This window comes from Bradyrhizobium sp. LeoA1Lang (assembly GCF_055413685.1).
This window is the reverse complement of record NZ_JBVAPG010000014.1, coordinates 1-89732: the sequence shown is the minus strand read 5'-3', so window position 1 is coordinate 89732 and position 89732 is coordinate 1. Positions and strand designations below refer to the sequence as shown.

At 64.0% G+C, this 89732-nt stretch carries 77 protein-coding genes and 3 pseudogenes; 56 read left to right on the top strand and 24 right to left on the bottom strand.

Features of this window, described 5'->3' with window-relative positions; genetic code table 11:
- Positions 1-203 precede the first annotated feature (203 nt).
- Positions 204-3132, top strand: a pseudogene (locus ACZYOF_RS07890) (autotransporter outer membrane beta-barrel domain-containing protein).
- Positions 3133-3233: 101 nt separating this feature from the next.
- Here ACZYOF_RS07890 and ppk2 read toward each other — a convergent pair.
- A complete protein-coding gene (gene ppk2, locus ACZYOF_RS07885) occupies positions 3234-4154 on the bottom strand; it encodes a polyphosphate kinase 2 (RefSeq protein ID WP_463715379.1) in 921 nt (306 codons plus the stop codon).
- 152 nt (positions 4155-4306) lie between these two features.
- On the opposite strand from ppk2, the gene ACZYOF_RS07880 reads away from it, so the two are divergent.
- Positions 4307-5476 carry a fumarylacetoacetate hydrolase family protein gene (locus tag ACZYOF_RS07880; protein ID WP_463715378.1) on the top strand — a complete coding sequence of 390 codons (1170 nt, stop codon included), beginning with the start codon at positions 4307-4309 and terminating at the stop codon, positions 5474-5476.
- A gap of 959 nt (positions 5477-6435) precedes the next feature.
- Here ACZYOF_RS07880 and ACZYOF_RS07875 read toward each other — a convergent pair.
- The gene (locus ACZYOF_RS07875; protein WP_130584072.1) at positions 6436-6897 is read right to left on the bottom strand and encodes an Lrp/AsnC family transcriptional regulator; all 462 of its coding nucleotides are present in this window, start codon (positions 6895-6897) and stop codon (positions 6436-6438) included.
- Positions 6898-7035: 138 nt separating this feature from the next.
- On the opposite strand from ACZYOF_RS07875, the gene ACZYOF_RS07870 reads away from it, so the two are divergent.
- Positions 7036-9402: a transketolase gene (locus ACZYOF_RS07870; protein ID WP_463715377.1), complete on the top strand. Its 2367-nt coding sequence runs from the start codon at positions 7036-7038 to the stop codon at positions 9400-9402.
- Positions 9403-9594: 192 nt separating this feature from the next.
- The gene (locus ACZYOF_RS07865) at positions 9595-11025 is read left to right on the top strand and encodes an aldehyde dehydrogenase family protein (RefSeq protein WP_282529577.1); all 1431 of its coding nucleotides are present in this window, start codon (positions 9595-9597) and stop codon (positions 11023-11025) included.
- 52 nt (positions 11026-11077) lie between these two features.
- Here ACZYOF_RS07865 and ACZYOF_RS07860 read toward each other — a convergent pair whose 3' ends face one another.
- Positions 11078-12040 (bottom strand): SMP-30/gluconolactonase/LRE family protein, encoded by a 963-nt coding sequence (locus ACZYOF_RS07860; protein ID WP_463715376.1) that lies wholly within the window; start codon positions 12038-12040, stop codon positions 11078-11080.
- Between the two features lie 103 nt (positions 12041-12143).
- On the opposite strand from ACZYOF_RS07860, the gene ACZYOF_RS07855 reads away from it, so the two are divergent.
- Complete coding sequence (locus tag ACZYOF_RS07855) at positions 12144-12962, top strand: NAD-dependent epimerase/dehydratase family protein (RefSeq protein WP_463715375.1); 819 nt, start codon at positions 12144-12146, stop codon at positions 12960-12962.
- Positions 12963-13037: 75 nt separating this feature from the next.
- A complete protein-coding gene (locus ACZYOF_RS07850) occupies positions 13038-14744 on the top strand; it encodes an IlvD/Edd family dehydratase (protein ID WP_463715374.1) in 1707 nt (568 codons plus the stop codon).
- 9 nt (positions 14745-14753) lie between these two features.
- Here ACZYOF_RS07850 and ACZYOF_RS07845 read toward each other — a convergent pair whose 3' ends face one another.
- The gene (locus tag ACZYOF_RS07845; protein WP_394565489.1) at positions 14754-15548 is read right to left on the bottom strand and encodes an enoyl-CoA hydratase/isomerase family protein; all 795 of its coding nucleotides are present in this window, start codon (positions 15546-15548) and stop codon (positions 14754-14756) included.
- Positions 15549-15809: 261 nt separating this feature from the next.
- Between ACZYOF_RS07845 and ACZYOF_RS07840 the strand changes: the two genes are divergently transcribed.
- Positions 15810-17030, top strand: a complete 1221-nt coding sequence (locus ACZYOF_RS07840) for an NAD(P)/FAD-dependent oxidoreductase (protein WP_463715373.1) — start codon at positions 15810-15812, stop codon at positions 17028-17030.
- An 89-nt stretch (positions 17031-17119) separates the two neighbouring features.
- On the opposite strand, the gene rbsK is transcribed toward ACZYOF_RS07840, so the two are convergent.
- The gene (rbsK, locus tag ACZYOF_RS07835; protein ID WP_463715372.1) at positions 17120-18022 is read right to left on the bottom strand and encodes a ribokinase; all 903 of its coding nucleotides are present in this window, start codon (positions 18020-18022) and stop codon (positions 17120-17122) included.
- 29 nt (positions 18023-18051) lie between these two features.
- Positions 18052-18945 carry a sugar kinase gene (locus tag ACZYOF_RS07830; protein WP_130583786.1) on the bottom strand — a complete coding sequence of 298 codons (894 nt, stop codon included), beginning with the start codon at positions 18943-18945 and terminating at the stop codon, positions 18052-18054.
- A 220-nt stretch (positions 18946-19165) separates the two neighbouring features.
- On the opposite strand from ACZYOF_RS07830, the gene ACZYOF_RS07825 reads away from it, so the two are divergent.
- The 10 genes from ACZYOF_RS07825 to ACZYOF_RS07780 all read left to right on the top strand — a co-directional run bounded on the left by ACZYOF_RS07825 (position 19166) and on the right by ACZYOF_RS07780 (position 29719).
- Positions 19166-20422: a Glu/Leu/Phe/Val family dehydrogenase gene (locus ACZYOF_RS07825; protein WP_130583787.1), complete on the top strand. Its 1257-nt coding sequence runs from the start codon at positions 19166-19168 to the stop codon at positions 20420-20422.
- Complete coding sequence (locus ACZYOF_RS07820) at positions 20419-21267, top strand: VOC family protein (protein ID WP_463715371.1); 849 nt, start codon at positions 20419-20421, stop codon at positions 21265-21267. The genes ACZYOF_RS07825 and ACZYOF_RS07820 overlap by 4 nt, the downstream gene beginning before the upstream one ends.
- Before the next feature lie 196 nt (positions 21268-21463).
- Positions 21464-22171, top strand: coding sequence for a TetR/AcrR family transcriptional regulator (locus ACZYOF_RS07815; protein ID WP_282529568.1), 708 nt, complete (start codon positions 21464-21466; stop codon positions 22169-22171).
- A gap of 208 nt (positions 22172-22379) precedes the next feature.
- Positions 22380-23189: an ABC transporter permease gene (locus ACZYOF_RS07810; protein ID WP_463715370.1), complete on the top strand. Its 810-nt coding sequence runs from the start codon at positions 22380-22382 to the stop codon at positions 23187-23189.
- Between the two features lie 52 nt (positions 23190-23241).
- On the top strand, positions 23242-24237 hold the full coding sequence (locus ACZYOF_RS07805) for an ABC transporter substrate-binding protein (protein WP_463715369.1): 996 nt from the start codon (positions 23242-23244) through the stop codon (positions 24235-24237).
- A gap of 11 nt (positions 24238-24248) precedes the next feature.
- Positions 24249-25094, top strand: coding sequence for an ABC transporter ATP-binding protein (locus ACZYOF_RS07800; protein WP_282529584.1), 846 nt, complete (start codon positions 24249-24251; stop codon positions 25092-25094).
- A gap of 6 nt (positions 25095-25100) precedes the next feature.
- The gene (locus tag ACZYOF_RS07795) at positions 25101-26504 is read left to right on the top strand and encodes a hypothetical protein (RefSeq protein WP_463715368.1); all 1404 of its coding nucleotides are present in this window, start codon (positions 25101-25103) and stop codon (positions 26502-26504) included.
- A complete protein-coding gene (locus tag ACZYOF_RS07790; RefSeq protein ID WP_463715367.1) occupies positions 26501-27652 on the top strand; it encodes a Gfo/Idh/MocA family protein in 1152 nt (383 codons plus the stop codon). Before ACZYOF_RS07795 ends, ACZYOF_RS07790 begins: the two co-directional genes overlap by 4 nt.
- 10 nt (positions 27653-27662) lie before the next feature.
- Positions 27663-28856, top strand: a complete 1194-nt coding sequence (locus ACZYOF_RS07785) for a dihydrodipicolinate synthase family protein (RefSeq protein ID WP_463715366.1) — start codon at positions 27663-27665, stop codon at positions 28854-28856.
- Positions 28856-29719, top strand: coding sequence for a sugar phosphate isomerase/epimerase family protein (locus ACZYOF_RS07780; RefSeq protein WP_463715365.1), 864 nt, complete (start codon positions 28856-28858; stop codon positions 29717-29719). The genes ACZYOF_RS07785 and ACZYOF_RS07780 overlap by 1 nt, the downstream gene beginning before the upstream one ends.
- A gap of 79 nt (positions 29720-29798) precedes the next feature.
- Here ACZYOF_RS07780 and ACZYOF_RS07775 read toward each other — a convergent pair whose 3' ends face one another.
- Positions 29799-31034 carry a cytochrome P450 gene (locus ACZYOF_RS07775; RefSeq protein ID WP_463715364.1) on the bottom strand — a complete coding sequence of 412 codons (1236 nt, stop codon included), beginning with the start codon at positions 31032-31034 and terminating at the stop codon, positions 29799-29801.
- 103 nt (positions 31035-31137) lie between these two features.
- Between ACZYOF_RS07775 and ACZYOF_RS07770 the strand changes: the two genes are divergently transcribed.
- The 6 genes from ACZYOF_RS07770 (at position 31138) to cnbZ (ending at position 38560) form a co-directional block, all read left to right on the top strand.
- Positions 31138-31683, top strand: a complete 546-nt coding sequence (locus tag ACZYOF_RS07770) for a phosphonopyruvate decarboxylase (RefSeq protein ID WP_463715363.1) — start codon at positions 31138-31140, stop codon at positions 31681-31683.
- Positions 31680-32270: a thiamine pyrophosphate-dependent enzyme gene (locus ACZYOF_RS07765; protein WP_282529563.1), complete on the top strand. Its 591-nt coding sequence runs from the start codon at positions 31680-31682 to the stop codon at positions 32268-32270. Before ACZYOF_RS07770 ends, ACZYOF_RS07765 begins: the two co-directional genes overlap by 4 nt.
- 321 nt (positions 32271-32591) lie before the next feature.
- Positions 32592-33293, top strand: a complete 702-nt coding sequence (locus ACZYOF_RS07760; RefSeq protein ID WP_130578894.1) for a TetR/AcrR family transcriptional regulator — start codon at positions 32592-32594, stop codon at positions 33291-33293.
- 1 nt (position 33294) lies between these two features.
- Complete coding sequence (locus ACZYOF_RS07755) at positions 33295-34488, top strand: efflux RND transporter periplasmic adaptor subunit (RefSeq protein WP_394565487.1); 1194 nt, start codon at positions 33295-33297, stop codon at positions 34486-34488.
- A 17-nt stretch (positions 34489-34505) separates the two neighbouring features.
- Positions 34506-37604, top strand: a complete 3099-nt coding sequence (locus tag ACZYOF_RS07750; RefSeq protein WP_130578896.1) for a MexW/MexI family multidrug efflux RND transporter permease subunit — start codon at positions 34506-34508, stop codon at positions 37602-37604.
- A 212-nt stretch (positions 37605-37816) separates the two neighbouring features.
- Positions 37817-38560 (top strand): 2-amino-5-chloromuconate deaminase CnbZ, encoded by a 744-nt coding sequence (cnbZ, locus tag ACZYOF_RS07745; protein ID WP_130578897.1) that lies wholly within the window; start codon positions 37817-37819, stop codon positions 38558-38560.
- Between the two features lie 123 nt (positions 38561-38683).
- Here cnbZ and ACZYOF_RS07740 read toward each other — a convergent pair whose 3' ends face one another.
- The 6 genes from ACZYOF_RS07740 to ACZYOF_RS07715 form a co-directional block, all read right to left on the bottom strand.
- Entirely contained in the window at positions 38684-40489 is a 1806-nt protein-coding gene (locus ACZYOF_RS07740) for a gamma-glutamyltransferase family protein (protein WP_463715362.1), read from the bottom strand.
- A gap of 97 nt (positions 40490-40586) precedes the next feature.
- A complete protein-coding gene (locus ACZYOF_RS07735) occupies positions 40587-41582 on the bottom strand; it encodes an ABC transporter ATP-binding protein (RefSeq protein WP_463715361.1) in 996 nt (331 codons plus the stop codon).
- Positions 41579-42565 (bottom strand): ABC transporter ATP-binding protein, encoded by a 987-nt coding sequence (locus tag ACZYOF_RS07730; protein WP_463715360.1) that lies wholly within the window; start codon positions 42563-42565, stop codon positions 41579-41581. The genes ACZYOF_RS07735 and ACZYOF_RS07730 overlap by 4 nt, the downstream gene beginning before the upstream one ends.
- Entirely contained in the window at positions 42562-43521 is a 960-nt protein-coding gene (locus tag ACZYOF_RS07725; RefSeq protein WP_463715359.1) for an ABC transporter permease, read from the bottom strand. Before ACZYOF_RS07725 ends, ACZYOF_RS07730 begins: the two co-directional genes overlap by 4 nt.
- A 9-nt stretch (positions 43522-43530) precedes the next feature.
- Entirely contained in the window at positions 43531-44511 is a 981-nt protein-coding gene (locus ACZYOF_RS07720; RefSeq protein WP_463715358.1) for an ABC transporter permease, read from the bottom strand.
- A 92-nt stretch (positions 44512-44603) separates the two neighbouring features.
- The gene (locus ACZYOF_RS07715; protein WP_463715357.1) at positions 44604-46196 is read right to left on the bottom strand and encodes an ABC transporter substrate-binding protein; all 1593 of its coding nucleotides are present in this window, start codon (positions 46194-46196) and stop codon (positions 44604-44606) included.
- 196 nt (positions 46197-46392) lie between these two features.
- Between ACZYOF_RS07715 and ACZYOF_RS07710 the strand changes: the two genes are divergently transcribed.
- The 4 genes and pseudogenes from ACZYOF_RS07710 to ACZYOF_RS07695 all read left to right on the top strand — a co-directional run.
- The gene (locus tag ACZYOF_RS07710) at positions 46393-47646 is read left to right on the top strand and encodes an NAD(P)/FAD-dependent oxidoreductase (RefSeq protein WP_463715356.1); all 1254 of its coding nucleotides are present in this window, start codon (positions 46393-46395) and stop codon (positions 47644-47646) included.
- Between the two features lie 139 nt (positions 47647-47785).
- Positions 47786-48034 carry a DUF6489 family protein gene (locus ACZYOF_RS07705; RefSeq protein ID WP_028164994.1) on the top strand — a complete coding sequence of 83 codons (249 nt, stop codon included), beginning with the start codon at positions 47786-47788 and terminating at the stop codon, positions 48032-48034.
- Positions 48035-48835, top strand: coding sequence for an esterase/lipase family protein (locus tag ACZYOF_RS07700; protein ID WP_463715355.1), 801 nt, complete (start codon positions 48035-48037; stop codon positions 48833-48835).
- A gap of 74 nt (positions 48836-48909) precedes the next feature.
- Positions 48910-49533, top strand: a pseudogene (locus tag ACZYOF_RS07695) (wax ester/triacylglycerol synthase domain-containing protein); the annotation flags it as partial.
- Here the strand turns inward: ACZYOF_RS07695 and ACZYOF_RS07690 are convergent.
- Positions 49480-49659, bottom strand: coding sequence for a hypothetical protein (locus ACZYOF_RS07690; RefSeq protein WP_463715354.1), 180 nt, complete (start codon positions 49657-49659; stop codon positions 49480-49482). The pseudogene ACZYOF_RS07695 and the gene ACZYOF_RS07690 sit on opposite strands and share 54 nt — an antisense overlap.
- Between ACZYOF_RS07690 and ACZYOF_RS07685 the strand changes: the two genes are divergently transcribed.
- The 3 genes from ACZYOF_RS07685 to ACZYOF_RS07675 all read left to right on the top strand — a co-directional run bounded on the left by ACZYOF_RS07685 (position 49658) and on the right by ACZYOF_RS07675 (position 54918).
- Positions 49658-50458, top strand: coding sequence for a WS/DGAT domain-containing protein (locus ACZYOF_RS07685; RefSeq protein ID WP_463715353.1), 801 nt, complete (start codon positions 49658-49660; stop codon positions 50456-50458). The two genes, ACZYOF_RS07690 and ACZYOF_RS07685, sit on opposite strands and share 2 nt — an antisense overlap.
- Positions 50459-50469: 11 nt before the next feature.
- Positions 50470-51462 carry an alpha/beta fold hydrolase gene (locus tag ACZYOF_RS07680; RefSeq protein ID WP_463715352.1) on the top strand — a complete coding sequence of 331 codons (993 nt, stop codon included), beginning with the start codon at positions 50470-50472 and terminating at the stop codon, positions 51460-51462.
- Positions 51463-51684: 222 nt separating this feature from the next.
- Positions 51685-54918, top strand: coding sequence for a bifunctional cytochrome P450/NADPH--P450 reductase (locus ACZYOF_RS07675; RefSeq protein WP_463715351.1), 3234 nt, complete (start codon positions 51685-51687; stop codon positions 54916-54918).
- Positions 54919-55038: 120 nt separating this feature from the next.
- On the opposite strand, the gene ACZYOF_RS07670 is transcribed toward ACZYOF_RS07675, so the two are convergent.
- Positions 55039-55959, bottom strand: coding sequence for an alpha/beta fold hydrolase (locus ACZYOF_RS07670; protein ID WP_282529549.1), 921 nt, complete (start codon positions 55957-55959; stop codon positions 55039-55041).
- A gap of 176 nt (positions 55960-56135) precedes the next feature.
- Between ACZYOF_RS07670 and ACZYOF_RS07665 the strand changes: the two genes are divergently transcribed.
- The 16 genes from ACZYOF_RS07665 to ACZYOF_RS07590 all read left to right on the top strand — a co-directional run bounded on the left by ACZYOF_RS07665 (position 56136) and on the right by ACZYOF_RS07590 (position 69605).
- Positions 56136-56519, top strand: coding sequence for a hypothetical protein (locus ACZYOF_RS07665; protein WP_463715350.1), 384 nt, complete (start codon positions 56136-56138; stop codon positions 56517-56519).
- An 11-nt stretch (positions 56520-56530) separates the two neighbouring features.
- On the top strand, positions 56531-57613 hold the full coding sequence (locus ACZYOF_RS07660; protein ID WP_463715382.1) for an alpha/beta fold hydrolase: 1083 nt from the start codon (positions 56531-56533) through the stop codon (positions 57611-57613).
- Positions 57610-58209: an N-acetyltransferase family protein gene (locus ACZYOF_RS07655; protein ID WP_463715349.1), complete on the top strand. Its 600-nt coding sequence runs from the start codon at positions 57610-57612 to the stop codon at positions 58207-58209. The genes ACZYOF_RS07660 and ACZYOF_RS07655 overlap by 4 nt, the downstream gene beginning before the upstream one ends.
- A 178-nt stretch (positions 58210-58387) precedes the next feature.
- The gene (locus ACZYOF_RS07650; RefSeq protein ID WP_463715348.1) at positions 58388-58864 is read left to right on the top strand and encodes a phasin; all 477 of its coding nucleotides are present in this window, start codon (positions 58388-58390) and stop codon (positions 58862-58864) included.
- Between the two features lie 222 nt (positions 58865-59086).
- Positions 59087-60373, top strand: coding sequence for a DUF445 domain-containing protein (locus tag ACZYOF_RS07645; protein ID WP_463715347.1), 1287 nt, complete (start codon positions 59087-59089; stop codon positions 60371-60373).
- A gap of 142 nt (positions 60374-60515) precedes the next feature.
- Complete coding sequence (locus ACZYOF_RS07640; RefSeq protein WP_130580812.1) at positions 60516-61286, top strand: esterase/lipase family protein; 771 nt, start codon at positions 60516-60518, stop codon at positions 61284-61286.
- A 208-nt stretch (positions 61287-61494) separates the two neighbouring features.
- A complete protein-coding gene (gene paaX, locus ACZYOF_RS07635) occupies positions 61495-62364 on the top strand; it encodes a phenylacetic acid degradation operon negative regulatory protein PaaX (RefSeq protein WP_463715346.1) in 870 nt (289 codons plus the stop codon).
- Positions 62365-62438: 74 nt separating this feature from the next.
- Positions 62439-63431 (top strand): 1,2-phenylacetyl-CoA epoxidase subunit PaaA, encoded by a 993-nt coding sequence (gene paaA, locus ACZYOF_RS07630; RefSeq protein WP_463715345.1) that lies wholly within the window; start codon positions 62439-62441, stop codon positions 63429-63431.
- Between the two features lie 11 nt (positions 63432-63442).
- Positions 63443-63730, top strand: a complete 288-nt coding sequence (gene paaB, locus ACZYOF_RS07625) for a 1,2-phenylacetyl-CoA epoxidase subunit PaaB (protein WP_454630423.1) — start codon at positions 63443-63445, stop codon at positions 63728-63730.
- A gap of 141 nt (positions 63731-63871) precedes the next feature.
- Positions 63872-64648 (top strand): 1,2-phenylacetyl-CoA epoxidase subunit PaaC, encoded by a 777-nt coding sequence (gene paaC / locus ACZYOF_RS07620; protein ID WP_463715344.1) that lies wholly within the window; start codon positions 63872-63874, stop codon positions 64646-64648.
- Positions 64642-65145, top strand: a complete 504-nt coding sequence (gene paaD / locus ACZYOF_RS07615; RefSeq protein WP_463715343.1) for a 1,2-phenylacetyl-CoA epoxidase subunit PaaD — start codon at positions 64642-64644, stop codon at positions 65143-65145. Before paaC ends, paaD begins: the two co-directional genes overlap by 7 nt.
- Before the next feature lie 2 nt (positions 65146-65147).
- On the top strand, positions 65148-66227 hold the full coding sequence (gene paaE, locus ACZYOF_RS07610) for a 1,2-phenylacetyl-CoA epoxidase subunit PaaE (protein WP_463715342.1): 1080 nt from the start codon (positions 65148-65150) through the stop codon (positions 66225-66227).
- A 90-nt stretch (positions 66228-66317) separates the two neighbouring features.
- A complete protein-coding gene (paaI, locus tag ACZYOF_RS07605; RefSeq protein WP_463715341.1) occupies positions 66318-66782 on the top strand; it encodes a hydroxyphenylacetyl-CoA thioesterase PaaI in 465 nt (154 codons plus the stop codon).
- A gap of 20 nt (positions 66783-66802) precedes the next feature.
- Entirely contained in the window at positions 66803-68134 is a 1332-nt protein-coding gene (paaK, locus tag ACZYOF_RS07600) for a phenylacetate--CoA ligase PaaK (RefSeq protein ID WP_463715340.1), read from the top strand.
- 136 nt (positions 68135-68270) lie between these two features.
- Complete coding sequence (locus tag ACZYOF_RS07595; protein ID WP_130580820.1) at positions 68271-68585, top strand: GIY-YIG nuclease family protein; 315 nt, start codon at positions 68271-68273, stop codon at positions 68583-68585.
- A gap of 15 nt (positions 68586-68600) precedes the next feature.
- The gene (locus ACZYOF_RS07590) at positions 68601-69605 is read left to right on the top strand and encodes a quinone oxidoreductase family protein (RefSeq protein WP_463715339.1); all 1005 of its coding nucleotides are present in this window, start codon (positions 68601-68603) and stop codon (positions 69603-69605) included.
- A gap of 128 nt (positions 69606-69733) precedes the next feature.
- Here ACZYOF_RS07590 and ACZYOF_RS07585 read toward each other — a convergent pair whose 3' ends face one another.
- The 4 genes from ACZYOF_RS07585 to ACZYOF_RS07570 all read right to left on the bottom strand — a co-directional run bounded on the left by ACZYOF_RS07585 (position 69734) and on the right by ACZYOF_RS07570 (position 74711).
- The gene (locus ACZYOF_RS07585; RefSeq protein WP_463715338.1) at positions 69734-70960 is read right to left on the bottom strand and encodes a bifunctional alpha/beta hydrolase/OsmC family protein; all 1227 of its coding nucleotides are present in this window, start codon (positions 70958-70960) and stop codon (positions 69734-69736) included.
- Positions 70961-71029: 69 nt separating this feature from the next.
- A complete protein-coding gene (locus ACZYOF_RS07580; RefSeq protein ID WP_130580822.1) occupies positions 71030-71695 on the bottom strand; it encodes a sulfite oxidase-like oxidoreductase in 666 nt (221 codons plus the stop codon).
- A 16-nt stretch (positions 71696-71711) separates the two neighbouring features.
- Entirely contained in the window at positions 71712-73034 is a 1323-nt protein-coding gene (locus ACZYOF_RS07575) for an MFS transporter (protein WP_463715337.1), read from the bottom strand.
- Between the two features lie 249 nt (positions 73035-73283).
- Entirely contained in the window at positions 73284-74711 is a 1428-nt protein-coding gene (locus ACZYOF_RS07570) for an amidase (protein ID WP_463715381.1), read from the bottom strand.
- A 104-nt stretch (positions 74712-74815) separates the two neighbouring features.
- On the opposite strand from ACZYOF_RS07570, the gene ACZYOF_RS07565 reads away from it, so the two are divergent.
- Positions 74816-75661: an alpha/beta hydrolase gene (locus ACZYOF_RS07565; RefSeq protein ID WP_130580824.1), complete on the top strand. Its 846-nt coding sequence runs from the start codon at positions 74816-74818 to the stop codon at positions 75659-75661.
- Positions 75662-75779: 118 nt separating this feature from the next.
- Here ACZYOF_RS07565 and ACZYOF_RS07560 read toward each other — a convergent pair whose 3' ends face one another.
- Complete coding sequence (locus ACZYOF_RS07560) at positions 75780-76553, bottom strand: SDR family oxidoreductase (RefSeq protein ID WP_130583928.1); 774 nt, start codon at positions 76551-76553, stop codon at positions 75780-75782.
- Positions 76554-76726: 173 nt separating this feature from the next.
- On the opposite strand from ACZYOF_RS07560, the gene ACZYOF_RS07555 reads away from it, so the two are divergent.
- Positions 76727-77806 carry a tartrate dehydrogenase gene (locus ACZYOF_RS07555; RefSeq protein ID WP_282529535.1) on the top strand — a complete coding sequence of 360 codons (1080 nt, stop codon included), beginning with the start codon at positions 76727-76729 and terminating at the stop codon, positions 77804-77806.
- Between the two features lie 231 nt (positions 77807-78037).
- On the opposite strand, the gene ACZYOF_RS07550 is transcribed toward ACZYOF_RS07555, so the two are convergent.
- The 3 genes from ACZYOF_RS07550 to ACZYOF_RS07540 form a co-directional block, all read right to left on the bottom strand.
- Complete coding sequence (locus ACZYOF_RS07550; protein WP_463715336.1) at positions 78038-78949, bottom strand: NAD(P)-dependent oxidoreductase; 912 nt, start codon at positions 78947-78949, stop codon at positions 78038-78040.
- Between the two features lie 30 nt (positions 78950-78979).
- The gene (locus ACZYOF_RS07545; protein WP_463715335.1) at positions 78980-80230 is read right to left on the bottom strand and encodes an allantoate amidohydrolase; all 1251 of its coding nucleotides are present in this window, start codon (positions 80228-80230) and stop codon (positions 78980-78982) included.
- A 113-nt stretch (positions 80231-80343) separates the two neighbouring features.
- Positions 80344-81261: a LysR family transcriptional regulator gene (locus ACZYOF_RS07540; RefSeq protein WP_130580306.1), complete on the bottom strand. Its 918-nt coding sequence runs from the start codon at positions 81259-81261 to the stop codon at positions 80344-80346.
- A gap of 119 nt (positions 81262-81380) precedes the next feature.
- On the opposite strand from ACZYOF_RS07540, the gene ACZYOF_RS07535 reads away from it, so the two are divergent.
- From ACZYOF_RS07535 to ACZYOF_RS07510, 6 genes and pseudogenes are all read left to right on the top strand, one after another.
- Positions 81381-82199 carry a putative hydro-lyase gene (locus ACZYOF_RS07535; RefSeq protein ID WP_463715334.1) on the top strand — a complete coding sequence of 273 codons (819 nt, stop codon included), beginning with the start codon at positions 81381-81383 and terminating at the stop codon, positions 82197-82199.
- Between the two features lie 91 nt (positions 82200-82290).
- Positions 82291-83533: pseudogene (locus tag ACZYOF_RS07530) on the top strand (ABC transporter substrate-binding protein).
- 172 nt (positions 83534-83705) lie between these two features.
- Positions 83706-84584 carry a branched-chain amino acid ABC transporter permease gene (locus ACZYOF_RS07525; RefSeq protein ID WP_463715333.1) on the top strand — a complete coding sequence of 293 codons (879 nt, stop codon included), beginning with the start codon at positions 83706-83708 and terminating at the stop codon, positions 84582-84584.
- Positions 84584-85576, top strand: a complete 993-nt coding sequence (locus tag ACZYOF_RS07520) for a branched-chain amino acid ABC transporter permease (protein WP_463715332.1) — start codon at positions 84584-84586, stop codon at positions 85574-85576. Before ACZYOF_RS07525 ends, ACZYOF_RS07520 begins: the two co-directional genes overlap by 1 nt.
- Positions 85573-86304: an ABC transporter ATP-binding protein gene (locus ACZYOF_RS07515; RefSeq protein WP_130580307.1), complete on the top strand. Its 732-nt coding sequence runs from the start codon at positions 85573-85575 to the stop codon at positions 86302-86304. The genes ACZYOF_RS07520 and ACZYOF_RS07515 overlap by 4 nt, the downstream gene beginning before the upstream one ends.
- The gene (locus ACZYOF_RS07510) at positions 86288-86992 is read left to right on the top strand and encodes an ABC transporter ATP-binding protein (RefSeq protein WP_463715331.1); all 705 of its coding nucleotides are present in this window, start codon (positions 86288-86290) and stop codon (positions 86990-86992) included. Before ACZYOF_RS07515 ends, ACZYOF_RS07510 begins: the two co-directional genes overlap by 17 nt.
- 168 nt (positions 86993-87160) lie before the next feature.
- Here the strand turns inward: ACZYOF_RS07510 and otnC are convergent, their stop codons facing one another.
- Complete coding sequence (otnC, locus tag ACZYOF_RS07505) at positions 87161-87820, bottom strand: 3-oxo-tetronate 4-phosphate decarboxylase (protein ID WP_463715380.1); 660 nt, start codon at positions 87818-87820, stop codon at positions 87161-87163.
- Positions 87821-87906: 86 nt separating this feature from the next.
- On the opposite strand from otnC, the gene ltnD reads away from it, so the two are divergent.
- Both ltnD and otnI read left to right on the top strand, forming a co-directional pair.
- Positions 87907-88830 carry an L-threonate dehydrogenase gene (gene ltnD, locus ACZYOF_RS07500; protein WP_463715330.1) on the top strand — a complete coding sequence of 308 codons (924 nt, stop codon included), beginning with the start codon at positions 87907-87909 and terminating at the stop codon, positions 88828-88830.
- Between the two features lie 18 nt (positions 88831-88848).
- Positions 88849-89640, top strand: a complete 792-nt coding sequence (otnI, locus tag ACZYOF_RS07495; RefSeq protein ID WP_463715329.1) for a 2-oxo-tetronate isomerase — start codon at positions 88849-88851, stop codon at positions 89638-89640.
- Positions 89641-89732: the final 92 nt, after the last annotated feature.

Below are 89732 nucleotides of genomic sequence, written 5' to 3'. Positions count from 1 at the left end.
TCCACTCCACAAATCGTCTTCTTCACGGTAACCTGCCTTGTCCATGCGATTGGAACTCAAGCGACTGTTCGGTCGTGCGTGACATGGCGAAGATCCCAAAGCTCATCCACGGTTGTGGCCGGAGGGGGTAACGGGCGACTTCGCCACGCGTCTTGGCCGGTGGCCACCGGCCAAGACGCTAAATCGCTTCCATCGCACAAATCATGCCCGTGCAGATACAAGGGGGCGTTGGCGTGTGGTTTCGGTTGCCTGCTGGTCTCGGCGCGCACACGGCCGCCGTGGCGGCGATCCTGGCTAGCCTGTGTCTGTCGACCGTAGCGGCGCATGCGCAATGCGTGCCCGATCCGGCAACGAGCGGGGCGACTGTCACCTGCAGCGGCCTCGTCCCCAGCGGTTTTGAAGCCGGCGCCGGCGTCAACAGTCTCACGGTCAACGTGCAGCCGGGAGCGACCGTTGGCGACAACGGCATAGCGGCGATCGGCCTCAACGACTCCAATACCGTCATCAATAACGGTACGCTTTCCGCTGCACCAGGAAGCACCGGCATCTTCGCGGGCCAGAACAACACGATCACCAACGCCGCGACCGGCTCCATCACGGTCGGCAACTTCGGCAACGGTATCTTCGTCGCAGGCAACAGCACGGTGACCAACGCCGGCACGATCACGACAGGCTTCACCTCTTCGCCCACGGCCGGCATCTTCGCGATCAACGACAACAACACCATCACCAACACTGCGGGCGCCAGTATTACGGTCGGCCACGACGCCGCGGGCATTGCTGTGCAGGGCAACAACGCGGTGATCAGCAACGCCGGCTCGATCACATCAGACGATTTCGGCATGGCTATCATCGCAGCCGGCGACAACACGAAGATCACCAACAGCGGCACGATCAACGTCGGCATGTTGGGCTATGGCATTATCTCGTTCCCGCTCTCCCTCGGCGCGTCCGGCACCATCACCAACACAGGCAGCATTGTCGGCGGCGACAGCACCACAGGCATCTTCGCGGTCGGCGATTCCCTCACCGTCACAAACGCGGGCACAATCACCGTCGGAAACGGCGCGCCGGCCGCCGGCATCAACGTCTCGACTGCCGGACCTGCCGGCACCAACCAGGTCATCAACACCGGGACCATCAATGTCGGCAGCGACGCCGTCGGCATCGTGGTCAACGGTGGCGGCTCTGTCTTCAACTCGGGCACCATCAACGCCGCCGCCGGTTTCGCTGCGATCGAATTCTGCGGCTGCGGTTTCGGCATCCCCAATGTCCTGACGCTCGGTCCGGGCAGCGTCATCCACGGCCTGGTGCTCGCCAACGGCGGCGACACCTTCCAGCTCGGCGGCAACGGCACCGGCACGTTCGACCTCGGCCTGATCGGACCGGGCAATCAGTATGATGGCTTCTCGACCTTCAACAAGGTCGACAACTCCAAATGGACCGTGACCGGCACCGGCGCGCAGGACTGGAACGTGCTCGGCGGCACGCTCGCGGTCGATGGCGTCATCAACGGCAGCGTGGCGGTCAGCGCCGGCGGCGTGCTCTCGGGCGTCGGCACGGTCGGCAACACCACGATCGCAAGCGGCGGCGCCTTCATGCCGGGCAATGCGGTGCCAGGCGCTTCCACCACGGTCGCCGGCAATCTCGCGCTCCAGTCCGGCGCGCTCTATCTGGTGCAGCTCAGCTCCACCACGTCCTCCTTCGCCCATGTGACCGGGGCGGCGACGCTCGCCGGTTCGGTCGGCGCCAGCCTGTCGCCCGGCAGCTCGGTTTCGAAGTGGCCCTATACGATCCTGACCGCGGATGGCGGCCTTGGCGGGACGACATTCAGCGGCCTCAATGTGGCCGGCCTGCCCGGCGCGCTGACGGCGGCGCTGAGCTATGATGCGACCAATGTGTACCTGACGTTCGGTCTCGACTTCGGCGCCAAATCCAGTCTCAACATCAATCAGCATAACGTCGCTGGCGGGCTGACCAACTTCTTCAATGCCAATGGCAGCATTCCCTTGCCGTTCGCATCGCTGACGCCGGCCGGCTTGACGCAAGCTTCCGGCGAGGTGGCGACGGGATCGCAGCAGGCGACCTTCAACGCGATGAACCTGTTCCTGGGATTGCTGACCGATCCGTTCGTCGCCGGCCGCAACGGCGACCCCAGTAACGGCGCGGGCGCAATGCCCTTCGCCGATATGGACGGCGCCAACGCCTACGCCTCAACCCGCATGGCGCGCAGCAAGCGCGAACGCGATGCCTACGCCGCCGTCTATCGCAAGGCGCCTGCCGCGCCGCCGGGCTTCGATCAGCGCTGGAGCGTGTGGGCCGCAGGCTTTGGCGGTTCGCAGACCACGGACGGCAACGCCGTGCTCGGCTCCAACAACGCGAGCAGCAACGTCTATGGCACCGCGGTTGGTTAGCGTCTCGCCGTCGCTGCTCGCGGGCTTTGCGCTTGCCGGCGGCGGCACCAATTTCAGCGTCAACGGCCTCGGCTGGGGCCGCTCCGACCTGTTCCAGGCCGGCGCATTCGCGCGCACCACCACGGGCCCGGCCTATCTCTCCGCCGCATTCGCCTATGGCTGGCAGGACGTCACCACGGACCGCTTCGTCACCGTCGCAGGTGTCGACCACCTCCGGGCCGAGTTCAACGCCAACACCTATTCCGGCCGGCTCGAGGGCGGCTATCGCTACGCCACGCCGTGGCTGGGCCTCACGCCCTATGCGGCGGCGCAGGTGACGACCTTCGACCTGCCGAACTATGCCGAGGCCGTGGTGTCCGGCGCCAGCACCTTTGCGCTGAACTACACCGCCAAGAGCGTCACCGACACGCGCACCGAGCTCGGCCTGCGCGCGGACAAATCCTTCGCCGTGCAGGACGGAATGGTGACGCTGCGCGGCCGCGCCGCCTGGGCGCATGACTTCAATCCGGACCGCGCCGCGAGCGCCGTGTTCCAGACGCTGCCGGGCGCGGCCTTCGTCGTCAACGGCGCGGCGCAGGCGCATGATTCCGCGCTCACCACGGCATCGCTGGAGATGAAGTGGCTGAACGGCTGGTCCGCGGCCGGAACCTTCGAAGGCGAATTCTCTGGCATCAGCCAATCCTACGCCGGCAAGGGCGTGGTGCGCTTTTCCTGGTAGCCAGAAAGCGTAGGGTGGGCAAAGCGCAGCGTGCCCACCATCCACGGTCGGTGCAAGAAAGGTGGGCACGCTGCGCTTTGCCCACCCTACAACGCGTTCCGTCAGAACGCCGCCGGAACGTACATCTCGGGCGGGATCGGGCCGCGGTGATAGTCGGGATTGCGGACGCGCGGCGGCAGCGCAACCGGGATGTGCTGCACCGACTGATACGGAATCTGTGTCAACAGATGTGAGATGCAGTTCAGCCGGGCGCGCTTCTTGTCCACGGCATCGACGATCCACCACGGCGAGTCGGGCAGGTGGGTGTGCTCCAGCATCGTCTCCTTGGCCTTGGTGTATTGCTCCCACCGCGACCGCGCCTCGACGTCCATCGGGCTCAGCTTCCACTGCTTCAGCGGATCCTGGATCCGCATCGTGAAGCGGAATTGCTGCTCGTCGTCGGTGATCGAGAACCAGTATTTGATCAGGATGGTGCCGGAGCGGATCAGCATGCGCTCGAACTCCGGCACCGACTTGAAGAATTCCTGGTATTGCTCGTCGGTGCAGAAGCCCATCACACGCTCGACGCCGGCGCGGTTGTACCAGCTACGGTCGAACAGCACGATCTCGCCGCCGGCCGGCAGATGCGCGACATAGCGCTGGAAGTACCATTGGGTCCGCTCCCGCTCGCTTGGTGCCGGTAGCGCCGCGACGCGGCAGATGCGCGGGTTGAGGCGCTGGGTGATGCGCTTGATCACGCCGCCCTTGCCGGCGGAGTCGCGGCCCTCGAACAGGATCACGACCTTCTTCTTCTCGTGCTGCACCCAGTCCTGCAGCTTCACGAGCTCGCCCTGCAGCCGTAGCAATTCCCGGAAATAGAGCTTGCGATCGAGCACAGGCAGGCCCGCCCGTGCAGCGTCGTCGAGATCGTCCAGCCGCATATCGTCGAGTTCGAGCTCGAGCTCCTCGTCGAGATTGTCGGCGATTTCCTGGTTGATGCGCTCGCGCAGGGCGGCTTCGTCGGTCAGGCTGGATGTGGTCATGGAGTGCTGTCTCTCGGCTGCTCACAGTCGGGATGTAGAGTTCCGGAATTGACGATGCTTGTGTGACATCGGAATGACGAGCGTCTCACACTGGCGTCGCAGGCGTGCTAAGAAGCTCCGCCAACAACGAAAAGGGATGGGAGACAGCCCAAATGATCGCGCTGACCGCAAACGATGTTTTGCCTGACGATGGCACCAACGGCACGCTGGTCGGGCGCGTCTGGTTGCCGCAGCTTCAAGGCCCGGCCGTGGTCGCTGTCCGCGGCGAGGGCGTGTTCGATGTGACCGCACGCTTTCCGACCGTCAGTGCATTGTGCGAGGAGGGCGATCCGGCCGCCGTGCTGCGCGCCATCAAGGGCGAGCCGCTCGGCGAGCTCGACAGCATCCTCGCCAACACGCCGCCGGACCGCCGCGATCGGCAAAAGCCGTGGCTGCTCGCGCCGCTCGATTTACAGGTGCTGAAGGCCGCCGGCGTGACCTTCGCCATTTCGATGCTGGAGCGCGTGATCGAGGAGCGGGCGCGCGGCAATCCCGCTTCCGCCGAGGCCATCCGCAAAGAGGTGGTGCGGCTGGTCGGCGACGATTTCTCCAAGCTCAAGCCCGGATCAGAGGAGGCGATGCGGCTGAAGCAGGTGCTGATAGAGCAGCAGGCCTGGAGCCAGTACCTGGAGGTCGGCATCGGCCCCGACGCGGAGGTCTTCACCAAGGCACCGGTGTTGTCCTCGGTCGGCACCGGCATGGATGCCGGGTTGCATCCGAAATCGACCTGGAACAATCCGGAGCCGGAGGTCGTGCTCGTCGTCTCGAGCCGCGGCAACATCGTCGGCGCCACGCTTGGCAACGACGTCAACCTGCGCGATTTCGAGGGACGCTCGGCGCTGCTGCTCTCCAAGGCCAAGGACAACAACGCCTCCTGCGCCGTTGGCCCGCTGCTCCGCCTGTTCGATGCCAGTTTTTCGCTCGACCATGTGCGCAACATGGATGTCGGCCTGACCGTGAAAGGACTGGACGGCTTCGTCCTCGAAGGCCACTCGTCGATCAGCAAGATCAGCCGCGATCCGACCGACCTCGTGGCGCAGACCATCGGACCGGTCCATCAATATCCTGATGGCTTTGCGCTTTTCCTCGGCACCATGTTCGCGCCCGTAAAAGACCGCGATGCGCCGGGCCAGGGCTTTACCCACAAGCGCGACGACATCGTCACCATCGCTGCCCCCGAGCTCGGCAAGCTCGTCAACCGCATGCGCTCAAGCGACGAATGCGAACCCTGGACGTTTGGTATCTCCGCATTGATGAAGAGCCTCGCAGTCCGTGGTTCGTAGGGTGGGTTAGTTAGCGAAGCGTAACCCACCACTTCTCGAGCCTCAAACTCCGCCGTCATTCCGGGGCGTGCGAAGCACGAACCCGGAATCCATTTCACCACGTGTTCTGCGGCTGGATGGACTCCGGGCTCGATGCTTCGCATCGCCCCGCAATGACGATGTGGATGCAATGGGTGCGACATAACAACCCGACGGGCAAATCAGCAAAAGTCTGTCCACCCCTCGCAGAAAAAACATTCCGCTTTCGCCGTCGGGCAAATCAGTGATTTAACTCCGCGCGTCTCACGGCGGATGAGGGGCGGCTCGCGATCGTCACGAACGTTGCGGTGAGATGCGGTGGACGCAGGTGTGGCGAAAGACGAACGCAGCATCAGCGGACGGCGAAGTCGTGTGGTCCTGGCGCCCCGACGCTGGCGCTAAGCTTCTTGTGAAGTGACGGTGGCAAAAGAGCCCGGTCACCGGGGAGAGCACGAAGTAAGCCGTAACACCATCGCGCAGGGAAAGCCGGAATGCTTCGGTTGAACCTGTGGTCCTACCCCCGTGCTTTTTGTTGCACGGGACCCACGGGTGCAACCAGCACCCGGCTTTCCCTGCGCCCTCTGATCGATGCGAGGGCGGAAACTGAAGCAAAGCTCGGGCACGTCGTGCTGCGAGAACGCGAACTCACATCCTCACGCTGTTTGAAATTTGAATCCGAACCCATCCCCGTCATTGCGAGCGCAGCGAAGCAATCCATAGTGCCGCTTGCGGAGAAATGGATTGCTTCGCTGCGCTCGCAATGACGGTGGAAAGAGTGGTGGCTCGCGCCACAACATCTCCCTGTGATTATGGGTCCCACCTTTGCTGGGGACGACATCATAGGATGGGTAGAGCGAAGCGAAACCCATCGCGATGGAGCAAGCTGCGCGAATGATGGGTTTCGCTGCGCTCTACCCATCCTACGGAATCGTAGCTCCGCCTCACACCGGCAGCGCGATCGAGTACTTCACCTGGCTCAATGCAAAACTCGACTCGATCGAGGCGATGCCGTCGAGCCGCGTCAGCTTGTTCTTCAGGAAGGCCTCATAGGAGGAGAGGTCGGCGGCGACGACGCGCAGGAGATAGTCGCGGTTTCCCGTCATCAGATAGCATTCCAGAACCTCATCCCATTTCGAGATCGCGCGCGCGAAGCGGTTGAGGTCTTCCTCCTTCTGCCGCGCCAGCTTGATCGAGATGAATACACTGACATGCAGTCCCAGCGCCTTCTGGTCGACGGTAGCGATATAGCGCGTGATCACGCCGCGCTGCTCCAAAAGCTTCACGCGGCGGTGACACGGCGAGACCGACAGGCCGACCTTGTCGGCGAGTTCCTGCATGGTCATGCGGCTGTCGGTCTGCAGCAGGCTGAGGATCTTGCGGTCGATGGCGTCTAGCGCTGGCATTGGGATGAACTCGCAGTTTGGAACCAGGACGTGGGAATTTATCCCAATCCTGGAAGGTATGTCGCAAGGATTTGAGATTTTTGCCGATGGCTCCCCCGCTAAAATCGGCGCATATTGAATCACGCCCGGAGCATGGTCATGGGAATTGCGCCCGCTCGCCTGGAGCTGTTGTCCGCGCTGGCGCGGAAAGTGCTCTGGCTGTCGTCCTGGACGATCCATCACGCCAACCATATCCGCCCCAACGCCGATGGGCTGAAGGTCGGCGGCCATCAGGCATCGTCAGCCTCGCTCGCCAACATCATGTCGGCGCTCTATTTCTCGGTGCTGCGCCCGCAGGATCGCGTCGCCGTGAAGCCGCATGCGAGCCCGGTGTTCCATGCGATCCAGTACCTGTTCGGGCATCAGTCCCGCGAGAAGCTGGAGAATTTCCGCGGCTACAAGGGCGCGCAGTCCTATCCGTCGCGCACCAAGGATGTCGACGATGTCGACTTCTCCACCGGCTCGGTCGGGCTCGGCGTGGCGCAGACGCTGTTCGCCTCGCTGGTGCAGGACTACGTCAAATCGCATGGCTGGATGAAGGACCGGCCCGAGGGCCGCATGATCGCGCTGGTCGGCGACGCCGAGATGGACGAAGGCAACATCTTCGAGGCGCTGCTGGAGGGCTGGAAGCACGGCCTGCGCAACACCTGGTGGGTGGTCGACTACAACAGGCAGTCGCTCGATGCCGTCGTGCGCGAAGGATTGTGGGCCAAGTTCGAAACCATGTTCCGCAACTTCGGCTGGGACGTGGTGATCGTCAAATACGGCAAGCTGATGCTCGAGGCTTTCGCCGAGCCGGGCGGGGAGGCGTTGAAGCGCTGGATCGATAATTGCCCGAACCAGATGTATGCTGCGCTCTGCTTCCAGGGCGGCGCCGCGTTCCGCAAGCATCTGCGGGACGACATCGGCGACCAGGGACCGGTCTCTGCCCTGATCGACCGTCGCAGCGATGAAGAGCTGCTGGCGCTGATGTCCAATCTCGGCGGCCATGACATGGCGAGCATGATCGAGGCGTTCGAATCGATCGACCATGATCGCCCGGTCTGCTTCATCGCCTACACCATCAAGGGCGTCGGCCTGCCGTTCCAGGGCCACAAGGACAATCACGCCGGGCTGATGACGGTCGCGCAGATGGAGAAATGGCGCGCCAGCCAGAACATCCGGCCGGGCCACGAATGGGAAAAGTTCGAAGGCCTGTCGCAGGATCCGGCCGCGCTCGAAGCGTTCCTTGGCGAGGCGCCGTTCAACCGCGAGGGGCGTCGTCGGCTGGAAGCGCCTGAGATTGAGGTGCCGCCGCAGCTCGCCTTCAAGCCGTCGGCGCAGATGTCGACGCAGCAGGGTTTCGGCCTGGTGCTGAACGAGATCGCGCGCGGCGACAGCGCGCTCGCCGCGCGCATCGTCACGGTGTCGCCCGACGTCACCGTGTCGACCAATCTCGGCGCCTGGGTCAATCGCCGCGGCCTGTTCGCAAAGGCGGAGAACCACGATCTGTTCCGGCAGGAGAAGATCCCCTCCGCCTACACCTGGGAATATTCGCCGAAAGGACAGCATTTCGAGCTCGGCATCGCCGAGATGAACCTGTTCATCCTGCTCTCGGCGCTCGGGCTGTCGCACCAGATCAACGGCGAGCGGCTGCTACCGGTTGGCACGCTCTATGATCCCTTCATCGAGCGCGGCCTCGATGCGCTGAACTATGCCTGCTACCAGGATGCGCGCTTCATGGTGGCGGCGACGCCATCAGGCGTGACGCTGGCGCCCGAAGGCGGCGCGCACCAGTCGATCAAGACGCCGCTGATCGGCATCGGCCAGGATGGGCTCACCGCATTCGAGCCTGCGTTCGTCGATGAACTCGCGGTGATGATGGGATGGGGCTTCCAGCACATGCAGGGTGAGGGCGCCGAGGGCGGCTCGGTCTATCTGCGGCTGTCGACCCGCACCATCGAGCAGCCGCAGCGGATCATGACGCCGGAGCTGCAGCGCGACATCACCGACGGCGCCTATTGGCTGCGGCGGCCGGGGCCGAACTGCGATATCGTGGTGGCCTATACCGGCGCGGTCGGGCCGGAGGCGATCGAGGCGGTTGGCTTCATCGGCGAGAGCCACCGCGATGTCGGTCTGCTTGCGATCACCTCCGCCGACCGGCTCCATGCGGGATGGACCGCGGCACGGAATTTGCGTCGCGACCGGCGCGGCGTGCAGCATCTCAGCCATGTCGAAAAGCTGCTCTCAGTCCTGCACCGCGACTGCGGTCTCGTCACCGTGCTCGACGGCCATCCGGCTTCGCTCGGCTGGCTCGGCAGCGTGCGCGGCCATCGCGTCGAGGCGCTGGGCGTGGAGCATTTCGGCCAGACCGGCTCGATCGGCGACCTCTATCGCCACCACGGCATCGACGCCAACGCCATCATCGACGCCGCCGAAACGGTGACCGTCGGCGCCCCGGTGCGGCACCGCAAAATGGCGGTGTGAGACAGGAGGAGGGAGAGGGGAGGGAGCGACAGCGGGCCGTCTTGCCACCATCGCGGGGCTGATCTTATATCCGGTATCCGCCGCCTGTCGGCGCACCGCATATGGCGGGTTCAACTCATCAAGCTTTCGTGCAAGGATGCCTGCCGAACGCTTCCGTTCTGTTCTCCATACGCCCCGCACAAGAGGTTTCCGATGGTCAACCGCCTGCAATTCTATATCGACGGCGCCTGGGTCGATCCCGTCGTCAAGAAGTCCACCCCCGTCATCAATCCGGCGACCGAAGAGGCGATGTATGAGGTGGCGCTCGGCTCCAAGGCCGACGTCGACAAGGCGGTGGCTGCCGCCAAGCGCGCCTTCGAGACCTATTCGCAGACCAGCCGCGAGGAGCGCGTCGCGCTGCTGACCAAGGTCGTCGAGATCTACAAGCGCCGCATGAAGGAGATCGGCGCCGCTGTCTCCGACGAGATGGGCGCCCCGCTGCCGATGGCGGAGAAGCTGCAGGCCGGCGCCGGCCTCGGCCATCTCATGAATACTTTAGAAGTGCTCAAGAAGTACGAATTCGAGGAGACCATGGGCACCGCCGTGATCGTCCGCGAGCCGGTCGGCGTCATCGGCATGATCACGCCCTGGAACTGGCCCTTGAACCAGATCGCCTGCAAGGTCGCGCCGGCGCTCGCGGCCGGCTGCACCATGATCCTGAAGCCGTCCGAGTTCACGCCGACCTCGGCGCTGATCTTCGCCGAAATCCTCGATGAAGCCGGCGTGCCGAAGGGCGTGTTCAACCTGCTCAACGGCCTCGGCCCCGAAGTCGGCGCCGCCATGAGCGAGCACCCGGATATCGACATGATCTCGTTCACCGGCTCGACCCGCGCCGGCGTCGATGTCGCCAAGCGCGCCGCGCCGACCGTGAAGCGCGTCAGCCAGGAACTCGGCGGCAAGTCGCCGAACGTCATCCTCGACGACGCCGACCTCGTGAAGGCGGTGACCGGCGGTGTGATGCACATGTTCAACAATTCGGGCCAGTCCTGCAACGCGCCGTCGCGGATGATCGTGCCATTGTCGAAGATGAAGGAAGTGGCCGCGATCGCCAAGGGCGTCGCCGACAAGACCAAGGCCGGCGATCCTCGCGGCGACGGCACCACCATCGGCCCGGTCGTCAACCGCGGCCAGTGGGACAAGATCCAGGCGCTGATCAAGAAGGGCATCGACGAGGGCGCCACGCTCGTCGCTGGCGGCCCGGGCCTGCCCGAGGGCGTCAACAAGGGCTTCTACGTCCGTCCGACCATCTTCGCCGACGTCACCAACGAGATGACGATTGCTCGCGAAGAAATCTTCGGGCCGGTGCTGACCATCATCGGCGCCAAGGACGAGGAAGACGCGGTGCGCATCGCCAACGACACGCCCTATGGTCTTGCCGGCTACGTCTCCGCCGGCACGGTCGAGCGCGCGCGCAAGGTCGGCCGCCAGATCCGCGCCGGCAACGTCAACCTGCAGGGCGTTCCGAACGAACGCACCGCGCCGTTCGGCGGCTACAAGCAGTCCGGCAACGGCCGCGAATGGGGCAAGTTCGGCCTCGAAGAATATCTCGAGGTGAAGGCCGTCGCCGGCTTCAACGCGGCGTAAGCCTTTCACGACACTATTGCGGCGCCGGGGCCTTCGCCCCGGCGCCGTGTTTCTACCCGCCGAGCGCGCCTTGCGTGTTGACGTAAAGCGCATAGATCGACTGGCTGGCGGCCATGAACAGGCGGTTGCGCTTCAAGCCGCCGAAGCAGAGGTTGGCGCAGCGCTCAGGCAAGGCGATACGGCCGATCATGACGCCGTCGGGCGCGAAGATGACGACGCCGTCGAGTTCGGGATCGCCCATGCCCCAGCCGCACCAGAGGTTGCCGTCGATGTCGCAACGCATGCCGTCGGGCGTGCCCGGGCCGGCATCGACGAAGACCCGCTTGTTGGCAATCTTGTCGCCACTGGGCGCGACGTCATAGGCAAGGATCTTGCGGTTCGGTACGCCGCGGGATTCCACGATGTAGAGGATCTTTTCATCCGGCGAGAAGCACAGACCGTTCGGCCCCAAAACGCCCTCGGCGACGATGGTCGCTTTGCCGGTCTCGCCGTCGATCCGGTAGACGTTGGCATCGATCTCGGATTCGGCCGTGTAGCCTTCGTAATTGCCGAGCAAGCCGAAGGTAGGATCAGTGAACCAGATCGAGCCGTCGGACTTCACGACAACGTCATTGGGCGAGTTCAGCCGTTTGCCGTTGATGGAGTCCATCAACACCGTGATCGATCCGTCATACTCGGTGCGCACCACGCGGCGGCCGCCGTGCTCGCAGGTGACGAGCCGACCCTGCCGGTCGCGGGTGTTGCCGTTGGCGAAGTTGGAGGGCTTACGGAAATTGCTGACCGCGCCGGTTTCCTCTTCCCACTTGATGATGCGCTGGTTAGGGATGTCGCTACACAGAAGATAGCGCCCGTCACCGAACCAGACCGGACCCTCGGCCCAGCGCAGGCCGGTGGCCAGCCGCTCTACTGCCGAGAGCTTGAGCCAGTATTTCTCGAAGCGCGGATCGAGCGCATGGATCGCGGGATCAGGATAGAACGTCGCCGGACGCCAGCCGGCGGAATACGTATCGGACATTTGCTGTTCTCGTTGTGATGTTTCCTCGCGCCTCATTTTGCTATCATTGTCGGACACCGACCGCAAATCGGCTGAAACAACGAGGGAAGAAACGGGGGACGAAATGCCACGCATCCTGATGACCGGCGCGGCCGGCGGTATCGGCACCAGCCTGCGCAAGCTGCTGCCGCCGATCTATCCCGACCTCGTGCTCAGCGATCTCAAGACGCCGGCCGATCTCGGCGCAAACGAAACGTTCAAGGCTGCCGATCTCGCCGATCTCGAACAGGTCGAGGCGATCTGCGAAGGCGTCGACGGCATCCTGCATTTCGGCGGCTATTCGGTCGAGGGCCCCTGGGACTCTGTCCTCCAGTCCAACATCATCGGCTGCTACAATCTGTTCGAGGCCGCCCGCAAAAAGGGTGTGAAGCGCGTGATCTTCGCTTCCTCGAACCACGCGGTCGGCTTCTATCCGCGCCATCACCGCATCGGCACCGATGTGACGGCACGTCCCGACAGCCGCTACGGCGTCAGCAAGGTGTTTGGCGAAGCGGTCGGCGCGCTCTATGCCGACAAGCATGGATTGAAGGTGACCTGCCTGCGGATCGGCAATTTTGGTGACAAACCGCTCGATCATCGCCGGCTCTCGATCTGGCTGAAGCCGGAGGATCTGGTGCAGCTCTGCCGCATCGGGCTCGAGCATCCCGGCATCCATTTCGAGATCTTTTACGGCGCCTCCTACAACGAGCGCGCCTGGTGGGACAATCACCGTGCCTACGATCTCGGCTACCGCCCGACCGGCCGCGCGGAAGATTTCCGGGAACATGCGATGGCTGAGCAGGCCAAACTGCTGCCCGATCCCGTCGGCGACTTCTACCAGGGCGGCGCGTTCTGCGGCATGGAGTTCGACGGCGACAAAAGCGGGGTCATCGACTGGAAGTGATGCACTCAGGGATCCGACGTTGACAACGGCCGCCGCACTCCGTTAGTGCCCGCAACAAGACGAGAGGATGAAGAAATGGCTGAAGGACTGCGCAAGGGGCTGACAAGCTATGGCGACGCCGGGTTCTCCCTGTTCCTGCGCAAGGCCTTTATCAAGGCGATGGGCTATTCGGACGACGCGCTCGACCGTCCGATCGTCGGCATCACCAACACCTATAGCGACTACAATCCCTGCCACGGTAACGTCCCGCAAATCCTTGAGGCGGTGAAGCGCGGCGTGATGCTGTCAGGCGCGATGCCGTTCGTGTTCCCGACGATCTCGATCGCGGAAAGCTTTGCGCATCCGACCTCGATGTATCTGCGCAATCTGATGGCGATGGATACGGAGGAGATGATCCGCGCCCAGCCGATGGACGCGGTCGTTGTCATCGGCGGCTGCGACAAGACGCTGCCGGCGCAGATCATGGCCGCCGTCAGCGCCGATCTGCCGACGGTCGTCATTCCCGTCGGGCCGATGGTGGTCGGCCATCACAAGGGCGAAGTGCTCGGCGCCTGCACCGATTGCCGGCGGCTGTGGGGCAAATATCGCGCCGGCGAGATCGACGACAACGAGATCGAGGCGGTCAATGGCCGGCTCGCGCCATCGGTCGGCACCTGCATGGTGATGGGCACCGCCTCCACCATGGCCTGCGTCACCGAGGCGCTCGGCCTGTCGCTGCCGATGAGCGCGACCATCCCTGCGCCGCACGCTGAGCGATTCCGTTCGGCGGAAGCGAGCGGCAGGGTCGCCGCCGCGATGGCAAAGGCCAAGGGGCCGAAGCCGAGCGAGATTCTGACACCGGCGTCGTTCCGTAATGCGCAGGTCGTGATGCAGGCGATTGGCGGTTCGACCAACGGTCTCATCCATCTGACTGCCATCGCACATCGCTCGCCATACAAGATCGACCTCGAAGCTTTCGACAAGCTCGGCCGCGAGGTGCCGGTGCTGGTCGACCTGAAGCCGTCGGGCGAGCATTACATGGAGCATTTCCACCACGCCGGCGGCGTGCCGAAACTGATGGCGCAACTCGGCGATCTCATCGATCTCGATGCGAGGACCATCACCGGGCAGACGCTGCGCGAAGTGGTCGCGACGGCCGAGGAGGTGCCGGGGCAGGATGCGATCCGCTCGCGCCAGAATCCGATCAAGGCCGAGGGCGCCATGGCGATCCTGCACGGCAATCTCGCGCCGCGCGGTGCGGTCATCAAGCAGTCAGCGGCCAGTCCGAAGCTGTTGCAGCATACCGGGCGCGCGGTCGTGTTCGAATCCGTGGAGGATATGACGCACCGCGTCGATGATCCCGAATTGGATGTCACCGCCGACGACGTGCTGGTGCTGCGCAACGCCGGGCCCAAGGGCGCGCCCGGAATGCCCGAGGCTGGGTATCTGCCGATCCCCAGGAAGCTTGCGCGGGCCGGTGTAAAGGACATGGTGCGGATTTCGGATGCGCGTATGAGCGGTACGGCATTCGGCACCATCGTGCTGCATATCACGCCTGAATCCGCCGTCGGCGGTCCGCTCGCGCTCGTGAAGAACGGCGACATGATCCAGCTCGACGTCGCAAAGCGCCGCATCGATCTTCTGGTCGACGAGGCCGAACTGCAGAAGCGCCGCGCGGCGCTGCCGCCGCGAGCTACGCCCGACTGGGCCAGGCGCGGCTATGCGCACCTGTTCAATGAAACCATCCTGCAGGCTGACGAAGGCTGCGATTTCGATTTCATGCGTGTTGGCGGGAAGGAGTAGGACTCCAACCTATTTCGACTTGCTGGTGAATTTCTTCACGGCGATGCGGAATTCGTCCGATTGCATGCAGTTAATGATGGCATCGCGCTCGGCGTCGAGTTGCGCCTGGATCGGCGTCGTTGGCGCGCGGTGGATCAGGGCCTTTGTCGCGGCAAGTCCAGCCGGCGCGTTCTGCGCGAGCCTCAGCGCAAACTCCCGCGTCGCGGCTTTCAGCTCGACCGCCGGAACGACCTTCGCGACGAGGCCCCAATCGTAAGCCTGCGCCGCCGAAAAACCGTCCTCGGCCAGGAAGATCTGCAGGGCCCGACGGGGACCGACGCTCGCGGCAAGGCCGACGGTGCCGCCGCCGTCGGGCGAGACGCCGATCTTGGCATAGGCAGGCGTGAAGCGGGCGTCTTCGGCCGCGATGCAGAGGTCGGCAACAAAGGCAAGCGACAGGCCGGCGCCGGCCGCCGAACCATGCACGCTCGCCAGCACGAGCTTGGGCATCCGCCGGAGCGTCGCAATGAAGGTGTGATAGTGCTTGAGCAACTCGCCGACGACCGAGTTGACATCATTGGCGTCAACAGCCGCGCCAATGGTTTGCAGATCGCCGCCGGCGCAGAAAGCGCGGCCTGCGCCTTCGATCACCAGCACGCGGATATTGTTGTTGCCCTCGACTTCAGCGCCAAACTGCTCGAGCTTCTTTGCGATTGACAGATCAATCGCGTTGAAGGCCGCCGGCCGGTTGAGCGTGATCGTGGCAATCGCGCCGTCGATGTTGAGCAGCGCCGGTTCGGTGGTAGTAACGTCGGGTGTCGGCATGAGGGGCCTCCCAGTCAGGGCGTTTCGGGCATTTAAGTCGCCGAGGGGAGGAGTGACAATCCCAGCCGCCCCAAAATGACGCCTTATTTCGTTTCGCCGCTGGAAACGCTCTTGCGTCGCGGCAAAGCATGGGGCCAAATGGCGTCCGCCATCGTCTGAGACGCGGACACGAGCGCCGCGAGGACAAGGCGAGCAAGCCACATCAGCGGAGAGAGGAAACGGCATGGGTTGCTCCTGTGCGTCTGCAAACGGACTGTCGCGATGACGGCAGGACCGGTGATCATCGTCGGCGCTGGGCATGCCGGCTTCCAGCTGGCAGCTTCCCTGCGGCAGGACGGCTTTGCCGAGCGCATCGCGCTCCTCAATGACGAAGGCCATTTGCCATACCAGCGGCCCCCCTTGTCCAAGGCTTACCTCAAGGGAACCGGCGGGCCGGAGACGCTGATGTTCCGACCAGGAAAATTCTATCTCGACCAGAGCGTCGAGTTGATTACCGACCGTGCCGTTTCGATCGACCGGGTCGGGCGAAAGCTCACGCTCCATTCCGGCGCGCCGCTCGATTACGGTCACCTGGTGCTTGCGACCGGCGCGCGCAACCGGCTGCTCGATATCCCCAATGCCAATCTGGAAGCGGTGCGCTATCTCCGCACCCTGGACGAGAGCGAGGCGCTGCGGCATCTGCTCAAGCCCGGCCTGCGCGTCGTCGTGATCGGTGCCGGCTTCATCGGGCTGGAGTTCGCCGCGACCGCGCGCGCGAAAGGCCTCGAGGTCGATGTGGTCGAACTGGCGGGGCGTGTCATGGCGCGTGCGGTGACGGCGGAAATCTCCGACTATTTCCACTCGCGGCACACGACCACGGGTATCCGTATCCATCTCGGCGTTCAGGTCACGAGCATCGAGGCCGATGGCGCCAGGGTGACCGGCGTCAGCCTCAGCGATGGCCGGCATATCCCTGCCGACCTCGTCGTGGTCGGCGTCGGCGTATTGCCGAATGTCGAGATCGCGGCGGAAGCCGGCTTGCCGGCGGCATCCGGCATCATCGTCGACGAGCACCTGCTCACCTCGGATCCGAATATCTCGGCCATCGGCGATTGCGCGCTCTACAAGAGCGAGCGGTTCGGCGGCTCGCTGCGACTGGAGTCGGTACAGAACGCGACCGACCATGCGCGCTGCGTCGCCGCGCGGCTCACGGGCAATGCCAAGGCCTATGATGGGCTGCCATGGTTCTGGAGCGACCAGGGGCCGGACAAATTGCAGATGGCAGGCCTGACCACCGGCTATGATCGCGTCGTTGTGCGCGGTGACCGCGAGCAGGGGCAGTTCTCGGCATTTTGTTACCGCGATGGCCATCTCGTCGGCATCGAATCCGTCAACCGCGCCGGCGATCACATGTTCGGCCGGAGATTGCTCGGCGCCAATCGCTCGATCTCGCCGGAACAGGCGGCCGATCCAAGCTTCGATCTCAAGAGCGCATTGGCGTGAATTCGTAGGGTGGGCAAAGCGCAGCGTGCCCACCATCCCCTTGCGGAGCGTAAAATGGTGGGCACGGCGCTGACGCGCCTTTGCCCACCCTACGCATCCAGCACACGTGTTACCTCTGCCGCCGTCGGCATCGACGGGGCAGCGCCCATTCGTTGCACACAAATTGATGCTGCGACGTTCGCATAACCCAGCGCATCACGAAGGTTGCTGCCGCCCGCGAGTTGCGAGGCCAGTGCGCCGACGAAGCAATCACCCGCGCCCGTGGTGTCGATCGCCTTGACCTCGCGCCCCGGTGCCATCAGCGGCTCACCTTCTGCCAGCGCGAGCACGCCGCGCTTGCCGAGCGTGACGCAGATGATCTTGTCGCTCCCCACCAGTGAACGGGCTGCATCGATGAAGCGGGTGTAATCGTCGCTGTCGCGCAGCTCGCGCCCCGTCAGGAAGCCGAGCTCGGTCTCGTTGAGGACGAGGATATCGACAAGGTCGAGCAATTCGTTATCGAATTCCCTGGCCGGTGCCGGATTGAGGATCGTGGTGGCGCCGGCGGCGTGGGCGCTCTTGAAGAAGGCGGTGATGGTCGCCTGCGGGATTTCGAACTGGCTCACCGCAATGTCGCCCTTTGCCAGCACGGGCATCGCGACATCGACCAGCGCATTCGCGCCGGGCACCACGACGATGGTGTTGTCCGCATCCGCAACGGTGATGATCGCGGTGCCCGTATGCGTCTCGGGCGTGTCCTTGACGAAGCTGAGGTCGACGCCTTGGGCTGCGAGGAACGTCCGCAACTGCGCTCCGAAAGCGTCCTTACCCAGCCGGCCGATCAGCGTGGTTGGCGCGCCGAGCTTGGCGGCGGCGACAGCCTGGTTGGCGCCTTTGCCGCCAGGGAAATACAGCACGGCGTTGCCCGCGACGGTTTCGCCGACGCGCGGGTGGCGCTCGGCGGTCGCGACCACATCCATGTTGATGCTGCCGGCGACAAAAACACGTCCCATGCTGACAAGCGCTCCCTTATGCGCTGACGTTACGCGCCAACCTGGAACTCCTGCTTCACCGCCTCGATGTCGGCAAGCGAGGGTAGTCCCGCCTCGTTGCCGAGCTTCTGGATCTTGTAGGTCGAGGCGGCGCGCGCGAACTCGAAATGATCCTTCCAGGTTTTGCCGGGATGCGCGAGGTAGGAATAGATATAGGCGCCGTGGAACACGTCGCCGGCGCCGTTAGTGTCGATCACGCGCTCGCGCGGGATCGGCAGCGCTGGGATGGTGCGAACCACGCCGGCCTCGTCATACCATAGCAGGCCCTTCTCACCCTGCGTCACACCGCCAACCCGGCAGCCGCGGCCCTTGAGATAATCGAGCATCTTTTCCGGCGTCAGGTCCATCTGCTCGCAGAGGCGCTCGGCGACGATCGCGACGTCGATATATTCCAACAGCTCATGGGTGTTGGTGCGCAGGCCGCCGCCGTCGAGCGAGGTCAGGATGCCATCCTCGCGGCAAAGCTTTGCATAATGAATGGCAGCGTCCGGCTGGTGGCCGTCGATATGCAGCGCGCGGCAGCCCTTCAGGTTCAACAGCGGGAAGGGATGGATATGCTCGTCGTCGCGGCAGCGGACGATGGCGCGCTTGCCATCCTTCGGCATGATGAAGGACAGCGAGGACGAGTTGACCTTGCGCGGATGGACGGAGATTCCATACTTCGCGGCCATGTCCCAGAACATCCGCCCCAGCCAGTCGTTGGCCATCGTGGCGATCAGGTCCGGCACGATGCCGAGCTTGGCGCAGCAAAATGCCGCAGTGACGGCATTGCCGCCGAAGGAGACCGCATAGGCGTCCGCCACATGTTTCTCGTCGCCGGTCGGCAGATGGTCGGTGATGAAGGTGACGTCGATATAGGTCTGTCCGATGAAGAGAGCCTGCATTCGTTTTCCGTCGTGGGGTGATGGGTGATCCCGGCGGCAGCTTCAGCTTAGCACCGGATATTATGTGCGTTCGCTGAAATTATTCGCAACCATGCCGTCTTTGCGGCTTGAGATGGCCAAGTCGGGGGACTACCACCGTTCCCGGTTTTGTCAGCATGCCGTCCGATAACGGACGGCGGCTGTCTTAAGTTCCTGGTTGTAAGACAATGGGGGTAGGGCGATGACTGTATATTCCGGGCCGGTGTTCGAGATGGCGGCGAACCAGTTCACCGTGATCGCCAACCATCTCGAAATCCCCATGGACGAGCGCGCGCGGCTATTGATGCCGAAGCGGTCGGTCACCGTCTCCTGCCCGATCCACCGCGACGACGGCACGGTGGCGGTGTTCGAGGGCTATCGCGTCCAGCACCACCTCACCATGGGCCCGACCAAAGGCGGCACCCGCTTTGCGCCCTCCGTCGATATCGGCGAGGTCGCGGCGCTTGCGATCTGGATGAGCTGGAAATGCGCCCTCGTCGGCCTGCCTTATGGCGGCGCCAAGGGCGGGGTCAATGTCGATGTGACCCAGATCTCCAAGCGCGAACTGGAATCGCTGTCGCGTCGCTACATGCAGGAGATGATTCCCTTCGTCGGCCCGCATACTGACGTGATGGCCCCGGACATGGGTACCAATGAGCAGGTGATGGCCTGGTTCATGGACACCTATTCGATGTACCAGGGCCAGACCGTGACCGAGATCGTCACGGGCAAACCGGTCTCCTCCGGTGGCACCCTCGGCCGGCGCGAGGCGACCGGGCGCGGCGTCGCCTATCTCGCGAGGCGGGTGCTGAAGGAGCTTGCGATCAATCCCTCCGGCGCCACCGCCGTGGTCCAGGGCTTCGGCAATGTCGGCTCCTATGCGGCGCTGGAACTACATCATTACGGGCTCAAGATAACGGCGGTCTCCGACCACACCGGCGCGCTCTATGACGAGAAAGGCCTCGACATCCCCGCGCTGATGCACCATGCGCAACTGCATGGCAGCATCGCCGGCTTCTCCAACGAACTGCATTTCGATCCTGCCGAGGTGCTGACGCTGCCCTGCGACGTCTTGGTGCCGGCGGCGATGGAGCGCGTGATCGACGCTCGCGTCGCCGCCAAGCTCAGGTGCCGCGTGCTGGCGGAAGGCGCCAACGGTCCGACCACGCCGGAGGCTGATCTCGTCCTGGACAAGCGCAATGATATCTTCCTCATTCCCGATATTCTCTGCAATTCCGGCGGCGTGGTGGTGAGCTATTTCGAATGGGTGCAGGATCTGCAGCAATTGTTCTGGGAAGAGGAGGAGGTGATGCGGCGTGAATACCAGATCCTCGACCGCGCATTCGAGACGATGCTGAAGCGCGCGAAGGCCGACAACATCCCGCATCGCACCGCGGCGATGGCGATCGGGGTGGAGAAAGTCCGGGCCGCCAAGAACACGCGAGGGCTGTTCCCATGATCGCCGCGCTCGACCATGTTGTCGTCCTCACCGGAGATATCGAGGCGGCAACGGCGGCCTACGAGACGCTGTTCGCGCGCTCGCCAGCGTGGAAGAACGTCAGCGACGGCGCCGCGCGGGTGCTGTTCACGCTCGACAACACGTCGGTGGAATTGATGGCGCCGAGCGGCGAGAGCGAGAACGCGGGCCGCATCCGCGCGGTGCTGGCATCGCAGGGCGAGGGGCTCGCGAGCCTGTGCTTTCGCACCAACGACATCGAAAAGATGCATCGGAGGCTGGAGCGCCTGACGCTGCGGCCGGAGCCGGTCTCGGAGGTGGAGAGCCAGGACGATATCTCCGGCGCGACGCTATCGTGGAAGCGCACCCGAGCAGCCACCGATGCGACGCGCGGCGTGCGGATGTTCTTCCTCGAGCGGGAGCAGGAGCGCCCGCTTTCGGTCCGCACCCAGCCCGCGGGCATCACCGCGATGGATCACGTGGTGGTTGCGACCGCCGATCCCGAACGCGCCGCCGCGCTCTATGGCGCCCGCCTCGGCCTCGACATGGCGCTCGATCGTTCGCACGCAGATTGGGGCCGGCTGATGTTCTTCCGCTGCGGCGATTTGATCGTCGAGGTCGCGCACAAGCCCGGCAAAACGGAGGCCGATGCACCGGACCGCCTGCGCGGCATCTGCTGGCGCGTCACCGACATCGACGCCACCCATGCCCGGCTCGTTGCCGCCGGCGTCGACGTTTCGGAGATCCGCACGGGCCGCAAGCCGGGCACGCGTGTGATGACCGTGCGCACCGGCACCTGCAGCGTCCCGACGCTGCTGGTGCAGCCGTCGCCGCCGCAGGTGGCGTAACGCTTCTCTCACGCCTCGCGCCAGTCGTAGGGTGGGCAAAGGCGCACTTGCGCCGTGCCCACCACCCAGTGCTGTACTCGCGATGGTGGGCACGCTTCGCTTTGCCCACCCTTACGTCAGCGTGACCGCGGAGATTCATTCTCAAACGCTCTCAGCCGTGCTACATCCAACGTTCCGACTGAATTGAGCGATCCGATTGGCCAAGGCAAAGCGAACTCTGAAGTGGCAGCGTGACCCCGAGGGGATGCGGCTGCGCATCCTCGAAGCGGCGAAGGCGGAGTTCGCCGCTCATGGGCTCGCCGGCGCGCGCGTCGACAGCATCGCCAAGCAGGCCGGCGCCAACAAGCGCATGCTCTATTACCACGTCGGCAACAAGGAGGATCTCTATCTCGAGGTGCTCGAAGGCGCCTATGAGAAGATCCGCGCCGAGGAACGCGGGCTCGATCTCGAGCATCTCGAGCCGCCGGAGGCGATCGCGCGGCTGATCGATTTCACCTGGAACTATTTCATCCGCAATCCGGAATTCCTCGCGCTGCTGAATACCGAGAACCTTGCGAAAGCGCGGCATTTGAAGCGTTCGACCAAGGTCAAATCGATGCATTCGCCGTTCGTCGAGATGATCCGCACCGTGGTGACACGCGGCGTGAAGAGCGGCGATTTCCGTGCCGCGGTCGATCCGGTGCAGCTCTACATCTCGATTGCCGCGCTCGCCTTCTTCTATCTCTCCAACAGCGCGACGCTGAGCGTGATCTTCGGCCGCGATCTCTTGTCGAAGGACGCCCGCGATGAACGGCTGGAGCACATGATTGCGCTGGTGCTGGCGGCGTTGACGGGGAAGTCGATCGCAGCGTTCGGGAAGAGCAAGGCGCCGAAGCTGCAGGTGACCGCGCAGCAGGCGGTTTAGCGAAGCGCGAAATTGTTGCATTGCGTCGTCATGGCCGGGCTTGACCCGGCCATCCACGTTTTTCCAAGTCCATAAGGCGTGGATGCCCGGGTCAAGCCCGGGCATGACGACCGAATGCGCTCAAAATGCCGCGCGAAATCGGGCTGGACAGTATTTATCCAACGGGTTAATTTCCAATCCGAGAAACGGTCAAGCAGGGAAGCGGAACGTGGCGGAGAGCAAGGAAGCGGGCGGCCTGTCGAGGCTGCTGAATGCGGCGTGGGTGCGCCCATTTCTGTTCCTGGTGTTCATCGTGGCGGCTTGGGACCTCGCCATCCGCCTGTTCCAAATTCCCGCCTATCAGATCCCGTCGCCGGGCGACGTCGTCGCCGTGCTGCGAACGGACTGGCCGGAACTATTGCGGCAGTCGTGGCCGACGACCTATGCGACGATCTGCGGCTTCCTCTTGTCGGCGCTGTTCGGCATTCCCGTCGCGATGCTGATCGCGGGATCGAGGACGGTAGAGAGCTATGTCTATCCGCTGCTGGTGTTCTCGCAGTCCGTGCCGAAGATCGCGATCGCGCCGCTGTTCGTGGTCTGGTTCGGGTTCGGCATCATCCCGAAGGTAATTTCGGCGTTCCTGCTCGGCTTCTTTCCGGTGGTGGTCTCGGCCGTGCAGGGATTCAAGTCGGTCGATCCGGATATGGTCGATCTCGCGCGTGCGATGCAGGGCAGCCGTTTCCAGGTGTTCCGCGCCGTCAACCTGCCGCATGCGATGCCCGCGATCTTTTCGGGGTTGAAAGTGTCAGTGACGCTGGCGGTGGTCGGCGCCGTCGTCGGCGAGTTCGTCGGCTCCAATTCCGGCATCGGCTACGTGATGCAGCGCTCGATCGGAACCTTTGACTTGCCGACGATGTTCGCAGCGCTGGTGATCCTGGCGCTGCTCGGCGTCATCCTTTTCTGGATCGTCGACCGCATCGAACGCCTGGTTATTCCCTGGCATGTCAGCCAGCGCGAGGACATTATTTTCGCTTCGTGAGTTATTCAGAAGGACAACAACAAGAGGTTTTGGGGAGAGGGAGGAGAACAAGATGCGATTGATAGCTGTGGTCTTGGCGACGCTGACCTGGACGGCGATATCGGTGCTTCCGGCATCGGCCGCCGACAAGGTGGTGCTGATGCTCAATTGGTATGTCTATGGCGAGCACGCGCCGTTCTATTACGGCAAGGCCAAGGGCATCTATGCCGCCGAGGGCATCGACCTCGAAATCCAGGAAGGCCGCGGCTCGGCCGCGACCACGCAGGCGGTGGCCGCCAAGACCGCCAATTTCGGCTATGTCGATATTCCCACGATGATGCGCGCGGCGGCGAAGGGCGCGCCCGTCATCGCGACCGGCGTGCTCCTACAGACCAGCCCGATGTCGGCGATGGGATTCATCGACAAGAACATCAGGAAACCCGAGGACATCAAGGGCAAGACGGTTGCGATCACGCCGGCGGATTCCATGACGCAGATCTGGCCGCTGTTCCTGAAGAAGACCGGCCTGAAGGAGAGCGATTTCCAGACGGTTGCCGGCGACGGCCAGACCAAGCTGAACGCGGTCATCAACGGTCAGGCTGATATGTTGCTCGGCTACGTCATGGACCAGTCGATGAAGATCAAGGACGCCACCGGCAAGGACGTCTATCCGATCAAGTTCGCCGATTACGGTATCCATCTGGTCTCCTCGGGCATCATCGCCAACAGCGACTACGTCAAGGCGAACGCCGATCTAGTTCGCCGCTTCATGTCGGCGACGACCAAGGCGGTGGAAGCCGCCGAGAAGGAGCCGAAGGCGGCGGCGCAGTCAATCCTCGATGCCAACCCCAAGGGCGGCAAGATCGACACGCTGACGCAGGGCTTTGAGCTGACAATCCCGCTCTATCGCACCGAAGAGACCAAGACCAAGCGGCCGTTCCAGGTCACCGACCAGAACATGAAGGACTCCGTCGACCTCATGGTCGAATATGGCGGCCTCGATGCCAAGGCCAAGGCCAATCCGAAGGCCTTCTACACCAACGACTATCTGCCGAAGGGCGACTCGTGAAAGCACCTGCAATGAAGCCGGCGACACAGAGCCATATGGATCAACCGGCCGCGCATCTGCGCCTGGTGTCCGACCGTGCCGCCGGCGAGGCATCCGGCATCAAGCTGTCCGGAGTCTCCAAGACCTACCGCTCGCGCGACGGCGATGTGCCGTCGCTGCGGCCGCTCGACTTCCACATCAACCAAGGCGAGTTCTTCGTCGTGGTCGGCCCATCCGGCTGCGGCAAGTCGACCTTGCTGAAGATGATCTCCGGGCTGCTGCCGCCGACATCAGGCGAGATCCTGGTCGAGGGCGAGCCGGTGACGAAGCCGCACGGCAATGTCGGCATCGTCTTCCAGCACGCGCTGCTGCTCCCGTGGCGGAACATCCTTTCCAATGTGATGCTGCCCATCGACATGAAGAAGCTGCCGCGGGAAAAGTATCTGCCGCGGGCGAAAGAGCTTCTGAAGCTGGTCGGCCTCGAAGGCTTCGAGAAGAAGCTGCCGTGGCAGCTCTCCGGCGGCATGCAGCAGCGCGCTTCGATCTGCCGCGCTCTGGTGCATGACCCGAAGATCATGCTGATGGACGAGCCGTTCGGCGCGCTGGACGCGATGACGCGCGAGCGCATGAATGTCGAGCTGATGCGGATCCAGCGCGAGACCGGCAAGACGGTGCTCCTGATCACGCACTCGATTCCCGAGGCGGTGTTCCTGGCTGACCGCGTGCTCGTGATGACCGAGCGTCCCGGTGCGATCGCGGCGATCTACGATGTGCCGCTGCCGCGACCGCGCTCGCTGGATGCGATGTCGGATCCGGTCTTCATGGAGCTGGTGCAGCGCATCCGCAAGCATTTCTTCACCCAAGGCTCGCTGGACTGAGCTTCGATGCCGCCTCGTCTCGTTGTCCGAGATATAGCCCTGTTCGAACGTCCGGTGAGCTTTGCCCGGCCGTTCCGCTTTGGCTCAGTCGTGGTCAATGCAACTCCGCAGGCTTTCGTGCGGGTGGAGATCGACGTTGAGGGGAAGGGGCGGGCACTAGGTGCGAGTGCCGAATTCCTGGTGCCGAAATGGTTCGACAAGCGGCCGCAGCTTACGCCGGACGAGACGGTGCAGGAACTCCGGCGTTCGCTCTTGATCGCGCGCGAGCTCTATCTAGCGCAATCCGGTTTTGACACCGCGTTCGGCCTGCATGCGGCCTGCATCGGCGCGCAAGTCGAGGCGTGCGCACGCGACGACATCCCGCCGCTCGCGGCAGCCTATGGACCGGCGGAAATCGACAAGGCGATCCTGGATGCGCTGCTCCGCGCCGTCGGCGTCAACTTCTTCGACGGCATGGCGCAGAACATTGCCGGCATCGATGCGCGGCTGTCGTCCGATCTCGCGGACGGTGAAATCGCGGCTTTCCTTGCCGGGCGCAAGCGGCTTCCGCGCGTCTCGATCCGGCACACCGTCGGCCTCGACGACAAGGTCGAAGGCGAGGGCGGCGTTGCCGACGCAAACGAAAATGCAGGCGCGCGCTACTTCAAGCTCAAGCTCAACGGCGATCCCGAACATGATGCGGCCAGGCTGATCCGGATCGGCAACGAGCTGGCGACGCTGCCGCATGACTACAAGGTCACGCTCGACGCCAACGAGCAATATGCCGACCTGGCGGCGCTCGCCACGCTGGTCGACCGCCTCGACCGCGATCACGCATTGCAGCCGATCGCCGCAAAACTGCTCTATATCGAGCAGCCGATGCCGCGCGACATCACGAAGGCCTCGGCGCTGGGCCCGCTGGCGGCGCGCGGCTTCATCATCGACGAGGCCGATGATTCCTATGACGCGTTCCCGGCGGCGCGGGCGCTGAGCTATCGCGGCATCTCCTCGAAATCCTGCAAGGGCCTCTACAAGTCGATCGTCAACGCGACGCGCGCGGCCAAATGGAGCGCGGACGGCGAAGCGTTCTTTGTCTCGGGCGAGGACCTGACCTGCCAGGCGGGGCTCGCGGTGCAGCAGGATCTCGCGCTCGGCGCATTGATCGGCGTTACCCATGCCGAGCGCAACGGGCATCACTACGTCGATGGCTTTGCCGAGACGCCCACTGCCGAGGCGGAGGCATTCCTCTCGGCGCATCCTGATCTCTATGTCCGCGACGGCGGAAAAGTCCGCCTCGCCATCCATGACGGCGATCTGTTGACGGGATCGCTGACGACGCCGGGCTTCTCCACATCAGTGCATCCGGACTGGTCCACCCTATCGCCGTTCGCGCCGCCAACAACAAGAATTCTGCAGGAGCAAGTACTATGACCACCAAACGTCTCGGCCTGATCATGAACGGCGTCACAGGCCGGATGGGGCTCAACCAGCATCTGATCCGCTCGATCGTCGCGATCCGCAATCAAGGCGGTGTGCTGCTCGCGAATGGCGACCGCATCATGCCGGATCCGATCCTGGTCGGCCGCGATGCCGAGAAAGTCGGCGCGCTGGCCAAGCGTTTCGAGATCGCGCGCGTCACCACCGACCTCGACAAGGCGCTGGCTGATCCCAATGACACCGTGTTCTTCGATGCCGCGACCACGCAGGCGCGGCCCTCGCTGCTGACCAAGGCGATCAACGCCGGCAAGCATGTCTATTGCGAGAAGCCGATCGCGACCAATCTGGAAGAGGCGGTCGCGGTGGTGAAGCTCGCCAACGCCAAGGGCCTCAAGCACGGCACGGTGCAGGACAAGCTGTTCCTTCCCGGCCTGAAGAAGCTCGCCTTCCTGCGCGACTCCGGCTTCTTCGGCCGCATGCTCTCGGTGCGTGGCGAGTTCGGCTACTGGGTGTTCGAGGGCGGCTGGCAGGAAGCGCAACGGCCGTCCTGGAATTACCGCACTGAGGACGGCGGCGGCATCATCCTCGACATGGTCTGCCACTGGCGCTACGTGCTCGACAACCTCTTCGGCGAGGTGCAGAGCATCTCCTGCCTCGGCACGACCGATATCCCCGAGCGCTATGACGAGAAGGGCAAGGCCTACAAAGCCACGGCAGACGACTCCGCCTATGCGACCTTCCAGCTCAAGGGCGGCGCGATCGCGCATATCAACATGAGCTGGGTGACACGCGTCTATCGCGACGATCTCGTCACCTTCCAGGTCGACGGCACCCACGGCTCGGCGGTGGCGGGGCTCACCGACTGCGTGATCCAGGCGCGGCAGGCGACGCCGCGGCCGGTGTGGAATCCGGACGAGAAGCGGCTGCACGATTTCTATGCCGACTGGCAGAAGCTGCCTGAGAATGCCGTCTACGACAACGGCTTCAAGGAGCAGTGGGAGATGTTCATCCGCCACGTCTGCGAGGACGCTCCCTACAAATACACGCTGCTCGAAGGCGCCAAGGGCGTGCAGCTTGCCGAATGCGCGCTCAAGAGCTGGAAGGAGCGGCGCTGGATCGACGTCGAACCGATCAGGCTGTGAGGACAGGATCATGAACAAGCTCGTCCCGCCGATGTCTTCGCTCTCCCTGAAGCTGCCGACCGCGGGCGGCGGCCTCGAGACCTATCGTCTCGCGGCGTCGCGAAGCTTTCCTGCCAAGCTCGAGGGCACGCTCAACCGCGTCGCGTTCTCGGCGGCGCATGTCGTCGCCGACCCGCGCGCCGATGTCGATCCGTGGCTTAACGCCGCGGTCGACTGGGACAGGACGATCGCGTTCCGCGAACATGTCTGGGATCTGGGACTGGGCGTCGCGGAAGCGATGGACACCGCGCAGCGCGGCATGGGGCTCGACTGGAACACCTCGCTGGAATTGATCCAGCGCTCGGTGAACGCGGCGAAGGCGAAGGGCAATGCGCTGGTGTTTTCCGGCGCCGGCACCGACCACCTCGCGGTGGAGGACGCCAAGACGCTGGACGACGTGATCCGCGCCTACGAAGAACAGATTGCCGCAATCGAGAAGGTCGGCGGCCGCATCATCCTGATGTGCTCGCGGGCGTTGGCAAAGCTCGGGCGGAGTGCGGACGACTACGCCAAAGTCTGTGACCGCGTGCTGTCGCAGGTCCGCGAGCCCGTGATCATCCACTGGCTGGGCGACATGTTCGACCCGGCGCTCGCGGGCTATTGGGGCACCAGCGATTTGGACAAAGCGATGGACACGGCGGTGGCCATCATCAATAGCCACGCCGCGAAGGTCGACGGCGTCAAGGTGTCGCTGCTCGACAAGCAGCGCGAGATCGACATGCGCTGGCGGCTCGATCCGCGCGTCAAGATGTATACCGGCGACGACTTCAACTATGCTGAACTGATCGCCGGCGACGAGCAGGGCTTCTCTCACGCGCTGCTCGGCATCTTCGATGCGATCGCGCCGGCGGCATCCTACGCGCTGTCGCGATTGGCCGCGGGCGACGAGGCAGGCTTCCACGACGTGCTGGGGCCGACGGTGCCGCTGTCGCGTCACATCTTCAAGGCGCCGACGCGCTTCTACAAGACCGGCATCGTGTTCATGGCCTATCTCAACGGGCACCAGGATCACTTCACCATGGTCGGCGGACAGGAGAGCGCGCGCTCGACGCTGCATCTCGCCGAACTGTTCCGCCTCGCCGACGCGGCCGGCCTGCTCGCCAATCCGGAATTGGCGACATGGCGGATGAAGACGGTGCTGGCAACGCGCGGTATCGAGTCCTGATGCGCGATTTTTCTTCCGATCACCGCTGGCTGTCGCTGAACACGGCGACGGTCCGCAAGCAGGGCAATCTGGTCGAGATCATCGAGGCCTGTGCGCGCCACGGCATCCGCGCCATCGATCCCTGGCGCGACCAGGTCGCAGGCGTTGGCCTCGAGCGTGCCGTGCGCGCGGTGCGCGACGCCGGGCTCGAATTGTCAGGCTATTGCCGCGGCGGCATGTTCGTCGCGGACGCTGCGCGTCAGGTTGAGGCGCGCGACGACAACCGCCGCGCGGTCGACGAGGCCGCCGCGCTCAGCGCCTCCTGCATCGTGCTTGTGGTCGGCGGCCTGCCGCAATATTCGCGGCCGGGTAGCGCGGCCTCGAAGGACATCGTGGCAGCGCGCACGCAGGTGCATGACGGCATCGCCGAGATGCTGGAATATGCAAGAGGGGCAAAGCTGCCGCTCGCGATCGAGCCATTGCATCCGGCCTATGCCGGCGACCGCGCCTGTGTGAACACGACCAAGCAGGCGCTCGACATCTGCGATGCGCTGGACCCGCAGCGCAGCGGCATGCTGGGCGTCGCGCTCGATGTCTATCACATCTGGTGGGACCCGGAGTTGATGGGCCAGATCGCACGCGCGGGCAAGGAGCGATTGCTGGCGTTTCACGTCTGCGACTGGCTGGTGCCGACCAAGGACATCCTCAACGACCGCGGCATGATGGGCGACGGCGTGATCGATATCAAATCGGTTCGCGCGGCGGTGGAAGCGCAAGGGTATGCGGGCTATTCGGAGATCGAGATCTTTTCCAACGATTGGTGGAGCCGGCCGATGGATGAGGTGTTGCGGACCTGCATCGAAAGGCACCGATCGGTGGTCTGATTGGTAGGGTGGGCAAAGCGAAGCGTGCCCACCATCAACATTCCGCTCGTCATGGTGGGCACGCTTCGCTTTGCCCACCCTACCAATTCACCTCGCACGGCACGGTCAAAAATCCGCGGAATCTCACGCGGCCACCGCGTGTTGGCTCGCCGGCAAGCGTGTAATTCGGGAAGCGGGCGAGGAAACGCGAGATCGCGATGGCGCCTTCGAGTCGCGCTAGCGCCATCCCTGCGCATTGATGGGCGCCGGTGCCGAAGGCGAGGTGGCGGTTCGGGGTACGCGCGATGTCAAAGCGCTCGGGGTCCGGAAATTGCGCGGGATCGCGGTTGGCGGCGCCGATGCAGAGCGTCACCGGCGTGCCCGCGGGCATCTTGATGCCGCTGAGCTCGACTTCTTCCACGATCATGCGGTTGCCGAGCTGGTTCGAGCTCTCATAGCGCAGCATCTCCTCGACCGCGGTCTTGATCAGCTCGGGCTGCGAGATCAGCCGCTGCTTTTCCGCAGGGTAATGCAGCAGCGTCAGCAGGCCGTTGCCGATCAGATTGGTCGTGGTCTCGTGGCCAGCGTTGAGCAGGAAGATGCAATTGTGCAGCAGTTCCTTTTCGGTCAGCCGCTCGCCATTATCTTCGCCATTATTTTCGCCTTGGATCAGCCGCGTCAGCACGTCGCGTTCGGGATTGCCCGGCTTGGCGCGGCGCCGCTCGACCAGCGTCTCCAGATAGGCGAGGAAGTCCTTCACCGCCTTGTTGCCGCGCGCAAATTGCTCTGATGAGATCACCGGCTCGAGCGCGCCCAGGATTGCGAGCGACCAGTCGCGCAAGGGACCGCGCTCGTCGTGGGGCACGTCGAGCAGATTGCCGATCACCTCAACCGGGATCGCGGAAGCGAAATCCTCGATCAGCTCGACCTTGTCTTTGGTGGCGATCGCATCGAGCAGCCCGTCGACCAGGCGGATCAGATCGGGCTCCATCGCGGCGATCGCGCGCGGCGAGAGCGCGCCCATGATCAGCCGCCGCACGCGGGTGTGCGCCGGCGGGTCGTTGAAGACGAGGCTCGTGGTGTGATGCTCGTAGAGGAAGGAGTTGCCGTATTTCGGCGAAAACTCCTTCTTCTTGTCGGAGGAGAACGCTTTCGTGCTCTTGTAGGCGGTGACGAGGTCGTCGTAGCGGGTCAGGAAATAGGAGCCGTTCGGCAGGCGCTTGACCGGCGCGTTATCCCGCAGTGCACGATAGGTCGGATAGGGGTTGGCATAGAATTCCGGCGTCAACCGTTCGAGGTCGAAACTCTCAGCCAGCTCTCGTGCGTTTCCGGTCATGGTGCCATACTCTTTTTGAGAACTGATATGCCGTTTTTGTTCTTCCGGAAAGTGCCGCCCGCTTTACAGTTGGCCTGTCTCGCTTATCCCTTCGGAAACGCCCATGCACGCCCGCACTGAAACTGCCTCCGACAGCCAGCCCGCATGGCCGGAAGAGATTTTCTCGACATTGCAGCGCTTCGATGTCCGCGAGGTGCCTTACGTGCCTGACGCCGGGCATTCGCAACTGATCGACCGCGTGCTCGGCTCCTCTACGATGCGCGGCATTCCGCTGACGACGGAAGAGGAGGGCATAGCACTGCTGCTCGGCGCCTGGGCCGGCGGCCAGCGCGGCGTGCTGCTGATGCAGTCGAGCGGCGTCGGCAATTGCATCAACATGCTGTCGCTGACGCAGATCTTCCGCTTTCCGTTCCTGACGCTGGTGACGATGCGCGGGGAATGGGGCGAGTTCAATCCGTGGCAGGTGCCGATGGGGTCGAACACGCAAGCCGCATTCGAGCTCTGCGGCGTCAAGGTATTGCGGGCGACGCATCCTGAGGAAGTGCGCGAGGTCGTCGAGGCCGGCGCAGCGCAGGCCTATAACGCGTCGACGCCGACCGCCGTGCTGCTGTCGCAGCGGCTGATCGGGGCAAAGGTGTTCGTGAAATGAGCAAGGCCAATCTCCTGGACCGCCGCGCGGTCGTCTCTCACCTGCTGAAGGACCGTAACGGCGCGATCGCGGTCGGCGGCCTCGGTGCCTCGACCTATGACATCGCCGCCGCCGGCGATGATGACCGCAATTTCTATCTCTGGGGCGCCATGGGCGGTGCGGTCATGATCGGGCTCGGGCTCGCGCTGGCGCAACCCGAGCTGCCGGTGATCGTCATCACCGGCGACGGCGAGATGCTGATGGGGCTCGGGAGCATCGCCACCGTCGGCGCGCAGAAGCCCGCCAACCTCTCCATCGTCGTGCTCGACAACGAGGCCTATGGCGAGACCGGCGGACAGGTCAGCCATACTGCCGCTTCGGTCGACCTGGTCGGTGTCGCCAAGGCCTGCGGCATCGCCGACAGCCGTGCGATCACCACCATGGCCGAGGTCGAAGCGTTCGCACTGTCGCTCAAGGAAGCGAGCCGCGGTCCGCGCTTCGCCAATGTGAAGATCGACGGCGCCAATCTGGAGCGGGTGCTGTCGAACCGCGACGGCACCTTCATCGTCAACCGCCTGCGCGGCTCGCTGGGCTACCAGCCGATCTAGGGAGTTTTGTAGCCCGGGTGGAGCGCAGCGCAACCCGGGATCCCTGAGTCAACGTTGAGAGCGGCCCCGGGTTACGCTGGCGCTCCACCCGGGCTACGGCACTCATCCAATTGCTTGCGACTCGCCCCTCTCCGTGGGAGGTGTAGAGTTCCCGCGTCCGTCGGCCGCGTGCTTGCCGATTTTTGTCAAGTGTGACATCACGTTATCCTCCTGACGGTACAAGACCTTATCGGGAGGTTGGGGCATGGCCCAACCTTAAGTTCTGTTTTTGCACTGCCGTAAATTCTTGACATTCTTTAAGGTGAGTGATTACTCACGCGCATGTCTACCCTGCGCATGACAAGTGACTTGCGGCGGCAGTTGATTCTGAGCGCCGCCAAGCGATGCTTTGCCCGCCATGGCTTTGCCGGCACCACGACCAAGAGCGTGGCGGCCGCCGCTTCCATTTCGGAAGGGCTGTTGTTCAAGCACTTCCCCTCCAAGGCGGCGCTTTACGCCGAAATCCTCGCAGAAGAGTGCGAGGCCGACCCCGATCTTGCGCATCTGCTCGGGCTGGAGCCGTCGACCGCAACCCTGATCGAACTCGTGAAGGGCATGGTCGGGCATTTCCTGGAGGTATCACAGGGGCCGGACGAGGAGGACGCGCAGCGGATGCGCCTGATGACGTCCAGTCATCTCGACGACGGCGAATTCGCGCGGCTTCTTTACGACAAGATCGGCAGCCTGATCGAGCCGACCTTCACCGCGTCGATGGAACGCGCCGTTGCCGCCGGCGACGCCACCCGCATCGGCAGCGTGCCGCTCAATCTGTTCTGGTTCGCGCACCATGTCGTGCTGATGTCGGCGCTGACGCGGCTGCCGACGACGCCGTGCCTCACCTACGGCGACGCTCCCGACCTCGAGCGCCAGATTTGCGAATTCATCCTGCGCGGCATCGGGCTCACCGAAGCCGCGATTTCCTTTTATTTGAACCGTCAGCCGTCACCGAGCCGGGGACAATCGGTAACAGCAGAAAGTGCATGACATGAACATCGTGACCGAAACCAATATCAAGGGCGAACCGATCGATAAAAAGCCGCACAAGCGGCCGGTCAGGATGGGGCGCTGGTTCATCATCGTCGGATTGGCGTTGACGCTCGTCGTCGGCGGCCTGGTCTGGTTCAACTATTTCCGCGCCAAGATGATCGGCGAGTTCTTCGCCAACATGAAGCCGCCGCCGGTGACGGTGAATGCGGCCGAGGCGAAATCGGAAGTCGTGCCGAACCTTTTGACCGCGGTCGGCGAACTCGCCGCCGTGCACCAGGTCAACGTCACCTCCGACGTCTCGGGACGCATCACGGATATCCTGTTCACCGCGGGCGCCGAGGTAAAGGCGGGTGCGCCGCTGGTTCAACTGTTCGACGGGCCGGAGCAGGGCGACCTCGCCAGCTTCAAGGCGCAGGCGACGGTGGCGCAGCTCTCGCTCGACCGCGCCAAGCAGCTTGCGGCGCGCAATTTCGGGCCGCAGGCCACGGTCGACCAGACCCAGGCCGCGTATGACCAGGCTCTGGCCGGCATTGCCAAGACCGAGGCACTGATCTCGCAGAAGCTGGTCCGCGCCCCCTTCAATGGCGAGCTTGGCGTGCGCAGGGTCGAGGTCGGTCAATATCTGACCGCGGGCAATCAGGTCGTGTCGCTGACCGATCTGTCGATGCTCTACGACAACTTCACGGTGACGGAAAAGGACAGCGGCCAGCTCAAGGTCGGCCAGACTGTTCGCATCAAGGTCGACGCCTATCCGGATCGCGTCTTCGAAGGCAAGCTGACCACGATCGAGCCGCAGGTCGCGACCGACACCCGCAACATCCGCGTGCAGGCCACCGTCGCCAATCCGGAAAAGATCCTCAAGCCCGGCATGTTCGCGACCACCACGGTGGTGCTGCCTGACAAGCCGGCGGTGATCACGGTTCCGGAAACCGCGGTCGACTACTCGCTCTATGGTGACTCGGTCTACCTGATCACCGAGAAAAAGGAGAACGACGGCAAGACCAGCCTGACGGCGGTGCGTACCTTCGTGCAGACCGGCAAGCGATTTGGCGGCCGCACCGAAATCGTCCGCGGCCTGAAGGCGGGCGACCGTATCGTAGCGCTCGGTCAGATCAAGCTGCAGTCAGGCGCTGCGGTTGCGATCTCCACCGAGCCGACGCCGCCGATCCCGGCCGAACCGCCGCGCTACTGAGAAGCAGGACCCCGTAAATGTCCTTCACCGACATCTTCATCAAGCGGCCGGTCCTGTCGGTCGTCGTCAGCCTGCTGATCCTCCTGATCGGCTTGCGGGCTGCGACCGTGCTCCCGATCCGGCAATATCCGAAACTGTCGAACACCGTGGTCAACGTCACCACCAGCTATCCCGGTGCGTCGGCCGACCTGATCCAGGGCTTCATCACGACGCCGATCGAGCAGGCGGTCGCCTCGGCCGAAGGCGTCGACTACATCACCTCGTCCTCGGTGCTCGGCACCTCCACGATCCAGGTTTACATCAAGCTGAACTTCGACCCGAACCAGGCGCTCACCGAGGTGCTCGCCAAGGTCAACTCGGTCAAATACCTGATCCCGAGGGAATCAAACGATCCGGTCGTCACCAAGACCACCGGCCAGACCACGGCCGTGATGTATCTCGGCTTCTCCAGCGAGGAGCTGTCAGGATCGGCGATCTCCGATTACCTCACGCGCGTGGTCCAGCCGTTGCTGTCGACGGTTGACGGCGTGGCTTCCGCCGACATCCTCGGTGGCCAGACTTTTGCGATGCGATTGTGGCTCGACCCGATCAAGATGGCGGGGCGCGGCGTGTCGCCCACGGATGTTGCGCAGGCGATTGCATCCAACAACTTCCAGGCTGCCGCCGGCCAGTCCAAGGGCTACTACATCGTCTCCAACGTCTCGACCAACACCGACCTGCGCAACATCGATGAGTTCAAGCGCATGATCGTGAAGTCGAGGGAGGGCGGTTTCGTCCGGATGGAGGATATCGCGCAAGTCGAGCTTGCCGCGCAAAGCACGGACGCGAGCGTCGCGTTCAATAGCGAGCATGCGATCTTCATCGGCATCAACGCGACCCCGCAAGGTAACCCGCTGACCCTTGTGAAGGGCGTCCGCGCCCTGTTCCCGGAACTCGAGCGCAACCTGCCGCCGTCGTTGAAGATGAAGGTGGCCTACGATTCCACCAAGTTCATTCAATCGTCGATCGACGAGGTGGAGAAGACGCTCGGCGAAGCCGTCGTGATCGTTATCGTGGTGATCTTCCTGTTCCTGGCCTCGATCCGGTCGGTCATCATCCCCGTGGTCACGATCCCGTTGTCGCTGATCGGTGTCTGCAGCCTGATGCTGGTCATGGGCTTCAGCATCAACCTCCTGACCCTGCTTGCGATGGTGCTCGCGATCGGTCTCGTGGTCGACGATGCCATCGTGGTGGTGGAGAACATCCACCGCCATCTTGAGGAGGGCAAGACGCCGGTACAAGCCTCATTGATCGGCGCGCGCGAGATCGTGGGTCCGGTCATCTCCATGACCATCACGCTCGCCGCGGTGTACGCGCCGATCGGCTTCCTTGGCGGTCTCACCGGTGCGCTGTTCCGCGAATTCGCCTTCACGCTGGCGGGCTCGGTGATCGTGTCGGGCGTGATCGCGCTGACGCTGTCGCCGATGATGTGCTCGGTGCTCCTGAAGAACACCGAGGAAGGACGTTTCGCGCGGGCGGTCAACCGCGTGTTCGGTTCATTGACGCGCTGGTACGGCCGCAAGCTCGACCGCTCGCTCGACTACCGGCCGATCACCGGCTTGTTCGCGCTGACCATGCTCGGCCTCGTCGGCTTCCTCTACATGCACACGATGAAGGAGCTGGCGCCCGAAGAGGACCAGGGCATCGTGTTCGCGCTGACCAAGGCGCCGAAATACGCCAACATCGACTACGTCGACTTCTACGGCGAGAAGATGGACAAGGTGTTCCAGAAGTTTCCGGAGACGGATCTGCGCTTTATTCTGAACGGCACGCCGAGTGCGCAAAGCGGCATCGCCGGCATGCTGCTCACCCCGTGGGATGAGCGCAAGCGTTCGGCCATTGCGTTGAAGCCGCTGGTGCAGGCGGAACTGTCAAAGATCGAAGGCGTCAACGCCTTCGCCTTCAACCTGCCGCCGTTGCCAGGTGGTCCGGGCGGCCTGCCGGTGCAGATGGTGATCAATTCGACCGTCAGCTTCCAGGCCATCTATGAGCAGATGGAGAAATTGAAGGCCGCCGCGCGCAAGAGCGGCATGTTCATCGTCAGCGACAGCGATCTCGATTTCAACCAGCCGGTGGTGCGCGTCCGCGTCGACCGCTCCAAGGCAAGCGACCTCGGCATCAACATGCAGCAGGTTGGCGCCACGCTGGCCACGCTGCTCGGCGGCAACTATGTCAACCGCTTCAACCTGGAGGGACGTTCCTACCAGGTGATCCCGCAGGTGCCGCGTGCCGTCCGCCTGTCGCCGGAGGCGCTCGGTGGTTACTACGTGCCGACCAACACCGGGCAGTTGGTGCCGATCTCGACCGTCGTCTCGATCGAGACGGGCACCGATCCGAACGCGCTGACGCACTACAACCAGCTCAACTCGGCGACGTTCTCAGCGGTGCCGATGCCGGGCGTGACGGTTGGCCAGGCGGTCGAGTTCCTCGAAGGCGAGGCGAAGAAGCTGCCGGCCGGCTTCGGCCATGACTATCTGGCGGACTCGCGGCAATATGTGCAGGAGGGCAACCAGCTCGTCATCACCTTCGCGTTCGCCGTGATCATCATCTTCCTGGTGCTGGCGGCGCAGTTCGAGAGCTTGCGCGACCCGCTGGTCATCATGGTCTCGGTGCCCATGGCGATCGTCGGCGCCCTGATCCCGCTGTTCTTCGGCGTGGCGACCATGAACATCTACACCCAGGTTGGGTTGCTGACGCTGGTCGGCCTCATCACCAAGCACGGGATCCTGATGGTGGAGTTCGCCAACGAGCTGCAGCTCAACGAGGGGCTTGACCGCCGCTCGGCCATCGAGATGTCAGCCCGCATCCGCTTGCGTCCGATCCTGATGACGACGGCGGCGATGGTCACCGGCCTGATCCCGCTCTTGACCGCATCGGGCGCTGGCGCTGCCAGCCGGTTCTCGATCGGCCTGGTCGTGGTTGCGGGCATGCTGATCGGCACGCTGTTCACGCTGTTCGTGCTGCCCGCGGTCTACGTGACGATCGCCACCGATCACCGGGCGAAAGCGACTTCGGAGCGCAACAAGCAGATCGCCGACTACGAGCTCGGCGATGGCGGAGCGCTCAAGCCTACCTGAGACTTCTTGGCCCCAAAGTCTCAGCGAAAGGGCGGCGACGGTCCTACCGTTGTCGCCCTTTTGGTTTTCCGGAAAGCATGATGAGGTAGCCCGGATGGAGCGAAGCGCAATCCGGGACTCGATCGGATGCATCGCGTGATCCCCGGATTTCGCTTCGCTCCATCCGGGCTACAGTCAATGCAACTAGAACGACAAGATTCGGGGAAACAGACATGGTGAGCGATTTCGCGCCCGGCAATTATCGTTTCATTCCAGCCGTGTTCCAGTATTCGAGCGGCGCGGCCGCCAATCCGGGCTTTGAAGTCGAGCGCGTGCGCTTTGACAGGCTGGTGCCGCTTGCCGAAGGCTTTGCGCGGATCGCAAGCCATATCCAGGCGGCGGAACGGCCGTTGACCTCGTTCTGCGCCTGCGAGTTACGTTCGCCGGCGGCGGTCTCAGAGCAGGGCTTTCGCGCCTTCAACGAGCATTATGTGAAGACGCTCGCGGAGTGGGGGCTGTTCGATGGCACCACCAATCCGGTGGCGCGCAGCAATGTCTGTCCCGAAATCGATCCGCCCGCCGAGCCCTCATTCTATGCATTCTCCTTCACGCGCCCGAGCACGGGGAGCTCACCGTCCTTCGTGATCGCCGGTGGCGCCGAGGCGCGCGGCGGTGCCGGCAGCTATCCCGAGCGCATCGTCCGCTATCGCGACATGAGCCCGGAAGCCTGGCAGGAGAAGGTGCGCTTCACCGTGGGCGAGATGGAGCGGCGGCTCGCCGAATTCGGCTTCACCTGGCGGGACACCACCGGCGCGCAGGTCTACACCGTGCACGATTTCCATCCGCATCTCGCCGACGAGCTGGTGCGCCGCGGCGCCACCCGCTCCGGCCTGACCTGGCATTTTGCCCGGCCGCCGGTGGTCGATCTCGAATACGAGATGGATTGCCGCCGCGTGCTGCGGGAGCTGGTAATCTAAAAGCGCGTCTCTCTCCCCGTCATTGCGAGCGGAGCGAAGCAATCTATCTCGCCGCTCGTGGAGGCATGGATTGCTTCGTCGCTTTGCTCCTCGCAATGACGCGCAGTGAGGCGTGAGCGCCCCTTACCTTCCAGCGGCGTAGCCCTGCATGCCGCGCGGGTTGGCGGCGGCGCGGCGCTTGCGCCCCACGCGCGAAGCCGCCGTCAGCCGTCCCTCCGACCAGTCAGGCCCGACCTCGACGATGTGGCCGCGACGCTGCAACTCGTCGATGCTCGCCTTGGGCACGCGACCTTCGACGACGAGCACGCCCGGGCGCGCGGTGCGTGGCCAGAACGAGATCGGGAAATGCTCGGAATGCCAGGCCGGCGCGTCGATCGCCTCCTGCAGGTTCAGCTTGGCATGGACGTGGCGGAGGAAGAACTGCGTGATCCATTGGTCCTGCTGGTCGCCGCCCGGCGAGCCCCAGGCCAGATAGGGCTCGCCGTCGCGCAGCGCCATGGTGGGCGAGAGCGTGGTGCGTGGGCGCTTGCCCGGCGCAAGCGCGGCGGGGTGATTCTCCTCGAGCCAGAACATCTGCGCGCGGCTGCCGAGGCAGAAGCCGAGCTCGGGGATAACAGGCGAGGACTGCAGCCAGCCGCCGGAGGGCGTCGCCGAGATCATGTTGCCGGCCTTGTCGATGATGTCGAAATGCACGGTGTCGCCGCGCACCTCGCCAAAACGGCCGACGGTGGGCTCGCCCGCGCCCATCGCACCGACCGCCTCGCGATGGCCCTCGGCGCGGCGCAGCTTCACCACCGCGCCAAAGCCTTCGACCGAGCCGGGGATGAAGTCGAGCGAAGCCTTGTCCTTCGAGATCAGCTTGCGGCGCTCGTCGTTATAGGCATCCGAGAGCAGCGTTTCGATCGGGATATCCGTGAAGTTCGGATCGCCGTAGAATGTCTCGCGGTCGGCGTAAGCGAGCTTGGCGCATTCGATCTGCAGATGGATGAAATCGGCGCTGGTGGGATCGAGGCCGTCGAGGTCAAAACCCTTCAGCAAAGCGAGTTGCTGCAGCATCACCGGGCCCTGGCTCCAGACGCCGGCCTTGCACACGGTGTAGCGGGCGTAATCGCAGGTCAGGGGCGCTTCGATCGTGGGCTGCCAGCGTGCCATGTCGTCGGCCGAGAGCACGCCGCGATGCGGCGAGCCGGAGACGTCCATCACTTCCTGGGTGCGGCAGAATTTGTCGATCGCCTCGGCGACAAAGCCCTTCGACCACGCCTGGCGCGCGCGCTCGATCTGTGCGACGCGGTCGCTGCCGGCGCTTTCCGCTTCTTTCAGGATGCGGGCGTAAGTTTCCGAAAGGCGCTTGTTAGTGAAGATCGTGCCGGGCTTGGGCACCTCGTTGTTGGGCAGATAGACCTCGGCCGAGGTCGTCCAGTATTTCCGGAACAATTGCTCCACGATCTTGATGGTGGCGGAGGCGCGTTCGACCAGCGGAAAGCCTTCGCCGGCATAGGCGATCGCGGGCTCGAGCACGTCGCGTAGCTTGAGCGTGCCGTAATCGCGCAGCAGCAGCATCCAGGACTCGAACGTGCCGGGCACACAGGCGGCGAGCAGGCCGGTGCCGGGCACCATCTCCAGCCCTTCGCTGCGATAATGCGCGATCGTCGCCTTCGCCGGCGCGGGACCCTGGCCGCAAATCACCTCGGTCTTACCGCGCTTCACGTCATGGACGATGACCGGTACGTCGCCGCCTGGACCGTTCAGGTGCGGCTCGACCACCTGCAGCGTGAAGGCGGTGGCGACGCCGGCGTCGAAGGCGTTGCCGCCTTTTTCCAGCGTGGCCATACCGACCGCGGTCGCGATCCAATGCGTCGAGGTGACGACGCCGAACGTGCCTTCGATCTCGGGACGCGTCGTGAACGGATCGGGATTGATGTTGCCCATGGCTCGCCACCAGTTGTTTTTTGTGCGGGCGCACTTGATCACAGGCGGACGCTGCTGCCAACGGCGCGGCCGGCATGGCTACCTCGCATCCATGTGGTCACGCGGGCGCGGCAGCCTCGGCCGGGGAGTTGACGGCATGGCAGGCGACGCCGTCGATCAGCTCCGGCGCCTTTTGGCGGCATAAATCGAACGCGAGCGGGCAGCGCGGGTTGAAGGCGCATCCCGGCGGCGGATTGATCGGGTTCGGGATTTCGCCTTTGACGGGAATGCGCTGGCGGCCGCTCATGCCGAGATCAGGGACCGCGCCAAGCAGCATCTTGGTGTAGGGCATGCGCGGATGATTGAACAGCGCGCGGCCCTCCGCGACCTCCACGATGCGGCCGAGATACATCACGCCGATCCGGCTCGCCATGTGGCGCACGACGGCAAGATTGTGGCTGATGAAGAGGTAGGTGAGGCCGAACTTGTCCTGCAGGTCGCGCATCAGGTTGAGGATCTGCGCCTGCACGGAGACGTCGAGTGCCGAGGTCGGCTCGTCGCAGACGATGAACTCGGCTTCTGATGCGAGCGCGCGGGCGATCGCAATGCGCTGGCGCTGGCCGCCGGAGAATTCGTGCGGGTATTTCAGGCCGTCATCGGCATGCAGCCCGACCAGCGACAGCAACTCGCCGACGCGGGCGCGGATGTCGCGTTCACCCTGGATCAGGTCGAAGGCGCGGATCGGCTCCGAGACGATGGCATCGACCCGGAAGCGCGGATTGAGGCTCGCATAGGGATCCTGGAAGATCATCTGGATGCGCCGGCGCAAGCGCTGGCGCGCCTGCGCCTGCCTCGGATCGGTCATCGAGACGCCGTCGATCACGACCTCGCCCGAGCTCCGCGGCAACAGCCCGACCACCATCCGCGCCACCGTGGTCTTGCCGGAGCCGGATTCGCCGACCAGCGCAAAGGTTTCGCCTTTGCGGATATCGAAGGTGACGCCGTCGACCGCCCTGAGGAATTCGAGATGGCCGCCTTCGAGCACGCGGTTGAGCCACGGCTTTGACACGTCGAACACGCGCCGGAGATTCTTGACCTCGATGAACGATGTCATGCCGCACTCTCCTTCGCGGCGCGGTCGTAGAGATGGCAGGCGACGGCCTGCGCGCCTTGGCGGGTCGGTTCGGGACGCTCGACCCGGCAGCGGTCGAAGGCAAAAGCGCAGCGCGGGTTGAACGGGCAGCCCGGCGGAATCGCCGACAATCGCGGCATGGAGCCGGGAATCTGCACCAATCGCCTGTCCTCGCCGGCAAGCGTCGGGATCGCGCCCATCAGGCCCTTGGCGTAGGGATGCAGTGGGTTCCGCACGACGTCCTGCACCGGGCCGATCTCGGCGATGCGGCCGGAATACATCACCGCGACGCGGTCGCAGGTCTCGGCGATCACGCCCATGTCGTGGGTCACCAGCATCACCGCCGTGCCGTGGTCGCGGCCGAGCCGCTTGATCAGTGCGATGATCTGCGCCTGCACGGAAACGTCGAGCGCGGTCGTCGGCTCGTCCGCGATGATCAGTTCCGGCTCGGCGCAGATCGCGAGCGCAATCACGACACGCTGGCGCATGCCGCCGGAGAATTCATGCGGATAGCCGTCGACGCGCTTTTCCGGCGCGGGGATGCCGACCTCGGCGAGCAGGTCGACGGCGCGCTTGCGCGCGGCGCTTTCGGAGAGGTTGGTGTGGGTGCGGATGGTCTCGACGATCTGGTCGCCGATCCGATAGAGCGGGTTGAGGCTCGTCAGCGGATCCTGGAAGATCATGCCGATGCGCTTGCCCCGCACGCGCCGGATCTCCTCCGGTGGCAAGTGATCGATGCGCATGCCCGAGAGATGTATCTCGCCGCCGGAGATGCGGCCGGGCAGATCGATCAGGCCGATGACGGCAAGGCCCGTGACCGACTTGCCGGCGCCGGATTCGCCGACCACGCCCAGCACCTCGCCCTTGGCGATGTCGAAGGAGACGCCGTCGATCGCGCGCAACGTCGCGCGGCGGGTGACGAACTCCACCTTCAGGTCACGCACGGAGAGGACAGGCACGGTCATCGGAGCTTCGGATTGAGCGCGTCGCGCAGCCAGTCGCCGAGCAGGTTGATCGAGAGGATCAAGCCGGCCAGCGCAATGCCGGGGAAGGCGACGATCCACCATTCGCCGGCGAAGAGATAGTTGTTACCGATCCGGATCAACGTTCCGAGCGAGGGCATGGTGTCGGGCATGCCTGAGCCCAAGAATGACAGCGTCGCCTCGGTGATGATCGCGAGCGCCAGGTTGATGGTGGCGATGACGAGGATCGGGCCCATCGTGTTGGGCAGCACGTGGCGCAGCATGATCTTGGGCGCGGGCAGGCCGATCAGTTGCGCGGCGGCGACATAATCCTTGTTCTTCTCCACCATGACCGAGCCGCGCACGGTGCGGGCATATTGCACCCAGAAGCTTAGGCCGATCGCGACGACGAGCACGGCGAGCATGCTCGTCGGATCGAGCCGGTTGCCGAACACGGATTTGGCGACGCCGTTGACGATCAGCGCGATCAGGATCGCCGGGAAGGTGAGCTGCACGTCGGCGATCCGCATGATCACGGCGTCGACGGCGCCGCCGAGATAACCCGCGATCAGCCCGAGCGTGATCCCGATCGCGCCGGCGAAGATGACGCCGAGCACGCCGACGGTGAGCGAAATGCGCAGGCCGTAGAGGATGGCGGAGAACACATCGCGGCCCTGCTCGTCGGTGCCGAGCAGGAACGGGCTCTGGCCGTCGGCGGTCCAGAGCGGCGAGATGCGTGAGTTCATCAATTGGAGCTGCGCCGGGTCGAACGGGTTCTGCACGGCGAGCACGGAAGCAAGGATCGCGAGCAGGAAGAACAGCACGGTGACCGCGGCCGCCAGCATCGTCAGCTTCGAGCGGCGGAAGGAATAGAACAGGTCGCTGTCGACGGCGCGTCGGAACCAGCCCACGCCAGAATGCGCGGTTTTGGTGTGTTGCTGAACAACGCCGTCGGACATTCTTCTGCCTCAGGCCGGTCGGCTAACGGTGGCGCGCAGGCGCGGGTCGACGATGGTGTAGAGAATGTCGACCACGAGGTTGATGGTGACGAAGATCAGCGAGACCATCAGAAGATACGCCGCCATGATCGGGATATCGACGTTTTGCACCGCCTGCACGAACATCAATCCCATGCCCGGCCACTGGAACACGGATTCGGTGATGATCGAGAATGCAATAACCGAGCCAAACTGCAGGCCGGCTACGGTAATGACGGGAACCAGCGTGTTCTTCAGCGCGTGGCCGAAATGGATCGCGCGCGTGGTCAGTCCACGGGCGCGGGCGAAGCGGATATAGTCGGTGCGCAGCACTTCCAGCATCTCCGCGCGCACCAGCCGCATGATCAGCGTCATCTGGAACAGGCCGAGCGTGATCGAGGGCATGATCAGCGCCTTGAGGCCGGACACCGTGAGCAGGCCGGTCGTCCACCAGCCGATCCGCACCACTTCGCCGCGGCCGAATGAAGGCAGCCAGCCCAGCGTCACTGCGAACAGGTAGATCAGGAGGACGCCGATCAGGAAGGTCGGCAGCGAGATGCCGATCAGCGAGACCGCCTGGCATAGTTTGGCAAGCAGGGTGTCGCGCCTGAGCGCGGCATAGACGCCCATCAGGATGCCGAACACCATCGCGAAGATCGTGGCGCAGATCGCAAGCTCCAGCGTCGCCGGCAACCGCTCGGCGAGCAGCGTCGAGACCGGCTGCCGGAACTGATAGGAGACGCCGAACTTGAACTGCGCGGCGTTGACGAAATAGCGCGCGAACTGGATCAGCACGGGATCATCGAGCCCGAGCGATTTGCGCACCGCCTCGCGCTCGGCCGCGGGCGTGTCGATCGAGACAATCTGGCTGACGGGGTCGCCGGCGAAACGGAACATCGCGAAGGCGATGATCCCGACGGCGATCATTACCCCGATGGCTTGAACGGCACGGCGAAGCGTGAAAGCGAGCATCTCTTCCTTTCACCCGAAGCGTTGGCGATTTCCCGCCACTAAGCAAAAGGTCCCGGAGCACGGGGCTGCCGGGACCTTGGAGCGGCGAAGCTTTATTCCGATTTGACCATCCAGTAGGGCAGGACCTGGTTGTCCGGGCGCTGCACCACTTTCAATTTTTTCGAGACACCCCAGGCCAGCGCCTGCTGATGCAGCGGGATGTAGGCCCAGTCCTTCATCGCGATCTCGAAGCCGGCCTTGATCAATTGGTCGCGCTTGGCGGTGTCGGTCTCCTGCAGCACCTTGTCGGCGATGTCATCGAATTCCTTGTTGCAGTAGCCGCCGAGATTGGTCTCGCCGCGCGCCGATTTCGGATCGTCGCGGCAGCCCATGATGTCATACATCACGTTGTGCGAGTCGAGCGTGCCGGGCGTCCATCCCAGCATGTAGAACGAGGTCTGGTAGCCGCCGGGCTTCAGAATTTTTGCAAAATACTGCGCTTTCGGTTGCGCCAGCAGGTTCACCTTCACGCCGATGCGGGCGAGCATGCCAACCACAGCCTGACAGATCGCGGCGTCGTTGACATAGCGGTCGTTCGGGCAATCCATGGTGACTTCGAAGCCGTCGGGATAGCCGGCTTCCGTCAGGAGCTTCTTGGCGCCGTCGGGATCGAATTTCGGACGGGTGAAATCCTTCGACAGCGCGAACAGTTGCGGCGCGACCATCAGCGCCGACGGCGTCGACAGCCCGCGCATCACGCGGTTCTTGATCAGTTCGATATCGATCGCCTTGTAGAAGGCCTCGCGGACGCGGATGTCCTTGAACGGGTTCTTGCCCTTGATGTTGGAGTAGAGCAGTTCATCGCGGGTCTGGTCCATGCCGAGGAAGATGGTGCGGATCTCCGGACCCTTCAGCACCTGCGCGTTCGGGCTCGAGTCGACGCGCGAGATGTCCTGGATCGGAACCGGCTCGATGATGTCGACCTCGCCCGAGAGCAGCGCGGCGACGCGGGTCGCATCGGAGGCGATCGGGGTGAAGACAATTTCCTTCAAATTGTGTTCGGGCTTCTGCCACCAGTTCGGATTGACCTTGAACACCGTCTTCACGCCGGGCTGATGGCTTTCGATCATGAAAGGCCCGGTGCCGTTGGCGTTGAGAGAGGCAAAGCTCGGCGTGGTCGCGGATGCCGGCGTGGGCTGCGTGGCGTTGTTCGCCTCAGCCCACTTCTTGTCCATGATGTACCAGGTATCCCATTGCGAATTCAGGATGGGATTGGGCGATGTCAGGATGAAATCGACAGTGTAGTCATCGACCTTGACGACCTTGGCATCGGCGGGAATGCGGGTCTGCAGATTAGAGCCCTTGGCGCGGACGCGGTCGGCAGAAAACACCACGTCGTCGGCGGTGAAGGGATCGCCGTTCTGGAATTTCACGTTCTTGCGCAGATGAAAGCGCCAACGGGTCGGCTCCGGCGTCTCCCAGCTTTCGGCGAGCGCCGGGATGATCTTCAGATCCTTGTCGCGCGCGGTGAGACCTTCATAGACCTGGCCGAGATGGGCATGGGTGGTCGTCTCGTTCAGCGTATGCGGATCCAGCGATTTGAGATCGCCCTGATTGGCGTAGCGCAGCGTCTGGGCCGAAACAGGTGTCGTCGTCGCAACGATGGCAAGACTTATTGCCGCAAGCAGATGATGACGTACCGACATTTGAACCTGTTCCCCGACTTGGTCCCGCGATGCGCGCTGTTGGTAGGATATTGCATGCCAATGTTGCCAAAGTTTACCGGGTGCGCAAGCGCGATTTCCCGTAGAAGATGAGATGAGTTTGCGCAGCCGTGCCGCAATGATTAGCTTGACGCTCGCTGGTCGGGCGTGCGCGTGACATTGAACTTTCGGAGTAAGGATGGCGGAACTGAGGGCCGACGTCATTGTCCTGGGGGCTGGCATGGTCGGTGTCGGTGCCGCCTTGCATCTGCAAAAACGAGGCCGCGATGTCGTCCTCGTCGACCGGCACGATGCCGCTGGCGAGGAGACGAGTTACGGCAACACCGGCATCATCGAATGCGCCTCGGTTTTTCCTTACATGTTCCCGCGGGATTTCGGCGAGCTCCTCCGCTATGCGCTGAACCGCGCGCCGCAGGTGCGCTACCGCGTCGCCGACCTGCCGATCTTCCTGCCATGGCTCGCGCGCTATTATTTTGCCTCCTCGGCTGAGGGTGCGTTGCACAGCGCGCTCGCCGAGATGCCGCTGATCCGGCAGAGCCTGATCGAGCACGACGCGTTGATTGCAGAAGCCGACGTCCCGGAATTGCTGCGCAAGACCGGCTGGATCAAACTCTATCGCAGCAAAGCGACCTTCGCCAAGGCCGTGCGCGATACTGAGCGTGCGAAGCAATATGGCGTCACCAACGAAGTCCTCGATGCCAAGGGCATCGCCGCGCGCGAGCCGAACCTGTCGGGTGACTTCGCTGGCGCAGTATATTCGCCGGCGCCGGGCTCGGTCGCCGATCCCGGCGGGTTGGCAAAGGCCTATGCCGCGCTGTTCGGCCGCAGGGGCGGCCGCTTCTTTGTCGGCGACGCCCGCACGCTCGAACAATCCGGCGGACGATGGCGCGTGGCAATCAGCGAGGGCAGTGTGACTGCCCGCGAGGTGGTGGTCGCGATGGGCCCGTGGTCCGACCAGGTATTCGGCCCGCTCGGCTATTCGATCCCGCTTCAGGTCAAGCGCGGCTATCATTTGCATCTGAAGCCGGGCGGCAACGCCATGCTCAATCATCCTGTGCTCGATTCCGATCTCGGTTATTGTCTGGCGCCGATGAACCGCGGCATCCGGCTGACCACCGGCGTCGAGTTCGCCCATCGCGACGCACCGGCGTCCCCGGTGCAGGTCGAGCGGGCAGTGCCGCGGGCGCGCAACCTGTTCCCGCTCGGCGATCCCGTCGAGGCCAAGCCCTGGAAGGGCGCACGGCCCTGCCTGCCCGACATGCTGCCGGTGATCGGCAAGGCGCCGCGCCACCCCGGGCTCTGGTTCGATTTCGGCCATCAGCACCACGGGCTGACGCTCGGGCCCGTGAGCGGCCGGCTGCTTGCGGAGATGATGACCGGCGAGACGCCGTTTGCGGATGCGAACCCGTTTGCGGTGGAGCGCTTTGGTTGACCCTAGCGGGCGATGCCTGCCGCCTGCCACCATCGTCCCGCTTGCGCGACGAGCCCTCTCGCGGCGATACTGCACCACGGCATGATCCGTTCGAAGAATCGATTCCCGGGTCATGCGTCAACTGCATTGAGGAGCGGTCATGAAGGTCAACGTCGAAATAGATTGCACGCCGCTCGAAGCCCGGCAGTTCTTCGGCCTGCCGGATGTCGCGCCGATGCAGACGGCGGTCATGGAAAAGCTGCAGCAGCAGATGACCTCGAACATCGAGAAAGTCTCGCCGGAAGCTTTGATGCAGAGCTGGCTCGATCCCAAACTGGCCGAGCGTTTCCAGGACATGTTCGTGGCGATGGCCGGCCTCGGCAGCACCTCGAAGAAGGACAGGAAATAGATGACGGCCGTGGATGGCAGCCGTGAGGAGAGCGAACGCCGGCTGCGTCCACCGAACATCTGTCTGATGCTGGCCGAGGGCAGGGGCCTGTTCGAGTTCAATTCGAGCCTCCTGCTGCTGCCGCTCTTGATGCGCGCGCCGAAAGGGGACGGCCATCCGGTGCTGACGCTGCCGGGTTTCCTGGCGAGCGACCTGTCGATGGCGCCGATGCGGCGGTACCTGAAGGCGCTCGGCTATGACACCTATGCCTGGAGCCTGGGCCGCAATGTCGGCGGCCTCAGGCGGATGCGCGCGTCGCTGCGCGATCTGTTGCAGCGGATCAGCGACTCCACCGGGCGCAAGGTGAGCATCGTCGGCTGGAGCCTTGGCGGCGTCTATGCGCGTGACTTGGCGCTGAACGCGCCGAAGATGGTGCGCTCCGTCATCACGCTCGCCAGCCCCTTTGCCGGCGATATCCGCGCCACCAACGCGACGCGGCTCTACGAGGCGTTGACGGGTGAGAGCGTCGATGACATCCCCGAGGTCCGGCAGGCGATCGCCGGCGACATGCCGGTGCCGACCACCTCGATCTACTCGCGCACCGACGGCATCGTGAACTGGCGAACCAGCGTGCAGCGCCCGTCGGCAACGGCCGAAAATATCGAGGTGCTGCTCGCAAGCCATATCGGGCTCGGCGTTAATCCCGCGGCGCTCTGGGCGGTCGCCGACCGCCTGGCGCAGGCGGAGGGCGAGTTCAGGCATTTTGATCGGTCCGGCCCCTTTGCCATTGCCTATCCACCCTCGGAACAGGCACAATCCTGATCGACGCCGCAGCAAGCGGCCGTCCGAATGAGAGCGCCATCAAGGCGCCGCACGACAATCACCGGGAGGGAGCCATGGCTGACGCCAAGAAACTGTCGTCGCTGGACGCGTCGTTTCTCTATCTGGAAACGCCGGAAATGCCGATGCATGTCGGGAGCATGGCGATCTTCCGATTGCCCGACGACTACAAGGGCGACTTCTTCGAAGACTTCAAGGCGATGATCGCCTCGCGACTGCACATCGCGCCGATCCTGAAATCGCGCCTGGAAAAAGCGCCGCTCGACATCGACCACCCTTCCTGGGTGGAGGACGACCAGTTCGACATCGACCGCCACATCTTCCGCGGCAGCCTGCCGGCGCCGCATGACCGCGCCACGCTGGAGCGCCTCGTCGGCTGGATCCATGCCAAGCTCTTGAATCGCGCCCGGCCGCTGTGGGAGTTCTACGTCTTCGAGGGCATGCAGAACAACGAGATCGGTCTCTATTCCAAGATGCATCATGCTTGCATCGACGGCGGCGCGGGTGCTGCGCTCACCAGCATGATCTACGACATCTCGCCGATCCCGAGGAAGGTCGACCCGCCGACCGCGCGGAAGGTCGCGCAAGAGCCACGCGACATCGCGGCCAAACCTGATCGATTCCTATCAGCAGCTCTGGACCCAGCCGTTCGATGCCGCGGCGCCGCCAAGGACGATCGAGCTGCCGCGCTCGGGCAAGAGCGATCTGGGCTCGATCCTGTTCGACAACGCCATGTTCCAGATCGAGAACGCGATCAAATTCGCAAGCAGCGTGCCGGCGATGCTGAAAAGCGTGTCGGAGGTCATGACAAAGGTCTCGGATCCGAAATCGCGCGAAAGCCTCGCCAGCATGGTGTCGCCGCCGACCATCCTGAACAAGGCGATCTCCTCGGAGCGCAGCTTCGCCGGCACGTCGGTCTCGCTGTCGCGCGCCAAGGCGGTGGCAAAGGCGGCGGGCGGCAAGCTCAACGACGTGGTGCTGGCGCTCGCCTCCGGCGTGGTGCGCCGCCATTTGATCAGCCAGGGCGCACTGCCGAACAAGTCGCTGACGGCGGCGGTGCCGATCTCACTGCGCGAGGAGGGCAATACCGAGTCGAACAACCAGGTGTTCGGCATGATCTGCTCGATCGCGACCAACATCGAGGATCCCAAGGCGCGGCTGGAGGCGATCATCGCGCAATCCACCAAGGCGAAGGAGATGTCGCATCCGCTGCGGGCCTTCATGCCGCAGGTCTCCAATGTCTCGATGCTGGGCGCGCCGATCCTGGTGCAGATCCTGGCGCTGCTCTACAGCCGCTCGGACCTATCGAACGTGCTGCCGCCGGCGGCGAACATCACCGTCTCCAATGTGCCGGGGCCAAGACAGACGCTCTACGCCGCCGGCGCGGAACTGCTGCATATTTTCCCGGTGTCGATCGCGACCCACGGCCTTGCACTCAACATCACCGTGCAGAGCTATCGCGACCAGCTCGATTTCGGTTTCGTCGCCGGTGCCAACATCATTCCGCATGTGCAGGTTTTGTGCGACATGCTGCCACCCGAATTCGAGGCGCTGGAGGCGGCGTTCGTGCCGCCGCCAGCCGAGACCAAGAGCGCCGCTGAATAAGGATTGTCTCGATGATGGAAATGCCCCCGCTGCAATTCGCCCAGACCAACAGCATCCGCATGGGCTTCTATGAAGCCGGACCCAAGACCGACAAGCCGCCGATGGTGCTCTGCCACGGCTGGCCGGAGCTCGCCTTCTCCTGGCGCCACCAGATCAAGGCGCTGAGCGAAGCCGGCATCCGCGTGATCGCGCCGGACCAGCGCGGCTATGGCGTAACCGACCGGCCGGAGCCGGTCGAGGCCTATGATATCGAGCAACTGACCGCCGATCTCATTGGCCTGCTCGATCATCTCGGAATCGAGAAGGCCATCTTCGTCGGCCATGACTGGGGCGGCTTCGTCGTCTGGCAGATGCCGCTTCGGCATCCTGACCGTGTCGCCGGCGTGGTCGGCATCAATACCCCGCATACCAACCGTGCCTGGGCCGATCCGATCGAACTTTTGCGCAAGCGGTTCGGCGAGCAGATGTATATCGTCCAGTTCCAGGACCCCGCGCACGAGCCGGACAAGATTTTCGGCAGCCGGGTCGAGCAGACCTTTGATGCCTTCATGCGCAAGCCGGCGCGGCGGCCCGACGCTCCGGCGGAAGAGGTCGTGGCCGGCGTCGGCGCATCGCCGCGGCTCAACCTGGCTTTCCCGCAGATGATCGCGAATTACGATGCCGCGCACGATCCGCGCACACCGATCCTGTCGCCGGAAGAGAAGCAGGTGTTCGTCGATGCCTTCACCAAGACCGGCTTCACCGGCGGCATCAATTGGTACCGCAACATGTCGCGCAACTGGCAACGCTCCGAAGGGCTCGATCACACCGTGCGGGTGCCGTCGCTGATGATCATGGCCGAGAACGACGCGGTGCTGCCGCCGTCGTCGGCCGATGGAATGGAGAAGCTGATTCCAGATCTCGAGAAATATCTGGTCAGGGACAGCGGCCATTGGACGCAGCAGGAGAAGCCGGAAGAAGTCAGCGCCAAGTTGATCGAATGGCGTAGAAGGCGGTTTGGGTGAGGGGTGCGCATCAAGCAACTCCGATCGTCATTCCGGGGCGCGCGAAGCGCGAGCCCGGAATCCATCGGGCCGCATGCGATGAGGCGTAATGGATTCCGGGCCTGCGCCAAGAGGCGCATCCCGGAATGACGAGGGGAGAGATTGGTGCGAGACGTATTGCTTCGTCGCTTAGCTCTTCGCAATGATGATGTGAGCTGAGCTAGGGCAGGAGACATTCCCCACATGGCATCCGGCAACCGACTGAGTCCGATCCCGCATCCGCCGACCATGCCCGTGGTCGGCAACATGCTGTCGCTGGATTCGGCCGCGCCGGTGCAGCATCTGGTGCGGCTCGCCAAGGAGCTCGGACCGATCTACTGGCTCGACATGATGGGCGCCCCGCTCGTGATCGTCTCCGGCCACGATCTGGTCGACGAGCTCTCCGACGAAAAACGCTTCGACAAGGCGGTGCGCGGCTCGCTGCGGCGCGTGCGCGCGGTCGGCGGCGATGGCCTGTTCACCGCCGACACCAAGGAGCCGAACTGGAGCAAGGCGCACAACATCCTGCTGCAGCCGTTCGGCAACCGTGCCATGCAGTCCTATCATCCGAGCATGGTCGATATCGCCGAGCAGCTCGTGAAGAAATGGGAGCGGCTCAACGCCGACGAGGAGATCGACGTCGTCCACGACATGACGGCGTTGACGCTCGACACCATCGGGCTCTGCGGCTTCGACTACCGCTTCAATTCGTTCTATCGCCGCGACTACCATCCCTTCGTGGAGTCGCTGGTGCGCTCGCTCGAGACCATCATGATGACCCGCGGCCTGCCGCTCGAACGGCTGTGGATGCAGAAGCGGCGCAAGGCGCTCACTGAGGACGTCGCCTTCATGAACAGGATGGTCGACGAGATCATCGCCGAGCGCAGGCGGAGCCAGGACGATGCCGGCGAGGGCCAGAAGGACATGCTGGCCGCGATGATGACCGGCGTCGACCGCGTCACCGGCGAGCAGCTCGACGATGTCAACATCCGCTACCAGATCAACACATTCCTGATCGCGGGCCATGAGACCACGAGCGGCCTGCTGTCGAGCACGATCTATGCGCTGTTGAAACACCCCGAGGTGCTGAAGAAGGCCTATGAAGAGGTCGACCGCGTGCTCGGCCCCGATATCAACGCCAAGCCGACCTATCAGCAGGTCACCCAGCTCACCTACATCACGCAAGTCCTGAAAGAGGCGCTGCGGCTATGGCCGCCGGCGCCGGCCTATGGCATCGCACCGCTGCAGGATGAGACCATCGGCGGCAAGTACAAGCTGAAGAAGAATACCTTCATCACTGTCCTCGTGATGGTGCTGCACCGCGATCCCAGGGTCTGGGGTCCGCATCCGGACGTCTTCGATCCCGAGAATTTCAGCCGCGAGGCCGAGGCCAAGCGGCCGATCAATGCCTGGAAGCCGTTCGGCAACGGCCAGCGCGCCTGCATCGGCCGCGGCTTCGCGATGCATGAGGCGGCGCTCGCGCTCGGCATGATCCTGCAGCGCTTCAAGCTGATCGACGTGCATCGCTACCAGATGCATCTGAAGGAAACCCTGACGATCAAGCCCGAAGGGTTCAAGATCAAGGTGCGACCGCGCGAGGACAGGGAACGCGGCGCCTTCGCTGGAGTGGCCGCGGCAGCGTCGGCCGCGCCAAGGGCGCCGCGGCCGAAACCGCGCCTTGGGCACAACACGCCGATGCTGGTGCTCTATGGCTCCAACCTCGGCTCGGCCGAGGAACTGGCGACGCGGATGGCCGATCTCGCCGAGGTCAATGGCTTCGACACCAGGCTCGGTCCGCTCGACGACTATGTCGGCAAGCTGCCGAAGGAAGGCGGCGTCCTGATCATCTGCGCCTCCTACAATGGCGCGCCGCCGGACAACGCGACGGAGTTCGTCAAATGGCTCGGCAGCGATCTGCCGAAGGACGCGTTTGCCGGCGTGCGCTACGCGGTGTTCGGCTGCGGCAACAGCGATTGGGCGGCGACGTACCAGTCGGTGCCGCGGTTGATCGACGAGCAGCTCACCGCCCACGGCGCCCGCGCCGTCTATCCGCGCGGCGAGGGCGACGCTAGGGCGGATCTCGACGGTCAGTTCCAGAAATGGTTTCCGGCCGCCGCGCAGGTCGCGACCAAGGAATTCGGGATCGATTGGAACTTCACCCGCACGCCAGAGGACGAGCCGCTCTATGCGGTCGAGCCGGTGGCGCCGACCTCGGTCAACACCATCGTCGCGCAAGGCGGCGCGGTGGCGATGAAGGTGCTGGAAAATGCGGAATTGCAGAACAAGTCCGGCGCCAATCCGTCCGAGCGTTCGACGCGGCACATCGAGGTGCAGCTACCGCCCGGCATCACCTACCGCGTCGGCGATCACTTGAGCGTGGTGCCGCGCAACGATCCGACGCTGGTGGACCAGGTCGCGCGCCGCTTCGGCTTCCTGCCCGCGGACCAGATCAGGCTGCAGGTGACGGAAGGCCGCCGCGCGCAACTACCGGTCGGCGATGCGATATCGGTCGGGCGACTGCTCACCGAGTTCGTGGAGCTGCAGCAGGTCGCGACCCGCAAGCAGATCCAGGTCATGGCCGAGCATACGCGCTGCCCGATCACGAAGCCGAAGCTGCTCGCCTATGTCGGCGACGACGATGCATCCGGTGAACGTTACCGCAGCGAGGTGATGCGCAAGTGCAAATCGGTGTTCGATCTCCTGGAGGAACATCCGGCCTGCGAATTGCCGTTCCACATCTATCTCGAAATGCTGTCGCTGCTGGCGCCGCGTTACTATTCGATCTCGTCCTCGCCGTCAGGCGATCCCGCGCGCTGCAGCGTCACTGTCGGCGTGGTGGAGGCGCCGGCAAGTTCGGGCCGCGGCATCTACAAGGGTATCTGCTCGAACTATCTTTCCGGCCGCCGCGTCGGCGACACCATTTATGCCACCGTGCGCGAGACCAAGGCCGGCTTCCGGTTGCCGGACGATGCGTCGGTGCCGCTGATCATGATCGGCCCCGGCACGGGCCTGGCGCCGTTCCGCGGCTTCCTGCAGGAGCGCGCGCATCGGAAGTCGCAAGGCGCCAATCTCGGGCCGGCAATGCTGTTCTTCGGCTGCCGCCATCCCGATCAGGATTTCATCTATGCCGATGAGCTGAAGGCGTTCGCGGCCGATGGTGTCACTGAGCTGCACACCGCGTTCTCGCGCCTCAACGGCTCCAAGACCTACGTGCAGGACCTGGTTGCCGCGCAGAAGAACCGCGTCTGGGACCTGATCGGGAAGGGCGCGATCATCTATGTCTGCGGCGACGGCAGCAAAATGGAGCCGGACGTCAAGGCGACCTTGATGTCGATCCATCGCGAGCACAACGGTGACAATGCCGACGCGGCCACGCGCTGGATCGAGGACCTCGGCGCGAAGAACCGCTACGTGCTCGACGTCTGGGCAGGCGGATAGCCCACAAATTGTAGGGTGGGCAAAGCGAAGCGTGCCCACCATTGCGAGTAGAATGCTGGACGGTGGGCACGCTTCGGTTTGCCCACCCTACGCAGCTTGGTCGGTACCGACAATTCGACGTCACGCCGCCTTTGCCGCAGCCCCATGTGCGTGCTGGTCGATGGCGTCGATGATCTCCGGCCACATCGGGATCGGCAATGCGTGACCCATGCCGTCGATCATCAGGAGCTTAGCGCCCGGGATCGACGCCGCGGTGTCCTTGCCGCCGGCCGGGTGCACCAGCGGATCGACGGTGCCGTGGATGACGAGCGTCGGCGCTTTCACCGCGCTCAGGCGTTGCTTGCGGCTACCGGAGGCGAGAATGGCGCGGAGCTGGCGGCCGACGCCGGCGGGATTGAGGCCGCGTTCATAGGTGCGCAGCGCCCGCGAACGATCGAGCGCCTCGTCCTCCGGGAAGGAACCGACGCGCAGGATCTTCCAGGTCTTGGCGAAGCGCTCGACAAATTCGTCCTTCGTCCTTGGCGGCGGCGCCATCAGTACCGCGCCGGCCTCGCGAGTCGGCGGCGGGATCTTCGGATTGCCTGTCGTCGACATGATCGAGGTGAGCGAGCGCACCGCCTGCGGAAAGGAGATCGCGACTTCCTGCGCGATCATGCCGCCCATGGAGGCGCCGACCAGATGCGCTGACTTCAGCCCGAGCCCATCCATCAGGCCGACGGTGTCCTTGGCCATGTCGATCAGTCTGTAGGGTGCGGCGACGGGGATCCCGAACAGACGCAGTCTCAGCATTTCGAACGCCGTCAGCCGCTTGCCGCCTGTGAGCTTGCCGGATTGGCCGATGTCGCGGTTGTCGAAGCGGATCACGCGAAAGCCGCGCGCGGCAAGCTGTTCGCAGAATTCGTCGTCCCAATGGATCATCTGGGCGCCGAGCCCCATGATCAGCAGCATCGGTTCGGCGCTCTCGTCGCCAAAGATCTCGTAGCAGATGTCGATGCCATTGGCGCGGATCATCTGCGGCGGCCGGTGGGCGAGGGTGGTCACGGGGCGTCCTCGGCTGGGTTCTCGAGCAACCACTCTATGCCACGCTTTGCCGCGGCGCAGAAGCTTTCTGGCGCGGCGTCCAATGTCAACTTGGGTTGACCGGCTGCCTGCAACGGTGTGGTATGGAGAGCAAAGAGAGGCGTGGCAAGCGCTCGTAACCATTTGGGAGAGCGCCAATGGCCGACAAGGGCAACGATCCCGCCGTTATCTGGCAGACGATGATCGGCGAGATGGAAAAGGGATTCAATTCCTTCGCCAACAAGGCAATGGGAACGCCGGAATTCAGCCGGCTGGTGAACCAGGCCGGCGGCGTCGCGGCCGGTGCGCAGAAGCAGTTCGTCGAGTTCATGGAGAAGTATCTCGTGAGCATGAACCTGCCGAGCCGGGCGCAGCTCGTCGGCATGGCCGAGCGCCTGCAATCGATCGAGGGCCAGCTCAACGAGATCAAGGCGATGCTCAACCAGATGAACCGCAGCGCAGGCAATGCGGAAAGCGCGACAGCCAGCAAGCCGCGGCCGCCGCGTACCAAACGTCCGCCTGCGGAGAAAGCGCAAAAATGAACGCGCCTTCAATGGATGCGTCCTTGGGGATCGATGCAGCGTCGATCGCGGAGCGCATTCAGTCTGAGGTGCAGCGCGCGATCCAGCGCAGCATCAAGGGCGTCGAATATCTGTCGACCTCCGGCCCTGCGCTCGGCTCCACGCCAAAGGACGTGCTGGCCAGCCGCGGAACCATGCAGCTCTACCACTACCGACCGCTGGCGGACGAAATCTACCGCGTGCCGGTCCTGATCGTGATGGCCACGACCAATCGCGGCTATATCCTCGACATGGTGCCGGGACAGAGCTTCATCGAATTCCTGCTCAAGCGTGGCTACGACGTCTACATGCTCGACTGGACCGCGCCGAAACCGGAAGAGAAGAATCTCAGGATGGAGGACTACGTCCTCGACTTCATTCCGGACTGTGTCCGCCGGGTGCAGCAGGATTCCGGCGAGACCGATGTCTCCGTCATCGGTTATTGCTTCGGCGGCGTGCTGTCGCTGCTTTATGGCTCGATCTTCCACGACGGGCCGATGAAGAATTTGATCTGCTTCACCACGCCGATCGACTTCCGCGAGATGACGCTGTTCTCGAACTTCTCCGACCGGCGCTATTTCGACGTCGACCGCCTGATCGACAGCGTCGGCAACATGCCGCCCGAACTGATCCTGTCGTCGTTCGAGATGCTGCGGCCGGCCTCGCGCGCGGCAAGCCAGGTGCAGCTCTGGGACAACATCTGGAACGACGAGTTCGTGAAGTCGTACCGGATGTTCGACCGCTGGGCGACCGACACGCTGCCGCTCGCCGGTGACTATTTCCGGACCATCACCAAGGACCTGATGTGGGACAACAAGCTCTATAACGACGCCATGTCGGTCGGCGGGCGCGCGGCGAAGCTTGCGAACGTCAAGGTGCCGATCCTGCACGCGGTCGCCGAGCATGATCACATCGTGCCTTATGAGGCGGCGCAACACCTGATCGCGAAAGTCGGCTCGACCGACAAGGAGGAGGTGGTCCTCAAAGGTGGCCATGTCAGCCTCGTTGCCGGCGCCAATGCGATCAAGCGGCTGTGGCCGAAACTGGATTCCTGGCTGGGGATGCGATCGACATGAGTGAGACACGTTCCGATCCACAGCGCGTCAAGACCGAGGCCGGCGAGATCGAATTCCGCCTGATGTCGCGCGCCGATGAAGCCGCGGTGCTGGCTTTCGCGCAAAAGCTGCCGACGCATGATTTGCTGTTCCTGCCGCGCAATATCAGCGAACCGAAGGTGCTTTCGGCGTGGCTCAACGAGATCGACCGCGGCGACATCGTGAGCCTGCTTGCGCTGAGGGATGGCCTTGTGGTCGGTTGCGGCACGCTGGTGCGCGACCGCCACTCCTGGTCGCCCCATGTCGGTGAGATCCGGATGGTGGTATCCTTGGACGTCCGCGGGCAGGGTGTGGGGCGGGCGCTGTCGCAGGAGACTTTTGCCATTGCGCTCAGCGCTGGCCTCGAGAAGCTCTCGGTACAGATGACGGTCGACCAACGGGGCGCGATTGCTTTGTTCGAGGGCCTCGGCTTCCGGGCCGAGGCGCTGCTGCGAGACCACGTCCGGGATGCCGCCGGCGCGACCCATGACATCGTCGTGCTCGGGCACAATGTGGCGCAGGTTCGGGCACAGATGGAGGCCTACGGCCTGCCGGGGGCGGTCGAGCCGCAGGTTTGACCAGCCTGCCGCCCGCCGGACGTGCAGATCGCCTGACATTATGACCGTTCACGGATTTGTGATATTGCATCGCAACATGGATATTGCGATGCACCATTAACCATGGCATAAGGATGACGCCCTGGGCCAGATTTGGACGGGGTGAGCCCATAGCTCTAACCGAGGATGGAGAGACCCTATGACCACCGAGACCAATTCCGTGTTTGATAGCGTCAAGCAGGCCTTTGCGCCTGTGACTGAAGCTTTCAACAAGCTGCAGAACCTGGAAGTGCCGGAAGCCGCCCGTGAGTTCGTGAAGAAGCAGGCCGAGACCGCCAAGGTTCGTGCCGCCGACCTGCACGCCGGCTCGGAGAAGGTGACCGCCGTGATCGAATCCGCCGTTGCCGGTTCGGTTTCCGAGGCCGCCAAGATCAGCCGCAATATCCAGGAGGCGTTCTATCAGGACGCGGAAGCGTTCTTCAACGGTATCGACAAGCTGGCTTCCGCCAAGTCGCTGAACGAAGCGGTGCAGATCCAGTCGGACCTGGTGCGTGCGCGCGGCGAAGTGTTCGTCTCGCGGACCAAGGCTGCGACCGAATATGTCGGCAAGCTCGTCACCGAAGGTGCGAAGTCCGCGCAGGACAATTTCGCCAAGGTCTACACCAAGACCGCCTGATTGCGTCAAGCCTACCAACTTTGGTTTTCCGAAGGGCCCGCCGGTTGCGGGCCTTCTTTTTTGAGTTCCGTTTCCATACATCGTCGATGTTGCGCTCTCCGTCATTGCGAGGAGCGGTAGCGACGAAGCAATCCATCTCTCCCGCGTTGAGACATGGATTGCTTCGCTTCGCTCGCAATGACGGCTACTGTGTCTCGACATGAATCTTTGCGCGAAAGCGTCATGACCCTTCCCGCCACCTTCACCATCGCCACTCCCGCCGACGCGATCCGCGCGGCGGAGTTGCGGCGCGTGAAGTGGCTGGCGACCGGGGTGTTAGCTGCGACGTTCGTGCTGTTCCTCGTCGCGAAAGCGCTGTTGCCCGTGCATCCCGTCTTCGGCTTCATCGCGGCGTTTGCAGAGGCTGCCACGATCGGCGGGCTCGCCGACTGGTATGCGGTGGTCGCCTTGTTCAAGCGTCCCCTGGGATTGCCGATCCCGCACACCGCGATCATCCAGAGCAATCAGGGCCGCATCGCCGAGAAGCTCGGCGAATTCATCGAGAAGAATTTCCTCGAAGCAGGGCCGGTGGAGGCCAAGCTGCGCGAGATCGATTTCGGCGCCTTCATCGCCGACTGGCTGCGCGACCGCAAGCGCTCGACCGATCTCGCCCGCTTCGTGCTGGGCCTTTTGCCGGAGGCGTTTTCGGCGACGGAGAATTCGGGGTTGATGAAGTTCGTCAGCCGCCGTGTCACCGCGCAACTGCTGGCGATCGATCTGGCGCCGCTTGCCGCCGGCACGCTACGCGGCTTTGTGCAGGAGGGAAAGCACGAGGGCCTGCTCGACGACATCCTGCGCGTCCTGCACCAGACGCTGACGACGAAGGAGACCATGGCTGTCATCCGCGACAAGGTCCGCGCGGAAATGCCGACGCTCTTGAGACTCTACCGCGCCGACAAATTTGTCGTGAACCGGATCATCGCGTCCGCGACGAAATTCTTCGAGGAGGTCCGCGACGATCCGAAGCATCCGTTCCGCGGCGAGTTCGACCGCATGCTGCTGTCGTTCGTCGAGCGGCTCGGCAGCGATCGCGCTTTTGCCGATCGCATCAACCGATTGAAGCGCGATCTGTTGGCGAGGCCGGAGCTGGGAGGCCTCGCGCGCAACATCTGGTCGAACCTGAAGGACTTCATCGAGCGCAGCGCCTCGGGAGAGACGCAGGTGCTGCAGCAGTATCTGGCCAGGATGTTCGTGGAGGCGGGCGAGGCGCTGGCCGGCGACGCCGAGTTGCGCGCCGAGATCAACGAGGGATTGGTCGCGATCCTCCGGACCGTGGTCGCCGACCAGAAGAGCGGCGTTTCGACCTTCATCGCCGATCAGATGAAGGCCTGGGACATGCAGCAATTGATCTCTCTGCTCGAGATCAATGTCGGCAGGGACCTGCAATATATCCGCTTCAACGGCTCGCTGATCGGCGGCCTTGCCGGATTGATCCTGTACACCATCGAATACCTGCTGCGGCTGGTGTGACCGATCGGGCACGCGGGCGCTTTTTGTTGTGATCTGTGTGATCTGGTTCGCTTGAAAGAACAGGACCGTTTCCCTAGCTTTAATTGCCCGTTGATCCATTGGCCGGCTGCTGCAACGCGAAGGCCGGCGCGAAGGAGATAGCATGTCCCTTGCCGCAGAGACGCTTCGCCCGCCGTCCAGGACGCTGATGCTGTTGGAAGGGCGCGCCATCCATGAACTCGGCGCCTTCCTCGGCGCCCTGCCGCTGTTGAGCCTCGCGCCGCGCGGCGATGGTCATCCGGTGCTGGTGCTGCCGGGACTGGTCGCATCGGATCTCTCGACACGGCCATTGCGCGAGTTCCTGAGCAGCAAGGGTTATGCGGTGAGCGGCTGGCGCCAGGGCCGCAATCTCGGCCTGCGTACGGGCGTGCAGCAGGGGATGGTCGATCTCGTGCAGGAGATGAACGACAGCCATGGCCGCAAGGTCTCGCTCGTCGGCTGGAGCCTTGGCGGCCTCTATGCGCGCCAGCTCGCCAAGATGATGCCCGAGCGCGTGCGCCAGGTGATCACGCTCGGCAGCCCATTCGCCGCCGGGCCGAAATCGACCAACGCCTGGCGCGTCTACGAGATCGCGAGCGGCCGCCGCGCCGAAGAAGAGGATCCACGCTTCGGCGGATCGCTGGCCGGCGCGCCTCCGGTGCCGACCTCGGCGATCTTCAGCCGCACCGATGGCATCTGCGCCTGGCAGGGCTGCCGCGAACAGGCCTCGGCGATGTCGGAAAGCATCGAGGTCGAAAGCAGCCATTGCGGCATGGGCCACCATCCCGCCGCCGTCTACGCCGTCGCCGATCGTCTGGCGCAGCGCGAAGGGGAGTGGGCGCCGTTCGATCGGAGCGGCTGGCGCGCCATGGTTTATCCTGATCCGAACCGGTAGATTCCGGGCCTCATGGTTCTCAAGGCGATGCGAAGCATCGTCCGGAGACGCGCGTACCGCGCTCCTCATCATGAGGGTCTGACAGCTTGCACCTCCGCCAGACCTCATCCTGAGGAGGCCGCCTAGCGGCCGTCTCGAAGGATGAAGCCCCACCGCCCACCACAAGCAACGTTGTCGCACCCGCGCGAAACGCGGTATGCGTGGACGCATGCCGCAGCCGCTTGACCGCATCATCGACCAGTTGAAGCGCGAACCGTCGCGCACCGGCTCCATCGTCATCACCGTGTTCGGCGATGCTATCGTCCCGCGCGGCGGCTGCGTGTGGCTCGGCACGCTCCTGGATTTCTTCGCCTTCCTCGACATCGATGGCGGCGTGGTGCGAACCGCGATGTCGCGGCTCGCCGCCGACGGCTGGCTCGAGCGCAACAAGGTCGGCCGCAACAGCTTCTACCGATTGAATGAGAGAGGGCGGCAAACCTTCGACACCGCGACCAGGCATATCTACGACCCGCCGCCGTCGGACTGGACCGGGCGTTTCGAATTGCTGCTGATCGGCAATGGCGAGAATCGCGACGCCGCGCGCGAGGCGCTGAAGAACGCCGGCTTTGGCAGTCCGCTGCCGGGCGTGTGGGTCGCGCCGTCGGGCGTGCCGATCCCCGATGAGGCCTCTAGCGCCATCCGTCTGGAAGTCTCGGCCGAAGATGAAAACGGGCGGCGACTGCTCAGCGAGAGCTGGCCGCTCGATCGCACCGCGGATGCCTATCAGAAATTCATCAGGACGTTCGAGCCGCTGCGCGGCTGGCTTGCGCGCGGCGAGGAACTCACGGATGCCGACGCTTTCACCGCCCGCATCCTCCTGATCCACTACTACCGCCGCGTGGTGCTGCGCGATCCGCTGCTGCCGACGGCGCTGTTGCCAAGGGATTGGCCCGGGAGTGCAGCGCGGAATCTCTGCGGAGAAATCTATCGCGGCGTGCTTGCCTTGTCGGAACAATGGCTTGACCGGCACGCGACCACCGAGGATGGGCCGTTGCCGAAGCCCAGCGTGGAACTTTCCCGGCGTTTCGAGGGCGCTTGAATATGTTACAAGAATGCTTGCAAGAATGGGAATTTTGATATAGATCAAGGACAATAAAATTCGGGAGGTCGGCCATGTACACGCAGGCGCTGAATACGTCTGACGCAGATGACCGCAATGTCGAGGACACTACACGCGCCGCCGCGTTTCAGGCGCGCATCGATGCCGACGATCGCATCGAGCCGAACGACTGGATGCCCGCGGCCTATCGCAAGACGCTGACGCGGCAGATTTCCCAGCACGCGCATTCCGAAATCGTCGGCATGCTGCCTGAGGGCAACTGGATCACGCGCGCGCCGACACTGCGCCGCAAGGCTGCGCTATTGGCAAAAGTACAGGACGAATGCGGCCACGGGCTCTACCTCTACGCCGCCGCCGAGACGCTCGGCACCTCGCGCGAAGAGCTCGTCGACGCGATGCTGACGGGCAAGGCCAAGTATTCCTCGATCTTCAACTATCCGACGCTGACCTGGGCCGACATCGGCACCATCGGCTGGCTGGTCGACGGCGCGGCGATCATGAACCAGATCCCGCTGTGCCGCTGCTCCTACGGCCCTTACGCGCGGGCGATGATCCGCGTTTGCAAGGAGGAGTCGTTCCATCAGCGCCAGGGCTTCGAGATCATGCTGACGCTGTGCCGGGGCACCGACGAGCAGAAGGCGATGGCGCAGGATGCGCTGAACCGGTGGTGGTGGCCGGTCCTGATGATGTTCGGTCCGCCCGACAAGGTGAGCCAGCACAGCGACACCTCGACCAAATGGAAGATCAAGCGTTTCTCCAACGACGAGTTGCGGCAGAAATTCGTCGATGCGACCGTGCCGCAGGCGCAGTTCCTGGGCCTCACCATTCCCGATCCCAAGATGAAGCAGGACGAGGCCGGCCAGTGGGTGCCGGGCCCGATCGACTGGGACGAATTCAAGCAGGTGCTCGCGGGCAACGGCCCCTGCAACCGTGATCGTCTCGCGGCGCGCCGCAAGGCGCATGACGCGGGCGCCTGGGTGCGCGAGGCGGCGGCTGCTTACGCCGAGAAGCGCAAGCGCCGGCAGTTCGCACAGGCAGCCGAATAAAGGAGGCCGAGATGGCCACGCCGAATAGTCCGCTCTGGGAAGTCTTCATCCGCAGCCGCAACGGGCTTGCGCACAAGCATGTCGGCTCCCTGCATGCCGCCGACGCCACGCTCGCGCTGCAGGCCGCGCGCGACATCTACACCCGCCGCGGCGAGGGCCTGTCGATCTGGGTGGTGCCGTCGAATGCGATCACGGCCTCCGACCCGGCCGAGAAGGGCATGATGTTCGAGCCGGCGGAGTCGAAGATTTACCGGCACCCGACATTTTACGATGTGCCCGAGGAAGTCGGACATATGTAACTCACTCTCTCCCCTCATGGTGAGGAGCGCGAAGCGCGTCTCGAACCATGAGGCCCCGATGGTGCCCCGCGGCCCATCCTTCGAGACGCGCTCCGCGCTCCTCAGGATGAGGTTAGCGCAAGTGGATGCAGGTAGATCGACATGGCCGTTGCAAATGTTGAAATTTCCGAAACGCCGCTCGTGCTCCACACGCTGCGGCGCGCTGACGATGCGCTGATCCTCGGCCACCGTCTGTCGGAATGGTGCGGACACGCGCCAACGCTGGAAGAGGACATGGCGCTTGCCAATATGGGGCTCGACCTCCTCGGACAGGCGCGCGAGCTTTATACTTACGCCGCCAAGGTCGAGGGCAAGGACAACGACGAGGACAAGTTCGCCTATCTGCGCGACGTCAGGCAGTATCGTAATCTCCTCCTGGTCGAGCAGCCGAACGGCGATTTCGCCCGCACCATGGTGCGACAGTTCTTTTATGCTGCCTTCGCCGATCTCTACTGGCGCGCGATGATGCAGTCGAAGGATGCGACGCTCGCGGCAATCGCGGCGAAATCCGAGAAGGAGAGCGCCTATCATGTCCGGCATTCGTCGGAATGGATCATCCGCCTCGGCGACGGCACCGAGGAAAGCCACCGCCATGCGCAGACCGCGATCGACGATCTCTGGTCCTTCACCGGCGAGATGTTCGCCGTCGACGGCTCTGAGCGCGGCCTGATCGACACCGGTATCGCAGTCGACCCGGCGCCGCTGCATCCGCAATGGCTGAAGACGATCACCGCTGTGGTGAACGAGGCGACGCTTCGCTTACCCCAGAGCAATTGGATGCAGCAGGGTGGCCGCAGCGGCCGGCACAGTGAGCATCTCGGCCATCTCCTCAGCGAACTGCAGTCGCTGCAGCGAACGTTTCCGGGGGCGACATGGTGACCGCTGTCATCAGCGACGCCGATCTGCGCCGGCGCGCCTGGGACGTGGCTGCGCAGGTGGTCGATCCCGAGATACCCGTGCTGACCATCGCCGATCTTGGCGTGCTGCGCGATGTCGCAGTTCATGACGGGCAGGTCGAGGTCGCGATCACGCCGACCTATTCCGGCTGCCCCGCCATGAACATGATTGCGCTGGAGATCGAGCTAGCGCTGGAGCGCGAAGGCATTCGCGGCCCGAAAATCCGCACTGTGCTGTCGCCGGCCTGGACCACCGACTGGATGAGCGAGGACGGCCGCCGCAAGCTGAAGGAGTACGGCATCGTACCGCCGCTGCCCGGCAGCTCGCGCCGCGCGCTGTTCGGCCAGCAACAGGTGCCGTGTCCGCAATGCGGTTCTGAAGACACCGAACTTCTGTCCGAATTCGGCTCGACCTCCTGCAAGGCGCTGTGGCGCTGCAGGAGCTGCCGCGAACCGTTCGATTATTTCAAGTGTCATTGACCATGTCGCTCGCACCCCGCTTCCATCGCCTTGCCGTCCACGACCTGCGCCGCGAGACCGCGGACGCGATATCGATGACGTTTGCGATCCCGAAGGAGCTCGCAAGCGATTATAGCTTTGCGCCCGGCCAATACCTGACCCTGCGCACGATGCTGGACGGCGAGGAAGTGCGCCGATCCTATTCGATCTGTTCCGGCCCCGATGATGGCGAGCTGCGCATCGCCGTGAAAAAGGTCGATGGCGGCGCGTTTTCGAACTGGGCCGCCGAAGACCTCAAAACGGGCGACGAGCTCGACGTGATGACGCCGACCGGCCGCTTCGGCGTTGCGCCGGCACCGGAGGAGGCGCGGATCTATGTCGGCTTTGCCGCGGGAAGCGGCATCACGCCGATCCTGTCGATCATCAAGGGCGTGCTGGCGTGCGAGCCGCAAAGCCGCTTCTTCCTGTTCTACGGCAATCGCTCGACCTCAGGCATGCTGTTCCTCGAAGAGCTGGAGGAATTGAAGGATCGCTTCATGCAGCGGTTTTCGCTGTTCCATGTGATCTCGGGCGAAGAGCAGGACATCCCGATCCTGCATGGCCGGCTCGATGGCGAGAAGGTGAGGGTGCTGTTGCGCTCGCTGGTGCCGGCCGCAAGTGTCGATCACGTCTTCATCTGCGGCCCGATCGGGATGAGCGAAGAGATCGAGGCAACCTGCCGTGAACTTGGCCTCGGCGATGACAAGATCCACGTCGAGCGTTTCGTCTCCGAGTTCGGCGGCAAGCCGCGGCCGAAAAAGATCGTGGAGCCGGGCGCGCCGCCGAAGGCGATGGCCTCGCTGATCATCGACGGCAAGCGCCGCGAGGTGCCGGTAGCGGATGGTGAAGCTATCCTCGACGCGGCGCTGCGCGCCGGTATCGACCTGCCCTTCGCCTGCAAGGGCGGCATGTGCTCGACCTGCCGCGCCAAGCTCGTCGAGGGCAAGGCGGAGATGGAGCTGAATTATTCGCTGGAGCCCTGGGAATTGCAGGCGGGCTTCATCCTGACCTGCCAGGCCCGGCCATGCTCGGACAAGGTCGTCGTAGATTACGACCACGTATAGAGCTTTAAGTCGCGTTGACACGCAGGGCAGTGCGTCTCACAAATAATGCCAAGAGGTCCATTCAACGGGCCCGGCGATAGGGAGTTGAACGTGAACGTCAAGGCCACGCTTTCGCCTGAAGACCTTGCGCGCGCCTGCGCCGAGGCGATGTGGAAGCAGGACGACGCCAGCAAGGGTCTCGGCATGGAGATCGTCGAGATCAAGCCGGGGCAGGCGACGCTCGCGATGACGATTGCGCCGCACATGGTCAACGGCCAGCGCATCGCCCATGGCGGCTTCATCTTCACGCTCGCCGATTCCGCGTTCGCCTTCGCCTGCAACAGCCACAATGAACGCGTTGTCGCCGCGCAAGGCAGCATCACCTTCATTCGCCCCGGCAAGCTCGGCGACCGCCTGATCGCCACCGCGCGCGAGATCTCGCGCAGCGGGCGATCCGGAATCTATGACGTCCGCGTCACAGCAGGCGATGATGTGATCGCCGAATTCCGCGGCCATTCGCGTGTGATCAGCGGCACCTGGCTGCCGACAGCGGACAACGAGACCAAGCAAAAATAGACGATCGAAGGAAACGCGCCATGGCCATGCCAAAGCTCAAGTCGACGGGAAGTGGTTACAGCGCTGAGATGGACGAGGCCGAGGGCGCCTCGCGCGATGCGATCATGGCGCTGCAGACCAAGCGGCTCGCGTGGTCGCTGCAGCACGCCTATGACAACGTCGCGCATTACAAGCGCGCCTTCGATGCGGCCGGCGTGCATCCGTCCGATTTCCGCGAGCTGTCCGACCTCGCGAAATTCCCGTTCACGGCCAAGACCGACCTGCGCGACAACTATCCGTTCAATATGTTCGCGGTGCCGCGCGAGAAGCTGGTGCGTATCCACGCTTCCTCCGGCACGACTGGCAAGCCGATCGTGGTCGGCTACACGCAGGCCGATATCGACATCTGGTCGGAGGTGATGGCGCGCTCGATCCGTGCCGCCGGCGGCCGCCGCGGCATGATCATCCACAATGCCTATGGCTATGGCCTGTTCACCGGCGGGCTCGGAGTGCATTACGGCGCCGAGCAGCTCGGCTGCACCGTGGTGCCGGTCTCCGGCGGCATGACCGAACGTCAGGTGCAGCTCATCAACGACTTCCGGCCCGACATCATCACGGTGACGCCGAGCTACATGCTGGCGATCCTGGACGAGTTCCGGCGGCAGCGGCTCGAGCCGCGACTATCGTCGCTGAAGTTCGGCATCTTCGGCGCCGAACCCTGGACCAACGCGATGCGCACGGAGATCGAGCACGCCTTCGATATGGACGCGACCGACATCTACGGCCTTTCCGAGGTGATCGGCCCGGGCGTCGCGCAGGAATGCGTGGAGAGCAAGGACGGCTTACACATCTGGGAGGATCATTTCTATCCCGAAGTGATCGATCCCGAGACCGGGCAAGTGTTGCCTGACGGCGAGAAGGGCGAACTGGTCTTCACCTCGCTCACCAAGGAAGCCTTCCCCGTGATCCGGTACCGCACCCGTGACCTGACGCGCCTATTGCCGGGCACCGCGCGGCCGGGCATGCGGCGGATGGAGAAAGTCACGGGACGCTCAGACGACATGATCATCCTGCGCGGCGTCAACGTGTTCCCGACCCAGATCGAGGAGGCGCTGCTCGCCACCGACTGGTGCGGCGGCCATTTCATCATCGAACTCTCGCGCGAAGGCCGCATGGACGAGATGACAGTGCTCGCCGAAGCCCGCCCCGAAAGCTGGGACGGCAGCGGCCTTGCCGCGCATGCCGAGAAAGTCTCGATCTTCATCAAGAACACAATCGGCATCACCGCACGCGTTCAAGCCGTCGCCCCCGAAACCCTCGAGCGCTCGCTCGGCAAGGCCAAACGGGTTTACGACAAGCGGCCGAGGGGGTAGCCGTCACCCCTCATGGTGAGGAGGCGCGCAAGCGCCGTCTCGAACCATGAGGCCCGGTTGGTGGCCACATCCTTCGAGACGCCGCTTTGCGGCTCCTCAGGATGAGGGGTGAGAGTGGGGATTGGGGAGATGGAATATGGCTGAGGGCGCGTTTCTCTATATTCTCCGATGTGCCGATGGGAGTTTCTACATCGGGATCACGCGGACCGCGCTCGAGATCAGAGTAGCGCAGCATAATTCCGGAACGGTTGGCGGCTATACCGCGACGCGCCGACCGGTGACGCTGGTCTATTCGCAATGGTTCGATCGCATCACCGACGCGATCGAGAATGAGCGCAAGCTCAAGAAATGGAGCAGGGCCAAGAAGGAGGCGTTTATACGCGGCGATTATGCGGCTCTGCGCCAGCTATCGGCACGAAGATCGCCGCACTCGTCCACCCAACCCGCCTAACGGACCGACACCTCAATGCCGACACCCTGCACCCAAACAGTCCAAGCCCGCTGCGTTCGCCTGCTAGCCAAAGCCGATAACCCTGCCGCGCTTGCGCCGACCGTGGAAACGCATGCGCTGTCACGCGCGGCGAACGAACTGCTGATCGAGATCAAGGCTGCCGCCGTCAATCCCTCCGATGTGAAAGCCGCGACCGGGCTGATGCCTTACGCGGGGTTTCCGCGCACGCCGGGGCGTGACTATGCCGGCCTTGTGATCGACGGGCCCGAGGGGTGGGTCGGGCGTGAGGTGTTCGGCTCGTCCGGCGATCTCGGCATTCGCCGCGACGGCACGCATGCCACGCATCTCGCGGTCGAGTCCGAGGCGGTGGTGGAGAAGCCGAAGGGCATTTCGTGGGAGGAGGCCGCGGGCATCGGCGTGCCGTTCGTCACGGCGATCGAGGGCTTTCGCCGCGCCGGCCTGCCGAAGCCCGGTGAGGCCGTGCTGGTCTTGGGCGTCAACGGCAAGGTCGGGCAAGCCGCGGTGCAGATCGCGACCTGGCAAGGCGCGCGTGTCATCGGCGTGGCGCGCAAGAGCGAGCCCTATGAAGGGCACAGCAACGCGAAGGTCGAGATGATCGATGCCTCAAGCACCGATGTAGCGGCGCGCGTGCGCGAGCTCACCGGTGGCAAGGGCGCCGACATCGTCTTCAACACGGTTGGCGATCCCTATTTCCAGGCCGCGCACAAATCGCTGGCGCTGCGCGGACGGCAGATCCTGATCGCGGCTGTCGACCGCATCGTGCAGTTCAATATCCTCGAATTCTATCGCGGCCAGCACACCTATGTCGGCATCGACACGCTGGGCCTGTCGTCGATCGCAACCGGCGCGGTGCTGCGTGAACTCGGCCCCGGTTTCGCCAGCGCGAACCTGAAGCCCTTTCCGATCAAGGCGAGCGCGATCTATCCGCTGGAGCAGGCGAAGGCCGCATTCCTCGCCGTGGCCGGCTCGTCGCGCGACAGGGTGATCCTGCGGCCGTGATGGATTGATGCCGTCATTGCGAGGAGCGGAAGCGACGAAGCAATCCATGCCTCAGCAAGTGGCGAGATGGATTGCTTCCCTTCGCTCGCAATGACGCCAATGTGCGGCGGCCACCAGTATAAGAATTCTCAATCCGCCGCCTTCGTCACGATCCGCACCTCCGACGTCAGCGTGCGGTGCACCGGGCACTTGTCGGCGATCTCCATCAGCCGCTTGCGCTGGTCGTCGTCGAGCGACGGGCCCTCGATCTTGATGACACGGTCGATCTGGTCGAGCATGCCTTCGCGCGTCTCGCACTCCTCGCAATCCTTGGCGTAGATCTTGCTGTGCGTCAGCGTCACCGTGACACGATCGAGCGGCAGCGCCTTGCGGTCGGCGTACAGGCGCATCGTCATCGAGGTGCAGGCGCCAAGTCCCGCGAGCACGAGATCATAAGGGCCGGGGCCTGAGTCCTCGCCGCCGACTGCGGCCGGTTCGTCCGCCAGCAATCGGTGCGGGCCGACGGTGACGGTCTGCTGGAATTTGCTGTTGCGCGTCTCGCGCACCACGACACGGCGCGGCGCCTCAGTGAGATCAACGGCGGTCTCGCGCACCGCTTGCCCGATATAGCGCTCGGACCACGCCGCGATGACATCGGCGGCATAGGTGGTGTCGCGCTTGTCGGTGAGGAGGTGATCGGCGTCGGCGAGCGAGACGAAGCTCTTGGGGTGCTTGGCCGCGATGAACAGCTTGGTGGCATTCTCGATGCCGACCGTGTCGTCGGTCGGTGCGTGCATAACCAAGAGCGCCTTGTGCAGCTTCGCGACCTGCGCCAGCAGATTCTGCTCGGCGATGTCGTCGAGGAATTCGCGCTTGATGCGGAACGGCCGGCCGGCGAGCGAGACCTCGACTTCGCCTTGCTCGCGGATGTCCTCGACGCGGTCCTTGAGCAAATGGGTGACGTGGGCGGGATCGGAGGGCGCGGCGATGGTGACGATGGCCTTCGCCTCGGGGATCTGCGCGGCAGCGGCGAGGATCGCAGCGCCGCCGAGGCTGTGGCCGATCAAGAGATCTGGCGCTTTCCGGGTTTCGCGCAAATGATGGGCGGCACGAACGAGATCGACGACGTTGGAGGAGAAGGTCGAATTGGCGAAATCGCCTTCGCTGGAGCCGAGCCCCGTAAAATCGAAGCGCAGCACCGCGATGCCTTTGGCGGCAAGCGCGACCGCAATGCGCTTGGCCGCCAGCACGTCCTTGCCGCACGTGAAGCAATGCGCAAACAGCGCGTAAGCGTTGATCTCGCCGTCAGGCGTATCCAGCGCGGCGGCGAGCTGGTGTCCTTCCGAGCTTGCGAATTGGAAGCGTTCAGTCGGCACGGCTACCCTCCATCGCTTTTTTCCTTCACCTCTCCCTGCGGGAGAGGCGAGGAATGGCGCCATCAATGGCTAATCACCCGAGTAACGTTCTTCCTTCCAGGGATCGCCGCGGTTGTGATAGCCGCGGACCTCCCAATAGCCCGGCGCATCCCGCGTGAGGAATTCGATCCCCTGCAGCCATTTGGCGCTTTTCCAGAAATAGAGATGCGGCACCACGAGCCGCACCGGGCCGCCATGCTCCTCGGTCAGCGGTTTGCCTGACCAGCTATGGGCGAGCAGCGCGTCCTCGGCGGCAAAATCCTCCAGTGCGAGATTGGTGGTGTAGCCGTCATAGCAATGCAGCACCACGAAAAGCGCATCCTCATGCGGCTCGCAGGCGGCCAAGAGATCGCGGGTCGCAAGGCCCTGCCACTGATTGTCGAAGCGTGACCAGGTGGTGACGCAATGGATGTCGGAGACGAATTGCGACTGCGGCTGCGCGGTGAACTGCGTCCAATCCCAGAACACCGGATGTTCCACGGCGCCATAGACGTCGAGCCGCCAGCGCTCGCGCGCAATCTCCGGCGTCAGTCCGAGATCGAGCGTCGGCCAGTCGCGGGTGAGATGCTGGCCGGGCGGCAGGCGCTGCTCCTCGGGACGCGAGATCCTGCCGGTGAGGAAGCGGCCCTCGCGTGCCCAGCGCTCCTTGCTGCGCGTCAGCTTGCTTTCCGGCGGCGGCTCCTGGTCGTCAGCCATTGGTCAATCTTTGGCGTCACTCGTGGCGATGCATCGCCGATTCATGCTTGGTGTCGCGCATGGTTGCATAGATCAGAAGCGAGAGGAAGATCATGCCGCTGAGGTAATAGTAGAACCATTGTTCGTGCCCGAGGCTCTTGAAATAGAGCGCGATCGCCGGTGCCGTACCGCCGAACAGCGACACCGTGATCGCATAGGGCAGGCCCACGCCGAGCGCGCGGACATTGGTCGGAAACAGTTCGGCCTTCACCACGGCGTTGATCGACGTGTAGCCGGCGGTGAAGATCCAGGCGGCGCAGATCAACAGGAACGCGATAAACGGCGTCTTGGCGTCCTTCAGCGCGGTCAGGATCGGCACGGTCGCGAGCGTGCCGACCACGCCGAAGAAGATCAGGAGCGGCTTGCGGCCGATGCGGTCGGACAGCGCGCCGTAGAGCGGTTGCAGAATGGTCGCGAAAATCAGCGAACCGAAGATCACGAACGTGGTCTGGTCCTCGGTGAGGCCCACCGACAATTTGACGAAGGTCTGCATATAGGTGGTGAAGGTGTAGAACGCCGCGGTGCCTCCCGCGGTCAGCCCGACCACCAGCAGCAGTTCGCGCGGGTAGTTCAGGAGTTTTGTGATCGAGCCGGTCGGCTTGCTCACCTTCTTTGCTTCCTCGAAGGCGTCGGTCTCCTGCAGGCTGCGCCGCATCACCGCTGCGATCACGGCAAGCGCCGCGCCGATCGCGAAGGGAATTCGCCAGCCCCAGTCCTTTAGCTGTTCCGGCGTCAAGAACACCTTCTGCAGCAAGAGCAGCACGATGATCGCGGTGAGCTGGCCGCCGATCAAGGTGACGTATTGGAAGCTCGAATAGAAGCCGCGATTCTTGGCGTCGGCGACCTCGCTGAGATAGGTGGCGCTCGCGCCATATTCGCCGCCAAGGCTAAGGCCCTCGATCACGCGCGCCAGCGCGAGGATCGCGGGCGCAGCAAAGCCGATCGTGGCGTAAGTCGGCGTCACCGCGATGATCAGCGAGCCGAAACACATGCAGACCACGGAAACCGTGAGCGACAGCCGCCGCCCATAGCGGTCGGCGATGAAGCCGAACAGCCAGCCGCCGAGCGGCCGCATCAGGAAAGTCGCGGCGAATATCACGGCCGCGTTGAACTGCTGCACCACCGGATCGTTGCCGGGAAAGAACGCCGGCGCGAAATACAGCGCGAAAGCGGTGTAGGCGTAGAAGTCGTACCACTCGACGAGATTGCCGACCGAGCCGATGAAGATCGCCTTGATGCGACGTTCGACGTCACGAATGTCGAGGGGCCCGTCGGCGATCCCAGCGGCCTGATCTGTCATATTGGAACTCCACGCACGGCAATTTGATCATCCGGCCCGACACTTCTCACGGCATCAGGAGCGGCTGCGGCCCGCGTAGCATGTCGAATATCGTCGGCGCAATTGCCGATGGGCGCTTCTCTCCTCTCGATAACCCTCATCCTGAGGAGCCTGCGGAGCAGGCGTCTCGAAGGATGGGCCCCGGGTGAGATAGGGGCCTCATGGTTCGAGACGGCGCTGCGCGCCTCCTCACCATGAGGGGAGATATCCTTATCTCGCCGCCCTTGGATCGATCGGCGTAGTGCCGCGCACGCCCAAAATATCCTCCAGCGCCTTGGCGCCGGCGAGCAGGTTGGCCTCGCCGCGCGGCGGCGCCACCATCTGCAGTCCGACCGGCAGGCCGGAGGTGGTGAAGCCGCAGGGCAGGGACAGCGCCGGACAACACGCAAGTGTGATCGCATAGACGATGCCGAGCCACTCCACGTAATTGTCGAACGTCTTGCCGTCGCATTCGGCGACATAGCGGTTCTCGATCGGGAACGGCGCGACGATGGTCGCAGGCGTCAGCAACAGGTCGTAGGTCCCGAAGAATTCGAGGGTGCGTGCCGTCATGGCGACGCGCTGGGCCTCGGCGCGTTCGATCTGCTCGACCGTCAACTTCAGGCCTTCCTCGATGTTCCAGATCACCTCCGGCTTGAGCAGGTCGCGTTTGGTGCGAAGCAGCGCCGCCTTGGTGACGGCGAAATCGAAAGCGCGCAGCACGTGGAAACATTCATGGGCTTCGCTGAGGTCGGGATGTGCTTCCTCGACGATGGCGCCTGCTTCGGCAAAGCGTTCCGCCGCCTTCCGCGTGACCGCCCTGACTTCTGGATCGACCGGGGTGATGCCGAGGTCGGGCGAATAGGCGATGCGTTTCGGTTTCTTGCCGGAGCGCGCCGCTGAGAGGAACGACGTCGTCGGCGCCGGCAACGACAGCGGGTCGGCGGCGTACTCGCCGCTCATGGCATCGAGCAACAGCGCGAGATCCTCGACGTTGCGCGCCATCGGGCCGTGAACGGTCAGGTTGCGATCGATCATGGCGCTCGGCGTGTGGGCGACGCGGCCGATGCTGGGCCGCATTCCGACGATGCCGCAGAAACTGGCTGGATTGCGCAGCGATCCACCCATGTCGGTGCCGTGGGCAAGCCACGCCATTCCGGTCGCAAGCGCGACCGCCGCTCCGCCGGAAGAGCCGGATGCCGAGCGCGACGTATCCCAAGGGTTCAATGTCGCGCCGAACACTTCATTGAAGGTGTTGGCGCCGGCGCCGAATTCTGGCGTGTTCGATTTGGCGTAGACCACACCGCCATTCGTTTCCAGATGTGTCACGACGATGTCGGACCTGGTGGCGACGGTATCCTTGAAGATCGGCGATCCCTGCGTGGTGAGGACATCAGCGACGTTGGTGAGATCCTTGATCGGCACCGGCAGGCCCGCGAGCAGACCGCGCTCGGCAGCCGGCTTCTGCATCAGCGCTTCGGCGTGCCTCCGCGCGCGGTCGAAGCACAGGATCGGAAGCGCGTTGACCTTGTCGTCGACCTCGGCGATCCGTTTTTCCAGGACGTCGAGCAGGTCGAGCGGTGTGACCTCGCCCGCCCGCAACTTGTCGACGACTGTGCAGGCGCTCTCCCGCACCAGGCCTTGATCCGTCACTTGCATCTCCATTGATTGCAGTTCGTAACAGCGGAGGGAGCTAGTGCTCTAGACCATTTTCCGGCAAAGTGGAAACGTGCTGGGGAATGGCCGGAACCGGAGACCTGCTGATGACGACACCCTTCTCTGCGCTCGATTGGCGCGCCATGAGCCAGGAGGAGCGTGACCGCGGTTTGAACAACGGTGCCGCAGTTGTAGGCAGCGGTGATATTGTCGGAGGGTGGGGGGAGCGTTCTGCGGAGTTGCGCAAGCGCTATCCCAATCACATCGATCTCCGCTACGGCCCGCGCGAGCGCAACCGCATCGATTTCCTGAAAGCGGGCGAGCGCGCGCCGACGCTGCTGTTCATCCATGGCGGCTACTGGCAGATGCGGTCGAAGGAGTTCTTCACGGTGATGGCCGAAGGACCGATGGCGCATGGCATCAATGTCGCGCTGATCGGCTATACGCTCGCGCCGGAGGCGACGCTCGACGAGATCGTCGCCGAGATCCACGCCGGCACCGACTTCCTCGCCAAGCAGTTGCCGGCGCTGGGAGCGGCCGAAAATGGCATCGTCGTCTCCGGCTGGTCGGCCGGCGGTCATCTGACCGCAATGGCGCTGTCGCATCAGCATGTCCGGGGCGGGGTCGCGATCAGTGGCATCTACGACCTCGAGCCGATCCGGATGAGCTATCTCAACGTCAAGCTCGGGCTCGACGAGGCGGCCTCCCACCGCAATTCACCAATGCGACAGGCCGGCGGGCCGCTCAAGCCGTTGTCGCTGGTGGTCGGCAGCGGCGAACTGCCGCTCTTGCGCAAGCAGACCGCCGATTTCGCCGGGCACCGCGCCGATTATGGTTTGCCGGTGACGTATGAGGAGATTCCCGGCGCCGATCATTTTTCAATCATGGACGAGATGATGTCGCCGAACGGGCGGATCACAGCGCTGATCCGGCGGTTGTGCGAGGCTCCATAGGCGTCATCGCGAATTGGCCGTAGCCCGGGTGGAGCGAAGCGTAACCCGGGGTGCTCGTAATCGCAGACGCAGGTATCCCGGGTTGCGCTTCGCTTCGCCCGGGCTACGATCGAATCCATCACCACCCCGCACTGATGCCGCCGTCCACCGTGTAGATCACGCCCGACGTATAACCCGCGCGGTCGGACGCGAGGAAAGCCATGAGGTCGGCGATCTCGCGCGCGTGGGCGGGGCGGCCGAGCGGCAGGCTCTTCTGGAATTCCTTGTAGCGGTTCTCGTCGCCGAACTGATGTTTGGCGCGGGTCTTGAGCAGCGTGACATGCCGGTCGGTGCCGACGGGACCGGGATTGATGCCGACGACGCGGATATTGTCGGCGAGACTCTTGCCGCCGAGGGCGCGGGTCAGCGCCATCAGCGCGGCGTTGCCGGCGCTGCCGGCGATGTAGTTGGCATCGAACTTCTCGCCGGCGGCGCCGATGTCATTGATGATCACGCCACCGCCGCGGGCCTTCATCTGCGCGTAGATCGCGCGGGTGAGGTTGATATAGCCGAACACCTTGAGTTCCCAGGCGTGCCGCCAGGTCGCCTCATCGATCTTGTCGATCGAGCCGCCGGGGATATCGCCGGCGTTGTTGACGAGGATGTCGATATCGGCAGCCTCTCTTGCCAATCGCGTCAGATCCTCCGGCTTGCGCAGGTCGACGACGGATGTGGCGGCATCGATCTGGTGGACCGAGCGCAGGCGGTCGGCCAGCGCCTTCAACTGGTCGCCGCTGCGGGCGGCCAGCAGCAGATGGCAGCCTTCCTCGGCAAAGGCCTCGGCGGCGGCCGCGCCGATGCCCTTGGAGGCGCCGGTGATCAAGACGCGCTTGCCGCGCAGATGCAGGTCCATGGCAATACTCGCTGTGCTGGAGAGGATTGGAAAAAGTCGGCGAAATTGGTAGGCGGCAGGTGGGACGGCGGTCAACATTGCACTGCAGCGTTGCGCCAAGGCGAAGTTTGGTCCATTGCAGGGCTCGAGAATAGACGGCGCCTCAAGCCGGGCAAATCACAAGGGTGTTCTTCATGGCCAACGCAAAGAAACAGTATCGGATCGCGGTCATTCCCGGCGACGGCATCGGCAAGGAAGTCATGCCCGAAGGCTTGCGCGTGCTCGAGGCCGCCGCGAAGAAACATGGCGTTGCCGTGCAGTTCGACCATTTCGATTTCGCCTCTTACGACTATTACGCGAAGCACGGCCAGATGATGCCTGACGATTGGAAGGAGAAGATCGGCAAGCACGACGCGATCTATTTCGGCGCGGTCGGCTGGCCGGCCAAGATTCCGGATCATGTCTCGCTGTGGGGCTCGCTGATCAAGTTCCGGCGTGAGTTCGACCAATACGTCAACCTGCGCCCGGTGCGGCTGATGCCGGGCGTGCCGTCGCCGCTCGCGAACCGCAAGCCCGGCGATATCGACTTCTGGGTGGTGCGCGAGAATACCGAAGGCGAATACTCATCGGTCGGCGGCCGGATGTTCCCGGACACCGAGCGCGAGTTCGTGACGCAGCAGACGGTGATGACGCGCATCGGCGTCGACCGCATCCTGAAATTCGCCTTCGATCTGGCGCAGTCGCGGCCGAAGAAGCATCTGACTTCGGCGACGAAGTCGAACGGCATCTCCATCACCATGCCCTATTGGGACGAGCGCGTGGAGGCGATGGCCAAGACGTATCCGTCGGTGAAGTGGGACAAGTACCACATCGACATCCTGACCGCGAACTTCGTGCTGCATCCGGACTGGTTCGACGTCGTGGTCGGCTCCAACCTGTTCGGAGATATCCTCTCCGATCTCGGCCCGGCATGCACCGGCACCATCGGCATTGCGCCGTCGGGCAATATCAATCCGGAAGGCGATTTCCCGTCGGTGTTCGAGCCGGTGCACGGCTCGGCGCCCGATATCGCCGGGCACGGGATCGCTAATCCGATCGGCATGATCTGGTCAGGCGCGATGATGCTGGAGCATCTCGGCGAGAAGCAGGCCGCGGATGCGGTGGTCGGCGCGATCGAGCGGACGCTCGCCGAACGCACGCTCCGTACCCGCGACCTCGGCGGCAATGCCGACACGGAGACTTGCGGCAAGGCGGTCGCTGAGATGGTGGATTGAGCTGGCTCCTCATGGTGAGGAGGCGCGTCTTCGCGCCGTCTCGAACCATGAGGCCCCGATCTCGCCTGCGGCCCATCCTTCGAGACGCCGCTGTGCGGCTCCTCAGGATGAGGGCGGAGTGTGCGGCAACTTCGTAGGGTGGGCAAAGGCGCGCTTGCGCCGTGCCCACCATCACCTGCACCGCCCGCAATGGTGGGCACGCTTCGCTTTGCCCACCCTACGACTACGCGACTACGACTTCACGATGCGGCGGCAATGCTCCCACGCTGCTTGCAGGAGGTTCTCGCTGGCCTCCGGCGTGCGGAAGGCGGAATGCGCCGAGAGCGTCACGTTCGGCAGTTTCGTCAGCGGATGATCGGCGGGCAGCGGCTCGACGGTGAAGACATCGAGGCCGGCGTGGCGGATGTGGCCTGACTTCAGCGCATCGATCATCGCGGCTTCGTCGACGATGGCGGCGCGGGCGGTGTTGACGAAGATGACGCCCGGCTTCATCGCGGCGATGCGCTCGCGGGTGATGAAGCCCCTCGTGTCGTCGTTGAGCAGAAGATGCAGCGACACGACATGGCTCTGCGCGAGCAGCGTGTCGAGATCGACGAAGTCGACGCCCGGATAGCTCTTCGGCGAGCGGTTCCAGGCGATCACGCGCATTCCCGATCCGAGCGCGATGCGTGCGACTTCAGCCGCGATGCCACCGAAGCCGATCAGGCCGAGCGTCTTGCCGGTGAGCTGCATGCCGTCCTCACGCAGCCAATTGCCGGCGCGCATCTCGCGGTCCATCTGTGCCAGCACGCGCGCGGAGGCCCACATCAGCGCAACAGCGGATTCCGCCACGGCGGTGTCGCCATAGCCCTTGATCAGATGCACGGAGATGCCGAGCTCGGCGAGCTCCTCCGGATTCATGTAGCTGCGCGCGCCGGTGCCGAGGAACACAACGTGCTTGAGCCCGGTGCATTGCTTCGCGATGTCGGTCGGCAGCGCGGTGTGGTCGATGACGCCGATCTCGGCGCCGTCGAGCACTTTTGGCAGTTGGTCGGAAGTGACGTCCGGATCGCGGTGCACGCGCACCTCGGGGTCGCCGGGTTTTTCCAGCCGCTCGAAGATCACCGCAAGCGATTCATTGGCGTCGACAAAAACCCCGCGCACAGCACTTCTCCGTCTTGCTTGGTGGATCGATCAGGACGCGACGCCGGCGAGTGCCAGCACCGTGTGCATCAGCACGTTGGCGCCGGCGGCGCAATCGGTTTGCGTTGCGTCCTCGAGCTCGTTGTGGCTGATGCCGTCCTTGCAGGGCACGAACACCATTGCTGCCGGCATCACGGTGTTGAGGTTGCAGGCGTCGTGGCCGGCGCCCGACGTGATGCGCCGGTGCGAATAGCCGAGTTGCGTCGCGGCGTTCTCGACGGCGTCGACCAGCTTGGGATCGAAATGCGTCGGCGGCTTGCGCCAGACCAGGTCGAGCGTGACCTCGACCTTGCGTCGCGCCGCGATCTCGGCAATGGCTGCGCGCAGGTCCTTGTCCAGCGCGTCCATGATGGCGGCATCGGCGCTGCGGCAGTCGAGGGTGAAGGCGATCTCGCCGGGAATGACGTTGCGCGAGGGATTTGCGATCACGGCTTCACCGATGGTGCCGACCGCGTTCGGCCCGTGCTTCCTGGCGATCCTCTCCATTGCCAGCACGATCTCCGACAACGTCGCCAGCGCGTCGCGTCGCAGCGGCATCGGCGTCGAGCCGGCATGGCTCTCGAAGCCGGTGATCTTGCCGTCGTACCACAAGACCCCCTGGCCGGAATCGACCACGCCGATGGTCTTGTTCTCGGCTTCCAGGATCGGGCCCTGCTCGATATGCAACTCGACGAAGCCCGAGAATTTTTGCGTGCCGACCGGCGTCGTGCCGCGATAACCGATGCTGTCAAGCGCCTCGCCGACCGTGACGCCCTCGGCATCCCTGCGCGACAGGATGTTGTCAGTGGTGAAATCGCCGACATAGGCGGCGGAGGCCATCATTGCCGGTGCGAAGCGCGAGCCCTCTTCATTGGTCCAGTTGCAGATGCAGATCGGCATCTCGGTCTCGATGCCGGCATCGTTGAGCGTGCGCACGACTTCGAGCGCGGCCAGAGTGCCAAGTACGCCGTCATATTTGCCGCCGGTCGGCTGGGTGTCGAGATGCGAGCCGAGCCCGATCGGCGGCTTCGACATGTCGCGGCCCTTGCGCAGGCCGAACATCGAGCCGAGCGCGTCGACGTGAACCTCCAAGCCTGCGTCCTCGCAGGCCTTGCGGAACCAGTCGCGCACCTGCTTATCCTCGGCGCTCAAGGTCAGCCGCCGCACGCCGCCTTTCGGCGTCGCGCCGAATTTGGCGGTTTCGTGAATCGTGCCCCAGAGGCGGGCGGAATCGATCTGCAGGTTGGATGCGGCTCGGCTCATGCGCTTGTTACCTTTTCGCAGTCATTCCGGGGCGCCCGAAGGGCGAACCCGGAATCTCGAGATTCCGGGTTCGATGCTAACGCATCGCCCCGGAATGACGGTGATTGTCTTGTTCAATGACGCGCCCGCAGCGCCTCGTCAACCGACGGGCTCGCTTGCGCGATCTGGCGCGCGAGATCGGCGACGCGCTCGACTGCGGCAATATCGGGAGAGGTGAGCCAGCTTGCGTTGAAGGTGAGCGGCGCCATCTTGATGTCGGTATCGAGCAGTTGCAGCCGTCCGTCGGCGAGTTCGTTCTCGACGATGGCTGACGGGATCACGGCAATACCGAGCCCTTCGATCGCCATGTGGATCACCGTTGCCAGCGAGGCGCTGGCGTGCAGCCGGATCGGCGGCAGGTCCGGCCGTTCGAACACCGCGCGTACGCTTTCGTAAGGCACTGTCTTGCGGGGAAAGGTGATGATCGGAAAGCGCGCCAGGTCGCGCCGCGCCACCGGGCCGTTGCCGAGGCCAAGCGCCGGGCTCGCCAGAAACCCGATCGGATAGTCGCAGAGCACGCGGCTCTGCACGCCCGACGCCGACAGCGGCCCCACCACGAAGGCGAGCTCGATCTCTTGCGCGAGCAGCCGCGCGCTCAAATTCGGCGTGATGTCGACCTCGATTTCGAGCGACAGGTTCGGATAGACCTCGTTGACGCTCTTGACGAGGCGCGTCAGCCAGGTGTGCACGATGGTCTCGGCGACACCGAGCCGCAGCACGCCGCGCATCGCGGAGCGGTCGCCGATCTCGGCCATCATCTCCGAGCGCAGCCCGATCAGCTTCTCGGCATAGACCATCATCTGCCGGCCGCTCGGCGTCGGCGAGGCCACCCGATGGTCGCGGTTGAGCAGCTTCACGCCCAGCTCGCGTTCGAGCTGGGCGATGCGTTGGGAGATCGCCGGCTGGGTCGTGTTGAGCCGCTGCGCCGCCCCACGGAAGCTTCCGAGCTTGACCACCCAGAGGAACGTTTCGATCGACCTGAAATCAAGCATTGGATGCTTTTTCCCATCCGATAAATTGGATTTATCGAATTCGATTAGAAAGGAAGATTAGACTTTATAGCACGCTTGGTGTTGGCTGCACTTGTTGAGATATTAGGCAGGTCGATTTAATGACTGTTTTTGCGGCAGTGCAGCAAGCCAGTGGCACCGACACCATGCTTCCGAGCCGAGAGGCCCGGCTGGCCTGCCGCAACGGGATGGCTTCGAGCACCGCCGGGGTGGCGAACGGCTTTGTCCAGGGCAACCTGGCCATCCTGCCGGAAAAGCTCGCCGGCGCGTTCCATCGCTTCTGCCAGCTCAACCCGAAGCCGTGCCCGATCATCGGCATGTCTGAAGTCGGCGATGTCAGCATTCCTGCGCTCGGCCTCGACCTCGACATCCGCACCGACGTGCCGCGCTATCGCGTCTGGCGCGACGGCGAGGTGGTGGAGGAGCCGACCGACATCATGCAGCATTGGCGCGACGATCTCGTCGCCTTTGTGCTTGGCTGCTCCTTCTCATTCGAAGAAGCGCTGATGGATGAGGGCCTGCCGATCCGCCATATCGAGCGTAACGTGCGGGTGCCGATGTACCGCACCAACATCGCCTGCAGCCCAGCGGGCCCGTTCGCGGGACCGATGGTGGTGTCGATGCGTCCGTTCAAGCCGGCGGATGCGATCCGCGCGGTGCAGGTCACCTCGCGCTTTCCCTCAGTGCACGGCGCGCCGGTGCATCTCGGCCATCCGCACCTGATCGGCATCAACGACATCGCCAAGCCCGACTATGGCGATCCGGTTCCGGTCGAAGCCGACGAGATCCCGGTATTCTGGGCATGCGGCGTGACCCCGCAGGCGGTGATCGCGAGTGCAAAGCTGCCATTCGCAATCACGCATGCGCCGGGACTGATGCTGATCACCGATCTCAGGAACAAACAATTGGCGGTGCTGTAAAGGGCAGCGCCTGCCATTTCTTGAGGCTTTACCGCAACACTCATCCGTTTCATTCGATAGCTACGCTTCAATTAAGGGGGAATTTCCGCAAATGACGATCACTCGCCGCAATGTGTTGCTTGGAGCCACCGCTGCCGCCGCGCTCGCGCCGATCGCTGCGCGCGCGCAAACCAGTGAGGTGGTGATCGGCGTGATCTATCCGCTGTCCGGCGCCAGCGCCCAGATTGGCGTCGACGCAAAAGGCATTCGAGACCGCGGCCGACATCATCAACAAGAACTATGATTTCGAGCTGCCGCTCGCCAAGGGCGAGGGCCTGTCCGGCCTCGGCGGCGCCAAGGTCCGCCTCGTCTTCGCCGATCACCAGGCCGATCCGCAGAAGGGCCGCGCCGAAGCCGAGCGCCTGATCACGCAGGAGAAGGTCTGCGCCATCGTCGGCACCTACCAGAGCGCGGTTGCCGTCACCGTCAGCCAGATCTGCGAGCGCTACCAGATTCCGTTCATCTCGGCCGACAATTCCTCGCCGAGCCTGCATCGCCGCGGCCTGAAATTCTATTTCCGCGCAGCACCTCATGACGAGATGTTCTCGACCGCGATGTTCGACTTCTTCGATGCGATGAAGAAGAAGGGCACCAAGATCAACACCCTGTCGCTGTTCCATGAGGATACGATCTTCGGCACCGACTCCGGCAACGCGCAGACCAAGCTCGCGGGCGAGCGCGGCTACAAGATCGTTGCCGACATCAAGTACCGCGCCAACTCGCCGTCGCTGTCGGCCGAGGTGCAGCAGCTCAAGGCTGGTAATGCCGACGTGCTGATGCCCTCGAGCTACACCACCGACGGCATCCTCCTGGTGAAGACCATGGCCGAGCTCGGCTACAAGCCGAATGCGATCGTGGCACAGGACGCCGGCTTCTCCGAGAAAGCGCTGTATGACGCGGTCGGCGACAAGCTCGAAGGCGTGATCTCGCGCGGCAGCTTCTCGCTCGATCTCGCCGCCAAGCGGCCGATGGTCGGCAAGATCAACGCGATGTTCAAGGAGAGGTCGGGCAAGGACTTCAACGACTATTCGTCGCGCCAGTTCATGGGCCTGATCGTGATGGCTGATGCCATCAACCGCGCCAAGTCCACCGATGGCGAGAAGATCCGCGAGGCGCTGGTCGCGACCGACATGCCGGGCGAGGTGACCATCATGCCCTGGAAGCGCGTGAAGTTCGACGACATGGGCCAGAACAACGACGCCGATCCGGTGCTGCTGCAATATATCGGCGGCAAGTTCGTCACGATCTTCCCGCCGCAGGCGGCCGTCGCCGAAGCCGTCTGGCCGATGAAGTAACCGGCGCGGGCAGAGGATATAACGTTGTGATGTTGGATTCCACGACAGCCGCACGTTCCGTCATTGCGAGCGAAGCGAAGCAATCCATGCCGGCACGAGGTCGAGCAGTGGATTGCTTCGTCGCTTCGCTCCTCGCAATGACGAATGGCGAGGTCGGTACGGAGAAACAGCGGTGACAGCCGAGACCATTATCCAGTCGCTGGCGAGCGGCCTCCTGATGGGGCTGCTTTATGGGCTGATCGCCGTCGGGCTGGCGCTGATCTTCGGCCTGATGGACGTCGTGAACTTCGCCCATGGCGAGTTCCTGATGATCGCGATGTACGCGACATTCTTCCTGTTCGCGTTCTTCGCGATCGACCCGCTGTTGTCGGCGCCGCTGGTGGCGGCGGCGCTGTTTGTGTTCGGGGCGGTCGTCTATCTCTTGATCGTGCGCTTTGCCGTGCGCGCCAAGGCCAACGCCGGCATGGTGCAGATCTTCTCGACCTTCGGCCTTGCGATCGTGATGCGCGGACTGGCGCAGTTCTTCTTCACGCCCGACTATCGCAGCGTCACCAATTCCTGGCTCGGCGGGAAAACCATCTCGATTGGCGGCATCTTCCTGCCGGAGCCGCAGCTCGTCGGCGCGCTGGTGTCGATCGCGGCCTTCGCGGGGCTCTACTTCTTCATCCATCGCACCGATTTCGGCCGCGCGCTGGAAGCAACGCGTGAGGACGCCGGTGCAGTGGCGCTGGTCGGCATCGACAAGAACCGGGTGTTCGCGCTCGGCTGGGGCCTCGGCGCCGCGTTGGTCGGGCTCGCCGGCGCGATTATGGCGATCTTCTTCTATGTCTATCCCGATGTCGGCGCGTCCTTCGCGCTGATCGCCTATGTCACCGTGGCGCTCGGCGGCTTCGGCAGCGTGTTCGGTGCTTTCGCCGGCGGCATCATCGTCGGCCTGGTCGAAGCGACCACGGCGCTGATCCTGCCGCCGTCGCTGAAATCGGTCGGCATTTATGCTGTCTATCTGCTCGTCGTTTTCGTCCGCCCGCGCGGCCTGTTCGGGTCGATGTGATGGACAAGGATTTTACCAGGCGGCGCCGCCGCGAGTTGATCGTCGCCTTTTGCCTTGCGGCCGTCGCCGCGCTGGTGCCGCTGTTCGTGAAGGACGTCTACGTCCAGAACGTCATGGTGCTGACGCTGATGTATGCGGCGCTCTCGCAGAGCTGGAACATCCTGTCCGGCTATTGCGGACAGATCTCGCTCGGCCACGCGCTTTATTTCGGGCTCGGCGCCTACACGACCGCGCTGCTGTTCACCAAGTTCGGCGTGCTCCCCTGGTTCGGCATGCTCGCGGGCGGCGCGCTCTCGGCGCTGATCGCGATGGCGCTCGGCTATCCCTGCTTCCGCCTGCGCGGGCACTATTTCGTCATCGCCACCATCGTCATCGCCGAGATCGGGCTGCTGCTGATCCAGAACTGGGACTGGGCTGGGGCGGCGCTCGGCATCGACATCCCCGTGCGCGGCGATAGCTGGCTGAAATTCCAGTTCACGCGCAGCAAGCTGCCCTATTTCTATTTCGCGCTGGCGCTCGCCTGCGTCGCCTGGTTCGTCACCTGGTGGCTGGAGGATTCCAAATGGGGCTATTGGTGGCGCGCGGTGAAGGACAATCCGGACGCCGCCGAAAGCCTTGGCGTCGTCGTGTTCAATTCCAAGATGGGAGCGGCAGCGGTGTCCGCGTTCCTGGTCGCCGTCGGCGGCGGGTTCTACGCGCAGTTCGTGTCCTACATCGACCCTGAAAGCGTGATGGGCTTCCAGTTCTCGCTGCTGATGGCGCTGCCCGCGGTGCTCGGCGGCATCGGCACGCTGTGGGGGCCGGTGCTTGGCGCCGTGATCCTGATCCCGCTGACCGAACTGACCCGTTCCTTCATCGGCGGCTCCGGGCGCGGCGTGGACCTGATCGTCTACGGCACGCTGATCGTGCTGATCTCATTGGCGCTTCCGAGAGGGCTGGTGAGCCTGTTCGCGCGGCCCAAGTTCTTCTGGCGCAAGGCGGCCGTGCGATGACGGCGCTCCTGGAAACACGTGGCGTCTGGCAGCGGTTCGGCGGCCTCGTTGCCAACAGCGACGTCTCGATCTCGGTCGGGCGCGGCGAGATCGTCGGGCTGATCGGCCCCAACGGCGCCGGCAAGTCGACCCTGTTCAACCTGATCGCCGGCGTGCTGCCGCCCACTCAAGGCTCGATCTGGTTCGATGGCGAGGATGTCACGAGATTACCGGCGGCGGAACGCTGCCAGCGCGGCATCGGCCGCACCTTCCAGGTCGTCAAGAGCTTCGAGACCATGACGGTCCTCGACAACGTCATCGTCGGCGCGCTGATCCGCAACACGGTCATGCGCGTGGCCCGCCGCAAGGCGCATGAAGTGCTGGAATTCTGCGGGCTCGGCGCGCGTGCCGACGTGCCGGCAAGCGACCTGGTACCATCAGAGAAGCGTCGGCTTGAGGTCGCCCGTGCGCTTGCGACCGAACCAAAACTCTTGCTGCTCGACGAAGTCTTGACCGGCCTGACGCCGGTGGAAGCCAAGACCGGCGTCGAACTGGTGCGCAAGGTGCGCGACACCGGCGTCACGGTGCTGATGGTCGAGCACGTCATGGAAATCGTGATGCCGCTGGTCGACCGCGCCATCGTGCTCGACCTCGGCAAGGTGCTGGTCGAGGGCAAGCCGTCCGAGGTCGTCCGCGATCCGAAGGTCATCACTGCCTATCTTGGGGATCGTCATGCTGTCGGTGCATGAAGTCACCACCGCCTATCAGGGGCTGGTCGCGATCTCCGCCGTCTCGATCGAGGTCGCCAAGGGCGAGATCGTCTGCGTCGCCGGCGCCAACGGGGCCGGCAAGTCGACGCTTCTGAAATCGATCGCCGGCGCCGAGCGCCCGCGCTCCGGCACCGTCACCTTCGACGGGGCGCGGATCGATGGCAAGCCGCAGCATATCATCACCGCCGGCGGCATTGCCTTCGTGCCGGAAAATCGCCGGCTGTTTCCGCGCCTGTCGGTGCGCGACAATCTTCGCCTCGGCAGTTATCTCTATCGCAGCGAAGCCAACCGCGACGAGCCGCTCGACCTCGTGTTCAAATTGTTCCCGCGGCTCTCGGAGCGGCTGGAGCAGCGCGCCGAGACGCTGTCCGGCGGTGAGCAGCAAATGCTCGCGATCGGCCGCGCGCTGATGACCCGCCCGCGGCTGTTGATGTTGGACGAGCCGTCGCAGGGCATCATGCCAAAGCTGGTCGACGAGATCTTCCAGGCGGTGAAGCGCATCCGCGACGCCGGCATGACCGTGTTGATCGTCGAGCAGCGCATGGCCGAATGTCTTGAGATCGCCGACCGCGCCTACATCCTGCAGACTGGCCGCGTGCTGATGCAGGGACCGGCCGCCGAGATCAGCACCAATCCCGACGTACGCAAGGCGTATCTGGGGCTTTGATAGTGTCGTAGCCCGGGTGGAGCGAAGCGCAACCGGGCTACGTCTCCGTCATTGCGAGCGAAGCGAAGCAATCCACCTCTCCACACGCGCGGAGAGAAATGGATTGCTTCGCTTCGCTCGCAATGACGGGAGGAGAGGCTAGCCGTGCCCATGCTCCGCCCTACGAATTCAATGCGCGTCATGCTCCGGCAGCGTTAGCCCGAACACCTTCGTCAAATCGGCCACCTGTTCCGGCGATAGATATCGCGGGTTCAGCCCGCGCAGCAGCAGATACAACTTCGCGGTTTCCTCCAGTTCCTCCGTCGCGAACACCGCGGCCTCCAGCGTGTCGCCTGAAACCACCGGTCCATGATTGGCGAGCAGCACGGATGAATATTTGCCCGCCAGCCCCTTGATCGCGTCGGCCACCGCAGGGTCGCCGGGACGATAATAAGGCACCAGCGCAGTCTGGCCGCATTTCATCACATAATAGGCCGTCAACGGCGGCAGCGCGGCGCGCGGGTCGATCTCGGGCAGCATCGAGAGTGCCACCGAATGGGTCGAATGCAGATGCACCACGGCGCGCGCCGCACCGCGGGTCTGATAGAGCGCGGTGTGCAGCGGCACCTCCTTGGTCGGCGCGTCGCCCGAGACCAGCCGTCCATCAGCATCGAGCCGCGACATCCTGCTAGGGTCGAGGAAACCGAGCGAGGCATTGGTCGGCGTCACCAGCCAGCCGCCCTCGTCTAATCTCACGCTGATATTGCCTGACGAACCCGGCGTCAGCCCGCGCTCGAACAGCGAGCGGCCGAAGCGGCAGATTTCCTCACGGAGCTTTGTTTCGCTCATGGCAGCCATACCCGTTTCCCGCCTTGTCTCACGCTTTGGCACGGCGGCCAAGCCGTGATACGCAGGGGCAAGACACCAAGAAGAATGTGAGGGACCGCCGCATGCCAGACCAGTTAAAAACCCGCGTTGCTGTGATCGGGCTCGGCTCGATGGGATCAGGCATGGCGACCTCGCTGTTGCGCGCGGGTTTTGAGGTGACCGGCTGCGACGTCTCCGCCGACAGCGTCGCGCGGTTCGTCCAGAGCGGCGGCAAGGGCGCGAAGACGCCGAAGGAAGCCGCCGATGGCGCCGATATCGTGGTCAGTGTGGTCGTCAACGCCGCTCAGACCGAAACAATCCTGTTCGGCGAAAATGGCGTGGCAGAGACGCTGCCGAAGGGATCCGTGTTTGTCTCCTCCGCGACCATGGACCCCGATGTGGCGCGGCGCTTGGCAAAGCAGCTCGAGGCGACCGGACGGCATTATCTCGATGCCCCGATCTCCGGCGGCGCCCAGCGTGCGGCGCAGGGCGAACTCACCATCCTCGCTTCCGGCAGCGCGGCGGCATTCGCCAAGGCCCGTCCCGCGCTCGATGCGATGGCGGCCAAGCTCTACGAACTCGGCGATGCGGCCGGGCAGGGCGCCGCGTTCAAGATGATCAACCAGCTCCTCGCCGGCGTGCATATCGCCGCCGCCTCGGAGGCGATTGCGTTCGCGGCCAAACAGGGGCTCGACATCCGCAAGGTCTACGAGGTGATCACGGCCTCCGCCGGCAATTCCTGGATGTTCGAGAACCGCATGCCGCATGTGCTCGACGGCGACTACACGCCGCGCAGCGCGGTGGAGATTTTCGTCAAGGATCTCGGCATTATCCAGGACATGGCTCGGTCAGCGAGATTCCCGGTGCCGGTCGCAGCCGCTGCGCTGCAGATGTTCCTGATGACGGCCGCCGCCGGCATGGGGCGCGATGACGACGCCTCGGTGGCGCGCATCTACGCCCGCGTCACCGGCACGAAGCTGCCCGGCGAATAAAACTAAAGAGGATCGTCGATGCCCCGCTTTGCCGCCAATCTCACCATGATGTTCAACGAGGTTGCGTTCCTCGACCGTTTCGAGGCCGCGGCGAAAGCCGGCTTCACCGCGGTGGAGTTCCTGTTTCCCTATGACCATCCGGCGAAGGAGGTCGGCGAGCGGCTGCGCAAGAACGGCCTGACGCAGGCGCTGTTTAACCTGCCACCGGGCGATTGGGCGGCCGGAGAGAAAGGGTTCGCGGCGCTGCCGGACCGGTTTGCCGATCTGCAGGCGAGCCTTGCCACCGCGCTGCCTTATGCGGAGGAGACCGGCGTCAAGCGCGTGCACCTGATGGCGGGGATCGCGGAGAGGAGCGACAGCGGGGCGGTCGAGGCATTTTATAAATCCGTCACATGGGCTGCTGAGTTCTTCGCGCCGCACGGCCTCGACGTCGTGATCGAGCCGATCAATCCGCGCAACGTGCCCGGCTATTTCCTCAACGATTTCGGCTTTGCCAGCGACCTGATCAAAGAATTGAAGATTCCGAACCTGAAGCTGCAGTTCGACATCTATCACTGCCAGATCATCCATGGCGACGTCACGATGCGGCTGCGCGAGATGATGCCGATCATCGGCCACACCCAGATCGCCAGCATCCCCTCGCGCAACGAGCCCGATGGCGAAGAGCTGAACTACCCGTTCCTGTTCGATGAGCTCGACCGGCTCGGTTATGCCGGCTTCGTCGGCTGCGAATATAATCCGCGCGGCAAGACCACCGAGGGGATGTCCCGATCGGTGTTGAACTACGTCGGGCCGACGTTGCCAGAATGAATGTTACGCGGCCCTTGTGACATGGGCAACGGGCTTGATCGTCATGGGATTGTGGTGAGCTTGAAGGGCCGCACGCAGAATCGCCAATTGCT

Bases quoted from the DNA above. Each gene is read 5' to 3' on its own strand.
- ppk2 (WP_463715379.1), bottom strand. From the start codon at position 4,154: ATGACCACATCCAGCCTGACCGACGAAGCCGCCCTGCGCGAGCGCATC.
- ACZYOF_RS07880 (WP_463715378.1), top strand. From the start codon at position 4,307: ATGATCGCGCTGACCGCAAACGATGTTTTGCCTGACGATGGCACCAAC.
- ACZYOF_RS07875 (WP_130584072.1), bottom strand. From the start codon at position 6,897: ATGCCAGCGCTAGACGCCATCGACCGCAAGATCCTCAGCCTGCTGCAG.
- ACZYOF_RS07870 (WP_463715377.1), top strand. From the start codon at position 7,036: ATGGGAATTGCGCCCGCTCGCCTGGAGCTGTTGTCCGCGCTGGCGCGG.
- ACZYOF_RS07865 (WP_282529577.1), top strand. From the start codon at position 9,595: ATGGTCAACCGCCTGCAATTCTATATCGACGGCGCCTGGGTCGATCCC.
- ACZYOF_RS07860 (WP_463715376.1), bottom strand. From the start codon at position 12,040: ATGTCCGATACGTATTCCGCCGGCTGGCGTCCGGCGACGTTCTATCCT.
- ACZYOF_RS07855 (WP_463715375.1), top strand. From the start codon at position 12,144: ATGCCACGCATCCTGATGACCGGCGCGGCCGGCGGTATCGGCACCAGC.
- ACZYOF_RS07850 (WP_463715374.1), top strand. From the start codon at position 13,038: ATGGCTGAAGGACTGCGCAAGGGGCTGACAAGCTATGGCGACGCCGGG.
- ACZYOF_RS07845 (WP_394565489.1), bottom strand. From the start codon at position 15,548: ATGCCGACACCCGACGTTACTACCACCGAACCGGCGCTGCTCAACATC.
- ACZYOF_RS07840 (WP_463715373.1), top strand. From the start codon at position 15,810: ATGACGGCAGGACCGGTGATCATCGTCGGCGCTGGGCATGCCGGCTTC.
- rbsK (WP_463715372.1), bottom strand. From the start codon at position 18,022: ATGGGACGTGTTTTTGTCGCCGGCAGCATCAACATGGATGTGGTCGCG.
- ACZYOF_RS07830 (WP_130583786.1), bottom strand. From the start codon at position 18,945: ATGCAGGCTCTCTTCATCGGACAGACCTATATCGACGTCACCTTCATC.
- ACZYOF_RS07825 (WP_130583787.1), top strand. From the start codon at position 19,166: ATGACTGTATATTCCGGGCCGGTGTTCGAGATGGCGGCGAACCAGTTC.
- ACZYOF_RS07820 (WP_463715371.1), top strand. From the start codon at position 20,419: ATGATCGCCGCGCTCGACCATGTTGTCGTCCTCACCGGAGATATCGAG.
- ACZYOF_RS07805 (WP_463715369.1), top strand. From the start codon at position 23,242: ATGCGATTGATAGCTGTGGTCTTGGCGACGCTGACCTGGACGGCGATA.
- ACZYOF_RS07800 (WP_282529584.1), top strand. From the start codon at position 24,249: ATGAAGCCGGCGACACAGAGCCATATGGATCAACCGGCCGCGCATCTG.
- ACZYOF_RS07795 (WP_463715368.1), top strand. From the start codon at position 25,101: ATGCCGCCTCGTCTCGTTGTCCGAGATATAGCCCTGTTCGAACGTCCG.
- ACZYOF_RS07790 (WP_463715367.1), top strand. From the start codon at position 26,501: ATGACCACCAAACGTCTCGGCCTGATCATGAACGGCGTCACAGGCCGG.
- ACZYOF_RS07785 (WP_463715366.1), top strand. From the start codon at position 27,663: ATGAACAAGCTCGTCCCGCCGATGTCTTCGCTCTCCCTGAAGCTGCCG.
- ACZYOF_RS07780 (WP_463715365.1), top strand. From the start codon at position 28,856: ATGCGCGATTTTTCTTCCGATCACCGCTGGCTGTCGCTGAACACGGCG.
- ACZYOF_RS07775 (WP_463715364.1), bottom strand. From the start codon at position 31,034: ATGACCGGAAACGCACGAGAGCTGGCTGAGAGTTTCGACCTCGAACGG.
- ACZYOF_RS07770 (WP_463715363.1), top strand. From the start codon at position 31,138: ATGCACGCCCGCACTGAAACTGCCTCCGACAGCCAGCCCGCATGGCCG.
- ACZYOF_RS07765 (WP_282529563.1), top strand. From the start codon at position 31,680: ATGAGCAAGGCCAATCTCCTGGACCGCCGCGCGGTCGTCTCTCACCTG.
- ACZYOF_RS07760 (WP_130578894.1), top strand. From the start codon at position 32,592: ATGTCTACCCTGCGCATGACAAGTGACTTGCGGCGGCAGTTGATTCTG.
- ACZYOF_RS07755 (WP_394565487.1), top strand. From the start codon at position 33,295: ATGAACATCGTGACCGAAACCAATATCAAGGGCGAACCGATCGATAAA.
- ACZYOF_RS07750 (WP_130578896.1), top strand. From the start codon at position 34,506: ATGTCCTTCACCGACATCTTCATCAAGCGGCCGGTCCTGTCGGTCGTC.
- cnbZ (WP_130578897.1), top strand. From the start codon at position 37,817: ATGGTGAGCGATTTCGCGCCCGGCAATTATCGTTTCATTCCAGCCGTG.
- ACZYOF_RS07740 (WP_463715362.1), bottom strand. From the start codon at position 40,489: ATGGGCAACATCAATCCCGATCCGTTCACGACGCGTCCCGAGATCGAA.
- ACZYOF_RS07735 (WP_463715361.1), bottom strand. From the start codon at position 41,582: ATGACATCGTTCATCGAGGTCAAGAATCTCCGGCGCGTGTTCGACGTG.
- ACZYOF_RS07730 (WP_463715360.1), bottom strand. From the start codon at position 42,565: ATGACCGTGCCTGTCCTCTCCGTGCGTGACCTGAAGGTGGAGTTCGTC.
- ACZYOF_RS07725 (WP_463715359.1), bottom strand. From the start codon at position 43,521: ATGTCCGACGGCGTTGTTCAGCAACACACCAAAACCGCGCATTCTGGC.
- ACZYOF_RS07720 (WP_463715358.1), bottom strand. From the start codon at position 44,511: ATGCTCGCTTTCACGCTTCGCCGTGCCGTTCAAGCCATCGGGGTAATG.
- ACZYOF_RS07715 (WP_463715357.1), bottom strand. From the start codon at position 46,196: ATGTCGGTACGTCATCATCTGCTTGCGGCAATAAGTCTTGCCATCGTT.
- ACZYOF_RS07710 (WP_463715356.1), top strand. From the start codon at position 46,393: ATGGCGGAACTGAGGGCCGACGTCATTGTCCTGGGGGCTGGCATGGTC.
- ACZYOF_RS07705 (WP_028164994.1), top strand. From the start codon at position 47,786: ATGAAGGTCAACGTCGAAATAGATTGCACGCCGCTCGAAGCCCGGCAG.
- ACZYOF_RS07700 (WP_463715355.1), top strand. From the start codon at position 48,035: ATGACGGCCGTGGATGGCAGCCGTGAGGAGAGCGAACGCCGGCTGCGT.
- ACZYOF_RS07685 (WP_463715353.1), top strand. From the start codon at position 49,658: ATGACAAAGGTCTCGGATCCGAAATCGCGCGAAAGCCTCGCCAGCATG.
- ACZYOF_RS07690 (WP_463715354.1), bottom strand. From the start codon at position 49,659: ATGACCTCCGACACGCTTTTCAGCATCGCCGGCACGCTGCTTGCGAAT.
- ACZYOF_RS07680 (WP_463715352.1), top strand. From the start codon at position 50,470: ATGATGGAAATGCCCCCGCTGCAATTCGCCCAGACCAACAGCATCCGC.
- ACZYOF_RS07675 (WP_463715351.1), top strand. From the start codon at position 51,685: ATGGCATCCGGCAACCGACTGAGTCCGATCCCGCATCCGCCGACCATG.
- ACZYOF_RS07665 (WP_463715350.1), top strand. From the start codon at position 56,136: ATGGCCGACAAGGGCAACGATCCCGCCGTTATCTGGCAGACGATGATC.
- ACZYOF_RS07660 (WP_463715382.1), top strand. From the start codon at position 56,531: ATGGATGCGTCCTTGGGGATCGATGCAGCGTCGATCGCGGAGCGCATT.
- ACZYOF_RS07655 (WP_463715349.1), top strand. From the start codon at position 57,610: ATGAGTGAGACACGTTCCGATCCACAGCGCGTCAAGACCGAGGCCGGC.
- ACZYOF_RS07650 (WP_463715348.1), top strand. From the start codon at position 58,388: ATGACCACCGAGACCAATTCCGTGTTTGATAGCGTCAAGCAGGCCTTT.
- ACZYOF_RS07645 (WP_463715347.1), top strand. From the start codon at position 59,087: ATGACCCTTCCCGCCACCTTCACCATCGCCACTCCCGCCGACGCGATC.
- ACZYOF_RS07640 (WP_130580812.1), top strand. From the start codon at position 60,516: ATGTCCCTTGCCGCAGAGACGCTTCGCCCGCCGTCCAGGACGCTGATG.
- paaX (WP_463715346.1), top strand. From the start codon at position 61,495: ATGCCGCAGCCGCTTGACCGCATCATCGACCAGTTGAAGCGCGAACCG.
- paaA (WP_463715345.1), top strand. From the start codon at position 62,439: ATGTACACGCAGGCGCTGAATACGTCTGACGCAGATGACCGCAATGTC.
- paaB (WP_454630423.1), top strand. From the start codon at position 63,443: ATGGCCACGCCGAATAGTCCGCTCTGGGAAGTCTTCATCCGCAGCCGC.
- paaC (WP_463715344.1), top strand. From the start codon at position 63,872: ATGGCCGTTGCAAATGTTGAAATTTCCGAAACGCCGCTCGTGCTCCAC.
- paaD (WP_463715343.1), top strand. From the start codon at position 64,642: ATGGTGACCGCTGTCATCAGCGACGCCGATCTGCGCCGGCGCGCCTGG.
- paaE (WP_463715342.1), top strand. From the start codon at position 65,148: ATGTCGCTCGCACCCCGCTTCCATCGCCTTGCCGTCCACGACCTGCGC.
- paaK (WP_463715340.1), top strand. From the start codon at position 66,803: ATGGCCATGCCAAAGCTCAAGTCGACGGGAAGTGGTTACAGCGCTGAG.
- ACZYOF_RS07595 (WP_130580820.1), top strand. From the start codon at position 68,271: ATGGCTGAGGGCGCGTTTCTCTATATTCTCCGATGTGCCGATGGGAGT.
- ACZYOF_RS07590 (WP_463715339.1), top strand. From the start codon at position 68,601: ATGCCGACACCCTGCACCCAAACAGTCCAAGCCCGCTGCGTTCGCCTG.
- ACZYOF_RS07580 (WP_130580822.1), bottom strand. From the start codon at position 71,695: ATGGCTGACGACCAGGAGCCGCCGCCGGAAAGCAAGCTGACGCGCAGC.
- ACZYOF_RS07575 (WP_463715337.1), bottom strand. From the start codon at position 73,034: ATGACAGATCAGGCCGCTGGGATCGCCGACGGGCCCCTCGACATTCGT.
- ACZYOF_RS07570 (WP_463715381.1), bottom strand. From the start codon at position 74,711: ATGCAAGTGACGGATCAAGGCCTGGTGCGGGAGAGCGCCTGCACAGTC.
- ACZYOF_RS07565 (WP_130580824.1), top strand. From the start codon at position 74,816: ATGACGACACCCTTCTCTGCGCTCGATTGGCGCGCCATGAGCCAGGAG.
- ACZYOF_RS07560 (WP_130583928.1), bottom strand. From the start codon at position 76,553: ATGGACCTGCATCTGCGCGGCAAGCGCGTCTTGATCACCGGCGCCTCC.
- ACZYOF_RS07555 (WP_282529535.1), top strand. From the start codon at position 76,727: ATGGCCAACGCAAAGAAACAGTATCGGATCGCGGTCATTCCCGGCGAC.
- ACZYOF_RS07545 (WP_463715335.1), bottom strand. From the start codon at position 80,230: ATGAGCCGAGCCGCATCCAACCTGCAGATCGATTCCGCCCGCCTCTGG.
- ACZYOF_RS07540 (WP_130580306.1), bottom strand. From the start codon at position 81,261: ATGCTTGATTTCAGGTCGATCGAAACGTTCCTCTGGGTGGTCAAGCTC.
- ACZYOF_RS07535 (WP_463715334.1), top strand. From the start codon at position 81,381: ATGACTGTTTTTGCGGCAGTGCAGCAAGCCAGTGGCACCGACACCATG.
- ACZYOF_RS07520 (WP_463715332.1), top strand. From the start codon at position 84,584: ATGGACAAGGATTTTACCAGGCGGCGCCGCCGCGAGTTGATCGTCGCC.
- ACZYOF_RS07515 (WP_130580307.1), top strand. From the start codon at position 85,573: ATGACGGCGCTCCTGGAAACACGTGGCGTCTGGCAGCGGTTCGGCGGC.
- ACZYOF_RS07510 (WP_463715331.1), top strand. From the start codon at position 86,288: ATGCTGTCGGTGCATGAAGTCACCACCGCCTATCAGGGGCTGGTCGCG.
- otnC (WP_463715380.1), bottom strand. From the start codon at position 87,820: ATGAGCGAAACAAAGCTCCGTGAGGAAATCTGCCGCTTCGGCCGCTCG.
- otnI (WP_463715329.1), top strand. From the start codon at position 88,849: ATGCCCCGCTTTGCCGCCAATCTCACCATGATGTTCAACGAGGTTGCG.